General features: G+C 69.2%; 101 protein-coding genes and 2 pseudogenes. 61 read left to right on the top strand and 42 right to left on the bottom strand.

Translation table 11 applies throughout. The features are described from left to right. Positions 1–368: 368 nt before the first annotated feature. The 4 genes from Aau02nite_RS24335 to Aau02nite_RS47460 all read left to right on the top strand — a co-directional run bounded on the left by Aau02nite_RS24335 (position 369) and on the right by Aau02nite_RS47460 (position 1,870). A complete protein-coding gene (locus tag Aau02nite_RS24335) occupies positions 369–587 on the top strand; it encodes a hypothetical protein (RefSeq protein ID WP_212990865.1) in 219 nt (72 codons plus the stop codon). Between the two features lie 43 nt (positions 588–630). Continuing rightward, a complete protein-coding gene (locus Aau02nite_RS24330) occupies positions 631–1,089 on the top strand; it encodes an AI-2E family transporter (RefSeq protein ID WP_212990864.1) in 459 nt (152 codons plus the stop codon). After that, entirely contained in the window at positions 1,035–1,649 is a 615-nt protein-coding gene (locus Aau02nite_RS46665) for an STAS domain-containing protein (protein WP_307857951.1), read from the top strand. The genes Aau02nite_RS24330 and Aau02nite_RS46665 overlap by 55 nt, the downstream gene beginning before the upstream one ends. 98 nt (positions 1,650–1,747) lie before the next feature. Next, positions 1,748–1,870 carry a hypothetical protein gene (locus Aau02nite_RS47460; protein WP_281421021.1) on the top strand — a complete coding sequence of 41 codons (123 nt, stop codon included), beginning with the start codon at positions 1,748–1,750 and terminating at the stop codon, positions 1,868–1,870. A 79-nt stretch (positions 1,871–1,949) separates the two neighbouring features. Here Aau02nite_RS47460 and Aau02nite_RS24320 read toward each other — a convergent pair whose 3' ends face one another. Genes Aau02nite_RS24320 through Aau02nite_RS24310 form a run of 3 tightly spaced genes read right to left on the bottom strand, consistent with a single transcriptional unit; the run spans position 1,950 to position 4,548 of the window. Further along, positions 1,950–2,519: a GerMN domain-containing protein gene (locus Aau02nite_RS24320; RefSeq protein ID WP_246595400.1), complete on the bottom strand. Its 570-nt coding sequence runs from the start codon at positions 2,517–2,519 to the stop codon at positions 1,950–1,952. Next, positions 2,516–3,874, bottom strand: a complete 1,359-nt coding sequence (locus Aau02nite_RS24315; protein ID WP_212990861.1) for a sensor histidine kinase — start codon at positions 3,872–3,874, stop codon at positions 2,516–2,518. Before Aau02nite_RS24315 ends, Aau02nite_RS24320 begins: the two co-directional genes overlap by 4 nt. Continuing rightward, positions 3,871–4,548 carry a response regulator transcription factor gene (locus Aau02nite_RS24310; protein WP_212990860.1) on the bottom strand — a complete coding sequence of 226 codons (678 nt, stop codon included), beginning with the start codon at positions 4,546–4,548 and terminating at the stop codon, positions 3,871–3,873. The genes Aau02nite_RS24315 and Aau02nite_RS24310 overlap by 4 nt, the downstream gene beginning before the upstream one ends. A 294-nt stretch (positions 4,549–4,842) precedes the next feature. Here Aau02nite_RS24310 and nhaA point away from each other — a divergent pair, with 294 nt between their 5' ends. From nhaA to Aau02nite_RS24295, 3 genes are all read left to right on the top strand, one after another. After that, positions 4,843–6,168 carry a Na+/H+ antiporter NhaA gene (gene nhaA, locus Aau02nite_RS24305; RefSeq protein ID WP_246595399.1) on the top strand — a complete coding sequence of 442 codons (1,326 nt, stop codon included), beginning with the start codon at positions 4,843–4,845 and terminating at the stop codon, positions 6,166–6,168. A gap of 71 nt (positions 6,169–6,239) precedes the next feature. Beyond that, a complete protein-coding gene (locus Aau02nite_RS24300) occupies positions 6,240–6,764 on the top strand; it encodes a GbsR/MarR family transcriptional regulator (protein ID WP_212990858.1) in 525 nt (174 codons plus the stop codon). After that, on the top strand, positions 6,761–7,654 hold the full coding sequence (locus Aau02nite_RS24295; RefSeq protein WP_212990857.1) for a class I SAM-dependent methyltransferase: 894 nt from the start codon (positions 6,761–6,763) through the stop codon (positions 7,652–7,654). The genes Aau02nite_RS24300 and Aau02nite_RS24295 overlap by 4 nt, the downstream gene beginning before the upstream one ends. 63 nt (positions 7,655–7,717) lie before the next feature. Here the strand turns inward: Aau02nite_RS24295 and Aau02nite_RS24290 are convergent, their stop codons facing one another. The 3 genes from Aau02nite_RS24290 to Aau02nite_RS24280 all read right to left on the bottom strand — a co-directional run bounded on the left by Aau02nite_RS24290 (position 7,718) and on the right by Aau02nite_RS24280 (position 10,752). Beyond that, on the bottom strand, positions 7,718–8,668 hold the full coding sequence (locus tag Aau02nite_RS24290) for a universal stress protein (RefSeq protein ID WP_212990856.1): 951 nt from the start codon (positions 8,666–8,668) through the stop codon (positions 7,718–7,720). Positions 8,669–9,206: 538 nt separating this feature from the next. Beyond that, positions 9,207–9,479 carry a hypothetical protein gene (locus tag Aau02nite_RS24285; RefSeq protein ID WP_212990855.1) on the bottom strand — a complete coding sequence of 91 codons (273 nt, stop codon included), beginning with the start codon at positions 9,477–9,479 and terminating at the stop codon, positions 9,207–9,209. A 382-nt stretch (positions 9,480–9,861) separates the two neighbouring features. Beyond that, positions 9,862–10,752 (bottom strand): universal stress protein, encoded by an 891-nt coding sequence (locus Aau02nite_RS24280; protein ID WP_212990854.1) that lies wholly within the window; start codon positions 10,750–10,752, stop codon positions 9,862–9,864. 61 nt (positions 10,753–10,813) lie between these two features. Between Aau02nite_RS24280 and Aau02nite_RS24275 the strand changes: the two genes are divergently transcribed. Next, positions 10,814–11,011: a hypothetical protein gene (locus Aau02nite_RS24275; protein ID WP_212990853.1), complete on the top strand. Its 198-nt coding sequence runs from the start codon at positions 10,814–10,816 to the stop codon at positions 11,009–11,011. Between the two features lie 89 nt (positions 11,012–11,100). Here the strand turns inward: Aau02nite_RS24275 and Aau02nite_RS24270 are convergent, their stop codons facing one another. Next, on the bottom strand, positions 11,101–11,307 hold the full coding sequence (locus tag Aau02nite_RS24270; RefSeq protein ID WP_212990852.1) for a hypothetical protein: 207 nt from the start codon (positions 11,305–11,307) through the stop codon (positions 11,101–11,103). Positions 11,308–12,125: 818 nt separating this feature from the next. Between Aau02nite_RS24270 and Aau02nite_RS47885 the strand changes: the two genes are divergently transcribed. The 4 genes from Aau02nite_RS47885 (at position 12,126) to Aau02nite_RS24250 (ending at position 16,635) form a co-directional block, all read left to right on the top strand. Then, positions 12,126–12,776: an STAS domain-containing protein gene (locus tag Aau02nite_RS47885; protein ID WP_212990851.1), complete on the top strand. Its 651-nt coding sequence runs from the start codon at positions 12,126–12,128 to the stop codon at positions 12,774–12,776. A gap of 211 nt (positions 12,777–12,987) precedes the next feature. Next, a complete protein-coding gene (locus Aau02nite_RS24260) occupies positions 12,988–13,581 on the top strand; it encodes a hypothetical protein (RefSeq protein ID WP_212990850.1) in 594 nt (197 codons plus the stop codon). Positions 13,582–13,993: 412 nt separating this feature from the next. Continuing rightward, positions 13,994–14,410 (top strand): hypothetical protein, encoded by a 417-nt coding sequence (locus tag Aau02nite_RS24255; RefSeq protein WP_212990849.1) that lies wholly within the window; start codon positions 13,994–13,996, stop codon positions 14,408–14,410. 299 nt (positions 14,411–14,709) lie between these two features. Further along, the gene (locus Aau02nite_RS24250; RefSeq protein ID WP_212990848.1) at positions 14,710–16,635 is read left to right on the top strand and encodes an acyl-CoA dehydrogenase family protein; all 1,926 of its coding nucleotides are present in this window, start codon (positions 14,710–14,712) and stop codon (positions 16,633–16,635) included. A 75-nt stretch (positions 16,636–16,710) separates the two neighbouring features. Here the strand turns inward: Aau02nite_RS24250 and Aau02nite_RS47455 are convergent, their stop codons facing one another. The 6 genes from Aau02nite_RS47455 to Aau02nite_RS24225 form a co-directional block, all read right to left on the bottom strand. Beyond that, positions 16,711–16,836 (bottom strand): hypothetical protein, encoded by a 126-nt coding sequence (locus tag Aau02nite_RS47455; protein ID WP_281421020.1) that lies wholly within the window; start codon positions 16,834–16,836, stop codon positions 16,711–16,713. Between the two features lie 120 nt (positions 16,837–16,956). After that, the gene (locus Aau02nite_RS24245; RefSeq protein WP_212990847.1) at positions 16,957–17,922 is read right to left on the bottom strand and encodes an alpha/beta fold hydrolase; all 966 of its coding nucleotides are present in this window, start codon (positions 17,920–17,922) and stop codon (positions 16,957–16,959) included. 289 nt (positions 17,923–18,211) lie between these two features. After that, positions 18,212–19,078 (bottom strand): mechanosensitive ion channel family protein, encoded by an 867-nt coding sequence (locus Aau02nite_RS24240; protein WP_212990846.1) that lies wholly within the window; start codon positions 19,076–19,078, stop codon positions 18,212–18,214. A 96-nt stretch (positions 19,079–19,174) separates the two neighbouring features. Further along, positions 19,175–20,662, bottom strand: coding sequence for a phosphatase PAP2 family protein (locus Aau02nite_RS24235; protein WP_212990845.1), 1,488 nt, complete (start codon positions 20,660–20,662; stop codon positions 19,175–19,177). A gap of 99 nt (positions 20,663–20,761) precedes the next feature. Beyond that, entirely contained in the window at positions 20,762–21,130 is a 369-nt protein-coding gene (locus Aau02nite_RS24230) for a hypothetical protein (protein WP_212990844.1), read from the bottom strand. A 267-nt stretch (positions 21,131–21,397) separates the two neighbouring features. Beyond that, the gene (locus Aau02nite_RS24225; protein WP_212990843.1) at positions 21,398–22,453 is read right to left on the bottom strand and encodes an AI-2E family transporter; all 1,056 of its coding nucleotides are present in this window, start codon (positions 22,451–22,453) and stop codon (positions 21,398–21,400) included. Positions 22,454–22,838: 385 nt separating this feature from the next. Between Aau02nite_RS24225 and Aau02nite_RS24220 the strand changes: the two genes are divergently transcribed. The 3 genes from Aau02nite_RS24220 (at position 22,839) to Aau02nite_RS24210 (ending at position 24,504) form a co-directional block, all read left to right on the top strand. Continuing rightward, the gene (locus Aau02nite_RS24220) at positions 22,839–23,336 is read left to right on the top strand and encodes a hypothetical protein (protein WP_212990842.1); all 498 of its coding nucleotides are present in this window, start codon (positions 22,839–22,841) and stop codon (positions 23,334–23,336) included. 99 nt (positions 23,337–23,435) lie between these two features. Next, positions 23,436–23,756, top strand: coding sequence for a BON domain-containing protein (locus tag Aau02nite_RS24215; RefSeq protein WP_212990841.1), 321 nt, complete (start codon positions 23,436–23,438; stop codon positions 23,754–23,756). Positions 23,757–24,027: 271 nt separating this feature from the next. Next, positions 24,028–24,504 (top strand): single stranded DNA-binding domain-containing protein, encoded by a 477-nt coding sequence (locus Aau02nite_RS24210; RefSeq protein ID WP_212990840.1) that lies wholly within the window; start codon positions 24,028–24,030, stop codon positions 24,502–24,504. Between the two features lie 471 nt (positions 24,505–24,975). Here the strand turns inward: Aau02nite_RS24210 and Aau02nite_RS24205 are convergent, their stop codons facing one another. Then, positions 24,976–25,968, bottom strand: coding sequence for a YihY/virulence factor BrkB family protein (locus Aau02nite_RS24205; protein ID WP_212990839.1), 993 nt, complete (start codon positions 25,966–25,968; stop codon positions 24,976–24,978). A gap of 856 nt (positions 25,969–26,824) precedes the next feature. Here Aau02nite_RS24205 and Aau02nite_RS47450 point away from each other — a divergent pair. From Aau02nite_RS47450 to Aau02nite_RS24175, 6 genes are all read left to right on the top strand, one after another. Continuing rightward, entirely contained in the window at positions 26,825–27,352 is a 528-nt protein-coding gene (locus Aau02nite_RS47450; RefSeq protein WP_307857949.1) for an META domain-containing protein, read from the top strand. Between the two features lie 855 nt (positions 27,353–28,207). Beyond that, on the top strand, positions 28,208–28,711 hold the full coding sequence (locus Aau02nite_RS24195) for a lytic transglycosylase domain-containing protein (protein ID WP_212990837.1): 504 nt from the start codon (positions 28,208–28,210) through the stop codon (positions 28,709–28,711). 339 nt (positions 28,712–29,050) lie between these two features. Next, positions 29,051–30,835 carry a glycoside hydrolase family 15 protein gene (locus Aau02nite_RS24190; RefSeq protein ID WP_212990836.1) on the top strand — a complete coding sequence of 595 codons (1,785 nt, stop codon included), beginning with the start codon at positions 29,051–29,053 and terminating at the stop codon, positions 30,833–30,835. Between the two features lie 127 nt (positions 30,836–30,962). Beyond that, positions 30,963–32,315 carry a DUF2254 domain-containing protein gene (locus tag Aau02nite_RS24185; protein WP_212990835.1) on the top strand — a complete coding sequence of 451 codons (1,353 nt, stop codon included), beginning with the start codon at positions 30,963–30,965 and terminating at the stop codon, positions 32,313–32,315. Positions 32,316–32,510: 195 nt separating this feature from the next. Beyond that, a complete protein-coding gene (locus Aau02nite_RS24180; RefSeq protein ID WP_212990834.1) occupies positions 32,511–32,969 on the top strand; it encodes a DUF305 domain-containing protein in 459 nt (152 codons plus the stop codon). 425 nt (positions 32,970–33,394) lie between these two features. Further along, positions 33,395–35,566, top strand: coding sequence for a transglycosylase domain-containing protein (locus Aau02nite_RS24175; RefSeq protein WP_212990833.1), 2,172 nt, complete (start codon positions 33,395–33,397; stop codon positions 35,564–35,566). Positions 35,567–35,660: 94 nt separating this feature from the next. On the opposite strand, the gene Aau02nite_RS24170 is transcribed toward Aau02nite_RS24175, so the two are convergent. Further along, positions 35,661–35,882: a hypothetical protein gene (locus tag Aau02nite_RS24170; RefSeq protein ID WP_212990832.1), complete on the bottom strand. Its 222-nt coding sequence runs from the start codon at positions 35,880–35,882 to the stop codon at positions 35,661–35,663. A gap of 66 nt (positions 35,883–35,948) precedes the next feature. Here Aau02nite_RS24170 and Aau02nite_RS24165 point away from each other — a divergent pair, with 66 nt between their 5' ends. Then, the gene (locus tag Aau02nite_RS24165; protein ID WP_212990831.1) at positions 35,949–36,584 is read left to right on the top strand and encodes a VOC family protein; all 636 of its coding nucleotides are present in this window, start codon (positions 35,949–35,951) and stop codon (positions 36,582–36,584) included. A gap of 32 nt (positions 36,585–36,616) precedes the next feature. Here Aau02nite_RS24165 and Aau02nite_RS24160 read toward each other — a convergent pair whose 3' ends face one another. After that, entirely contained in the window at positions 36,617–38,074 is a 1,458-nt protein-coding gene (locus tag Aau02nite_RS24160) for a phosphatase PAP2 family protein (protein ID WP_212990830.1), read from the bottom strand. Between the two features lie 275 nt (positions 38,075–38,349). Here Aau02nite_RS24160 and Aau02nite_RS24155 point away from each other — a divergent pair, with 275 nt between their 5' ends. Then, positions 38,350–39,081, top strand: coding sequence for a hypothetical protein (locus Aau02nite_RS24155; RefSeq protein ID WP_212990829.1), 732 nt, complete (start codon positions 38,350–38,352; stop codon positions 39,079–39,081). Between the two features lie 92 nt (positions 39,082–39,173). Here Aau02nite_RS24155 and Aau02nite_RS24150 read toward each other — a convergent pair whose 3' ends face one another. The 4 genes from Aau02nite_RS24150 to Aau02nite_RS24135 all read right to left on the bottom strand — a co-directional run bounded on the left by Aau02nite_RS24150 (position 39,174) and on the right by Aau02nite_RS24135 (position 43,175). Next, positions 39,174–40,073: a carbohydrate ABC transporter permease gene (locus Aau02nite_RS24150; RefSeq protein ID WP_438841168.1), complete on the bottom strand. Its 900-nt coding sequence runs from the start codon at positions 40,071–40,073 to the stop codon at positions 39,174–39,176. Beyond that, positions 40,070–40,966 carry a carbohydrate ABC transporter permease gene (locus Aau02nite_RS24145; protein ID WP_212990828.1) on the bottom strand — a complete coding sequence of 299 codons (897 nt, stop codon included), beginning with the start codon at positions 40,964–40,966 and terminating at the stop codon, positions 40,070–40,072. The genes Aau02nite_RS24150 and Aau02nite_RS24145 overlap by 4 nt, the downstream gene beginning before the upstream one ends. A 52-nt stretch (positions 40,967–41,018) precedes the next feature. Next, the gene (locus Aau02nite_RS24140; protein ID WP_212990827.1) at positions 41,019–42,278 is read right to left on the bottom strand and encodes an ABC transporter substrate-binding protein; all 1,260 of its coding nucleotides are present in this window, start codon (positions 42,276–42,278) and stop codon (positions 41,019–41,021) included. A gap of 219 nt (positions 42,279–42,497) precedes the next feature. Further along, a complete protein-coding gene (locus Aau02nite_RS24135; RefSeq protein ID WP_212990873.1) occupies positions 42,498–43,175 on the bottom strand; it encodes a response regulator transcription factor in 678 nt (225 codons plus the stop codon). Positions 43,176–43,321: 146 nt separating this feature from the next. Between Aau02nite_RS24135 and Aau02nite_RS24130 the strand changes: the two genes are divergently transcribed. The 3 genes from Aau02nite_RS24130 (at position 43,322) to Aau02nite_RS24120 (ending at position 44,851) form a co-directional block, all read left to right on the top strand. Next, positions 43,322–43,657 carry an STAS domain-containing protein gene (locus Aau02nite_RS24130; RefSeq protein ID WP_212990826.1) on the top strand — a complete coding sequence of 112 codons (336 nt, stop codon included), beginning with the start codon at positions 43,322–43,324 and terminating at the stop codon, positions 43,655–43,657. A gap of 2 nt (positions 43,658–43,659) precedes the next feature. Beyond that, entirely contained in the window at positions 43,660–43,968 is a 309-nt protein-coding gene (locus Aau02nite_RS24125) for a BON domain-containing protein (protein WP_212990825.1), read from the top strand. A gap of 79 nt (positions 43,969–44,047) precedes the next feature. Then, positions 44,048–44,851, top strand: a complete 804-nt coding sequence (locus Aau02nite_RS24120) for a potassium channel family protein (protein ID WP_246595398.1) — start codon at positions 44,048–44,050, stop codon at positions 44,849–44,851. On the opposite strand, the gene Aau02nite_RS24115 is transcribed toward Aau02nite_RS24120, so the two are convergent. After that, positions 44,839–45,426, bottom strand: coding sequence for an STAS domain-containing protein (locus Aau02nite_RS24115; RefSeq protein WP_212990823.1), 588 nt, complete (start codon positions 45,424–45,426; stop codon positions 44,839–44,841). The genes Aau02nite_RS24120 and Aau02nite_RS24115 overlap by 13 nt on opposite strands. Then, on the bottom strand, positions 45,423–45,722 hold the full coding sequence (locus Aau02nite_RS24110) for a GlsB/YeaQ/YmgE family stress response membrane protein (RefSeq protein ID WP_212990822.1): 300 nt from the start codon (positions 45,720–45,722) through the stop codon (positions 45,423–45,425). Before Aau02nite_RS24110 ends, Aau02nite_RS24115 begins: the two co-directional genes overlap by 4 nt. A 350-nt stretch (positions 45,723–46,072) precedes the next feature. On the opposite strand from Aau02nite_RS24110, the gene Aau02nite_RS24105 reads away from it, so the two are divergent. Next, positions 46,073–47,431: a sensor histidine kinase gene (locus Aau02nite_RS24105; RefSeq protein WP_212990821.1), complete on the top strand. Its 1,359-nt coding sequence runs from the start codon at positions 46,073–46,075 to the stop codon at positions 47,429–47,431. A gap of 86 nt (positions 47,432–47,517) precedes the next feature. Further along, positions 47,518–47,997 (top strand): GerMN domain-containing protein, encoded by a 480-nt coding sequence (locus Aau02nite_RS24100; protein WP_246595396.1) that lies wholly within the window; start codon positions 47,518–47,520, stop codon positions 47,995–47,997. 83 nt (positions 47,998–48,080) lie between these two features. On the opposite strand, the gene Aau02nite_RS24095 is transcribed toward Aau02nite_RS24100, so the two are convergent. Continuing rightward, complete coding sequence (locus Aau02nite_RS24095; RefSeq protein WP_212990819.1) at positions 48,081–48,524, bottom strand: hypothetical protein; 444 nt, start codon at positions 48,522–48,524, stop codon at positions 48,081–48,083. 65 nt (positions 48,525–48,589) lie between these two features. Here Aau02nite_RS24095 and Aau02nite_RS24090 point away from each other — a divergent pair, with 65 nt between their 5' ends. The 3 genes from Aau02nite_RS24090 (at position 48,590) to Aau02nite_RS24080 (ending at position 50,361) form a co-directional block, all read left to right on the top strand. Further along, positions 48,590–49,171, top strand: coding sequence for an STAS domain-containing protein (locus tag Aau02nite_RS24090; protein WP_212990818.1), 582 nt, complete (start codon positions 48,590–48,592; stop codon positions 49,169–49,171). Positions 49,172–49,451: 280 nt separating this feature from the next. Further along, complete coding sequence (locus tag Aau02nite_RS24085; RefSeq protein WP_212990817.1) at positions 49,452–49,775, top strand: BON domain-containing protein; 324 nt, start codon at positions 49,452–49,454, stop codon at positions 49,773–49,775. Between the two features lie 199 nt (positions 49,776–49,974). Next, positions 49,975–50,361 (top strand): hypothetical protein, encoded by a 387-nt coding sequence (locus Aau02nite_RS24080; protein WP_212990816.1) that lies wholly within the window; start codon positions 49,975–49,977, stop codon positions 50,359–50,361. Positions 50,362–50,383: 22 nt separating this feature from the next. Here the strand turns inward: Aau02nite_RS24080 and Aau02nite_RS24075 are convergent, their stop codons facing one another. Next, complete coding sequence (locus tag Aau02nite_RS24075; protein WP_212990815.1) at positions 50,384–50,620, bottom strand: hypothetical protein; 237 nt, start codon at positions 50,618–50,620, stop codon at positions 50,384–50,386. Positions 50,621–50,972: 352 nt separating this feature from the next. Here Aau02nite_RS24075 and Aau02nite_RS24070 point away from each other — a divergent pair, with 352 nt between their 5' ends. Next, a complete protein-coding gene (locus Aau02nite_RS24070; RefSeq protein ID WP_212990814.1) occupies positions 50,973–51,503 on the top strand; it encodes a BON domain-containing protein in 531 nt (176 codons plus the stop codon). A gap of 57 nt (positions 51,504–51,560) precedes the next feature. Here the strand turns inward: Aau02nite_RS24070 and Aau02nite_RS24065 are convergent, their stop codons facing one another. Then, positions 51,561–51,974 (bottom strand): hypothetical protein, encoded by a 414-nt coding sequence (locus Aau02nite_RS24065; protein WP_212990813.1) that lies wholly within the window; start codon positions 51,972–51,974, stop codon positions 51,561–51,563. Positions 51,975–52,053: 79 nt separating this feature from the next. On the opposite strand from Aau02nite_RS24065, the gene Aau02nite_RS24060 reads away from it, so the two are divergent. Both Aau02nite_RS24060 and Aau02nite_RS24055 read left to right on the top strand, forming a co-directional pair. Continuing rightward, complete coding sequence (locus tag Aau02nite_RS24060) at positions 52,054–52,674, top strand: hypothetical protein (protein ID WP_212990812.1); 621 nt, start codon at positions 52,054–52,056, stop codon at positions 52,672–52,674. Then, on the top strand, positions 52,671–55,115 hold the full coding sequence (locus Aau02nite_RS24055; protein ID WP_212990811.1) for an MMPL family transporter: 2,445 nt from the start codon (positions 52,671–52,673) through the stop codon (positions 55,113–55,115). The genes Aau02nite_RS24060 and Aau02nite_RS24055 overlap by 4 nt, the downstream gene beginning before the upstream one ends. 24 nt (positions 55,116–55,139) lie before the next feature. Here the strand turns inward: Aau02nite_RS24055 and Aau02nite_RS24050 are convergent, their stop codons facing one another. After that, positions 55,140–55,748 (bottom strand): NADPH-dependent F420 reductase, encoded by a 609-nt coding sequence (locus Aau02nite_RS24050; RefSeq protein ID WP_212990810.1) that lies wholly within the window; start codon positions 55,746–55,748, stop codon positions 55,140–55,142. A 209-nt stretch (positions 55,749–55,957) separates the two neighbouring features. On the opposite strand from Aau02nite_RS24050, the gene Aau02nite_RS47880 reads away from it, so the two are divergent. From Aau02nite_RS47880 to Aau02nite_RS24025, 5 genes and pseudogenes are all read left to right on the top strand, one after another. Continuing rightward, on the top strand, positions 55,958–56,266 hold the full coding sequence (locus Aau02nite_RS47880; RefSeq protein ID WP_369076754.1) for a potassium channel family protein: 309 nt from the start codon (positions 55,958–55,960) through the stop codon (positions 56,264–56,266). Between the two features lie 149 nt (positions 56,267–56,415). Continuing rightward, a pseudogene (locus tag Aau02nite_RS47875) lies at positions 56,416–57,624 on the top strand (SigB/SigF/SigG family RNA polymerase sigma factor); the annotation flags it as partial. A 428-nt stretch (positions 57,625–58,052) separates the two neighbouring features. Then, positions 58,053–59,078, top strand: a complete 1,026-nt coding sequence (locus Aau02nite_RS24035) for a S1C family serine protease (RefSeq protein ID WP_212990809.1) — start codon at positions 58,053–58,055, stop codon at positions 59,076–59,078. Positions 59,079–59,116: 38 nt separating this feature from the next. Continuing rightward, on the top strand, positions 59,117–59,596 hold the full coding sequence (locus tag Aau02nite_RS24030; protein ID WP_212990808.1) for a hypothetical protein: 480 nt from the start codon (positions 59,117–59,119) through the stop codon (positions 59,594–59,596). Beyond that, positions 59,593–60,516, top strand: a complete 924-nt coding sequence (locus Aau02nite_RS24025) for a universal stress protein (RefSeq protein ID WP_212990807.1) — start codon at positions 59,593–59,595, stop codon at positions 60,514–60,516. The genes Aau02nite_RS24030 and Aau02nite_RS24025 overlap by 4 nt, the downstream gene beginning before the upstream one ends. 46 nt (positions 60,517–60,562) lie before the next feature. On the opposite strand, the gene Aau02nite_RS24020 is transcribed toward Aau02nite_RS24025, so the two are convergent. Continuing rightward, positions 60,563–61,105, bottom strand: coding sequence for a DUF421 domain-containing protein (locus Aau02nite_RS24020; RefSeq protein ID WP_212990806.1), 543 nt, complete (start codon positions 61,103–61,105; stop codon positions 60,563–60,565). A 139-nt stretch (positions 61,106–61,244) separates the two neighbouring features. Between Aau02nite_RS24020 and Aau02nite_RS24015 the strand changes: the two genes are divergently transcribed. The 3 genes from Aau02nite_RS24015 (at position 61,245) to Aau02nite_RS24005 (ending at position 62,353) form a co-directional block, all read left to right on the top strand. Beyond that, complete coding sequence (locus tag Aau02nite_RS24015) at positions 61,245–61,649, top strand: DUF1622 domain-containing protein (RefSeq protein WP_212990805.1); 405 nt, start codon at positions 61,245–61,247, stop codon at positions 61,647–61,649. Continuing rightward, positions 61,646–61,930: a hypothetical protein gene (locus tag Aau02nite_RS24010; RefSeq protein WP_212990804.1), complete on the top strand. Its 285-nt coding sequence runs from the start codon at positions 61,646–61,648 to the stop codon at positions 61,928–61,930. The genes Aau02nite_RS24015 and Aau02nite_RS24010 overlap by 4 nt, the downstream gene beginning before the upstream one ends. Before the next feature lie 84 nt (positions 61,931–62,014). Then, entirely contained in the window at positions 62,015–62,353 is a 339-nt protein-coding gene (locus tag Aau02nite_RS24005; protein ID WP_246595395.1) for a BON domain-containing protein, read from the top strand. 277 nt (positions 62,354–62,630) lie between these two features. On the opposite strand, the gene Aau02nite_RS24000 is transcribed toward Aau02nite_RS24005, so the two are convergent. After that, a complete protein-coding gene (locus Aau02nite_RS24000) occupies positions 62,631–64,229 on the bottom strand; it encodes an ANTAR domain-containing protein (protein ID WP_212990803.1) in 1,599 nt (532 codons plus the stop codon). A 397-nt stretch (positions 64,230–64,626) separates the two neighbouring features. On the opposite strand from Aau02nite_RS24000, the gene Aau02nite_RS23995 reads away from it, so the two are divergent. Continuing rightward, complete coding sequence (locus tag Aau02nite_RS23995; protein ID WP_212990802.1) at positions 64,627–66,054, top strand: SigB/SigF/SigG family RNA polymerase sigma factor; 1,428 nt, start codon at positions 64,627–64,629, stop codon at positions 66,052–66,054. Between the two features lie 14 nt (positions 66,055–66,068). Further along, a complete protein-coding gene (locus Aau02nite_RS23990; RefSeq protein WP_212990801.1) occupies positions 66,069–67,040 on the top strand; it encodes a YihY/virulence factor BrkB family protein in 972 nt (323 codons plus the stop codon). 30 nt (positions 67,041–67,070) lie between these two features. Here Aau02nite_RS23990 and Aau02nite_RS23985 read toward each other — a convergent pair whose 3' ends face one another. Continuing rightward, positions 67,071–67,484 (bottom strand): four-helix bundle copper-binding protein, encoded by a 414-nt coding sequence (locus Aau02nite_RS23985; RefSeq protein ID WP_246595393.1) that lies wholly within the window; start codon positions 67,482–67,484, stop codon positions 67,071–67,073. Between the two features lie 354 nt (positions 67,485–67,838). Here Aau02nite_RS23985 and Aau02nite_RS23980 point away from each other — a divergent pair, with 354 nt between their 5' ends. The 3 genes from Aau02nite_RS23980 to Aau02nite_RS23970 are packed head-to-tail and all read left to right on the top strand — an operon-like array spanning position 67,839 to position 70,448. After that, entirely contained in the window at positions 67,839–68,795 is a 957-nt protein-coding gene (locus tag Aau02nite_RS23980; RefSeq protein WP_212990799.1) for an ABC transporter substrate-binding protein, read from the top strand. Between the two features lie 32 nt (positions 68,796–68,827). Further along, positions 68,828–69,628: an ATP-binding cassette domain-containing protein gene (locus tag Aau02nite_RS23975; protein WP_212990798.1), complete on the top strand. Its 801-nt coding sequence runs from the start codon at positions 68,828–68,830 to the stop codon at positions 69,626–69,628. Next, positions 69,618–70,448 (top strand): ABC transporter permease, encoded by an 831-nt coding sequence (locus tag Aau02nite_RS23970; RefSeq protein WP_246595392.1) that lies wholly within the window; start codon positions 69,618–69,620, stop codon positions 70,446–70,448. The genes Aau02nite_RS23975 and Aau02nite_RS23970 overlap by 11 nt, the downstream gene beginning before the upstream one ends. 41 nt (positions 70,449–70,489) lie before the next feature. Here the strand turns inward: Aau02nite_RS23970 and Aau02nite_RS23965 are convergent, their stop codons facing one another. Then, a complete protein-coding gene (locus Aau02nite_RS23965) occupies positions 70,490–70,822 on the bottom strand; it encodes an STAS domain-containing protein (protein ID WP_281421017.1) in 333 nt (110 codons plus the stop codon). Between the two features lie 204 nt (positions 70,823–71,026). On the opposite strand from Aau02nite_RS23965, the gene Aau02nite_RS23960 reads away from it, so the two are divergent. Beyond that, a complete protein-coding gene (locus Aau02nite_RS23960) occupies positions 71,027–71,464 on the top strand; it encodes an STAS domain-containing protein (RefSeq protein ID WP_212990795.1) in 438 nt (145 codons plus the stop codon). Positions 71,465–71,476: 12 nt separating this feature from the next. Here the strand turns inward: Aau02nite_RS23960 and Aau02nite_RS23955 are convergent, their stop codons facing one another. Both Aau02nite_RS23955 and Aau02nite_RS23950 read right to left on the bottom strand, forming a co-directional pair. Then, on the bottom strand, positions 71,477–73,261 hold the full coding sequence (locus Aau02nite_RS23955) for a serine/threonine-protein kinase (RefSeq protein ID WP_212990794.1): 1,785 nt from the start codon (positions 73,259–73,261) through the stop codon (positions 71,477–71,479). A 50-nt stretch (positions 73,262–73,311) separates the two neighbouring features. Further along, on the bottom strand, positions 73,312–73,773 hold the full coding sequence (locus tag Aau02nite_RS23950; protein WP_212990793.1) for a hypothetical protein: 462 nt from the start codon (positions 73,771–73,773) through the stop codon (positions 73,312–73,314). 187 nt (positions 73,774–73,960) lie between these two features. Here Aau02nite_RS23950 and Aau02nite_RS23945 point away from each other — a divergent pair, with 187 nt between their 5' ends. After that, on the top strand, positions 73,961–74,401 hold the full coding sequence (locus Aau02nite_RS23945) for a response regulator (RefSeq protein WP_212990792.1): 441 nt from the start codon (positions 73,961–73,963) through the stop codon (positions 74,399–74,401). A 125-nt stretch (positions 74,402–74,526) separates the two neighbouring features. Here Aau02nite_RS23945 and Aau02nite_RS23940 read toward each other — a convergent pair whose 3' ends face one another. Further along, positions 74,527–74,805, bottom strand: coding sequence for a GlsB/YeaQ/YmgE family stress response membrane protein (locus Aau02nite_RS23940; RefSeq protein ID WP_246595391.1), 279 nt, complete (start codon positions 74,803–74,805; stop codon positions 74,527–74,529). A gap of 117 nt (positions 74,806–74,922) precedes the next feature. After that, a complete protein-coding gene (locus tag Aau02nite_RS23935; protein ID WP_212990790.1) occupies positions 74,923–75,534 on the bottom strand; it encodes a copper chaperone PCu(A)C domain-containing protein in 612 nt (203 codons plus the stop codon). Between the two features lie 260 nt (positions 75,535–75,794). Here Aau02nite_RS23935 and Aau02nite_RS23930 point away from each other — a divergent pair, with 260 nt between their 5' ends. The 4 genes from Aau02nite_RS23930 (at position 75,795) to Aau02nite_RS23915 (ending at position 77,610) form a co-directional block, all read left to right on the top strand. Next, positions 75,795–75,932: a hypothetical protein gene (locus Aau02nite_RS23930; RefSeq protein ID WP_212990789.1), complete on the top strand. Its 138-nt coding sequence runs from the start codon at positions 75,795–75,797 to the stop codon at positions 75,930–75,932. A gap of 62 nt (positions 75,933–75,994) precedes the next feature. Beyond that, positions 75,995–76,414 (top strand): PRC-barrel domain-containing protein, encoded by a 420-nt coding sequence (locus tag Aau02nite_RS23925; RefSeq protein ID WP_212990788.1) that lies wholly within the window; start codon positions 75,995–75,997, stop codon positions 76,412–76,414. A gap of 76 nt (positions 76,415–76,490) precedes the next feature. Continuing rightward, positions 76,491–76,883 carry a nuclear transport factor 2 family protein gene (locus Aau02nite_RS23920; RefSeq protein ID WP_212990787.1) on the top strand — a complete coding sequence of 131 codons (393 nt, stop codon included), beginning with the start codon at positions 76,491–76,493 and terminating at the stop codon, positions 76,881–76,883. Between the two features lie 172 nt (positions 76,884–77,055). Further along, a complete protein-coding gene (locus tag Aau02nite_RS23915; RefSeq protein ID WP_307857944.1) occupies positions 77,056–77,610 on the top strand; it encodes a general stress protein in 555 nt (184 codons plus the stop codon). Here Aau02nite_RS23915 and Aau02nite_RS46660 read toward each other — a convergent pair. The 4 genes and pseudogenes from Aau02nite_RS46660 to Aau02nite_RS23900 form a co-directional block, all read right to left on the bottom strand. Beyond that, positions 77,507–78,145, bottom strand: a complete 639-nt coding sequence (locus Aau02nite_RS46660) for a PRC-barrel domain-containing protein (RefSeq protein WP_246595390.1) — start codon at positions 78,143–78,145, stop codon at positions 77,507–77,509. The two genes, Aau02nite_RS23915 and Aau02nite_RS46660, sit on opposite strands and share 104 nt — an antisense overlap. 46 nt (positions 78,146–78,191) lie before the next feature. Beyond that, positions 78,192–78,434 (bottom strand): hypothetical protein, encoded by a 243-nt coding sequence (locus Aau02nite_RS46655; protein WP_246595403.1) that lies wholly within the window; start codon positions 78,432–78,434, stop codon positions 78,192–78,194. Beyond that, positions 78,406–78,685 (bottom strand): annotated as a pseudogene (locus Aau02nite_RS46650) (SPFH domain-containing protein); the annotation flags it as partial. The gene Aau02nite_RS46655 and the pseudogene Aau02nite_RS46650, both read right to left, overlap by 29 nt. A gap of 16 nt (positions 78,686–78,701) precedes the next feature. After that, a complete protein-coding gene (locus tag Aau02nite_RS23900; protein WP_212990785.1) occupies positions 78,702–79,157 on the bottom strand; it encodes an NfeD family protein in 456 nt (151 codons plus the stop codon). Between the two features lie 317 nt (positions 79,158–79,474). Between Aau02nite_RS23900 and Aau02nite_RS23895 the strand changes: the two genes are divergently transcribed. The 3 genes from Aau02nite_RS23895 to Aau02nite_RS23890 all read left to right on the top strand — a co-directional run bounded on the left by Aau02nite_RS23895 (position 79,475) and on the right by Aau02nite_RS23890 (position 82,716). Beyond that, the gene (locus Aau02nite_RS23895; protein WP_281421016.1) at positions 79,475–81,034 is read left to right on the top strand and encodes a sodium-dependent transporter; all 1,560 of its coding nucleotides are present in this window, start codon (positions 79,475–79,477) and stop codon (positions 81,032–81,034) included. A gap of 1 nt (position 81,035) precedes the next feature. Beyond that, entirely contained in the window at positions 81,036–81,164 is a 129-nt protein-coding gene (locus Aau02nite_RS47445) for a hypothetical protein (RefSeq protein ID WP_281421015.1), read from the top strand. Positions 81,165–81,528: 364 nt separating this feature from the next. Next, positions 81,529–82,716 (top strand): cation:proton antiporter, encoded by a 1,188-nt coding sequence (locus Aau02nite_RS23890; protein WP_212990871.1) that lies wholly within the window; start codon positions 81,529–81,531, stop codon positions 82,714–82,716. A gap of 731 nt (positions 82,717–83,447) precedes the next feature. On the opposite strand, the gene Aau02nite_RS23885 is transcribed toward Aau02nite_RS23890, so the two are convergent. Then, complete coding sequence (locus Aau02nite_RS23885) at positions 83,448–83,642, bottom strand: hypothetical protein (RefSeq protein ID WP_212990783.1); 195 nt, start codon at positions 83,640–83,642, stop codon at positions 83,448–83,450. 471 nt (positions 83,643–84,113) lie between these two features. On the opposite strand from Aau02nite_RS23885, the gene Aau02nite_RS23880 reads away from it, so the two are divergent. From Aau02nite_RS23880 to Aau02nite_RS23870, 3 genes are all read left to right on the top strand, one after another. Then, positions 84,114–86,750 (top strand): ricin-type beta-trefoil lectin domain protein, encoded by a 2,637-nt coding sequence (locus tag Aau02nite_RS23880; RefSeq protein ID WP_438841169.1) that lies wholly within the window; start codon positions 84,114–84,116, stop codon positions 86,748–86,750. 187 nt (positions 86,751–86,937) lie between these two features. Beyond that, positions 86,938–87,789 carry an SAM-dependent methyltransferase gene (locus tag Aau02nite_RS23875; RefSeq protein ID WP_212990781.1) on the top strand — a complete coding sequence of 284 codons (852 nt, stop codon included), beginning with the start codon at positions 86,938–86,940 and terminating at the stop codon, positions 87,787–87,789. Between the two features lie 197 nt (positions 87,790–87,986). Continuing rightward, positions 87,987–90,875, top strand: a complete 2,889-nt coding sequence (locus tag Aau02nite_RS23870; protein ID WP_212990780.1) for an AfsR/SARP family transcriptional regulator — start codon at positions 87,987–87,989, stop codon at positions 90,873–90,875. A 115-nt stretch (positions 90,876–90,990) separates the two neighbouring features. Here Aau02nite_RS23870 and Aau02nite_RS23865 read toward each other — a convergent pair whose 3' ends face one another. Next, positions 90,991–91,599 carry a LuxR C-terminal-related transcriptional regulator gene (locus Aau02nite_RS23865; RefSeq protein ID WP_246595402.1) on the bottom strand — a complete coding sequence of 203 codons (609 nt, stop codon included), beginning with the start codon at positions 91,597–91,599 and terminating at the stop codon, positions 90,991–90,993. Between the two features lie 41 nt (positions 91,600–91,640). After that, positions 91,641–92,747 (bottom strand): sensor histidine kinase, encoded by a 1,107-nt coding sequence (locus tag Aau02nite_RS23860; protein WP_246595388.1) that lies wholly within the window; start codon positions 92,745–92,747, stop codon positions 91,641–91,643. Positions 92,748–92,859: 112 nt separating this feature from the next. Here Aau02nite_RS23860 and Aau02nite_RS23855 point away from each other — a divergent pair, with 112 nt between their 5' ends. Next, positions 92,860–94,020, top strand: a complete 1,161-nt coding sequence (locus Aau02nite_RS23855) for a serine hydrolase domain-containing protein (protein WP_212990779.1) — start codon at positions 92,860–92,862, stop codon at positions 94,018–94,020. A 26-nt stretch (positions 94,021–94,046) separates the two neighbouring features. Here Aau02nite_RS23855 and Aau02nite_RS46645 read toward each other — a convergent pair whose 3' ends face one another. Then, a complete protein-coding gene (locus tag Aau02nite_RS46645; protein WP_246595387.1) occupies positions 94,047–94,817 on the bottom strand; it encodes a non-ribosomal peptide synthetase family protein in 771 nt (256 codons plus the stop codon). On the opposite strand from Aau02nite_RS46645, the gene Aau02nite_RS23845 reads away from it, so the two are divergent. Beyond that, positions 94,756–95,670, top strand: a complete 915-nt coding sequence (locus Aau02nite_RS23845; protein WP_246595386.1) for an RNA polymerase sigma factor — start codon at positions 94,756–94,758, stop codon at positions 95,668–95,670. The two genes, Aau02nite_RS46645 and Aau02nite_RS23845, sit on opposite strands and share 62 nt — an antisense overlap. The last annotated feature ends 34 nt before the right edge of the window (positions 95,671–95,704 follow it).

Here is a 95,704-nt window from a genome sequence, read left to right as displayed (position 1 = left end):
AGTCCGTGCCACCGTCCGCGGTGCTCGGCGGGGCCGGCTCCGACAGTGCAGCGGAACCGCTCGGGGACCGGTCCGCCCGGCACCCGGGAACAACCGCAGGGTGAGAACGTCGAGCCAAGGCCGGTTCCCCGCCGGCCGATGAGAAGAGCAGGGACGCGTTTCGCTCCTGACCTTCACCCCGTACAGACGTCGAGGGCCGCGCCGGTGCACCGGCGCGGCCCTCGACGTCTGTACGGGCACGGTCGGATCCGCCGTCGTTGTCGCGGAACCGCCATGAACCCGTGGACCGGTTGCCATGTCGCCGGACCAGCCTGGGGAGAGCGAGCGCCCACGAGGCTGGGTGCCGAGGCAGGAAGGAACCGATCGGGATGAAAGCCGAGGACATCCGCCGATGGCTGCCGCTGGCGGTGATGGCCGTTCTGGTGGGCACCGCCTTCGTGATGGCGGTCCACCGTGGCCCGGCCTGGGGTGCCCTGGTGGCGGCGGTGGTGGGCGCACTGCTCTTGTTCTCCCTCGTCCGGCACCAGCTGCGGGCCACGACGATGGACAACGGCGAGGACTCGCGTACGGACAACGGCCGCGGGTGAGCCGGGACCCGCAGCCCCGGCTTCCGGCGATCGGGCTCCCGCGGTGGACGGACCCCGCGGCGGCTGGCGCGCGACCCCGGCGCCGCGCCGGCTCAAGCTGCCGGGCTGGCTGGCCGCCCTCACCACGGTCGTCGCCCTGCTCATCGTCGTGGTGGGTCCGCCGGCGCTGATCACGAACCAGGCGGTGGCCCAGTTCGCCGACCTCGAGGACCAGGTGGTCCAGGGACTCGACCGGATCCGCCAGTACCTGCCGGCCGGGCCACTGACCCAGACCCAGCTCAGCAGCGCCCTGGACGGCCTGGTGGAGACGCTGCGCGGCGCCGCGCCCGATCCGGTGTCCGGCGCTGCCACCGCGGTGCAGACCCTGGCATCCGATGAGCCGGACACCGTTGCGCAAGTGCCGCCGGGGAACCGGGCCAGCGCATCGCCCGGCAAGTGGCGTCCCGGATGCCGCCGGCGATCCGAGCAGCTAGCTCGCTGGCCGGGGCCCGCTCCTTCATAGAACCGTCACGTATCTGCGGACCTGCGGCCAGATCCACCACGAACCCTGGAGGAAGGCATCGAAGCCACCGAGAGGAGAACACCATGGCAGAGGCAGATGCGCGTGCCACGGCTGCGAGGGACACGACATGGCGTGCCCCGGACGCCTGTCGGACAGTGGCGGGTCGTGGGTTCCGACTCGGGGGAGGGCGCGTGGGGCCGTCTGCCGCCGGACGCACGGCTGGGCCGGCGCTCACGGGGATCGAGTTCGCCTGTCAGGTCCGGCGGGGCGTCGCAGTGGTGCGGGTGAGCGGAGAGATCGACATGGCCACCCGGGACGGGTTGTCCGCCACGATCACCCGGTACGCCCATGATGATCGGGTGCACGGCGTCATTCTTGACCTGAACGATGTGACGTTCCTTGACTGCACCGGCGTGTCGGCACTACTGGCGGCACGGCGTGCGGCTGTGGCGAGTCGATGCCGTTTCGCCGTTGTCAACCTTCAACCGTCGGTCCGGCGGGTGCTGCAGCTGACGAGCACCCTGGAGGTGCTGGGGACGCCGGGCGGGCACCAGTCGTGAGCGACCGTCGTAGGGGTGCTCTGCGGCTGCGGCTCAACGGACCCGGCAGGCGCGAAGGGGCACCGCGACGACGCTGGATTCTGCTCGCGGGTGCGACGGTGGGGGTCATCGTCGTGACGACGTCCGGGGTGGTGACCGTGCTACTGGTCATCGTGGTCGTCACGGCCCTGCTCGAGAGCCGGCTGGCCGGACGGTCCCGGTTGCGTTCGCGGCGCCGTTGAGTCCCGTCCGGTACGAACCGGTCGCCTTCCCGGTCGCTCCGCTCGCCGGCTGCAGGAGGCCGGCCCTGGTCCGGGGCGGTCATGCGGGGGCGGTCAGAGCGGTGTAGTCGGCGGCGGTCAGGCCACTGGTCGACAACTGGCCGTCGGCGCGGGGCACGCCCAGGGTCTCACCGTCGCTCTGGAAGCTGACCGTGGCGACGTCGGGCCGCGCGGTCAAGGTACAGACGATCTGGCCGAAGGCCAGTACATCGTCGGTGCGCCCGGACAGGTCGCTGTCGTCGCCGACCGCGACGGTCGCCCGGCCGGCGGTCAGGCTCACCCCCTCGACGTCGATGTTGCCGTTGAGAGTGCTGGAGAGGCCTGCAAGGCGTTCCGCCTCGGTGGGCCCGGCCAGCAGGTGCTCCATTTGTTGTTGGACGGTCGGTGCGGCGCGTATCCGGCGGATCACCGCGACGAGTCTGTCGGTTCGGACGAAGTAGAGAGGCTCCGCATCGGTTCCTCCCGCCGGGGTGCTGGGGGTCGACGTGACGATGATCGGCTGCGGGCCCGGGGGAGGGTCGAAGTCGCGCGGCTCCGCTTCGGACCGCACCCCGCAGCCGGCGAGGCTCAGCAAGCTGATCACCAGCAGGTGGACCAGGCGTCGGTTCACGGCGTACATCCCTTCAACTCGGCCCGGAACCGTGCTCCGCCACCGGGACGGTCGAGGATGTCAGCGTGTCCGCCATGCGCGGCAGCGTGCTGCGCCACCAGGGCGAGCCCGAGCCCGGTGCCGTCACCGGCGCCCCGAGAGTTCGCCGTCCGTCCCCTGACGAAGCGGTCGAAGATGCTGTCACGGTCCTCAGCGCTCACGCCCGGCCCGTCGTCGTCGACCTCGAGGAAGCAGGAGTCGTCGCTCACATGGCCGATCCGCAGGGCGATCGGACCACCCCCGTACTTCTCGGCATTGTCCAGTAAGTTCGCCAGCAGCTGCTCGATGCGACGGCGGTCCACCAACCACATCGCCGGTGTGCCCTGCTCGATCTGGACGATGCTGTCGTCGACGTTGCGGGATCGACAGGTCAGCCGGGCCAGGTCGGCGATGTCCACCGGAGTGCGCTGCGCCGGCTGGTCGCTGCGGGCGAGCTCGAGCAGGTCATGGACGAGGGCCTGGAATCGGGTGATCTCGTCGGCGATCAGGCCGAGGGCGGTGGCGGTGCGCTCGTCGAGATGCTCCCGGCGACGGGTGACGACGCTGACCGCGGCGGACAATGTCTGCAGCGGTGAACGCAGCTCGTGACTCACATCGGCAGCGAACCGGCGATCCCGCTGCATGCGGGCCGAGAGCTGGTCCACCATATGGTTGAATGACGTGGTGAGCCGGGCGAGGTCGGGTTCGGCGGCCGGGTCGAGGCGGGCGTTGAGTTTCCCCGTGGCGATGTCGTGAGCGGCTTCGGCGACGACGGCCAGCGGGCGCAGCACGTAGCGGCCGGCGTACCAGCCCAGCGCCGCACCGGCGACGGCGGTCATGATGGCGACGGCGGTCAGCACGAGTGCCAGCAGGCGGAGGTTGTCGTCGAGCTCGCGCAACGAGTCGATCTCGTAGAACGCGGCGGAGGTCGACAGCGGCACCGCCACTACCACGGCCGGGACCCCGTCGGTGCGTATCCGTTGTACCGCGGGTCTGCCCTGCTCCACTCTGAGCTGCAACTTCTGCGGGATGGCGGCGGTGAGACCTTCGTCAGCGGCGCGCCCGAACCAGGCCCCGTCGTTGCGCAGCAGAACCTCCCGCTCGCTGCCGGTGTCCAGGGACCACAGGGACTCCACCCCGGCCCGCTGTCCACCGGCGAGCCCGGCACTGACCACGGCCGCGTTGACGTACGCCGCCCGGATCGCGTTCTTCTCGCGTTCGTCGATCAGCGACGTGCTGACCAGCTGATACGACACCGAAGCCATGACGGCCGACAGCAGCAGCGCACCGACGGCGAATCCTGTGGTGACCCGCGCCCGGAGCCCGACCGACCTCATCGCTGGAGCTTGTAGCCGAGTCCTCGGACGGTGACGAGGTGGCGGGGATCGCTGGAGTCATCCTCGATCTTGTTACGGAGCCGGCCGACGTGAACGTCGACGAGTCGTTCGTCACCGGTCTCGTATTCCCAGACGCGTTGCAGGAGTTGCTGGCGGGACAGCACCCGGCCGGGATGTTCGGCGAGCTCGCACAGCAGGCGGAACTCGGTGCGGGTGACCGGCACCTGCTGCCCGCGTACGGAGACCTCGCCGGCTTCCGGGCGGACGGTGAGGTCTCCGAAGACCAGCCCGGGAACCTCCGTCGTGACGGCGGCCTGAGCGCGGCGGCGTAGCGCCCGGAGACGGGCCGACAGTTCTTTGACCGCGACCGGCTTGACGACGTAGTCGTCGGCGCCGGCTTCCAGAGCAGCGACGATGTCATGGGTGTCGTCGCGGGCGCTGACCACGACGATGGGTACGTCGTCGTCGCGGCGTAACTGCCGGATGCACTCGAACCCGTCGATACCGGGCAGCATCAGGTCGACCAGCACCGTGTCGGCCGGCTCGCGGCGCTGTCGTACGAGACCCTCCTCGGCGGTGGCGGCCCCGGAGACGGTGTAGCCCTCGTCCTCCAGCGCGAGCACCAGGGCCAGGCGGATCCGGTCGTCGTCCTCGATCACCAGTACGGCTGTCATGTCTCCATCATCCCCGCCGCGCATACCGCACGCCCCGCTACGGAGACCGCCGCGGCTTTTGTCATCCGACTGTCACAGGCCCGTACGGCGTCCGCCAAGCTCCGGCTGCATGCTGGCAGCGGTGAGCATTCCGCCTGGCGTGTGTCGACCCCGCCCTGGCCAGCGGGTCACCGTCGACGTGCAGAATCGGCTCGTCCTGCTCGGCGACGTCCTCTCGGATGTCGCGACGACGGGAAATCAGCGAAGGTAGGACGGAAACGCCATGAACCATTCCCGTTGCAGAGGGGCATGCTGGTGACGGACCACCCTGACGAGGAGCGCTCGACACGGCCGCGCCTGTTCCGGTTGTCGTCGTGGCGGGAGGCGAAATTCCTCGCCGAGGCGTTGCGGATGGAGACAGTCGGCGGTGCGCTGTTGCTGCTCGGCGCGGTTTTGGCGCTGATCTGGGCGAACACGCCGTGGACCGAGACCTACGAGCAGCTCAGGCGTTTCGTGCCCTGGCCGGGCGGCGAGCCGTTGCACCTCGATCTCGACCTGGCGCACTGGGCCGGTGACGGCCTGCTGGCGATCTTCTTCTTCGTCGTAGGTTTGGAACTCAAACGCGAATTCGTCGATGGCAGTCTCCGCAACCCCCGCCAGGCAGCCCTGCCCATCGTCGCCGCGATCGGCGGGATGGCCGTACCGGCGCTGATCTTCGTATTGTTCAACCTGGGCGACAGCTCCGCGCTGCAGGGCTGGGCAACCCCCACTGCCACCGACATCGCTTTCGCCCTGGCCGTACTCGCGGTGATCGGTTCGCATCTGCCGTTGGGGTTGCGTGCGTTCCTGCTGACCTTGGCCGTGGTCGACGACCTGTTCGCGATCACGATCATCGCGGTGTTCTACACCGACGACTTCAACCTGCTGCTCCTGCTCGGCTCGCTGCTGCCCATCGTGGTGTTCGCCTTGCTGGTGCAGCGCGGGAAGACGTGGTGGTGGGCGCTGATCCCGCTGGCCGTCACCGCGTGGACGCTCATGCATGCCTCCGGAGTGCACGCCACCATCGCCGGGGTGCTGCTGGGCTTCACCGTCCCGGTGCTGGCCCGCAACGGTGCTGAACGCGGCATGGCGGAGCACTTGGAGCATCGGTGGCGGCCTGTCTCCGCCGGTATCGCCGTACCGGTCTTCGCGTTCTTCGCGGCCGGGGTCTCGCTGCGCGGCACCGACCTCGGCGCGATCGCCACCGACCCGATCGTTCTCGGGATCGTCGCCGGTCTGGTCCTGGGCAAGGTGATCGGCATCCTCGGCGCGTCGTATCTCATGGCACGCTTCACCCACGCGGAACTCGACGATGAACTGACCTGGACGGACCTGCTCGGCGTGTCACTGCTGGCGGGGATCGGTTTCACCGTCAGCCTGCTCATCGGGGAGCTGGCCTACGGCGCCGGTACCGAACGCGACGGTGCGGCCAAGGTGGCCGTGGTCGCCGGCTCGATCATTGCCGCCACCCTGGCCGCGGTTGTGCTCAGCCGCCGCAACAAGGTCTACCGCCGCCTGCACGAACGCGCCAGCCGCGACGCCGACGCCGACGGCGTGCCGGACATCTACCAGACCTCGCCGCGACCCGGCGGCACCGACTGAGCGGCGCGTCGGGCACATGCACCGGACGATCGGACTGGACAGCGGACAGGTTTCAGTGAAGACTGAACCTTGTGAAACCGTCATCCTCGCCTGAAACGTCGACCGGTGACGCCTCGGCCCGTCCTTCCCCGGAAGCCCTCGAATGGGTGGAACGGCTGGCCAAGTACTGCGCGGACCAGGACGGCGTGCCGCTGATCGCCGGGCGGGTGCTCGGCTGGCTGATGATCTGTGACCCGCCGGAGCAGTCCGCGCAGCAGATCGCGACCGCGATCGGTGCCAGCCGGGCGTCGCTGTCGACGAACCTGCGCCTGCTCAGTTCCGTCGGCTTCGTCCGTGTCCTGACCAAGCCGGCGAGCCGCACTGTGTACTACCGCGTCGACGACGACGCCTGGGAGAAGGTCGTCCAGCGGCAGATCGCCTCGCTGGCCTCCCTCGGCAGGATTCTGCAGGACGGCACGCCGCTGGCCGGGTCGTCGCCTGATCGCGGTGGGCGCATAGCCGTGGCCAACGACGTCTTCCGATGGATGCAACAGATCTTCGACAACGCGCCGCCGCTGCCCTCGACCACCCGCGCAGCCGAGGAGTCACGACGATGACAGCACGACCGCCCGCGGCGCAGACCGCCTTCGGCCCGATGGTGATCGCCGCGTGCGAGCAGCTCCTCCCGGCGCACCAACGGCTGTTCGACGACCCGGACGCCGTCCGCATGCTTCCACCCGGCCAGCGCCTGATCGTGGGCGCCTGCCGCTGGAAGCCGGTCCACCGGCTGCTCGTGCGGGCCACCGACAGCAAGGCACAGGGCCTCTGGGCCGGCATGCTGTGCCGCAAACGGTACGCGGACGACAAAGTCCGGGACGCCCTGCACGACGGCATCAAGCAGTTCGTCTTCCTCGGTGCCGGGCTGGACACCCGCCCCTACCGGCTCGTGGCGCCGACCGGCGCCCGTTCGATCGAAACTGATCTGCCGGCCAACATCGCCTACAAGCGCCGCCGCCTCACCGAGGCCTACGGCCGGCTACCGGCCGGCACCACGCTCACCGCAGTCGACCTCGAGACCGACGACCTCACCGACGCGCTCACCGCGGCCGGCTTCGACTGGAACGAACCAGCCATGGTCGTCTGGGAGGCCGTCACCCAGTACCTCACCGAGGACGCAGTCCACAGAACACTCGCCGGCATCACCAGGGCAGCGCCCGGCAGCCGGCTCATCGTCACCTACCTGCGCCGCGACTTCCTCGACGGCACCCGGGACTACGGCGCCGCACCCGCGCGGCAGGAGTTCGTCACCAAACGCCAGGTCTGGCACTTCGGGCTGCTCCCCGAAGAAACCGCCGCGCTGCTGGGCGGATACGGCTGGACCGAACACGAACAAGTCGGCCCTGCCGAATACGCCGAACGCTACCTTCGCCCCCTCGGGCGAGACCTGGCCGTGTCGCCGATCGAACGATTCGTGTACGCCGACCGCTCGACCGACGCCCCCACGTAGCCCGGACGATCAACGCACTGCACGGAGACGGCACCGGGCCACCTCAACAGGTCCGGCCCGGGGTCACCCGGGTGTCTCCGTGTCGCGGACCACGACCACCGGGCAATCGGCCCCGGCCAGCATCGCCTGGCTGGTCGAGCCGAGCAGCAGACCCGACAGCCGGCCCCGGCCACGGGACCCGACGACCGCCAGTACGGCGCCCGCAGTGCTTTGCGGCAACGCCTCCTCGGCACTGCCTTCCAGGACCAGCTCGACCGCGCCGACGTGGGGGAAGGCGGAGCGCCACGGTGCGGTCACGCCGGTCACCAGGCGGCCGGCAGCCCGGCGCAGCTCGGTGAGGTCCGGCCCGGTGGCCATCGTGTGGACGACTGCCTGCCCGGCCCCGACCGGTACGACCGGTGGAGTCCACGCGTGTACGGCGACGAGGCCGGCATGCCGGCGGGCGGCCTCGACGAAGGCGAATCGCAGCGCCGGCTCCGAGGTCTCCGACCCGTCGACCGCGACCACCACCGGACCGTTGGGCTCGCCCTCACCGCGCACCACCACGGTGGGACAGCGCGCGTGCGCCGAGACCTGCATGCCGACCGAGTCCGTCAGCGATCCGCGTAGCCGGCTCAGTCCCCGGGAACCGACGACGAGCAGGCTGGCTTCCGCCGACGCGCCGACCAGCACGTCGACGACACCGCCCGGCTCGACGCAGCCGGACACCTCGACGCTCGGAGCGAACATGCGAGCTTCCGCCGCGCCCACGGCCACTATGCGCTTGCCGGGGCGGGCCCGGCGGCGGCGCGGGGTGGCACCGACGACGCTCACCGGCACCGGAAGCACGACCGTCGCGCTGACCGACTCCTTGAAGGCGTGGACCAGGCGCAGCCGGGCGCCGGTCGCCCGAGCGTGCCTGGCAGCCCACCGTACGGCAGCGATCGCGCCGTCGGATCCGTCGACGCCGACGACGATCGTGGCGAGTCGGCGATCAGTGCCGGTATGGCTGGTACGAAGCCGGATGTCAGACATGGAGCCTCCCATCGCTCAGTGAGGGATCGCACACGAGCGCTCACGCCCGCGGACCGATCTCGTTCAAGTAGTCCTCCTGCGCATGGCGGAAGGCCTGCGGGGGCATCATCGTTTCGTGACGAATACGCTGCACGCCCATCGGTGACCGGGCGGTCGGGGGAATCGCGTATTCGGTCCGCAGGCCCTCGGCTTTCATCACCCGCCGCAAGCGCCGGCAGGCTCAGCGCGGTGACCAACAGGACCACCGCCGTTCCCAGCACCGCCACGGCGTCCACCTGCAGCGGCCGGCCACCATGGCCAGCAGCACCGTCGCCAATCCGATTCTGCCCGGTACGGCCACAAGCCGGCCGGCCACGACGGCACCGCGGTCTGACGCACCACACCACACCGCACACACCAGCAAAAAAGGCCATGCCGAAACGGATGACCACGATCAAGCACTCTGACGAATCGAGGCAGAATCGTCGTAGCAGATCCGAAAGGGACTACCGAACGGCTTCCGAATGCGCTGGCCCAACCAGCTTCACTGGGGCAGGATTTATTCGTGACTGGAGTCGGATAATCCCGCCGGAGACGGCTTTCTGGAAGGGGTCTTATCCAGGACGAGCTGCGCGGCGCGGGTAGCGTTCGCGGCGGCGTCGAGTGTGGCGTGTTCGAGCGCAGCGGCAGCTGGCCGGTCCAGGTAGACGTTTGTTCCGGGTACGGCGACCTCGCCACCTGCGTTGTCCGGCACGACCGAGAAGCCGAATTTCTCGTCGTCGATCTTTCTGATGCTCAATCCGGCGTGCGGATAGGTTTCGGTATTGGTCATTCGTCGTACGGCTCGAGCGGCATTCCCGGTAACGGCTATCATTGTGGATCCTCCTTTGCGGGCCAGTGGTTCTCTTTCCGCTTGCCCATCGTGCCCCGCGGACAACCCAGTCCGACTGATAAGTCACGAGACTTTCACGAAGCCGCGAAGATTGTCATGCGACCGTCAACACTTACTGCAGTCGACTGATCTGGTCGGAAGCGTAGCCATGGGCTGCGGGTGATAACGACTACCAACGCCGTCCCGTATCGCTTGGTCCTCGGGCTGATCGAGGTGGGTGGTCTGTCGGCCACGAGTCCCACCGCCGTCGCGGACACGCCACAGCCATGCCTGCACGGTGGAACGCACATTGGCACCGTACGGGGTGTCACGCTGTCTGCGGTCAGGCTTGTACGTTGCGTATGACGGCGACGGGGCAGGTGGCGTGGCGCAGCACGGATTGGCTGGTCGAGCCGAGCAGTAGTCCGGTGAAGCCGCCGTGTCCGCGGGAGCCGACGACGATCATCGCCGGTTCGGTGGCGGCTTCGAGCAGGGCGCCGGCGGGGCCGGCCTCGGTGAGTCGCTCGGTGACGGGTACGTCGGGGTACCTCTGCCGGTGGCCGTCCACCGAGTCGGTGAGGACCTGCTGTGCCGTGCGTTGGTAACGGGCTCGATCGTCGCCGGCGGCCATGGCGAGGGCGGCGGCTTCTGCCGGTCCGGTCGGCAGGGGCGTGCTCCACGCGTGGACGGCGACGACGGTTGTGCCGAGGCGGTGAGCCTCGGCGAACGCGAAGGTCAGTGCGGCGGCTGCGGGTTCGGAGCCGTCGACGCCGACCACGACAGGGCCGGTGGCGGGTGCCTGGCCTCGCACGACGACGGTCGGGCAGCGCGCGCGTCCGGAGACCTGCGAGCTGACCGAGCCGAGGAGCATGCCTTTGAACCCGCCGAGCCCGCGGGAGCCGACGACGATGACATCGGCATCGTCGGAGACGTCAATGAGTGCCGGTGCGGCGCCCTCGACGCGCAGGTCGGTGATCACGTCGATGCCGGGGGCCCGGGCGTGCGCTACGTCGGCCGCCTTGGTGAGGACGGCTTCGCCGGCCGTGGCGAAGTAGTCGTCCGGCGCGGCGGTCGCGGCTGTCAGGGGCATCGACGGGGCGGGTACCGGCCTGATGTACGCGTGCAGCAGCCGCAGGTGAGCGCCGGTGCGCTCGGCGCGGCTGGCTGCCCACCGTACGGCCAGGTCTGCGTCGGGTGATCCGTCTACGCCTACCACGATCTCGTAGTTTCCCATGGTCGTCTCCCCTTTGGTTCACGGAATGTGGCGCGCAACAGTCAGGCGTCGTGGTGGTGTCGTGAGTGAGCGGAGGCTCTTCGTGTGGTTGGACGACGAGGACCGGTGCGGTGACGTCCTGCGGGCTGCCACGGCCGTCCTGCTCCCGGTTCCCGACGACCGGTGGCTGGGAGGCGAGCAGACGCAGCCCGGCGCACACGTTGCGGCCGATGACATTGCCGCCGTGAATCAGCCGGCGCCGTACCACGTCTGGCGCTGAAGGGGCCGCGACGAGAACGTGGACGGCGGCGGCAGGATCGCAGCCCGGTGGACCAGGAGCGGTCCAGTCCACGTCGGGCCGGCTCAGCTTCAGTCGCCTTCTGCGGCGCGTCCCTCCGGCTCGCCGGACTCACCCGTGCGGCCCTGGTCCGGGCCGTACGGCGACTGTTGGTCGGGTGGTACGTTGCGGTGTTCCTGCCGGGCGCCTCCGGTGCCGCCCGGCTGCGGGCCGTCGCTGTCCTGCACGAGACGGGTCTCGCCACTGCGTCGCATCTCAGGTTGCTGCACGTTCGGCATGACAAGTTCCTTTCGTCGTTCACCGGTGGGCCGGGCGGCGCCACCTTCCGGGCGCTGAAAGTCTGTCGGGACGGATGCCCGCGCGAGCTGCGCAGAGCCGAGCTCGCGCGGGCAGACGCCACCGCGGCTGTCCGCCGTTCCGGACCGGGGCCACGTCTACCCGGCCACACCCTTGATGAGGTGACCAGTGGTCCATGAACCGCGGATCGACTGGTGTCGCGCCACCGAGCTGTGGCGATGCGGCTCGGTGGCCGCACCTGGCCCGCTACCCCGGGGACGGACGGGCCGGTCAGCAGGCAACAGACACCATCTGGTTCGAAGCGTTGCGCAGCGAGATCTCACCGACCTGGCGATGTCATGACGATTTCGTGAAATTGACGCCGTCGTCTCGACAGCGCTCGATACCGTGGTCGTCTCTGCGGTTGACGATTCCGCATACCGGCGAATGCCGCTCGTTGGATCGACCAGGTGACGTGCCGTCAGGCTGCATCATCCTTCTTGGCAGCCCGCTCTTGCTGTCATCGATGGCCGAGGGCGGATGCCGTGCGGTCCTCGCGGCGGGCGAGGTATGGAGCCGGTCAACACGCCGTTCCTGCACGCACCTGGTACCAGCGACGGGATCGCCGGTGCTCATCACACACTGGCGCTGCCGCCGTGCCTGCCCCGCATACGGCGGCTCGGCGTGGACAGCCCGGGACAGCGTCGCGTAACTGTCATCGGAGTGGGCAGTTTTTGATCGACTCTCGTCATAGAGAAGGTGAACAGTCGATCGGGTCAAGGCCGCACCGCGGTGCACCGCCAGCCCGGATGGAGATCCGATGACGCTCATGATCAGCACCCACCGACTGCCCGAACCGATGATGGCGATCGCGATCGAGCCACAAGGTGAGATAAGGCCCGAAGACGCCTACAAGCTCAGTGATCGAGTTATTGCGGTTCTGGCTGCCACCCGCCCTCATCGTATCGTCGTGGATCTCAGTGCCGTGCCGTCGATTTCGGATGCGGGGATCGCCGCCCTGCGGTCCGGCCACGATGAGGCCGCCGCTCAAGAGACGAACCTCGTGGTGGTCGACCCGGAACCGCGGGTCCGGGAGCAGCTGAGGCGTTGCGGCCTCGAGGATCTTCTGGACGGTTCCGGGCGGCGGTCGCCCGTAGTTCGACGGACGGACTGCACCAAGCACCGGGCAACCGGTTGCTGGGCTTCGCGCAGCTCGGGCAACCGCCGCGACGCGCCGCCGCCCACCGCATCTTGCGGGCCCGTACGGGGACTTTCCAGCAAGGCCACGTGCTGTGCCATGGCGAGATCGCCGCCGGCGTGCTGGGAATCGCCGAGCAACCCGAACCGGTGCGTTGCGGCAACCAGCTGCCGGGCACGCGGCCTGGCGACTCAGACGCCGGTCCGGCACGCCCGCCATCGCCCGGCCGTGTCCAGTGCGGACCAGATCCCGGCTGGGTGTGCTGGGTCGTGAGCAGAGGTTCGCGCTGTCGCCCTGCGGCTCCTTCTGCCCGCACCGCCTTGCGCAAGCCGAAGTACGCGGGCAGGCGAACGGGCGCCCTTGGATTGTCATGAACCCGCAGGCGGGCTGTCACATGCCGTGGGAACTCCACCAGACAAGAGCCAGGGCATACATGGTCGTCCGGGCGGATGCTCTGGACACGATCCGACAAGGAGGAAGGATCATGGTCAACAGAGATCAGTATGCGCGTCCCACATTGATCCGATGGGGATCGGTGTTGGCTGGCGCGGTCATCGGGCTTGCCTTGCTGGTGCTCACGTCCACCCTGTGGGTGGCCCTCGCCGAAGGTAGCGGCATTGACGCTATCGACCGTAATCTTCACTGGTACGGTTTCGGGACGGCGGTGGTCGCCCTCCTGCTCGCCGGACTGCTGGCCGGCTGGTTGTCCGGTGTCCGGGGCGCCGGTGCGGGCCTCTTCCATGGTCTTACCGTGTGGGGTCTGATCCTGCTGGGGACCATCGTGATCGCCATTCCGCAGGCTTTCCAGCCCTTCGCGGCGTTCACCTCGCCGTTGCCGGAGCTCGGAGCGGGGCCGTTGTGGGCAACGTTTCTGTCTCTGCTGATCGGTCTGGTCGCCGCGGCTGCGGGGGGAATGCTCGGTGGTGGGCTCTCACGGCCCGCGTGGTTGTACGCGCCGACGGCCGGCCACTCCGACGAGCCGGCGGGCACGCATCGCCGTGATGTCGAGTTCGGTTCCGGCATCGACGGCGCGGGAAGGATCGAGCATCGAGAGCGCGAGCGGCCCCTGAGGACCTGACGCCACCGTGCGAAGGCTCGGACCAGATCGAGGCGCCTCGTCGTTGCCGGCTGCCGTGGTCGGCAACGACGAGGCGCCGAATCGCCACGACGCCCGCTCCTTCCCGGCCCATCGGTGCCCTTCTGTGACTGGCTCTGCACCGGTACGTGCGCTCGGAAGACGTTCCCGTCACTGGTCGCGGGTAAGTGGTCGACCCGTGGATGTCGTTCGAGAAGGGACGTTCTATGCCCGGTCCTGATCCCGCCGGGCGGCCGGGGAAGGATCCGTGGCCACCCGTGCAGTGCCGGTTCCGCTCTGCTCTGCGAAGAAGGCCCCGTGCCGAGCTTCGCTTGGAACGCGGACCGTGCCGACCGCTGGGTGAGGTCTGCGACAGTAAGGAGGTGCCATGGCGTACCACCGCTCGCATCCCTTGATGGTGCTGGTGGCGACCGTCGTCTGTGCTCTGGGCACCAACGCGTGCGACGCCGCCCGGAACGATTCCGCGCCGGCCGTGCGGCCGGCCCCGTCGCACGGCGACTACTTCCAGGACGGCTCCTTCATCGGTACGACCGTCACGGTCACAGGGATCGTCGTCCGCGTGATCACTGAGACATCGTTTGTCCTCGACCTCACCGAGGTGGGCGACCAGGCCGTGCTGGTGCTGTCCGCGTCGGCTCTCGACGTGGCCGTCAACTACCGGGTAACCGTCACGGGTGAGGTCCAGAAGTTCGCCTATCGGCGTTACGCGGACGACTATGCCCTGGCGCCGGACAGGGGACACTATCAGCGCTTCGACGGGGACCGGTTTCTGGTGAGTGCCGGGGCGCTGACCGTGCGGCCGACCGGGTAGCGCCGGCGCATCAGACGGCCTTTGTCGGGCGTGTAGGGTCGCCGACGCGCCAGCCGACCAGACGACCGTTGACGTTCGGTCTCGGTTCCGCTCCTCGCCCCCGGCTCCGGCGTCCTACCCGGGGCGGTGTGCGGCCCGCAACTCGGCACCTGCGACCTGAGGGTGCTGCCCGGCTGGAGTGGCGACGGCATGTCTCGCCACTACGCCGCGGGCGTGACGGACGGATGCGCGCAGGACAGCCGGCAGCATTGTTCGGTCCATGTGTGTGAGTCGGCCGCTGCCGTTGTTACTGTTGAGTAATGAGACTTCAGGAAGCGCTCGACGGGCGGTGGGCCCATGTGCGTCAGGCGGCGCGGGACCGTCTCGCCGGCGGCCGCTTCGTCGCGGTGCCCGGCGAGACGATCGGGCAGGCCCGCGCGCGGGTCACGCGACTGCTCCGCGAGCTGCCTGCCGACCTCTGCGCTGCTGGTTTCCCGGCTGAGTACGGAGGAGCCGGCGACGCGGGTGCCGCGGTGGTTGCCGTCGAGATGCTCGGATTTCTCGACCTCTCGCTGATGATCAAGGCCGGCGTGCAGTGGGGGCTGTTCGGTGGTGCGGTGGCTGCCCTGGGCACACGACGTCATCACGACAGCTTCCTCAAGGACATCGTCTCGGGGGATCTGCTCGGCTGCTTCGCGATGACCGAGACCGGGCACGGCTCGGACGTGCACCGGCTGCAGACCGTCTGCGAGTACGATCCGGACACCGAGTCGTTCGACCTGCACACGCCGTACGAGGCCGCCCGCAAGGACTACATCGGCAACGCCGCCCAGGACGGCCGGCTCGCGGTGGTCTTCGCCCAGCTGGTCACCGGAGGGAGGGGGCACGGTGTCCACGCGTTCCTGGTGCCGATCCGTGGGGCGGACGGCGAGCCGCTGCCGGGTGTGACCATCGGCGACGACGGTCACAAGGCTGGTCTGCTCGGCGTCGACAATGGGCGGCTGTCGTTCGACCACGTGCGGGTGCACCGGGACATGTTGCTCGACCGGTACGGCGGCGTCGCCCTGGACGGTACGTACAGCAGCCCGATCGACGACGACGCGCGCCGCTTCTTCACGATGCTGGGCACGCTGGTGCGAGGCCGGGTGGCCGTCGGTGGTGCCGCGTCCTCGGCGACCAAGGAGGCGCTGACCATCGCGGTCCGTTACGGCGAGACACGCCGTCAGTTCACCGCCCCGGGCCGGGACCGGGAGGTGGTACTGAACGACTATCTGGCGCATCAGCGCAAACTGACGATCGCGCTCGCCACTACGTACGCGTTCACGTTCGCCCAGGACGAATTGGTCGCCACGCTGCATGAGGTGCAGTCCGCGGCGGAGCCGGTCGACGAGCACCGGCAGCGCGAGTTGGAGTCCCGGGCGGCTGCGCTCAAGGCGGCCCAGACCTGGCACGCCACCCGGACCATCCAGACGTGCCGGGAGGCCTGCGGCGGCGCGGGGTATCTGGCGGCGAACCGGCTGCCCGGCCTCAAGGCGGACACCGACGTCTTCACCACCTTCGAGGGCGACAACACGGTCCTGCTCCAACTCGTTGCCAAGGGTCTGCTCACCGGATACCGGGACAGCTTCGGTTCGCTCGACGGCTGGGGCCGTACCGCGTTCGTCGCCGAGCAGGTGCGCGAGATGGTGCTGGAGCGTACGGCAGCCCGGTCGCTGATCCACCGGCTGATCGACGCCGCGCCCGGAGGCGGTGACGAGCGAGCGTTCACCGACCGAGGCTGGCAGCTCGCGATGCTGGAGGACCGTGAGCGGCACGTCCTCGACGGCGTGATCCGGCGGCTGCGCAAGAACTCGGCGACCCGGGAACGGCCGTTCGACGTCTTCAACGACGTTCAGGACCACGCCCTCAAGGCTGCCACCGCGCACACCGACCGGGTAGTCCTCGAAGGGTTCGTCGCCGGGATCGAGCGCTCGGCCGACCCCGCGGCACACGCGCTGCTGTCGCGCGTCTGTGACCTCTACGCGCTGAGCAGGATCGAAGCCGACAAGGGCTGGTTCCTGGAGCACGAGCGACTCACCCCGGCCCGCGCGAAGGCCCTGACCGGCATCGTCAACGGCCTGCTCAAGGAACTCCGGCCGCAAATGACGACCTTGGTCGACGCGTTCGGGATACCCGACGAGTGGCTGGCGTCGGCGATCCTGCGCGAGGAACCGCGCCGCCAGGAAGAGATGGCGTCAGGTTCTTGACCCTGCCGACGTGGAGCTGATCAGCGAGGACAATCGGTACGCCGGTTGTTTCCGATGCCGTAGGCAGCGCCGCAGTCAGCGGTCGAGCCGCACCCGGCGGCGGCTGAATCCGCGGGCAGCCCAGGCGGTCACGGCCACGCCGGCGATGATCGACCCGAGGCCGTCCATGGCGGGGTCGGCGACGGTGTCGGTGGTGTCCATGCCGGGCGGCTTCGCCGAGCGGACCGGCCTCCGATCCTCGACGTCCGGTCGTTTGCCGGCCCTCATTCATGGACCGGGGTTGAGCGTCGCGTTCGTGGGTGCGACACCTGCCGGCGCTGGCTACGAACGCGGGCTCCAGCAGCGGTCCGGGTTCAGCTGACCCACGTCCGTTCGGGAGGGGCCGAGGTGTGCGACGAACCGGGCGATGTGCGCGGCGACCAGAGGACCGTCCGTCAGGGGCACCATGTGGCCCTTGCCCGGCAGGGTGACCAGGTCCGCCTCAGGCAACCGGTCCATCAGCGTCCGCACGCCGGCGGTGTCTGCCTCCTTGTCGTGGTCACCGCGGAGTACAAGGGCGGGCACAGTCAGGGTCCGGGCCGGCCGTGAGTGGTCCGCGCGGACACTGGCCAGGCCTGTCCGGGCCAGGACGTCCGGATCAGTGGCGAGGAAGGTCCGCCGGGCCTGGTCGACTGCCGTTTGCGGGTCGCCGGGAGCGAAGACCAGCTTCCGGGCGAAGGCGTCGGTGACGCGGCGAGCGTCGCGCAGGAGGCGGGCCACTCGTGCTCCAGTGCGCAGGGCGGTCAGCCACAGCCGGAGCAGGCCCCGGCGTGCGATACCAGGCAGTCCGCGGGCGGGCAGGCCGGGCGCGGTGACCACCGCGGCGGTCGACCCGGCGAACACAACGCCGGCGATCGCGTCCAGTGACTGCTGAGCGTGGGCGAGCACGACGGCGCCGCCCAAGCTGTGACCGACCGGTACCACGGGTCGGTCCCCGGTCGTTGTCGCCAGCACTGCCGCGAGGTCCGCCGCATGTGCCTCCAGGCTGTAGTCGCCGGCCGGGGAGTGGCCGCTGCGACCGTGCCCGCGCAGGTCGTAGGCGACGACGCGGTGCCGGTCGGCCAGCTCGTCGATCACCTGCCGCCACGAGTCCAGTGAGAGGCCCAGGCCGTGCACCAGCACCACCGTCGGTCCATCCGGCGGACCGTATGTGCTGGCGAACAGCGTCGTGCCGTCGACCGACGACACGTGGACCTGTTCGTCCGGACGAGTGAGCGGGCTTTCGGCGGTGCGGTGTCGAGGGATCATGCATGCTGCGCTACCCCTCCACCGGCCGTTGCACCCGCTCCCGGGGTCCCCTTGCCTCCGCGGCGCAGGACTGGACACACGCCCGAAGCCGGCGCTTCGAGACAGGCCTCGGCGCGCGCTCGTAACCGGGAGATGTGCCCGGCCATGTCGGCAGAGCGGTGGCGCAGCCCGATTCGTCACTGTGCGGAGTTCAAGACGGCTGCGAATTCATGACGCTTCGGTGAAGAAATCGGTCCGACGGGTTTCCGGCGGCGAGCCGGCTGAGGGGTGGGTCCGGACCGTACGACTGTCAGGCGTCCGCAGCGGTGTCCGGGGCACGTACTGTCACGTCCTGGGTCGCTGAGGCGATGGGTATCGACGCCTCCGTGAGACGATCCAGGACTGTGCGGGTCACGATGTCTTTCACCGCTCGGGCCTCGCGCACCGGTACGACGAACCGCGCGGACAACTCGATCCAGTTGTCGGTGGCTCGCACGAACACCCGTGGTTCCACCTCAGTGCGCCCGACCGGGTAGCGACGGCGCATCTGCGTGATCGCCTGCTGTGCCCCTTGCGAGGCCGAAGTGCGCTGGGCTTCCTCGCGCAGGATCGTCTCGGCGAGCCGCCAGTCGTCGCGGTAGGAGATGGTGATGGTGAGCTCTTCCCAGAGGTGGTCCAGGGCGGCGGTGCTGTTGTAGACCGGCTCGTTGAATACGGCCTTGTTGGAGATGGAAACGGTGCGGCCGGTGTACTGCCGTCCCCGGACCCAGGACGCGGTGTCACTGCTGGAGCCGATTTCCAGCACTGTGGTGCGAAGCGGCGTGATATCCAGGACGTCACCGCGGACTCCGCCCATCTGGATGCGGTCACCCACGCGGAACTGCCGCCCCGTCAGGATGCTCGCCCAGCCCGCGAGGGCGCCGATGACCTCCTGCATCGCGAAGGCGATCCCCGCCGCGGCCAGCCCGAGCACCACGCCGACGCGTCCGGCGAACGGGCGCCATACCACGGCAAGCGTCACCAGCAGCACCGCAAATGTCACGTAGTGCACTGCCTTGCGTGCGTAGTAACGGGTGTAGGGCTCACCGAGGCGCCAGCCGGCGAGGCGTCCCGCTGCCGTTCCCACGGCCACGGCGACGATCACCAGCACGACCGTGGTCACCAGACGGCCGGTCACCGTGGAGTTGTCACGCAGCAGATCGAAGAACGCATCCATCCAGGGACCCTTTCCGAATGCCGCCGTCGGCCGCCAGGCTCGCCGTGTTGGCCTCAATCACCGTCGCACCGCGGTCGACTGGCAACCGTGACTGCCTATCGAGTCGCGATTGGGGGTGAGTTCAGCGTGATCAGATGCCGGTACTGCCGCCGGTTTGATCGCCCACCAGCAGGCGGTGACCCAACAGGCGGCGAGCAGAAAGCTCCCCGCCAGATCAAGGGGGTGGTGCACGCCCCAGTAGAGCCGGGCGGCGGCGACGTAGCCCGGCGCGAGGACGGCAAGCGCCAGGAACGTCCAGCGTGGCCACCCGCGGGAGTACTGCCAGGCCAGCAGGGCCAGGGCTCCGTAGAGGCACAACGGGGCGGCCACGTGCCCGGACGGGAAGCTGGCAGTGGGTGGGATCTCCGGGCCCAGCTGCGGCACGTCGGGGCGGTCGCGGGACACGATGGTCGACGAAGCGAGGAACAGGGTGACCTCGCCGAGCATGACGACGGCGAGGAACACCACGGGCCGCCACCGTCGGCGCAGCGCGACGACGATCACCATCGCTGCGAGCAGAACGGCCAGGATCCAGTGGGCGTTGCCGAGCTTGCTGCCGACAGCCGCGACGGGATCGAGTACGGGGTCGCGGTGCTCGGCGATCCACCGCACGATTGCCTTGTCCATGGCCACGAGAGATGAGTCGTCCAGTGGGCCGGTGATGCGCCAGCCGGCGCCGAACAGCGCTCCGAGGATCAGCACCCAGGCGACCATGAGCTCGGCTGCGGTGCGCCATGGATGCGCCAGGACCTGTCCCTCGTCTGGAGCCGGGCGCAGGGCATCGGCGGCCTCGGGCGCCAACCCGTCACGTACCGGCGGCTGCGTCGTGCGCCGGTCGCCGTGCCAGCGGCGGAACGCCGCGGCGGTGACGGCCAGCCACGCGGCGCCGAGCAGCCAGCCCCCCAGGACGTCGCTGACGTAGTGCACGCCGAGCGCTACCCGGGTGAACCCGACCAGCCCCACCAGCACCGTGGTCACCACGATGGCGAGGATGCGCCAGCGGCGGGCGGCGGGAAGGAAGACCAGCAGCAGCACCCCGTAGGAGACGAACGAGCCTAGCGCGTGCCCGCTGGGGAAACTCATGCCCGGCGCGAACGCGACGGGCAGGTCCACCACCGGCCGCAATCGTCCGACCAGCAGTTTCAGGGACGGGTCAAGAATCAGGGCGCCGAGGGCGGTGACGACCACATAGGCGGCGAGCTGGAACTGGCGGCGGATCAGGAGGTACGCGGTCGCCAGCACCAGCACCCGCGTCAGGATGGTGCCACCGCCGAAGTCGGTCAGACCACGCAGGATCTCCACGACCAGGTCGTTATCGGCGACCGCGGCGTTGAGCGTGTCCGCGACCCGCTGGTCCGCCCGGAAGAGCGGCGTCCACGCCGCGCGCACCGCGGTCAGCAACAGCAGGAAACCAAGGGAGCCTGCTATTAACGCCAGCAGACCCGCCGAGCCGACCGGGGACCGGCCGGCTCGGCGAGGAGATTCTTCTTGTACGTCGTGCAGCACGCGCCGCTCCTTGGTGTGCAGACGCCCGGCTTTGCGTCGATGGCGTGTCGGTACCCCTGATCGAGGTGGCCGCGGACGGGTCCACGGCCACCTCGTGGCTCACGATTCCTGGATCAGCGAGTCGCTGTCGCTGCTCAGGTGCACGATGTCGTCGCGCACCGTGGCGACTTCATCGGCTGGGACGTAGGCGTCTCCTGCCAAGACCCCGGAGCAGTCGATCTTCAAATAGCCGGAGCGCAGGAGCTGGGCGGCGAACTGGGCCGGCACGTCCGGCTCGGTCCCGCCGATGACGCCGGCGAGCGTCTCCGCGAGGCCACCCCCGCCACCCTGCCCCTCAGTGGTGACCGCCTGCGGGTCACCCATCCGTACCAGCTTGACGGTGCCCACATCGTCACCGGACTGGTCCACCACCCGCATGCCCGCCCTGATCTGAGCCATCGGCCGGTCGCGATCATCGGTCGTGTGCATGAGCATCTCCTTCTCCCGAATATCGATGCTGTCGAGCGCCGCCTACCCGCAACCGGCCGCCGCGTACCAGCCGGGCGGATGTCCAGAACGGCGGGTACCCCGTAGTAGTCGTACAGCGGTCGTACCGGTCGGCTTCATCGATCAGATCGGGGTCGTAGCCCGGTCCGCTGTCACGGATGCACCAGAGCTCCTCTACCACGCCGACCGCGCCCCCAACCGGCGCGAGGCAACGCGATCGGAGGTTGATCGGGAAGTGCGATTGACCGCTCACCGGGCGGGCCCGACGCCCGGCTCCGCCTCAGGGTGAGCGTGGTCGCCGGACACGGCCGCGGCGGGCTGTCTGCTGGCGTCGAGGTCGGCTGTGCGGTAACCGAGGATGGCGTGGTAGACGACGGCGCAGGCCGGGACCGCGATCAAGGCCCCGGCGATGCCGGCCAGGAGGGTGCCGGCGGTGACCGCGAGCAGGGTCACCACAGGGTGTAGACGCACTGCTCTACGCATGATCACCGGATGCAGCAGGTTGCCCTCCGCCTGCTGCACGATGATGACGACGACCAGCACGATCACCGCGTCGCTGGTGCCGTTGGTGACCAGCGTGACCAGGGTCGCGGCAGCCCCGGCGACCGTCGCTCCGATGACCGGGACGAAGGCGGCCAGGAAGGTCAGGACGGCGAGGGACATCGCGAGTGGGACGTCGAGCAGGAACAACGCCGCACCGATCCCGACGGCGTCGACGGCGGCGACCGCCACGATGCCGTGGGTGTAGGAGGTGAGCGCCTGCCATGCGCTGTGTCCCGCCCGGTCGATGTCGGACCTTCGCGATGCGGGGAGCAGGCCGGTCAGCCACCTCCACATCCGGTCACCGTCGCGCAGGAAGAAAAACAGCAGAACAATCGCCAGGAGCACCGCCGCCAGGGTTTCGGTCGCAGTGGTGACGCCCGAGTAAGGGCTGGGCAGCGCGTGGCGCAGCCCCTGCACCATGCGGGCGGCGATGTCATCGACCTGGGCCCGGTCGAGGCCCGGTACCGTGTCCACCAAGGTCTGGCGTAGCCGGTCCGCCCCCTGGATGACCTGCGCCTGTAGATCATCCAGTTGGCCGGCGGCCCGGCGGCCGATCAGGTACGACGCCGTAGCGAGCACGGCCAGCAGCCCCGCCACCCCGCTGAACGCGGCAAGTGAGGCCGGAACCCGGATCCGCTTCAACCAGCTCGTTAGCGGGGCGATCAGGGCCGTCACCAGCAGAGCCACGATGATGGCCATGGTCATCATCGCGACCCGGTACAGCACCTGCGCGACCACGTAGACAGCCAGTGCCAGAACCAACAGAGACCCCGTGACAGCTGCCGCCCGGACGAGGCGCTGGTAGGGGGTCCGCCTATCTTGAGGGACCATGAAGCAGGCCATCCTTATCGGTCGTCAACGAAGGTCACCCGCGCTGCATCGATCGGCTCGCCGCACCCGGCGATCGCGTTTCACTGCTCACACAGGTCCTACCCGTCGAGCGCGGACCCATACGGTGACTTCCCGTGGCGCTTGGGTCGCCTACACGTTCCACCACGACACTGCGTCATCCGGCTGTCACGTTATCCCGACCTCGCCGGGGGAATAACCCAGGTACGTCCGACTGCCGCCACGCGTCCCGCAGTCCTTCGCCGTCGCGGCACGCAGCCACAGCCGGTCCGCGACCAACCGGCGAGGAGATGAGAGCATGATCGGTAACGACCCACCGGCCGGTGGGGCACAGCAGGTCGTCGCGATCTATCTGCGGTCTGACGAGGCTTCCGCAGCGGCTGACCGACTCGCGCAGAAGATTCCGACGAGCGGCATGGCGATCGTCTGCCGCCCGGAGCGGCCAGCGGCATCTGGACCGATCCTGCCGGTGCGCCGGCTCGTCGTACTGGGCGCTACCGTGGCCGGAGCGGTCATAGGCGCGGTATCGGGTGTACTGGTGCAGGTATGGGAGCTGGACGCTCCACTGGTGTTACCGCTTCCGGTCGCTGTCGGCGCTGTCTTCGGCGCTGTCGCCGCCCCGCTGGTGGCTGTACTTTGCTGTGCTGTGGCGGCTCCGCCCCGTGCGCCGATGCGCATCGGGGGAGCGGCCCGGTACTACGAAGTCCGGGTCGGCGCGGCGTTCGCCGACCGTGCTGTCCGCATTCTGCACGGCAGCGTCGCCACCGCCCCCGATGAACCGGCCGCGACGACCTGATCCGACAGCGGGGGATGGTTGGCCACGACCACCGGATGGTAGGGCCCTTGCACCGGCCGGCCATCGGTACGGCCCCGCCGGCCCCGCCCGGAGGTTCCCATGATTCCGTACTTTTCTTTCGATTCCCCCTTCGACAGTGTCCCGAACGGTGGTTTCTTCGTCCGTCCTGGCCCGGCGCTGCCCGCTGACGAGGAACTGATGCTGCGCATCGCCGACTGTCTGCGCGGAGACCTCGAGGGACCCGGCAACCGGGTTGTCTTGGAGGTGCAGAACGGCGTGGTCGTTCTGGAGGGCGTCGTGGTCACCCGCGCGCTGAACGCTCTGATGCACCGCCTGGTGTGGCGAGTTCCGGGCGTCGCCGACGTCTGTAACCGGCTGACCACGTGGGAGGACGAACGGCGCGGGCATGTCGACCCGTGATCTTTCCGCCGTTACGGCGCAGGCCGGCGTAGCACCTGTTGCTCCGGCTGCGGCTGGACGGCGTTGTTCGGCTGCACCGATGCTTCCACCGTGACGGACCGGCGAGGGCGAAGGTGAAGGTTACCGGGATGGTGGTGCCCGCGAGGATCTCCCGGTTCATTGCCGTGGGCTGAGCCGGCGCGGGCGACGGATGCCGGGCATGGGCCTGGGCAATCGAAAGCGCTGAAGGAGGAGCACGATGAGAACGTATCGGAAGCGCTACCGCATCCGGATGTCGGTCGCGGCGAGCTTGTTCGCGGTGCCGCTCATTCTCGGCGCCTGCGGCGAAGACGATGATGTCGTCCCCGCGACCCCACCGGCCGCTACCACGGAGGCCAGCCCGGAGATCGGCGATATCACCGACGCCTACTTCGGCGGACCGTCCTATGTGGGTCGGACAGTGACTGTGCTGGGTACCGTCACCAGAGTGGTCGGTCCGAGTTCCTTCGTGCTGGACGGGAGAGAGTACGGCGACGACACACTACTGGTGATCTCCGCACCGGCGAGGAGTGTCGAGGCCGGCCAGCAAGTCGAGGTGACTGGTGTCGTCCGCCAGTTCGACTACGAGATCTACCGCGACGGGTACGGGCTGGCGGACCCCGGCCTGTATGGCGACTTCGAGCGGGAGGAAGTCCTGGTCGCCGGAGGTTCGGCGGCCGCCTCGGGCGGTGCATCCACGCCGGTGCAGTCACCGTCGCCGGCAGGTTGAGCGGCGACGGTGCCCGCTGGTGCGATGGGGCCCGATAGCCGCGCCTGATCCGCTACCCGGGGGAGGGGCGGACCGTCAGCAGCCTCGGGCCCCATCTGGTGGAAAAGTGTTGCGCAACGAGATCGCACGTGTCCGGCGATGCCATGACAGTTTCGTGAATCGGCCGCTGTCGTCTCGACGGCGCACACGCTGCTGCGACCATCACGGTCACGAGCCGGTTCGGGTCAGATGATCTTCTCGTTCAAGGCGTCGGCCTGCTCGGTGGCGCACGCGGCCGGGTATTCCGGACACGGTGATGGCGGCGCCGCTCCTGGCGGTGATGGCGTGTATCGGCTGGCGGTCCTCGGGGTGCGGAAAGCTCCGGCGAGACGGCGGCCACCTTGCTGAACCTGCTGTCTGTGGTCGGGGGTTTCGGGGCGGGCGAGGATCCGAACGCCGGCGCGATCAATGCCTGGGAGCAGCCGGGTGGTCCTACCCGGTACCGGGTGCCGGGCCACCTCGGCGCGCGCCGGAGGCTCGGGCACGTCGGTTCCTGGCATCTCGGCGTCCCTCCCGGGTCGAGGCATCGGGCCATCTGTCGTCGATGGTGGCGTTGAGTTCTGCCCCGATCAGTACGGCCAGGGCGGTCAGGAAGAAGAACAGCAGGACAGCGATCGGCGCGGCCGCCGCTCCGGTGTCGCTGCGCAGGCCCGACGCGAGGTAAGTGCGCAAGGCGACGCTGCCGGCGATCCACACCACCATGGCCGCGATCGCTCCCGGCAGGTCCCTGCGCCAGCGGGTGCGCACCGGCACGGCGACGTGGTAGAGCGAGGTCAGAGCCGCCACGGACAACAGTGACACGAGAGGCCAGTAACCCACTGTGACCAGCCATGTCAGGTCCGGTCCGGGCAGTCGGGTGAGCAGGCGAGTGAGGACGCCGGGGCCGAGGACCAGCAGCGGCAGCAGGATCGTGCCGACGATCAAGGCGCCGACATACAGGCCCAGGCTCAGCAGCCGGGTACGCCAGAAGCTGCGCAGGCCCTCCATGTCGTAGGCGACCGTGATCGCAGAGACGTAGTTGCCCAGCGCCGCGGATCCGCTCCACAACGCCAGCAGCAGACTGAGCGACAGCAGCCCTGAATTGTCGTCGTGCAGAGTGCCGATCACGAGTGGCCGGACGACCTCGCGCATGGTCTGCCCGGTGAAGACCCCATCGGCCCAGCCGAGGATGGCGGCTGCCACCGGTTCGGAGTAGTCGGCGCCGAAGGCGGTGCCCAGCTGCCCGGTGAGCGTGAGCAGCGCGAGCAGCAGTGGCGGTAGGGACAGCATCGTCCAGTAGCTCGCCTCGGCCGCCAGCCCGAGCACCCGGTCGCGCATCGACTCGCGGGCCGCACTCACGGTCAGCTCGATACCGGCGCGGGTGCCGGTGCGCAGCCGTTCCCACATCCGTGCGATCCACTCAGGGTGTGCTCTCCGATCGTCCATATCAAAGATCGTCCTTGGTGTGGGAGGGCCAGACGTCGGTTCCCCGATCCGTGGCGGCACGATCGGGCCTCGGGGCGCCGCCGGCATCGTGTCTGTCACGGTCAGCAGCGTCCGCGCCGCGGGGATCGGCGCTCCTGGTCCAGGTGCCCGGCCGGGTACAAGGTCCTGGTAGCCGAAATGTCGCGGGGTAGGCGACCATGCGCCGGTGGCAGGGCGTCGTCCGGCATGGCAGGTGTCGGTCGCACAGCCGCTCTTCGGGTGCGGACTGCGACTGCTACCCGGTCGCCCAGAGCCCGAATCAGCGGTGCCGTACCTATCCGTGGTCCAGGGTCATCGGAAAGCCGCCGTCCGGGTGGGCACTGGCGGAGGAAGGGAGCGGGTCCGGTCCCTCTATGGGAAGGCCGCCGTCAGACGAGCACTCATGCCCTCAGGATGGCTGGTGAGGACGCGGAGAACGCCGCCGCTCGGGTGAGAGGCCCAAGATCAAGCCCAACCGGGCTCGCCGGTCTCGGCGCTGTTCGCCGCCGGGACACGCCTGCATGCGGCTGGTATTGCCGGGCATTCCGCGGGTAGGCACCGCACCACACAAACGCTCGTCTACTTCACGGCACGGGCCCTTTCGGCAGCAGAGGCGGTTGATGAAAGGCAAGCCCTGTGCCAGGCCAGGCGCGGGAAGAAATCACCCGGAAGGAGGCCCTCCTGACTTGGCTCGAGAGCAAAGAATAGAGACGCTCGAACCGGAAGAGGATGGACGGCCCAGGCAGTTGTCAAGATTCCACGATCCGCGTCGGAGAAATCGCTGCTGCGGACAGGAGATCGGTTGTCGCTTGGCTGCTTCCCGCGGGAGACCTGAGCAATGAGGAGGGCTGCAATGCGGTGTCGGAACGGTTTTCTGATTGGTCTGATCGTGGTGTGCGCGGCGCTGAACGGATGCGGGGAACCCACACCCGGCCGCACACCGGGGACGGGTGGGGCGTCTCCTGCCCGGCCCTCCGCGGGGGCGGACCTACTCGAACAGCAGGAGCTCTCAGGTCGTTGGGTTCCGGTGGTCTCCCGGAGCGACCGTTGGCACGAAACTCCGTACGTGCAGTTCGCGCAGGACGGCACCTGGCGCGGTACGGACGGTTGCAATGGTCTGTCCGGGCGTTGGAGCGTCGACTCGGACGGTGGATTCGAGGCGTCCAGCGGTCCGAGCACCCTGATCGGCTGTGACAATGTGAATCTGGGGCGTTGGCTGACTCAGACCCAAACCGTGCAGCTCGACGTTGACGTGCTGGTGTTGCGTGACGCCAAGGGCAGCGAGATCGGCCGGCTCCAGCGATCGACCGCCTCGCCGCGCCCTGATGCCCCGGAGAGCGGAGTCGTTACGCAGCCCTCACCGTAGGCGCCGCTGTAGGCAAACTGTCGGACTGGCCTGACGCCGATGCCGGGCGCCGCTCCGCGACTGCCGTCGGCACTCAGGGCACTGCTGCGCCGTTGGACCACCACGCAGGACGCGATGTGTTCGTTCCCGATGGCGGCGTGGCGCTGTCGTCACGGCGGGCGGCGAGGTGTTCGTGGTGGTGTCCTGGGTCCAGCCGACTGGACGACAGCCGTCCGGCCGACCGTGAGCCCCGCAGGGCCGAGGACGCCATTCGGCCACCCCGAGCAACCGGGCCGCCCAGAGCGGCCGCAGGAGCCGCAGGAACGGCACCACGGGCACCTGCTGGAGCTGTGGGGTCCCGAGCAAGGCTCTGGTCGAGGACCATCAGCAGGAAATGGCGCCGAGCACGCTCATCGGCGCTTCCAGCCGGCGCAGCCACTGTTCGTCTCACGGCGCTTGAGCGATTGCGGAAATGCCTGATCCCGCCGTCGATATCGGCGTCGGGCATGTGTGCCGGTCATTCGGATCAGAGCGAGATGCGGCGCGACGATCGTCGCGTCGCATCAACTGCGGGGTCCGTCCGTGGCGATGCTTTTGCCGGAAGGTTCGCGTGCCGGATTGACGGCGCCGTCACCGGTGAGGCTTACCGGGCCTGGGTTGTGCGCTACCCGATCTCGGCGAACACCTCGCGGGGACCGGGGCGCCATCGGAGTCATGAAGCAGCCTTTCTCTCGGTGCAGATACGGCCACGGAGCGCGAAATATGTCAGTACGGTGACATCGATGTATTTGCGTTAATGCCACGCCGGCACGGGTACCGGACAGCCACGCGAACCGAGGAGGAAAAATGCTCAGAATCATCGGCAGAGCGATGGGTGTGGCGTTGGCGGCGAGCGGCGGTGCGGCGCTCATAGCGGGGCCCGCGTGGGCCGGATCGCCGGATGTCAGGAACGTGCCGGGTGAATACGAAAGCTGGGTCAGGCAGGCCGCCGTCACCTGCGATGCGGTGAACGGCCCGCTCCTCGCAGCCCAGATCGAGCAGGAGTCGGAGTGGAACCCCGATGCTGTCTCGTCCATCGGCGCGGAAGGCATCGCACAATTCCTGCCCGGCACCTGGGCGGCGTACGGGACAGACGCCAACGGCAACGGCTGGACCAGCCCGTTCGATCCGCCGGACGCCATCATCGCCCAAGGCCGCTACATGTGCGACCTGGTCAGTCAGGTATCCACCGTGCCGGTGGACCTCACCACGGCTCTGCTGTGGGGCTACAACGCGGGCCCGGTCGCCACGACGGAGGCCAACGGCCGTCCGCCGACCGCCGAGGCGGAGCACTACGCACGCCGGATCACCACCGAGCTCATCCCCAAGTACACCCCCTGACGCGTTACGCATGACGGCCGGCGCGGTGCGGACAGCACCGCGCCGGCGGCGACCCCGAGCCGGCGGTGAGACGCGATCCACGCTCATAGTGGTGACCGACCGTCCCGGTGCTGTGGTCCGACCGGGTGTGGCGGGAGCCATGCGCGAGTGCTGGCTGTCTGGCATGGTGGGTTCGGCGTGGCGAGAAATGGCCCGGAGCGGTCGGCACCGCATGGTGAGCAGTCATGGCCGGCATTGGTGTCGGCGCATCCGCACCGTCGGCGGTGCCTTTCCGATTCGTTTCGGATGCTGATCGTGCGGAGTGGCTCTATGACGTAGTCGGTAGTGAGGAGTTGTCGGATGGCAGGGCGTATCGAGGACTACGCGATGATCGGAGACCTGCATACGGCTGCTCTGGTCGGCCGGGACGGGTCGATCGATTGGCTGTGTCTGCCGCGGTTCGACTCGCCGGCGTGCTTTGCGGCATTGCTCGACGCCGAGTCCGCTGGTCATTGGCGGTTGGCGCCGGCCGCGGGCGGCACGTGCACGACGCGGCGGTATCGGGGCGATTCGCTGGTGCTGGAGAGCGAATGGACCGGCCCGGACGGCACGGTGCGGGTGGTGGATTTCATGCCGCCGCGCGGGGACGCCGCCGATGTGGTGCGGATCGTGGAGGGTGTGAGTGGCCGGGTCCGGATGCGCAGTGAGCTGCGGCTGCGTTTTGACTACGGTTCGATTGTTCCGTGGGTGCGTCACGGTGACGGCATGTTGACCGCGATAGCAGGGCCGGACGCGGTCTGGTTGCGCTCGCCGGTGCCGCTGCGCGGCGAGGATGAGGCCAGCTGGGCTGACTTCGAGGTGGCCGCCGGTGACCGGGTGCCGTTCGTGATGATCTGGGCGCCGTCGCATGAGCCGGCTCCGGAGCCGGTGGACGCGGTCAAGGCACTGGACGAGACCGAGTCCTTCTGGTCCGGATGGATGGATCAGTGCACCTATCAGGGCGGCTGGCAGGATGCCGTGCGCCGGTCGTTGGTGACCCTGAAAGGGCTGACGTACGCACCCACCGGGGGGATCGTGGCGGCGGCAACGACTTCGCTGCCCGAGCAGTTGGGCGGCAGCCGCAACTGGGACTATCGGTACTGCTGGCTCCGCGATTCGACGTTCACTCTCCAGGCGTTGCTGGCCAGTGGCTTCGTCGAGGAGGCCCGGGCATGGCGGGACTGGCTGTTGCGGGCCGTGGCCGGGTCACCGGCACAGCTGCGCATCATGTACGGCCTGGACGGCACTCGTCGATTGCCGGAGTACGAGTTGCCATGGCTCGCCGGCTACGAGAACTCCTCTCCGGTGCGGATCGGTAACGGCGCGGCCGCGCAGTTTCAGCTCGATGTCTGGGGCGAGGTCCTAGAGGGCCTGCACCTGGGACGCGCCACGACCCTGGGCGCGTCGGAGGACCCGTGGGACCTGCAACGGGCGCTGATGGACTTCCTCGAGGGCAACTGGAAGGAGCCGGACAACGGGTTGTGGGAGGTCCGGGGGCCCCGGCGGCACTTCGTTCACTCCAAGGTGATGGCGTGGGCCGGAACGGACCGGATGATCCGCGGCGTCGAGCAGTTCGGTCTCGATGGACCGGTCGACCGCTGGCGCGCGCTGTGCGACGACATTCACCGTGACGTGTGTGAGAAGGGTTTCGACCCGCGGCGAAATACGTTCACCCAGTACTACGGGGGCAGCGAGTTGGACGCGTCGTTGCTGCTGTTGCCGAGGGTCGGTTTCCTGCCCTGGCGCGACGAGCGGATCGCGGGGACAGTGCACGCCATCGAGCGGGAATTGTGCGAGGACGGCTTCGTGCTGCGGTACCGCACCGAGGCCGGCGTCGACGGGCTGCCGGGTCGCGAGGGCGCTTTCCTGGCGTGCAGTTTCTGGCTGGTCGACGCTTTGCACGGCCTGGGCCGTCAGCACGACGCCGTGACCTTGTTCGAGCGCCTGCTCGGTTTGCGTAACGACGTCGGGCTGTTGGCCGAAGAGTGGGACCCGCTCGCCGGCCGCCAGGTCGGCAACTTCCCGCAGGCGTTCAGCCACGAGCCACTGATCAACTCAGCTCGGCAGCTGTCTCAGGACATCACCGCCACGACCACCGATTTGTGAGGCGCTCGGGCCGGATCTCCGGGTGTCCTGGCCGGGCCGGGGTTCGGTCCGACCTCGCCGGGTACCACCCTGACATGGGTGTTCCACGCGTTCGCGACCTCGCTGTGCTGACCGCGAGGAAGCCCGGATGAGCGACGATTCACGACGCTGGGCAGTGCTGCGCGAGGCTTGGCGTACACAGCTGTGGCCGATTCCTGCGCTCGGGGTACTCACCGCTGCGGGTCTCGGCATCGCGTTGCCGGCGCTGGACGCACGCGTGGTCGGAACCTTTCCGGACGCGGTCACGGGATATCTGTTCTCCGGTGGCCCGGACGCGGCCCGCACCGTGTTGTCGGTCATCGCCGGTTCCCTGGTCACGGTGACATCGCTGACCTTCTCACTGACCGTGGTGACGTTGCAGTTGGCCAGCAGCCAGTTCTCACCGCGGCTGCTGCGGACCTTCACTCGCGATCGGGTTGTGCACGCGACCTTGGCCCTGCTACTGGCGACCTTCACCTATGCGCTGACTGTCCTGCGTACCGTCCGGGCGTCGCTCGACTCGCCGTCCGCGTTTGTGCCTCAGTTGTCGGTGTCCCTGGCGTTCATCCTGGGCCTGGGCAGCGTTCTCGGGCTTGTGGTCTTCCTGGCGCACCTGGCCCGGCAGCTGCGCGTGGAGTCGCTGCTGAAGGAGGTCCACGCCGAGACGTCGGAGGTCATGGACAATCTGCTGACCGGGTCCCCCGCAGATGAGGGTGAGCCGGTCGCACCCACCACACCGGCGACTGCGGTGCCACTGCGTATGGGGCGCTCCGGTTTCCTCACGTCCACGGACGAGCGTGCGTTGCTCGCCGCGGCTGCGGGCGCCGACGCTGTGGTGTCGATCGATCGGCTGCCGGGAGAGTTTCTCGTCGCAGGAACACCCGTGGGAAATGTCTGGCGCAATGACGGCGGCGCTCTCGACGAGGAAACTGTCACGCAGGTGCAGCAGCGGGTGCGGAAAGCGATCAGGACCGGCTTCGAGCGGACAGCGACCGAGGACATCGCGTTCGGCCTGCGCCAACTCGTCGACGTCGCGGTCAAGGCGCTCTCCCCGGGCGTCAACGACCCGACGACCGCGGTCCACGCCCTCGGGTACATCTCGGCGCTGCTGTGCACAGCGGCGGGCCGTGATCTCGGGCCTTCGCTCGTGCGCGACGACCAGGGGCAGGTGCGGGTGGCGCTGCGCCGACCCGACCTGCGTACGCTGCTCGACCTTGCCCTGACCCAGCCCCGGCACTACGGAGTCGGCGACCCTGAGGTGACGACCCGGCTGTTCTCCCTGCTGCGTGAGTTGGCTTGGTCGACCAGCAGACCGGGACATCAACGGTTGATCGAGGAGCATCTCGGCATCCTGGTGGCGGCGACGGAACGACAGGAGCTCCTCGATGCGGATCGACTGCGGGTCACGGTGGAGGCGGGGCTCGTCCGGCAGGTCCTTCTCGAGGCGGGAGCGCACGGGTGAGCCCCTTCGGGAACAGTTCCGGCGATCCATAACCGGGGTGGGATCACCACGGCCACCATCGGGGTGCTCAGCTTGCGCTCACCCCGACGATCGAGCAGCCCAGGACTCCTGTCCGCACGTACGGGTCGGGACGAGTGCCGGTGGGTAGTCAGGGCCGTCTGTGGCACCGGGCCGCAGGGACAAGGAGAGAAGTCGATGAAGGGCAGGCCCTACGCGACCCTCGCCGCGGCGATCACCGTGCACTTCTTTGTCATGTGGGCGCTGACGTACAGCGGCGTCTGGGACTTCGACCACATCTGGCTCAACCTCAACCGCTTCTCCATGGCCGTCGCCATGGTGGCACCCATGATCATCGTCATGGTCCTCGCCATGTGGCGCATGTTCCCGAAGCCGCGCGTCAACGTGGCACTGCTCGCCGTCAGCGCTCTGGTCTTCGGTGGAGCCTTCGCCGCCATCCGCACCCAGACCTTCGTCGGTGACCAGCAGCTGTCGCGCTCGATGATTCCGCACCACTCGATCGCCATCAAGACCTGTGAGCGGGCACAGCTCACCGATCCCGAAACTGTCCGGCTCTGTCGGCAGATCGTCCGGACCCAACGGGAGGAGATCGCCCAGATGGAAGCGATCCTTGCCCGGCTCGACCGGGCGGGTTAGTGGTGATCGCCATGGACGTGGTGCCGGAAAGCTGCTTCTGAGCTCCTGACTGGCACTGCGGTCCTCAGGCCGCCGAGACCTGCCGCGAAGTGACCGACGCGGCGCGGCATGCAGAGCCCCGCCCGATGTGCTTCGTCGCGCGGACGGGAAAGTGGGCCAGTACGCCGATGTCCGGCGGCGGTTCGCCGGCCTTGGCGCCTTCAGCAGGTGTCACCAGAGCGCAGGCGTACTGATCGTGGATCGTCACAAAGATGGTGAAGTGTTGGTCGAATCCGAGCCGTGCCGCGATACGCCGTGTCTGTGGCGACCGGCGGCAGGGCCGTCCTGGTGGATCCGGGATCCCGTAAGCCCGGTTCGCGTGAGCGTCCGATGCCGGGGAAGGGTGGGCGGTGGTCGATGATGACCGAGTTCCGAAAGGTGGTGCGATGAGGTCCTGGAAGCGTCGACGCGAGCACACCGTCTACTTCAATACGTTCTCGCTGCTGCTCTGTGGTGCGCTCGCCGGAGTTGTCGTGGCCGCGGCGGCTTTTCCGGCGGTGGCCATGTCGGGTCTGATGGCCAAGGCCGGCGGCCAGACCTTTGCGAGCTTGCCCAGCGAACTCCAGGATGTCAGAGCGCCGCAGATCACCCGGATCTACGCGTCGGACAACAAGACCCAGATCGCGCAGTTCTACGACGAATTCCGCAGCGACGTGCCGTTGAAGGACATCTCGGAACACATGCGCGACGCGATCGTGGCGGCCGAGGACCGGGAGTTCTACCACCACAACGGCGTCGACCTCAAGGGTGTCGCCCGGGCCTTGGTGAACAACAACAACGGCAGGTCCAAGCAGGGAGCGTCGACGATCACGATGCAGTGGGTCCGGATGTCGCTGGCGTACTCGGCGACCACACCGCAGCAGGTGGTCGACGCGACCGAGGACACGGCCGAACGCAAAGTCTCCGAGATGAAGTATGCGCTGCAGGTGGAGAAGCGACTGTCCAAGGACCAGATCCTGGAGCGCTACCTGAACATCGTCCCTTTCGGCAACCGGGCGTATGGCGTGTCTGCCGCCAGCTACCTCTACTTCCGCAAGAAGCCCGAGGACCTCACGATCGGCGAGGCCGCCATGCTGGCCGGCATCGTGAAGGCGCCGACGAGTATGAACCCTGCCAGCCGGGACGGTCATGAGCTGATCCGACAGCGCCGAAACAGCTATGTCATTCCCGGCATGCTCGAGATGGGCGTGATCACCGCCGCCGAGGCGGCCGCCGCGAAGAAGGAGGTCATACCGCGCAAGCTCAAGCCGGTCGGAAACGGCTGCGTGTCGGTGGCCAAGAACAACTGGGGCTTCTTCTGTGACTACTTCTACCGCTGGTGGATGAGTCGCGCGGAGTTCGGAACGAACGCGTACGACCGGGAGCGTCGCCTGAAGAGTGGTGGTTATCGGATTACCACGACTCTGGACGTCGACGCCCAGCAGGACGCTCGGCGCCGCATCGCCCAGCTGATCTCCCAGAAGAACAAGAACGCCCTGCTGCTCGCCGCGGTCGAACCCGGCAATGGCAAGGTACGGCTGCTGGCCGCCAACCGGCGGTACAAGCTGGACGATCCGTCGGATCCGCAGAACGGGCTGAGTTCCGATCCGAAGAAGGCCGCCAAGGGCATCCGTGGCTCGTACCCGAACACGACCAACCCGCTACTCACCGGAGGCGGCGACATCACCGGCTACCAGGCCGGTTCGGTCATGAAGATCTTCACGATCGTCGCCGCGTTGGAAGCGGGCTACCCGCTGGACTACACCATCAAGACCGAGAAGCGGGCCAGGACCCGCTACATCGTCGACCGCGGCAACGACTCTGCCTGCCCCGGCACGCGCTTCTGGTGCCCCAGCAACGCCGGCGGCGGTGGCGTGGGTCGCTACAACATGTGGACCGGCTTCGGTAAATCCATCAACACCTACTTCGTTCCGCTGCAGGAGCGGATCGGCGCCGAGAACGCGGTGGCGGTCGCCAAGAGGTTCGGTGTGAAGTTCCGATCCTCGAACGACGCGAAGTTCGCCTCCCCGAAGCGAGCACACCAGTGGGGCGCCTTCACCCTCGGCGTATCAGCCACGACGCCTCTGGACATGGCGAACGCGTACGCCACGCTGGCCGCGGACGGCAGGTACTGCGAGCCGACACCGGTCGAGCGGATCGTCACCCGGGACGGCGAGAAGCTGAACGTCGGCAAGTCGCACTGCGTCCGGGCGACCAGCAAGGATGTGGCGCGCGCGGCGCTGGACGCGGCCCGCTGCCCGGTCGGCGATAAGGCTCGGCTCGGTCGATGCGACGGCAGCACCGCCGCTGACACACAGCGCGTCGTCGGACATCCCGTGTTCGGCAAGACGGGGACCACCGACGAGGACAGGACCGCCGCGCTGATCGCGGGCACCACGTCGCTGGTCGTGGCCGGCTACCTGGTCAACCCCGACTACCAGAACCACCGCGACCGGTTGCGCCACAGCCAGGTCAACCCTGCGGTCTACCGGACGCTCGCCGACCACATGAAGGGCAAGCGCAAGGTTCAGTTCGAGAAGCCGGTGAACGAGAAGCTCGCGCACGGTTCCTCTGATTAGCGGACACCGGCCAGGCCCCACCTGCGCGGCACCGTCGCCTGACACCGCGTTCTTCATGCGACTGTCACGGATAAGCCGGACAGCTGCCAGCCGTCTATTGCGCGGAGAAAGACCGGTCACGGAGGTCGGCGGCGTCGCCGACGTCGGCGCGGGCGATCAGGACGCGAATGTCGTCGATCATGACGGCGTCGCGGCCGATGGCCTTGACCCCGCTGATCGGTAGGGCGTGTTCGAACGGACCGGCGAAGATTCCCCCGTTGAGGGTGATACCGCTGACCGCACCGTCGGACGCCGCCGCGACGCTTTCGTGACACATGCGCTGTCGGCTCGTGGACGGCGACATCGGGCCCCGTACGACGACCCGCCGCCTACCATGGCCTGCATGATTCGTTGGCTTACCGGGATCCTCGATTCCCCGTTGCGTACTGCGGAGGAGTTCTGGGCAGACGTGACCGGCTCGACGTTGTCGCCGCGGTGCGGCACCGGTGAGGCGTTCGTGACGCTGCTTCCGGCGTACGGTGATGCCTTCCTGCGGATGCAGGTCGTCGCTGATCAGCCGGCGCGGACGCACCTGCGCCTCCATGTGTCCGACCTGACCGCGGAGGCCGACCGCATGGTCGGGCGAGGTGCGACGATCCTGCACCGGGGCGACGGGCTGGTGGATCTGCACTCGCCTGCCGGTCTGTCCTTCAGTCTGGTGCCGTGGCGCGGCGAGTCGGTGTGGCCGGAGACGGAGGGCCGACGACACCGGATGTGTCTGGACGTGCCGTCGGCCTTGTTCGACGTGGAGGGGCGTTTCTGGAGCGAGGCCCTCACCCGTGAGCGGCCCACGCCGCTGAACGTGCTGATGCAGCCGGTGGGCGACGGACCGCCGGGGATGCATCCGCATCTGGTGTGTGCGGATCGAGATACCGAGGCCCGGCGGCATACGGCGGCAGGGGCCTCGATCGTGCGGGTGACGGCGGATCGCACGACGTTACGTGATCCGGTGGGTCGTGAGTATTGCCTGACGCTATGAACCGTTGCTGAGGCGGCGCGAGCTTCCCCAGGTCACTGGGCGGATCTCCGGCCGCCGAGCCGGTCGGGACGCATGATGAACCAGACTGCCGTGAGCCAGGCGACAGCGAGCAGGACGCTGCCGGCGATGTCGCTCGGGTGGTGCACGCCGCGGTAGAGCCGAGCCACCGCCACCCCGGCGGGTATCACCACAGCGGCGGTCCAGGCGATCATCGGCCAGACCCGTCCGGGAGCAGCCTGCCGGACGAGCAGTGCGATCGCCGCGTACAGACAGATGGCACCGGCCACATGCCCGGAGGGGAAACTGGCGGTGGGCGGCAGGTCGGGCTGCAGGGTTTGTACGGCCGGCCGGGCCCTGGTCACCACGGTGGAGGAGACCAGGAAGATGACCACCTCACCGGCCATCACCGTCCACAGGAAGGCGATCGGCCGCCAACTGCGGAACACCGCCAGGGCCAGCCCGCCGACAGCGATGGTGACGGTGATGACCGCGCCGGTGTCGCCGAAGGTGTTGAGTGCATCGGTGGCGGCGGTCCAGGCCGAACTGCGGTGAGCAGCGAACCAGGCGACGGCGGCGCGGTCCGCCCGGCCGATGGCGCTGCCGGACAGTACGGCGGTCACCAGCACACCGGCGCCGACAACGGCGCCGATGACCAGGACGGCGGCAACGACCGATCCGGTGACAACTTGCAGCCTCGATCGTTGCCGCTGCGGTCGGTCCGTGGTGGCGGTGAGCTTCGATGCCGCCTCCGGCGCCAGACCTTCATCGACCGGTGCGATCAGCCGGCCGACGTCGGCACGCCAGTGGCGGAACGCCACCGCGGTGACGCCCAGCCAGGCGATCCCGAGCGTCCAGCCACCCAGCACGTCGGTCAGGTAGTGCACACCCAGGGCGATCCGGGTGACCCCGACCATGACGACGAGGCCGGCCACGAGGGTGACGACGACAGGCTTTCGCCGGCGAGGCACGGTGGGCAGGAAGATCAAGAGCAGCACGCCGTAGGAGACGATGGAGCCGAGGGCATGCCCGCTGGGGAAGCTCGGTCCCGGGGCGGTCGCGACCGGCATGTCCACCACCGGACGGAGGCGCTCGACCAGCAGTTTGACCACCGGGTCGAGAATGAGGGCGCCTATGCTCGTGATCGCGGCGTACCCGGCGAGACGGGGCAGCCGGCGGATGAGCAGGTAGCCGGCGCCGATCAGTAGCGTGAGCGTCAGGATGTTGCGGCCGCCGAACTCGGTCACCGCTCGCAGGATGTTGACGGTGATGTCGCTTTCGGCCACCAGCCCGTTCAGCGAGGCGGCTACTGCCTCGTCCAAACCTGCCAACCACGCCCACCGCTGCCGGACGAGCCCGAGCAGAAGGGCGAAGGCGGCGCCGGCGACGATGACTGCTGTGAGACCCGCTGACGCCTCGAGCCCGAAACGTTCCAGCGGCCGCGCTGCCCGGCGGTTCATCGTCCTGCGACGTTGCTCGAAATGGACCTTCATGGCGGCGCCCTACCCGGAGGAGCCGCCACGAACACGGTCGATGCCGCACGGCGTTGCCGGCTGCGCTCCTCGGCGTCACCTACAGCGCGGCTGGGCCGCGGCTTGGGTGTCACGACCGTGGTGTCCTCTGCTGTACCTCCCGAGCATCCACGCGGGGGACCGCACGCCGGCGAAACGGTCAACGAACTGTCACGGGACGGCCACACGACCGCGTGACTCCCGGGTAATGCCAGGGAGATGCATCGATTCCGCTCCCGGACAAGAAGGTGATCACCATGAGGATCGATCGGATGATTCTCGCCGCAGTGCTCCTGACCGGTGTCGCAGCCTGCGGGGACGACGACACGGACCCCTCCGCCGCAGGCTCGCCCACCTCACCGACGGCCACCATGCCGGCGACCTCCGCCCCGCCGGGAGCTCCCGTCCCGCCCGGTGCCTCGACCCCGCCGGGAGCCGAGCCGACCTCTGCCGTGACTCCGTCGGCGGATCCCGCGCCGTCCTGCGTCACCGGGCGGTGGCGGGCCACGGGCGTGGCGTCGGCCGGCAGTATCGGTGATGCGCGTGGTCGCATCGCCGGCGGGACGGGTACGGCGGTGACGGTCGACCCCGACGGTCGGACAGAGGTCGATTTCCGGGCAGCGAAGCCACTGACCTTCACGGCAGAGGCCGCCGGCGCGGACGTGCGCGGCACGGTCGCGTACAAGGGGTCCTTCCGGGGATCGGTCACTTTCGACGGCAGCGATGGCACGGGGCGCTGGATCCCCCAGGGACGCATCAGCTGGAGCGACCTGAACGCGACCGTACGGCTCAGCGAACCGTTCACCGTCACCCTGCTCGACGGGGTCAACCTCGCCGACATCACCCGGGACACGTTGCCCGGTGCCGCCGGCGCCGTCGACGTTCAGCCGATTCTGCGCGGCGGGACCTATGAGTGCGCGGGTCAGACGCTGCGGCTGCGTACCCGCGCCAACGGTCCGGACGTGACCTGGACGTTCACCCGGGCCTGATCCTCAGCCCGGCCACTCTTGAGCCGGCATCGACGAGGCGGGCGTCTCGCTCCAGCCGCGAGCGCCCGCCCCGCCGAAGCCTCGGCGGCTCGTCAGCTCTTGACGGATCCGGCCATCAGCCCGCCGATGAACCATCTGCCGAGCAGGATGTACACCACCAGTGTGGGCAGGCTGGTGATCAGAGCGCCGGCCATCGCCGCCGCATAGTCCGGGGACTGCGCGCCGGCCAGTGCGTTCAGGGCGATGGTGATGGGGCCGTTGCGGGTGTTGGACAGAAAGATCGCGAAGAGGAAGTCGTTCCAGGCGGAGGTGAACTGCCAGATGATCGTGACGACGAAGCCCGGGATCGACACCGGCAGGATGACCGACCGGAAGGTGCGCAGCAGCCCGGCGCCGTCGACCCGGCTCGCCTCGACGATGTCCTCGGGCACGGTCGTGGCGTAGTAGTTGCGGAAGATGAGCGTGCAGATCGGGATGCCGTACACGGAGTGCACGAAGATCAGGGTGGGGATACCCGGTGGCAGTCCGATCGTCGTGACGATGTCACGCAGCGGAATCATGACGGCCTGGTAGGGAATGAACATCCCGAACAGGATCAACGTGAAGACCACGTCGGCGCCGGGGAAACGCCAGCGCGACAGGACGAAGCCGTTCGCCGCGCCGAGCAGTGAGGAGATCAGGGCCACCGGCACAGCGAGTTCGATCGTGCGCAGGAACGACGGTCGCAGGGCGCTCCACGCCTTGGCCCATGACTCGGTGGTCCAGCGCTCAGGCAGGTCCCACTGTCCGGAGACGCCGATCTCGGAGCCCGATTTGAAGCTGGTGACGACCAGCACGTAGGCCGGCATGAGCACGATGATCAGGAAGAGCAGCACGAGCGTGTACTTCACGGCGGCCCCGGCCATGGAGGCCGGCGTGCGGCGCCGCGCCGCGGAACGGTGCTGCGGTACGGGCGTCGCCGGGGGAGCGGCGACGTTGCTGGTCGTGGTCATGCTCGCTTCTCCTGGCGGTCGGTGTAGACGAGGTACGGCACCACGACCACCGCCACGACCAGCAGCAGAATGACGCTGATGGCTGCCGCCTTGGCGTAGTCGCTGGTCAGCAGCGCTTGCCAGACGTAGACCGCGGGAACCTCGGTGAGCCACTGGGCCCCGGAAACGCTCATGATCAGGTCGAACATCTTCATCGACATGTGCCCGATGATGATCACCGCGGACAGGGCGACGGGGGTCAGCTGCGGGAAGAGGACGCGGCGGTAGAGCTGGAAGGTGGAGGCTCCGTCGACGGCGGCGGCCTCCCGCAGCTCGTTCGGGATGCCCCGGAAGCCGGCCAGGAACAACGCCATGACGTACCCGGAGAGCTGCCATATCGCCGGCATCGCCATGGCCGACATGCCCCATTGCGGATTGGTCCACCACTCGCTCTGCAGGAAGTCCAGATGCAGGCTCTGGAAGATGGCGTTGAGACCGCCGGCGCGCTCACCGGTGCTCGGATTCATCAGCCATCGCCAGACGACCCCGGAGGCCACGAAGCTCACGGCCATCGGGAACAGGTAGACCGTCCGGAAGACTCCCTCCCCGCGGACGCCCCGTTCCAGGAGGAACGCCCACAGCAGCCCGGTCAGCATGGTGCCGACCATGAACACCACCGTGAAGACGGCCAGGTTCCTCAGCGAGTGCAGGAACCGGCCGTTGATGTCCTCGGTGAACAGGTAGACGTAATTGTCCAGTCCGACGAAGCCCTTCGACCCCAGGGCGTCGTGCTGGTCCGACAGCGACACTTTGACGGTCCAGCCGATCAGCCCATACACGAAGACCGCCAGGAGAATCAGCGAGGGTGACAGGAGCAGCAAGCCTGGGCCCCAGCGCCGCAGATTCTTTGTCATTGCATTCCCTCCCTGCGAGGGGCGGGCGCGTCCGGCCCGCCCCTCGTGCCGGTCAGCTGGTCGTGAACTGCGACGTGGCCTGGGCTAGAGCGTTCTGCAGCGACGCGATGTCGAGGTCGGTGGAGAACTTGGCCATGGCGGAGTTCGCCGCGCCCTGCAACCCCTGGGAACAGGCGGCGCCGTGGGCGCAGGACGGCACCTGGGTGGCGGTCTTCCAGTCGGCCATCGCCGACTGCTGGTAGGGCGGGTAGTTCGCCGGGTCGGCGTCGATCCGCGCCGGGATCGAGCCCTTCTGGGTGTTGAAGGCCTGCTGACCGGCCGCGCTGCCGACGGTCTTCAGCCAGCAGCGGGCACCGTCGGGGTTCGGCGCGTTGCGGGGCAGGGTGAAGGAGTCGGCCAGCCATTGGAACGTCTCGCCGTTGCCGGGGAACGTGAAGTAGCCGTAGTCCTTGAAGCCCTTGGCGTCGAGATCCGCGGCCTCCCAGTCGCCCATGAGCTGGAACGCGGCGCGGCCGTTCATGAGCAGCCGTTCGGCGTCGGTCCAGTCCAGCGCGTCGCGGTCGTCATTGGCGTAGGTCAACAGCCGCTTGTAGTCGTTGGTGGCCTTGGTGACCTCGGCGCCCTTCCAGTCGGTGGCGCCGTTCCACAGTCCGGCGAACTTGTGCGGGCCCAGGTCGCTGATCAGCACCGCTTCCAGCAGCATCAGCTGCGTCCAGTCCTTGCCGACGGCCAGCGGGGCCTCGATACCCGACCGCTTGACCTTGTCCAGCGCGGCGAAGAACTCGTCCATCGACGTCGGGGCCGTGGTCACGCCGGCGTCGGCCAGCACCTTCTTGTTGGTCCACACCACGTTGGCGCGGTGGATGTTCGCCGGCACCGAGTAGATCCTGCCCTCGTATGTGAGGTTCTCGATCAAGCCCAGGGGGAACGCCTGGCGCAGCGCCCACTGGTCGTAGGCGTCACTCAGGTTCTCCACCTGCCCGGCTTTGACGTAGTCCACGAGCTCCGCGCCGGCGTGGGCCTGGAAGGTGTCCGGTGGCGCACCGGTCTGCAGCCGTGAGGCGAGAACCTGCTTGGCATTCGATCCGGCTCCGCCCGCCACGGCGCCGTTCTGGAACGTCTGGTCGGGACACTGCTGGGCGAACACGCCGACGAGCGCGTCGAGGCCGGCCTTCTCGCCGCCGTCGGCCCACCAGGTGAACACTTCGACGGCGTCGCCGTCCGCACTGTCTTCGTTGCCGCCGCACGCCGACATGGGCAGCAGCGTCGTTATGGCCAAGGCCGCAGCTGCGATTCGCCGCGAGAGACGCATGGCTCCTCCTACCGTTGACATCGTTGCCAGGTGGCTCGAGTCAGGCACGCCTACCCGCCGTCCGGTGATCGGAATCGGTGGGATGAGGATTTCGCGAGGCGCTGGGGGCCGGGGTCGCAGTGGTCACGGGGCGCTGCCGGGCCAAGATCAACCCGGGTCGTTCGGGCGTGGCGCGGCAGGAGCCGGCGGCACCATCGTCCGCCGGGCGCTGCCGATGTGTCAGCGATGCAGTTTGTAACCCAGCCCGCGGATGGTCACCAGGTGCTTGGGCGCCGACGGATCGTCTTCGATCTTCTGCCGGAGCCTGCCGACGTGGACGTCGACCAGGCGCTCGTCGCCGCCGTCGTACTGCCACACCCGCTGCAACAGCTGCTGGCGTGACAGGACCTTGCCGGCGTGCTCGGCGAGCTCGCAGAGCAGCTGGAACTCCGTACGGGTGACCTGCACCGGCGTGCCGTGCAGCCGGACCTCGCCGGCCTCCGGCTCCACCTCGAGGTCGCCGAAGCGCAGGACCTGCACCGTTTCGGGGCCGATGGCGCGGGCTCGGCGCCGCAGCGCTCGCAGGCGCGCGGTCAGTTCCTTGACCGCCACCGGTTTGACCAGGTAATCGTCGGCACCGGCCTCCAGCGCGGCCACGATGTCATGGGTGTCGTCGCGGGCACTGATCACCACGATCGGCGCGTCGTCGGTGCGGCGGATCTGCCGGATGCACTCGAAGCCGTCGATGCCGGGCAGCATCAGGTCCACCAGAATGGTGTCGGCGGGCCGGCTGCGCTGAGCGGCGAGACCCTCCTCGGCGTTGGCCGCGCCCGACACGGTATAGCCCTCGTCCTCCAGCGCCATCACGAGTGAGAGCCGGATCCGATCGTCATCTTCGATCACCAGTACAGCGGACATCGTCGCATCATCCCCCCGGTCGGGCCTCCCGGCGACCGCAAAGCCCGCACCGTGGCGCACTGTCACGCAACCGTCATAGGGATGCCGGGTCGCCGCCACATCGTTTCGCCAGCCTGGCTACGACGTGGTCACCTGAGGAGGTCCGGATGCCGGAGCACACCATTCCCGAGACCACCGTGGTGGTCACCGAGGCGCTGGAGGGCGCCGCGGTCCAGCGGTGGGGCGACACGATCGCCGCCGCCGTGGGCCTGGAACCCGCTCTGCTCGTGATCGACCTGCACGACAGCCCCGGCATCGACGCCTCCGCCGTCGTCATGCTGCTGCAGACGCACCGGTCGATGGTGTGCGCGGACGGGCGGTTGGTGGTAAGTGGCGCGTCGCCACGGGTCCGGCGGATGCTGAGCCTGGCCCGGGTGGACCGGGTTCTGGACATCCAGGATGACGATGCCGGTGCGCCGGCCGTCCCGACGGTGAGGCGCTGAGCATGGTGCCGCTGTGGCCGGACAACGACGGCTGGCGCTCCCGGGGACACGGGTCTGACGACTGGGTCGCCGACGAGGTGCTCGACGCCGAGGAATTCCTGAGCCGGCGGGTCGCCGACGAGGTGAACCAGGATCCGGAGGTCAGCGGTGGCCGGATGGTCGTGACGGTGCAGAACGGTGTCGTGATCCTCGAGGGTTACGCCGACACCCCGGCAACGCGCGACGCGGCCGGGCGTCGTGCCTGGGCCACGTCCGGCGTCTTTGACGTGTGCAACATGCTGACCGTCGACGTGTACCGCTCCCAGGACTGATCAGCCGTTACGGTCCGACGGTGGGCACAACGCCCTGGCGATCGGGCGACCCGGTGACGGAAGGCAGTGGCAAGACGTGGTGGGTGTACCAGATGAGGAACGGCTGAACGGGTGGGAGCACCGGACCGCGCTGCCGCTGACCATCCTGTCAGTGCTGTTCCTGGTGGTCTATGCGGCGCCGATCCTGGAGCCGGGCCTCGACGCGGACTGGCGGCGGGTCTGCGCGACGGCCAACATCGTCATCTGGGCACTGCTGGGCGTCGAGTACGTGGTGCGCCTGGCGCTCGCCCGGGACCGGCGCCGGTTCGCCCGCACGCACTGGTTCGATCTGGCGGTGTTGCTGCTGCCGATCCTGCGGCCGCTGCGGGCGCTCCGGCTCGTCGTCGCGATCAAGATCTTGAATCGCCGTACCGAGATGCTCACCCGGGGCCGGCTGGCTGTGTACGTCGCGGCGACGACTGTCCTGCTGGTCGTCGTGGCGGCCCTGGCAGTCCTCGACGCGGAACGGGGCGTACCGGACGGCACGATCGCCACCTATCCGGAGGCCCTGTGGTGGGCGGTCGTCACCGTCACCACGGTCGGTTACGGCGACTATTCCCCGGTGACCGTGGAAGGGCGTCTGGTCGCGCTTGCCATGATGATCGGCGGCATCGGCCTGATCGGCTTCGTGACGGGTTCGCTGGCCAGTTGGATCGTCGACCGGATCTCCGTGGAGGACCGGCAGCGCGACGAAGCTGGTACGGCGGACACCGCCGCGCTGCTGGGCGAGATCCGGGCCCTACGGGCTGAGGTGGCGGGACTCCGGTCAGAGGTCAGCACCATGACTCCGGGCGGGCTTAAGATCACCGAGAGTAACGATACCCGTCCGCCTCATGGGGCTTGAGCGCCTGCCGTTCTGATGTGACGCAGCGCGGTCTCCTGGTCGGGAAAGTGCGGGAAGGCCACATCCAGCCGCATGGTGTGCAGCACCGTCAACACGAAACGGGACGGCGCCGCCAACGAGACCGTACCGCCGTGGCTGCGAGCCTCCTGGCGCGCCCGTACCAGCAGGCCCAGGCCACTCGAGTCGATGAAGTGGACCGCCCGCAGGTCCACCACCACGTGGGCGTAGCGGCCCGCAGCCGCCATCAATCCGTCGCGTAACACCTCGGCCAGGCCGGCGTCGACATCGGTCAGCGGGGTGATGACCACGGCGTCGTCGTGCTCACGGATGTCGTACGACGCGCCGTGCGCCGGCGCCGGCGCATCGCGCACCGTGTCCGCCGGCCGGGCCACGGTGATGCTGCACCGGGGACAACGGTGGGCGCCGGTGGCGAACGGCGAGCCGGTCCAGCCGTGACTGGCGATCAGAGGCCAGACCACGTCGTTGTCCCGGGTCATCTCCGGGGTGGTCTCCTCCGAGCCGCACTGGTCACAGATCAGCACAGCGGTCCGGCTGGTCCGCGGCACGGCCGTCATCGTGTCCCGGCCACGCGGTCGTAGCGACCGGAACCCTGTCGCCGATCGGTGGTGGTGACGACGACCGCGACGGCGACTGCGGCCAGCCCGATCTGCAGCCCGATCTCGACCGGGCTGACGTGCAGCGAATCGATGCCGGCGAGCCGGGCTCCGATGGTGCCCAGCAGGGCAGCGCCCACCCCGACCGCCGGTGGCAGCCAGAGCGGCAGGTGACGGCTCGTCCGCCCGATCCGGTGTCCAACGACGCCGATGATCAGGCCGATGGCCAACGCGGTGAGAAGACTGGTGATGGTCATCGCGTGCTGCCCTCCGAGCGGCTTCGTGCAGGAACGTGGTGCGCCGATCGCATCCCGGTCACACCGGACCGGCAGGGGAGCGGCGGCGCGGGAGCGCACACCGTCCTTGCCGGCACGAGCAGGTCGACATCCACCCGATCAGCCTGGCCGAGGCAACCGGCGAAAGTCCGCCGGACCTGTGACAGTTGCATGACAATGCCGCCGGGACAAGCCACCGGCGTGCCGCCGGCCCGCCTCTCACGGCATCATGCGGTTATGGGGATCAGGCGACTCAGGGCGCATGTTCGGGCCTCGCCCGCGACCGGCGCCGGGCCCGTGGTGGTCGGCCACGGCGACCTGGTGATGCCCTGATGCGCCGGCTCGGCCTGCGGACCCGGGTCAGTGCGGCGTTCGCGATCGGCGCTCTGCTGCTGTCCGCATGCGTCACGCTCGTGTCGTACGAGCTGACCCGCCGGACGTTGTTCAGCGAGCGTGAGCGTACGTCGGTCAGGACGGCGTACTTCGACGCCGCCGTGGTCGACGCGGGCCTGCAGGCAAGCGACCCGGACGTGCTGGAGGTGCTGCGCTCGCTCGACACCGGCGCCGACCGTTACGTGCTGCTGCAGCGCGACGGCCGATGGTTCTCCCGCACCGCCGATCCCGATGCCACCGTCGCGGTGTCCCCGGCGTTGCAGGCCATGGCGCGCGGCGGTGAGGCAGGAGCCCAGCGGGTCAGCCGGGCCGGCGAGCCGGCTCTGGTCGTCGCGGTGCCCCTGTCGTCCTCGGCGGTGTTCTACGAAGTGGTGTCGTTGCGCGAGCTGGACCGGACGCTGCAGCTGCTTGCCCTGGTCCTCACCGCGGTGGCGATCATGGTCGCCGGCGGCGGGGCGGCGGTGGGGTGGTACGTCACCCGGCACGCGCTGCACCCGCTGACCGCGGTGGCCGACGCCGCCCGCACGATCGCCGACGGCGACCTGGACGCCCGGCTCGACCCGGAGACCGAGCCCGACCTGGCCCAGCTGTCGGAGTCCTTCAACCACATGGCCGACCAGCTCACCCGCAGGATGGAACGTGACCGGCGGTTCGCCGCCGATGTCAGCCACGAACTGCGGTCACCGCTGCAGACGCTGTCAGCGGCGATCAGCGTGGTGGACCGTCGCCGTGACGGTCTCGATCCGAAGGCGGCTACCGCCTTCGGGTTGATCACTGATGAGGTGGCCCGCTTCCAGGCTCTGGTGGAGGACCTGCTCGAACTGGCCCGCGCGGACCGGCCGGCCAACCGTGCACCGACCGACATCCCGGCGCTGGTCACGAGAGTGTGCCGGACGCGGGGCCTGACCGCGGATGTGTTGCGGGTCGAAGGAGACCTCCCGGTGGTCTGGCAGGTGGACAGCCGGCGCGTCGAGCAGGCGCTGGGCAACCTGATCGACAACGCGACGCGCTACGGCGGCGGTGTCGAGGCCGTACGCATCGGCCGGGTCGAGGGCCAGCGCGCCTTCCTCGAGGTGGACGACTCCGGGCCGGGAATCACCGAGGAGGACCGAGACGTGATCTTCGACAGATTCGTGCGTGGCCGGGCGGCGAACGCCCGGGGCGGGACCGACGGCACCGGCCTGGGGCTCTCGATCGTGGCCCAGCACGCCGCCGCGCACCAGGGTTCGGTCGACGTGCGGAACCGTCCCGGTGGCGGCGCCCGCTTCCGGATCGAGCTCGCGGGGTGCCTGCCGTGATCCGATCGCGGCGACTCGCCGTCGCGCTGCTCGCCACGGCACTGCTGAGCTCGTGCGGGGTCTCCACACAGTCCGAACCGCACGCGGTGGACCTGCCGCGCCGGCCGTTGACCGAGCCTCAAACCAACGCCGCGCCCGAGGGCCCGACCGGTGACGTCGCCGAGGTGCTGTGCATGGTCCGAGATGATCGCCTGGTGCAGACCGTGCGCCGTCTCGCCGCCCCACCGACTCCTCAGCAACAGATCGATCACCTGCTGGCGGGTCCGACCCAGGCCGAGCGTGAGCGGGACATGACGACTGCTCTGGCCGGTCTGTCGGTCGAAGTGCGCGTAGGCGATGACGCCAGGGCCGAGGCCGAGATCACCGAAGCCGACGAGGGCAGTGCGCGAACCGACGAGACCCTCGCCTACGCCCAGATCGTCTGCACGCTGACCTCCCGTGCGGACGTCGCCTCGGTGATGCTGTTGCGGGACGGGGATCGGCTCGAGGTTCCGCGTGCTGACGGATCTCTGTCCCGTGGGCCGTTCTACGGCAGTGACTACATCGGGTTGATCGCGCCGGCGTGAGCGGAATCGGAGGCCGCCGAGCAGACACGCGGAGTCGCGCGCCGGCTTGTGTCGGCGTCCGGCGAAGGCCCCGACACGTCGGATCAGGCCCAGGACCGCACGTCGTGGGCGATGAGGATCTTGCGATCCAGGAACTTCTCGTAGCGGCTGTCGGGCTCCAGCCCGTAGGTCCAGGCGAGGCGGTCGAAGTCGAACGTGGCGATGACGCCTCGCATCGTCAGCAGGTCGGTCGGGCTCGTGTTCTCCGGCAGAGGGCCCAGAGCGAGCAGGCCACGGTCCGGGAGATCGACATCCTGAACGACGAATGACCGCTCACTGATGATGGTGGCGAGCACCGCGGTCACCGTGAGCCGGTCACCGATTGCGCTGTCCGCGATCGTGCGTACGGTCGCCGGCGCCGAAGTACTCGGTGCCGGCGCGGTCGGTTCCGTACCGTGCCATCGGCCCGGGGACGTGCAGGCGGCCACCGCGAAGATCAGCAGGACGATCGCTGGCGCGGCGAGCCGCTTCAACCTTCCCTGGAGCATGAGACACCTCCTCGGTGTGGTTGCGCTCCTCAGATGTACCCCTCGGTGACCGAGTTTCTCCGGGAATGCAGGATTTGCCGAAAGAGCTTTCGGCAACGCGCCCGGAGCGGTGTGCCGATCGTCATGAATCTGTCATGGTCCCGGGTGACCTCCGCGATGTTGCCGGGCCAGACTGCTGTCGGAACCGGGCGACAGATGGGCCGATGATGACAGTTGTTGCCACCAACCATGACAAGCAACAGGGCGCGACTGGCGCCGCCGATGTCACCGTCTGCGGTATGGCCGGTGCGACCCTGATCCGCGTCGTCGGCAATCTCGGCGTGGACGTGGTCCCGGCTTTGCGGACGGCGCTGGAAACCTCTTTCCGGAGGCATTCCTGGGTCATCATGGATCTGGACCTGGTGACGGCTGTCGACCGGATCGCGTTGAACACTTTGGTCACCGGCGGCTTCGCGGCGCGCCGGCGAGGCGGGGCACTGCTGCTCGTGGCGAAGCACGCCGTGGTGGGCAGCGCTCTGGAGACGGCCCGGATGGGCCACGCGCTCCGCAGGTTCCCGACCGTGCCCCAGGCGATGTCGGCGGTACCGCCAGAGGAGTCCTCCCGTACGGGCACCATCCGGCAACGGGGTAGCGCGGGATGCCGGTGAGGCCGTCGGGCTCGGAACGCTCCCAGCAGTCGAGTTGCACGACGCACCGTCGAATCTGGCGTGCCTGGCGCTACCTCTCGAGCGGTCCCCAGCGCCCGGCGGTCCGGCGTGGCTGTCCTCGCCATCGGCATCCCGGACCCTGACCTCAGCCGTGCGTCGGCGGTGGACGGCGGGCTGCCTCGGACGGTCACGCAACTGTGATGTCCTCGCGGGCTTCCCGCCACATCCAGCAGGCAGGTTGGTCTGGACAGGCAACCGTCGATGAGCTGGGAGCCGTCCCATGTACTTCTGGATGTACCCGGAGTGGTACCCCGCAACGCCGCGGCGCGCCCCCGCGGCCGATCCCGCCGCCTGTGAGCGACCGGATCGCCGGCGCACCGTCGATCAACGACTCCTGCACGAGGTCGCCCGGGCGCTCCTCGACGACCCGGCAGTCACCGACGGCTGCATCGATCTGTCCGTGCAGAACGGGGTCGCCATCCTGGACGGCGACGTCGGGTCGCAGGAGGCCCGCAGGGCAGCGGTCGCCGCAGCGGCGTCGATCCTCGGGATAAGGGACGTGTGTGATGCTCTGCTCGTCACCGGCGCGTCACATCAGCAGTGAACCGCGGCTCGTCGTCCGCCCGGGCAAGCGCTGGACGGCTGTCGCGGTCCTGGCGCTGGGTGTCGCGATCTCGACGACCGCCTGCAGCACAGCGGTATCCCCGGTGCATGCCGACGACCTCGCCGGTCCGGCATGGAGGACCGACGAGCGCCGCGGCCCCGGAGCGGCGACACAGACCTCGCCCGCGACGCTGACGGGAGTGTCGATCCAACCGCACGACGCGTACGACCGGGTGGTGTTCGCCTTCGACGGTGACCGCCCCGGTTACCGGGTCGCCTACGACGACCGGGCCGACGATGAGGTCCTGACAGTGAGGTTCAATCACGTCGAGGGTCCGCGCGAACAGCGCCTGACGCCGCACACCGAGGCGGTGACCGAGATCGTTCAGCATCCGGACCGGGGCCTGGTGACCGAGATCGTGATCGAGCTGACCGACGGGGCGGCGGACGTCCGTCCTGTGTTCCGCGTCGGTCTTGATGTCGGGAGTTTCTACGTGGACATCGGTCATCCGGACCGGATCGCACCCCCGGGAGCCGAGACCGGCCATGAGGGGGCAAGAACCGGGCACAGCGCCGGCGCCGGGTGACGCGCCGGCGCTGGTGTCGCTGTCACTGTTGCCGGCGTGTCGCCGGAGCGGTGAGAGCACCCACGACGAGTGCGATCACGACGGCCGAGGCGCCGACAAGGATGATCCACCCCGTCGTGAGGAACACGCCCAGACCGGCTGTCAGTACGCCCAGCACGGCGATGCCCGCGATGAAAGTACGCATGCGCTGCCTCCTGGAATCGGTGATGAATCCAGCCTCACGCGCCACAGTGGTGGATTCGACACGACGACGTGACATGTCCATGACGATGCCGCGACTGCCCCGAGGGCTCGAGGGTCCGAAAGAGGCGTGTGCGGGCGCCCGCATCGGTGCGCCCGCACACTGACCGCTCGGTGGGTTCAGCACCACAGACCACTCTCCGGTGGTCCCACAACGGTAGTGCCGCGAGCACGTGACAATCCCATGACGGTCGATCCTGCCCGGAGCTTCCGTGGCGAACGGCGCAGGAGGGGACTGCTCCCGGTCACCGTCGCCAGGGCCCGGGTTGCGGCCGCGATTGTCATCCGACTGTCACGGGTCGGTGCGGCTTCCGCCAAGGCCAGCCCCCAGCCTGGACGTGCGGATTCTGTGCAGCCGAACGGAGAACACCATGATGATGTGGCCCTTGCCGGAAGACGGACCGTCCCCCGATGGCCGGCGCCGGTCTCCCGCCACGGACGATCCGGACCTCTGGCTCACCTACCAGGTCGCGGACGCCCTCCTCAGTGATGTCCGTACTCGCCATCGACGGGTCACCGTACGGGTGCACAACCGCGTCGTGCTGCTCAGCGGCACCGTCGACAGGCAGGTCCACAAGCAGGCGGTCGGTGACGCGGCGCGTGATGTCACCGGCGTGGTGGATGTCTGCAACGCGATACGTGTGACCGGCGACAAGGCCGGTTCCTGTGCCGGGAGCACCGACGAATTCCAGAGGATCGTCGACCGCCTGAGGGCCGAACAGCCCCCGACAACCGATCGGTCCGCCGCATCGGCAGGACATCCGGTCGTATGGGCTGCCTCGGCAGCCGGCGTCTGGGGACTGCTGACCATGTTGATGGTCAGCTCTCAGTGGACCGCGGTGGCACTCACCTGCCTCACCGTCGGACTGATACTCACGGTGGCGAGCCGTCGTCGGAGGTGACAACGCCCCGGTATCGCTGATCTCAACCTGCGAAGGAGCTGGCTCTGGCGGTCCTGCTCAGTTCTTGTCCGGCACCTCTGTCCGGCACTGCCGGGCGAGCCTCTCCACCTCCTGCTGAGCGTTCTGCAGGCGGTCGAGCAGCTCCTGCAACCGTCCGGAATTGAAACTGCGCGCGGCCTCGACCGTTTCTCCGACCGTGGACAGGGCGGTGCGGGCCCGCTCGAGGCCCTGCTCGCAGCTGGCCGGTACGGTGATCGTCCGGTCGCCCGAGGAGGGAGCCGGTGACGCGGTGGCCGTGGCGACGGGTCCGGGACCGGCGGCGATGTCGTCGTTCGAGTTGCCCGCTGTCGCCATGACGGTGCCGCCGAGCAGGAGCCCGACGACGAACGTCAAGGCGGGGACGATCCAGAACCATGGACGTGGCCGGGAGGCGTCGATCGACGCGTCCGATGGGTGAGCGGGTCGGGACATGACCGCCTCCTTCGAAGTCAGGTGAAAATCGCCTACCCGCTCCCGAGGTACGCGAAGCGATTTCGGGTAGCGGCTCGCCATGGCTGAACTGATCCGCCGGGCAGACGCCGCGACGTTGAACGTGATCGATGGCCTCGTACTCTTCTGGTTGCTGCTGTGGACGGCGGTCGGCGTCTGGGTCGGGCTTTCCCTCTGGGAGCTGGCGGCGATCGGCGACACCCTGGTGCAGTCCGGGCGCACGCTCGACAGTGCCGGGGAGGTGCTGCAGGACGCCGGCGGTCTGCCTCTGGTCGGCCGGTGGCCCGAACAGCTGGGCGATCAGGTGCGGGCCACCGCAGCCGAAATCGCCGGCAGCGGACGTGACACGTCGGCGTACGGCAGAAGACTCGCTGTGCTGCTCGCCGTCGCGGTCGGCACGGCGCCGATCGTGCCGGTGCTGGCGCCCTACCTGCCGGCCCGGATCGCCCGGCGCCGGGAGGTCACCGCCCTGCGGCGCTTGCTGAGTGATCCTGCCCGGCGATCGATGGCCGAGTTCTACCTGGCGCACCGGGCTGTGGACCTTGTGCCGCTGCACCGGTTGCAACAAGTGACCGACGACCCGTGGGGTGATCTGACCGAGGGACGCCCGAAGGCGCTGGCGGACGCAGAGCTGAGGCGTCTGGGGTTGCGCCGCGACATGATCGCGGAGGTCCGTCGATGACGGCGGCCGCACGGCCGCGGCGGTCGATCGTCGGCGCCTACGCCCGCCTGGTCGTCCGCCTGCGCTGGTTCGTCGTGGTGGCCTGGGCTGCGGTAGCGGTGGCCGGTCTGGCCGTTACCCCGGGCTCCGGTGGAGGCTCCGGGGGCGTGGAGGGATTCGTCTCCGTCGACAGCCCGGCCATCCGGACGGAACTCCGTTCCGTACAGACTTTCGGGTTCCCGCTGCTCAGCCGGGTCGCCGTGGTGCAGCGCGACCCGGGCGGGCTCTCCGCGCTCACCCAGACCGAGGCCATCGCCCGTGCCGCGGCCGTCACGCAGGGCCAGTACGACGATCTGGGGCCGATCCTGGGCGCCATCCCGGTGCCGAACACCTTCGGAGCCTTCCCCGGAGCGCGTGAGAGCGGCACCACGGTGATCACTTTGCTGTTCATGCCGCCGAGTGTGGGATTCAACGAGCAGACGGCCGCCGCGCGCACCTTCGTGGCGAACCACTACGGCCCGCAGGACAGCGTCGTCGGGGTCACCGGCACCATCCCGGCGCGGACGGAGCAGGGGGCTGTGTTGCAGGGGTGGCTCACCACCGTGGAGATCGTCACCCTCGCCGTCGTGGTGTTCATCGTCGCGGTGGCCTTCCGGTCGTTGCTGGCGCCGCTGGTGGCTCTGGTGACCGCCGGCACGGCCATCCTCATCACCATCAGCACCGCCGGATCGGTGGCGGCGACGCTGGGGGTGTCGGTGCCGGGCGAGCTGGAACCTCTGCTGGTCGCCCTGCTGCTCGGCGTGGTGACCGACTACGTCATCTTCTATCTGTTCGGGATGCGCCGGGAGCTGTCCGCGGGCGCCTCGCGGCTGGTCGCCGCGGAGCGGGCCACTGCCCGGTTCACGCCCATCGTCACCGTCGCCGGCATCACGGTCGCGTGCGGCACAGGTGCTCTGCTGGTGGCGCGTTCGGCGCTTTTCCAGGCCTTCGGTCCCGGCATGGCCCTGGCGGTGCTGATCGGTATGGCCGTCGCGGTGACCCTGGTGCCGGCGATGCTGGCCATCCTGGGTGGTGCCGTCTTCTGGCCGAGCCGGCCCCGGATCGCGCCGGTCGTGGCGTCCGGCGCCACCGAGGTCGCCTCCACCTGGTGGACACGGTTGCTGGTGCGCCGGTCCACCGCGGCCGGGGTCTTGCTCGGCTGCGTCGCGGGTCTGCTGCTCATGGCGGCGCCGGCTCGCAACCTGGATCTGGGCCTGTCCTTCGTGCCCAGCCTGCCGTCGGACAATTCGGTCCGTCAGGCGGCCGTCGAGGCCCGGACAGGCTTCTCCGAGGGCATCGTGTCGCCTACCGTGCTGCTGGTCGAGGGCGAGGGGATCACCGGGCAACGCGTCAACCTGGAGAAACTCGGGGCCCTGCTCGAGCAACGACCGGGAGTGGCCGGCGTGCTGGGGCCCGGTGACCAGGTCCTTCCGGTCGAGCTGGGGCTGGTGCTGTCCCGCGACGGCAATGCCGCCCGGTACCTGATCGTGCTCGACGATCAACCACTGGGCGCCTCGGCCGTCGACACCGTGGCCGGTCTGCGGGCCGACCTGCCGGTCCTGCTGCGGGCCGTCGGCCTGCCCGGAGCGGAGGCGAACGTCGCCGGCGACACCGCCATCGCCGAGGGTGTGGTGACGGCGACCATGGACGATCTCAAGCGCATCACCATCGCCACCCTGGTGGTGAATCTGGTCCTGCTGGTGGTCTTCCTGGGCGCACTGGTGGCCCCGTTGTACCTGCTGGCGGCCAACCTGCTGGCCCTGTGTGCGACCCTCGGACTCACCACGTGGGTGTTCCAGGACCTGCTCGGCCACGACGGGCTGACCTTCTACGTGCCGTTCGCGGCCGCTGTGCTGCTGGTGGCCCTCGGCTCGGACTACAACATCTTCAGTGTCGGCCAGGTGTGGCACGAGGCACGGCGGCGACCACTGCGATCGGCGATGCTGGTGGCCATACCTCAGTCCACCCGGGCCGTCACCGCCGCAGGCGTCACCCTCGCCGCCAGTTTCGGCCTGCTGGCGCTGGTGCCGCTGAGCCCGTTCCGGGAGCTGGCGTTCGCCATGGCGGTCGGGATCCTGCTCGATGCCATCCTGGTGCGCTCGTTGCTGGTACCGGCGCTGCTCACCCTCGTCGGACCGGTCAGCGGCTGGCCGGGTCGCCGACTGCGCCGTTCCCGCCGCGACGGCGCGCCCGAGGAACGGGCTCCGGCGGCGGGCAGGACGCCCGTGCCGCCACCATCGGTGCTGGGACCCGCACCGGTAGCGGTAGCGCCCCTCGTACAGGCCGCGCCGCTGCCGTCGAGACCGCAGACATCCCGGTGCACAGGCCGTGGGCGTGAGAGGGCCCTCGTACGCCTGGTCGTCCTGGCGGGCATGCTGACCGTCGTCAGCTGGCTCTGGTGGCGACGGCCGAACCGCCGCTGAGGCCGGTACGCCGGCGCCCGTTGGTCAGTCGGGGGCTGTTCGACTTCCATGGTGGCCGTGGTCCGTCGGAAAACCGATCCGGCTGCCCGCGGCCAGGTCCCCGGCGTCGACGGGCTCGAACCCCAGCTGCTCGGCCAGATCGATGACCTGTCGCTTCGCGTACGTGTGGTCGCCGGAGACAGCGATGCCGTACCGCTCGCCGGAACTTTCCGAGGGCCGATGTTCACGTAGGTGGTCTGCCGGCAGGGCGGTGAAGGCCTTGACGACGTGGGCGCCGGCGAGGTGATGCTGGACCAGTTCACTGGATGTGGCGTTGCGGTCGTCATCCAGCTCCGGAACGCTGCCGTCGCGCTGTCGGTCGTAGCTGGTCGTGTCGATGACCGTCTTCCCGCTCAGCGCCTCGGCCGGCAGGTCGCGGTAGCGGCCGAACGGGATGGCCAGGACGACGATGTCGCCGTGGCGCATTGCCTCGTCCACCCCGGTGGCGCGGCCGGGACAGTCGAGCGGCGACTCGGGATCGCGCTGCCCGGGTGTGCCGGGGGTCTCCGCTATGGCGACGTCGTGGCCGGCGTCGACGAATAGGCGGGCCAAGGTTGCACCGGCCTTGCCGGCTCCGATGATGCCGATCCGCATGCTGGATCTCCTCTGCTGTCTGTTCCGGTCGCCGGCGACCCGTCTCCACGGTGGCGTCCGAGCGCCGGTGGGCGCCGCCGGCGGGACTACCCCGGGGCCCGGTCGGCCTACGCGGCGGCTGCAACGTGGGTATGGGACCCCCATGACAGTGCTCTGGGTCCTCGCGGGAACCTCATCTGCCTGGCCGTGCCTGGTTGGTGCCGCTGATCATGGGCGTCGCTCTCGTGGTCCGGCCGGGTATCGAGGGCTGTCGCACACCTGACGGAGTATCCGCCGACGGGGTGTACTACGCCGGCACCACCCTCGGCGTGCTCGGCTACGGCGACATCACGCCGGTCGGCACCGGACCGCGGCTACTGTCGACCTCGCCGAGCAGGTGCAGCGCCGCTCAATCACCTTCTCCGGGGCCCTACGGGGCTCTCAGTGCCCCGCGGTCCGTGCCGTACCGGTTGCTACCTCGGTGGGCATCCGGACGATCACGCGCACGGCTTCCGCACGGTTGTATGTCAAGTCGATGACGTCTGCGGGACCGGCGTTTCCGCCGGGTGATCGCGGACATTACGCAGACGACCTCGATGACGCAGGTGTCAAGTAACGGCACCAAGGGCCCTCGGCCCACCGCTGCGACCCGAGGCAGTTGCGCCGCAACCTCGCGGCCGGCGATCACATGTGGCCGCCGCCGCTCGTACCAGCGCGCTTGAGGGGCCGCCTCGTACGGCAGGCCCGCCCGCGCCGTTCATCCTTCTGCATCTTTCCGGGAGTCACCATGTCCTCAGTGCTGCATGCCAGCCCCGTCTCTGCCCCGCCGGGCATGGACGCGGGCAGTGCCGACCCCGATCAGCGAGACCGGGAGAGCATCGAGATCATCCGCCTCATGCGCGACCCGGACTGCCCGGCCGCCGAGCGCGGCCGCCTGCGTGAACAGGTGGTGCGGTGGAACCTGCCCCTGGCGCGCGGCCTGGCGTCGCGCTATCAGCACCGCGGCGAGACGCTCGACGACCTGATCCAGGTCGCCGCGCTGGCCCTGGTCAAGGCCGCCGACGGCTACGACCCCGAGCGGGGGCACAGCTTCACCGGCTATGCCGCGCCGACCATCCTCGGTGAACTCAAACGGCACTTCCGGGACCGGGTGTGGGCCGTGCACGTGCCCCGGCGGCTGCAGGAGCGGTGCCTGGAGGCGACCCGGACCCGGACCGAGCTGGCGCAGCGACTGCACCGCGCCCCGTCCGCGGCGGAGATCGCGACGGCCATGGGTGTCACGGAGGCTGAGGTCCGTGCCACCGAGGCCAGTGCCTCGGCGTACCGGGCCGACTCACTGAACCGGCCGGTCGGCGGGCACGACGACGCCGCCGAACGGCAGGACCTGCTCGGATACGAGGACGGCTCCCTGGAGGCGATGTGCAACCGCCTGACCGTACGGGCGGTCGTCGACCGGCTGCCGGGCCGGGAACGCCAGATCATCGAGGGCTACTTCTTCGGCGACCGCACCCAGGCGCAGATCGCCGGCGAGCTGCGCACCTCCCAGATGAGCGTCTCGCGGCTGCTGAGCCGTACCGTCGCCAAACTGCGTGACCGCCTGACTGATCAGGCGGCGTCCGCGCCGCGGCAGCCCCTGCCGAACTCCGCAGGGGTGCGGGTCCGGACACACCGGGTCCGGCCGGGATACCTGGTCGCTGCGGTGCGGGGCCGCCTCGACGCCGAGGGCGTCGCCGACATGCGTGACGCGCTGGTCGATCTCGCGGTCACCCACCGTCCGCCGATGCTGATCGTGGATCTCCGCCATGTCCGGGACGCCGCGGCGACGGTGGCCGGTGCGTTGCTCGACGCCTACCGTGCCGGCGGGCACACCGGCACACGCCTGTGCGTGGTGAACGTACCGGCGCAGCTGCACGTGCTCCTCTGCCGTGCCGGGCTGCACCGCCTTTTCGCCTGCCGACCGGTCCGCCCGGCCGCACCGCTTGCCGCGGACGGCCCGGATGGCCCCGTCCCGACGGCCGATCCAGCGGCACAGACGCCGCAGGCTGCTCCGACGGAGGTGGTCCGCAGCATCCGTTGCGGCGAACGCGCCACCGTGAGGACAGTGCCCGCAGCGGCATCGCGGGGTCTCGCCGGCCTCCGGCATCGTTCGCTGGAATCGCCGTGCCGCCTCGCTGCCACCGCCGGCCGTCGCGGTACCGCCGGGCCGGCGGCCCTCTTGGCCGACCGTGGGCCCGCCGGCACCGCACCGTCGCATCGGCACCACCGCACCGGACGAAATTCCGGCCCGAGCGGGCTCACCGGACCGCCGGCGGGTAGCGACAGGGCATGTCCACTCCCCGCGAAGCCACATCACGCAACATTGTCATCGCCTCGTTCCTGGCCCTGTCCCTTGCTCTGTCGGGATGCACCGGCAAGGAGGAGCCCGCGGCCGCCCCGGCGAGCTCCGCGGACGCGTCCGCCGCCGCACTGCCCGAGGTGGTCGCCCGGGTGGAGCCGTCGGTGGTCACCGTCCTGGTCGGCAAGGGACTCGGATCCGGTGTCGTCTTCCGCGACGGCGGTCTGGTGCTGACCAACCAGCATGTGGTCGGCGACGCTCGGACCGTGCAACTCGCGCTGGCGGACGGCTCCCGGGTCGACGCCCGGGTCGTCGGCACCGATGTTGTCACCGACCTCGCAGTTTTGCGCGCCGAGCGCACCGACCTGCCCGTCGCGCAGTTCCGCACCGAACTGCCGCAACCGGGGGAGACCGTGCTGGCGATGGGCAGTCCGCTCGGGCTGATGAACACCGTCACGGCCGGCATCATCTCCGGGGTCGGACGCGAGATCCCCGGCTCGGCCACCCAGAGCCGCGCTCTGGTGGACCTGCTGCAGACCGACGCCCCCATCTCGCCCGGGAACTCCGGCGGCGCGCTGGTCGACGCGAGCGGGCGGGTCGTCGGTATCAACGACGCTTACCTCCCGCCGTCGACCGGGGCGGTGTCGATCGGCTTCGCCATCCCGTCAGCCACCGCGCTCGACGTCGCCGACGATCTGCTCGACGACGGCCGGGTCACGCATCCGTACCTGGGGGTGGCCGTCGACCGGCTCACACCGCAGATCGCCCAGGCGCTGAACACCGGCACCGACCGCGGTGTCCTGGTCCGTGACGTCGTCGCGGGGGACCCGGCGGCCAAGGCGGGACTTCGTCCCGGAGACGTCATCACCGCATTCGGGGGCGAGCGGGTGCCCACCGTGGAGTCGTTCCTGGGTGCTTTGCGGGGCGTCGAGCCCGGCGACAGCGTCGAGCTGACGCTGCTGCGCAACGGCAAGCAGCAGACGGCCAAGCTGACCGTCGGTGCGGCCGAACAGTGAGTCGTACGACACCTGTGACAGCTAGGGGGACGACCAACATGACAAGCGATGTTCCGCGCCGGATCACGCAGGCGGTGGCGGCGTGCCTGCTGGCCGTGGCAGCGGCCGGCTGCGTCGAGCAGGCGGCGCCGACTCCGGTTCCCGGCCCGGCCACCGGATCCACCGCCCCGGACTACTTCGGCACCACCGACTTCATCGGCCGGACGGTGACCGTGTCGGGCATCGTTACCAGAGCCATCACCGACACCTCCTTCGAGCTGGACACCCGCGAGTACGGCGACGACTCGCTGCTGGTGCTGTGCGAACCCGGCCGTGCGGTGTCCGTGGGGGACCGGGTGCAGATATCGGGCAACGTGCAGAAGTTTATCTACGACGAGTACGCCGCGGAGCATCATCTGGCCGATGACGCTGCCACCTACGCCGAGTTCACCGGTGAGCGTTTCCTCGTGACTGCCCGGGCCATGACGGCCGGATCAACCGACGCTCCGGATCAGCGTGCTGAGAGGAGCAGCAGATGACAAGCGCAGGAACAGGGCGGCCCGTGGTCGTGGGTGTCGACGGCTCCGCGGGGGCCTTGGCGGCGGTGCGGTGGGCAGGGCGTTACGTGGCCGATACCGGCGCCGCGCTGCGACTGCTGTCCGCGGCGTCGGCCTCCGGCACGGCGTCGGTGATCCTGCCGGTGCCGGTAGGGGTCAGCAACGCCGGGCCACCCCGGCGGAAGCGTTCCCGCGAAGAGGCGCTGGCAGCCGCGGCGGCCGAGGCGTCCCGGTACGCCCCGCAGCGGGACGTGTCGACCCGGGCGGCGTCCGAGACCGCTGTGCCGGCCCTGCTCGACGCCTCGTCCGAGGCCGGTCTGCTGGTACTGGGCACATCTGACCGAGGCCGGATGGCGGCGACGCTGCTCGGGTCGGTGACGGCACGGGTCGTCGCGGAGGCGCACTGCCCGGTCGTCCTGGTCCGCGGCGACGCCGGGCGCTCCGGGTCGGTCGTCGTGGCGGTCGACACCTCGGACAGCTGCGGACCGGCCCTGCGGTTCGCCTTTCAGGTGGCGGCGCACCGCCGCTGCGCCCTTTTCGCCGTCCACGCCTGGCAACCACCGCTGATGGCTGCAGGCGCCGGAAGTCTGGCAGCCGCCGCGGCCGCGACCCGGCTCGTCGGCGACGGACTGCCCGCGGCGGCACGGCGCTCACTGGCCGAGGCCGTCGCGCCATGGCGTGAGGCTTTCCCGGACGTCGCGGTCCACGAGCGACTGCTGGAGGGACACCCGGAGACGGCGGTGGCCGAACAGACGCACGGCGCGGCGCTGGTAGTGGTCGGATCCCGGGGTCGTGCTGCGCTGACCGGCTTGGTCCTGGGTTCAACGAGTCAGGCGTTGCTCGATCGCGCCGACTGTCCGGTCGCCGTGGTGCGCCAATCCGAGGACGTGCCGGCGGCGTGACCGGCACCCGTCGGACTGGCGTCGTCCCACAGTTCGCGATGCGTGGTCACGCGCTGTCCGGCATCGATGCATTTCCGGGGCGGGCGGCGTCGACGTCCCGCAGTGCGGTGCGGGCGCCGGCCTGCTGTGCGGGGATGACGCTGAACGTGCCGTCAGTCTCGAGTACCACCGCGGCCACCGCGGCCAGGTCGCCGATGCCCTGGGACCGCACCGCCTGGTAGATCTCGTTGTCGGTGACCCGCTGCCGGCGCATCGCCTCGGTGAGCAGCTCGCCGTCGCGCAGCAGCAGCGTCGGCGCCGATTTGAGGGCCTCGCGCAACGGCGCCCAGCGGACCGACAGCCAGGTGGCGGCGAACTGCAGGGCGATCAGCAGGATCAGCGCGGCGGCACCTTCGGTGAACGACACGTCGGTGGACAGCAGAATGGTCGCCAGCGTGGAACCGAGAGCCACCGTGACGACCAGGTCGAAGGCGTTCATCTTGGCCAGCGTGCGTTTGCCGGACACGCGCAGGACGGCGATGAGCAGCACGTAGGTCAGCACACCGATGAGACCGATGCGCCCGAGGTCGGCCAGCTTGTCAAAGAACATGGTCTGTCCGTACCCCGCCGGCGGAGTCACCGGTCGTTGCGGGACCGGAAATATGCGCCGGAGGTGCCGGTGAGTGCGGCGAACGGACACTCGCCCGTCGGCCATGCGTACTACCGGTCTGAACGGGCAGAGCGCGAGGATGACGGAGATCTTCGGTGAGGAATGGCTGTCGCAGGCGGTCGACCTGCTGGTGAGGTTGGTCGAGGCGGCGGGCGCTTTGATCATTTTCGCGGGGGCCATGGTGGCTTTCGTCCGTTTCGTCATCGTCGCCCTCCGTGATCGGCGTCCGGAGACCTTCGTGCCGGTCCGGCTGGGCCTCGGCCGGTTCCTCGCGCTGGGGCTTGAATTTCAGCTCGCCTCGGACATTCTGCGGACCGCGATCGCCCCCACGCTGCGGGAGATCGCCGAGCTGGCGGCTGTCGCGGCGATCCGTACCGCGCTCAACTACTTCCTGGGCCGGGAGATCAAGGAGGAACGCGCTGAGCTCGCCAAGCGCCACGCTGATGGCCGCGGCCCGGCCGAGCCCGCCGGAGCGCTGCGATGACGGCCGCCGTGCAGTACGTCGTCCTGATCTGCGTGCTGGCCGGCCTGGTCAGCGGCGTGGTGGCGATCGTCGTCTCCCGCGACGTCCGTGTCGGGCTGCGCATCGCCCTCGACTTGTGGCTGGCCGCGGGTCTGCTGCGGCTGGCGCTGCCGCAGCCGGGCGATCAACTGCCCGCCGCGGCGGCCATCATCGTCGTCCGGCAGCTGGCCGCCGCCGCGCTGCGCCGGCCGGCGGCGACGTCTGCGGAGCCGCCGAGAGCGCGCCGCGACGCCGCTACGTGAGGTACCGCGGTCACGTGATTGACAGACGGTGGCGGCGGTAAGGGACGTCTGTATGTCTCAGCATCGACTTTCCGGAGGCACCCGATGATGCCGTTCCCGCCCTTCGACGGTTTCCCCGAGGGCACGCCGTCCGTACCCCGTCCGTTGCCCGCTGGTGAGCCGGTGCACGCCGACCGGGACCTCGCCCTGCGCGTGGCCGACCGGCTGCGGGCCGGGCTGCCGCAACCCGGACAGCGCATCGTGATCGAGGTGCAGAACCGGGTCGTCGTCCTGGAAGGGCTCGTCACCGACGTGCACCTGCGCCGGCTCGCGCATGACCTGACCTGGCGGACTCCCGATGTCTTCGACGTCTGCAACCGTTTGGCCTGCTGGGACGGCGAACCGGACAACGGCGGATGGGCCGACGTCATCGCTGAGCCGTGACAGCCGCCGGCCCGGCGGACAGGGCAGTGCCGCGAGCGACCCTGTTTTGGCCGCAACCGGGGCCGGATCCGCCGGCCGCCCGTGTCCGTGCCGCCGCTCGCGCTGACCGCCGGGCTGGTGCTGCGTCCAGCGGTGACGGGGGTGCTGCCGGTGCCGTCCCTGATCGAGGACCACGCCCCCTATCACGAGGTGAGCCGGATTCTGCTGGCCGTGTCGGTGATGGCGTGGGACTGCGCTACCCGTTGCGGCAGGTGCGGCGGCACTCGGGCTCGGGGTCTTACTGCTGCCGGTCATGGCCGGAATGGTCCGGTAGCCGACGTACGGCAGCGTCCACGCAGGCCAGCCGGCCGAGGCCGTCGACAACGGGATCGGCGACGAGCCGGACCGGCGTCCGGACGCCGTTGCGGTGCAGGCGCATGACCAGGTCGATGGGCTCGTGGTCCGTCCTGAGTCGTTCGGCAGCGGCGGTCAGGATGTCCCGATCCTCGGGCGCCACGTAGCGGTGCAGGGCTGTGAACTGCACCGGGCCGTGGGCCGGGTCACGGTTCAGGATGGCGTAGGTCTCGGCCGACCACTCCACCTCGCCGGTGATGAGATTCCACTCCGCCCAGCCGGCGTCACCGAGGCGTTGCACCCGCTCCAGGCGGGCCAGCAGCCGGCGTTCCGCGTCGTGGTAGCGCCAATGCACCAGCAGACCCGCGCCGAACCGGGAGGCCCGCACGCTCATGATCACCGGAATCTGGTGTCGTTCCGTGGCCAGCACCAGGGGTGTGGGTTCCATGGTGAACGGCTTGCCGGTACGCAGGACCTGCAGGTAACCGTCGAAGAGGCCGGCGGACGACGCGTGCGGATACAGGTCGAGCAGGCGCCGCCCGCAGATGAGGTCGGCCGTGCGCCCGGACGCGTCCATCGCCTCCGGGCTGCACAGGTCGAACCGCCAGTCCTCGACCTGTCCCGCCGCGTCGCGCACGGGTGACAGCAGCGCGTGCGAGCCCGGCAGCGACTCCAGCACCGCCTCGACCCAGTGCGCGGCGGGTGAGGCGACGGCCTGCCCGCCGGGTCCGTCGAGCATCTGTGACACCCGGCGCCCGCACGCTTCGGCCAAGGCGCTGACGTAGGCACGGGTGGTGGTGTCGGGATGGAAATCCCTGGCCCATACGATCGAGGCGACTCCGAAGATGCGTCCCTGCTGGTTCAGCGGCAGGCAGGCCCGCAGATCGCCGTCGCCGAGCAATTCGTACCCGGCTGCCGCGGCCTGCTCCTGAGTGATCCACAGGGGCCGCCCGTTGCTGACCGCCTTGAGGAAGGCGACGTTGAGCGTGCTGGGCACCCGCTGCCAGGCGCTGGCCACCGACCGGGGCAGTCCGTGGGTGCTCACCAGCCGGACAGCACCGTCGGGTTCCAGCACGCCGATCAGCACGGCAGTCGCTCCCAGGTGGCGCAAGCCCTCCGACCAGATTGTCTCGGCCAGGTGGTGGACGTCGTCGACCGTGCCCATGGCCGCACATGTCAGGTGGTAGCGGGCGGTGGTCTCCTCCGGCAGCAGGGTGACCGAGGGCAGGGCCGCTGTGGCAGGGTCCGGTGCGGCGGGCGCACGCCGGGCGAATCGGCGCGAGATGTCGGCCGCCGGTGTCATCTGCGGTGCCGGGTCCTGCACGGCGAGCGGCACGGCCATCCCCAACAGCCCGGCGGCGACCTCGGTGACCTTGATGTTGCTCTGTTGGGAAAGCCAGGACAGCTGGGTGAAGGCCTCCTCGGGGGAGCAGCCCAGCCGTCCGGCCAGCAAGCCCTTGGCCTGCTCGATCACCGCTCGGCTGTGCTGGGCGCGGCGCAGACCGTCCACCTCGGCCTGCAGCCGGCGCACAGCGGCCGTCAACCGGGCCTCGGCCGTGCCGGGCCGTGCCGCACGCGAGCCTGGCGCCACAACCTCCCCCTCAGCCGAACGAGCCGTCAGCTGGCAGATGCCCGCACCGGCCCGGCTCAATCATGCATCGGTGCACCGCTGGGCGACCGGGTCGGCCGGCCTCCGTCACCGAACCTTCATGTTTCTGCGCCTGGCTACCGGGGACATCGGTGACACGTCGCGGCTGCGGTGTCGACACCACGGCATCGAGGATCTGACCGGTCCACCGGGCAGCCACGCGATGAGGATGGCGCGCTGCCGCGCGTGGCGACGCGGATGAACGAAGCGACCACCGATACAGGTCCGATCCTCTGCCACGAGTCCGGTCCTGCCATGACTAATCAGTCCTCGGCCCCTTGGGGGTGCCCTGATGTCGCTTGTTCCCCATGCTGCCGCACCGGCGGATCCGCGCTGCCCGGCCGGCGCCGACGGCGCCGAAGCCGGTCCGGACGACAAAGCTCTGGCCCTGCTGTGCCGGGCCCGCGACGAACGTCTGCCGGCCGGCGAGCGCCGACGCGCGCGTGAGCGTGCGATCGAGCACCACCTCGGCCTGGCCCAGCGCCTGGCCCGCCGCTTCACCCACCGCGGCCAGGCGATCGACGACCTGGTCCAGGTCGCGGCGTTGGCCCTGGTGAAGGCCGTCGACGGCTTCGATCCCGCCCTGGGCCGGCCGTTCCTGGCTTATGCGGTCCCCACCATCACCGGGGAACTCAAACGCCACTTCCGGGACAAGAGCTGGGACGTGCGTGTTCCCCGGCGCCTGCAGGAACGGCATCTGGAAGTGAGCAGGACACGAGTCGAGCTCACCCAGCGGCTGCACCGCTCTCCCAGCGTCACCGAACTCAGCAGTGCCCTTGGCCTGAATCCCGCGGAGGTGCGCGAAGCACTCGCGGCCGCAGCGGCGTACGACACCGACTCGCTCAACCGGCCCGTCAGCGCCGACGACGATGCCTGCGAGCTGCAGGACCTGATCGGTGACGAGGACCGGGCGCTGGAGTGCGCCGCTGATCGGGTCACGGTGCGGGCCTGCGTCCGCCGGCTGCCCGCCGGGCAACGCCACCTCGTGAACCGGTACTTCTTCGACGGCTGGACCCAGGACGTCATCGCCGCTGAGCTGGGAATGTCTCAGATGAACGTGTCCAGGCTGCTGGACGGCGCTCTGCGGCAGCTGCGCGGTTGGCTGGACGGTACGGCGGGGGTAGCGCCCGACGGCTCGCGGCTCAGGGTTGCCACCTATCCGGCGGCCTCGGGGACCTCGGTTGTGGCCGTTCGCGGTGTGATCGACGGTGAGGGCGCCCAGCGGCTGCGCGATGCGCTGGTGGAGGCCGCAGTGCGTGACCGGCCCCGCCGGCTGATCGTGGACCTGCGCCACGCCCGGGACGGCGAGATCGCCACGGCGCGTGCCCTGGTCGACGGTCTTCGTGCCTGCGGACACGTGCGCGCCTCGCTGACCGCAGTGAATGTTCCCGAGCGGTTGTACGGCCTTCTGCGCCGAGCGGGGGTGACCGGCCTGCTGCCCTGCACGCCCGTGGCGCACCCGGAGCCGGTGTCGCCGCAGCCGGTCGCCCGGAACGCGGCGGACGCGCTCGATGACCGGACAGTGGCGGTTGGCCGGCGCGCGCGGTTCCTCGCCGAGGCCCGCAGGCGCACGTCCGGTCCCCGACATGTATCGCTGCGGCCACCGCGCCGGCCGTGGCTTGCCGGGCTCCGCCGGCCGCGGCGGCGGGTCGTACTCCGGATCCGGGCCCCGGACGGTACGCGCGTGCGCCGGTCCGGACGCGCCGGAGGTGGCCGTTGAGCAGCAGCCGATCCGTGCCGGAGACATCGCGGGCCGCCACTGCCGGCTCGCCCCTCAGCGTCGTGCGCGGGTACGGGTGGCGCGCCTTCGCGCGGGACACGTTCGCACGACTGCGCTACAGCGACGGCTTCAGCCACGCCCGGGCCCTGGCCCTGCTGCTCTGTCTGGCCGTGGTGCCGCTGCTGATCGCCCTGACCGGACTGGCGGACGAGGCGGGCTTGGCAGAGGGCGGCAGAGTCATCGCCCTCACGACGTTGTCCCTGACCCCCGGCCGCAGCGACGCGCTGGTCCGGCGTCTGTTGTTCGATGAGGGCTCCGGCGACACCGGCGAGGCCGCCCTGGTGATCGGTCTGCTCACGGCCGGGGTCGCGGTGATCGTTGCGATGGCGCAGATCGAACGGGGAGCGAACCGCCTCTACGGCATCGGCCGTGACCGCCCGGCCGGCCACAAGTACGGTCGTGCGGCCATGCTGGCGGTGGCGTCCGGGGGTCCGGCGTTCTGCGGTTTCCTGATGGTTGTGGGCGGGCGTGGGTTCGGAACCGCACTGCAGCAGGTGTACGGATGGGGGACACCCTTCGAGCGGATCTGGACCGTTCTGCACGTACCGGTAGCCCTGACCCTGACCGTGACTGCCGTGGCAGCACTGTTCCGCTGGGCGCCACGGCGTCGCCAGCCGTCATGGCGGTGGCTGCTGCCCGGTGTTCTGCTGTCGACGTCGCTGTGGATCCTGGTCACCGCGTTGCTGGCCGGCTACGTCAGCAGCGGATTGTCCTTCAGTCAGGTCTACGGACCGCTGACCGGGGTGGTGGCCCTGTTGCTGTGGGCCAATGCCGGCGGCGTGGCGCTGTTCGCGGGCCTCGCTTGCTGCGCCCAGCTGGAAGCCTGTCGCGCCGGCAGCAGCGGAGGGCGGGAACCGGCTTCCGGAGGCGCACTTCCGGTTGCCGGACCGGAAGACGACGAGCACACCGGTGGGCGCGCCGGCTGAGCCGGCGCACCACCGCTGGAGCAGCCCGGCTCAGCTCATTCCGGCCAGCAGATCACGGCATGCCTGCTCACAGGTACGGCATGCATCGGCGCACACCCGGCAGTGCTCGTGCATGTCGGCGTGACTCGCGCATTCGTCACCGCAGGCCTGGCACGCCGTGGCGCAGGCCTCCAGCAGCGTGCGACTGATGTTGGCGTCGTAACCGGTGTGCCGGGACAGCACCCGGGCGGTGGTGGCGCAGATGTCGGCGCAGTCCAGGTTGGTACGTATGCACTTGGTCAGTTCGGCCACCATGTCCTCGCTCAGGCAGGCGTCCGCGCAGGCAGTGCAGGCCTCGCTGCACGCGAGCAGCGCGTCGACGGCGGCAGCGAGTTTCTCCCGATCGAAGTTGATCTCTGCCGGGTACGTCTTCAGCATCGGCATGGTCGTGGTCGTCACGGTCATCTCCGTTCTGTTGTTTGGTGCCGGCTACCCCAGGGCGCGGCACCTCACGCGAGAACGAGCACGGTCCTTCGACGGCTCGCGACGCTTCATCACAGCGAGTTTCATGACAGCCGCATGACTGTTATTGCACTTTTGGACAAAGAAGATGCGAGATGAGCACCCTTCTTGTGCTTCCATAACGGATTTGTCGTGGCGGAAGGGTCATGATCACCGCGGTGAGGATGGCAGCAGCGTGTTGAGATGGTCCGGATGCGAGCGGCGTACGGCCGTGACGCACCGTGATGAGGCGCCACTATTCACCGTGTGGCACCGGACCACCAGCAAGGGTCCGGACCCGAGGGAAGAGAGCAAAGCATGCTGAGGAAGTTCTCCGCCGTGCTCGCGGCCGGGCTGCTGGCGAGTGCGGCGATCGCCGGATGCAGCGGCGAGTCCGGTGACGACTTCGCCGGATCCACCGATGCGGACACACACGTCGCCCGCTTCGTGCAGCAGCCGTGGGCGGACCTCGTCGTCGAGACCACGATCGCCATGCAGATCCTGGACAAGCTCGGCTACCGCACCAGCACGCAGGAGGTCTCCGTGCCCCTGGCCGCTCAGGCGATCTCGACCGGACAGGCCGACGCCTACCTCGGCAACTGGTGGCCCAGCCAGCAGGACACGTTCCAGCCGCTGCTGGACAAGAAGCAGGCCGACGTGGCCGGTGTGATCCTCACCGGCACCGAGTACGCCCCCGCGGTGCCCGGCTATGTGAGCGAGCAGCTGGGGGTCAAGTCACTGGCCGACCTCGACGCCCATGCCGACAAGTTCGGCAGGGAGATCCTCGGCATCGAGGCGGGATCGCCCGGCAACACCACGATCCAGAAGGCGATCGACGCCGACGCGTACGGTCTGGGCGACTGGAAGCTCACCGCGAGCAGCACCGAGGCCATGCTCGCCGAGGTGGACCGGCGCGCCGCGAGGAAGCAGCCGGTGGCCTTCCTGGCCTGGAGCCCGCACTGGATGACCCTGGAGTGGAAGCTCACCTTCCTGGCCGATCCGGAAAAGGTGTGGCCGGGAGCGGGGCAGATCCGGGTCCTGACCCGCGCCGGTCTCGGTGAGGACGACGCCAACCTGAAGAAGTTCCTGTCGCAGGTCTCCGTCGACACCGTCACCGCGTCGAAGTGGATCGACCAGGTCGACAAGGACAAGCAGAAGCCCGAGGACATCGCCTCGGCCTGGATCGCGGCGAACCGCAGCGTCGTCGAGAAGTGGCTGGCGGGCGTCACGACCGTCGACGGCAAACCGGCCGTTGATGCGGTATTCCCGTCGTGATCGAGGTCGACGGACTCACCAAGGTGTACGGGATGCGCGATGTCGCATCCGCCGCCCTGCTCGCCGGGCTTCCGCACGAGGGAGACTCACGCCGGGCGGCGGTGACCGCACAGGGCGGCTTCCTCGGTGCCGACGACGTCAGCTTCACCGTCGAGCGCGGGGAGGTCTTCGTCGTGATGGGACTGTCCGGCTCCGGCAAGTCGACCGTGCTGAGAATGCTCAACCGCTTGATCGAACCGACCGCGGGCTCGGTGCGTGTCGACGGTCACGAGGTGCGCGAGATGGACGACAACGCGCTGCGCACGCTGCGCAACCGCACCATCGGCATGGTCTTCCAGCACTTCGCCCTGTTCAACCATCGCACCGTACGGGAGAACGCCGCCTACGGCCTGCGCGTACGGGGCCTGCCGAAGGAGGAGCAGATGGCCCTCGCCGACCAGGCCCTGGCTCAGGTCGGGCTCGCCGATCGCGGTAACGCCCGGCCGGCGCAGCTGTCCGGCGGGCAGCGCCAGCGCGTCGGGCTCGCCCGCGCGCTGGCCACCGAGCCGGACGTCCTGCTGATGGACGAGCCTTTCTCCGCGCTGGATCCGCTGATCCGGCGGGAGATGCAGCAGCTGCTGCTGGCCCTGCAGGCCGAACGACGCCGGACCATCGTGTTCGTGACCCACGACCTGGTCGAGGCGCTGCGCCTGGGCACCCGGATCATGATCATGCGCGATGGCCGGGTCGTGCAGAGCGGCACCGGAGCGGAGATCCTCGCGCATCCCGCGGACGACTACGTGGCCGCCTTCGTGGCCGACCTGCGGACGAACGGAGCCGACGGTGGTTCCTGATGTTCCGGTCGACGCCTGGGTGACCTCGGCCATCAACTGGCTCCGGACCACCTTCGCCGGCTTCTTCGACGCCGTCGCCGAGCTGCTGCGCCAGCTGCTCAACGGCATGTACCAGGTGCTGGTACTGCCGCACCCGCTGCTCCTGACCGCCATCCTGGTCGCCATCGCGTGGCTGTCGGTACGCCGATGGGTGGCGCTGCCGGTGGCGACCGCGGGCCTGCTGCTCGTCCAGGCGATGGACCTGTGGACCGACATGCTGCAGAGCCTGGCGGTGGTGCTGGTCGCTTCCGCGGTAGCGGTGGTGGTGGGCGTACCGCTGGGGATCCTCGCCGCCCGCAACGACCGGGTCCGCGCGGTGGTCCGCCCGGTGATGGACTTCATGCAGACCATGCCGGTCTTCGTCTACCTGCTGCCCGCGGTGTTCTTCTTCGGCATCGGCGTGGTGCCCGGCGTGGTGGCCACCACCATCTTCGCCGTGCCCCCGGCGGTGCGGCTCACCGATCTCGGCATCCGGCAGGTCGACGCGGAGGTGGTGGAGGCTGCGGCCGCCTTCGGCGCGCGACCCCGGCAGATCCTGCGCGACGTCCAGCTGCCCCTCGCCCTTCCGTCGATCATGACCGGCGTCAACCAGGTCATCATGCTGGCGCTGTCCATGGTGGTGGTGGCGGGTCTGGTCGGCGGCGGCGGACTGGGCGCGGTGGTGGTCCGGGCCATCACCCAGCTCGACATCGGCAGAGGCTTCGAGGGCGGCCTCGCGGTGGTGGTCCTCGCGATCTACCTGGACCGGGTGACCGCCTCGCTGGGACGCCGGCTCGCCTGACCCGTCGGCGCCCGCCGCCGGCGTGCAAAGCGGCGGGGCGGTCAGGCCCGGTGACCGGTGCCGTGCATCTCCACGAGGTGTTCGGCCCGGCACACCCGCAGCACCCGATGCACCAGCGGCGTGGGGTCCAGCAGAACGAGACGACCCGCGTCACGGCGCAGGCGTGTCTGCGCCCTGAGCAGGCAGCTGACCCCGGCCGCGTCGAGGAACGTGCAGCGGTTCAGCTCGACCAGGACGAAGTCCGGGCGGGTCGCCGCCACGGCGTCGAGAGTCGCGGACACCGCCGGAGCTGTCGCCATGTCCAGATCGCCTGTCACGGCGAGCCGGACAGTGGAAACGGCGCAGGAGCGGACGGGAGTTGCCAAGACGCTCATCGTTCACCTCAACTTGGCTCGGATGGACGCCTTCAGGATGCGCGGGCAGTCCGGCGAACGTTACGCAGCGGGATGTCGGTTGCGTGACAAGGAGGGCCCGACGCCGCAGGACACGCTGCGCCGGCTGTCATGCAACCGTCACGTCGGCGCCGGACCGCTGCCAAACCCGGGCGCGACAGTGGTCGGACGAGGAGAGGGGTTCCGATGTCCGAGGATCAGAGTGGTCGAACGGTCGTGACCGGGGCTGCGGAGTTCACTGAGGGCGCCGGCCGGCCCGCGATCGAACTGTCGGAGCATGAGGACACCGCCGTGGTCCGCATCCGCGGTCCGGTCGACGCCGCGTTGACGCCGAACCTGCGCGATGCTCTGACCTGGGCTGTCCGCCACCACACGGCGGTGTTCGTCGATCTGTCCGCGGTGTCGGCGGTCGACGACGCCGGACTCGGCGCGCTGATCCGGGCCCATCGGCGCGCGAGCAGCTTGGGTGCGGCTCTGTGCCTGGTCGCACCGTCGCAGCCGGTCATGCGCGCTCTGGACGCGCCGCGTCTCAGCGACGTGTTCACGGTCGTGGGCGTTGCTCCCGCGGCCCGCCGCGGCTCTCGCTCCGGGATAGGCCGGTCACTACTGCACGCCCGGATCTGAGAACGGAGCACCTCAGCGTTGACCGGACCGCTCCGCCCGCGGCCCCGGCTCTGCGCGCGGCGGCGTCGCGTCCGGGTCAGGCTGCTCGGCTTCGTCGCCGGGGCTGGTCGGGCTCGACGAGGCGGGGGCATCATCGCTGCTGGACGGCGCCGGCGCCGGCGGCGACCCGGATGCCCCGCCATCCGGCGGCGAGCTCGGGGCACCCGACGGGTCGACCGGTGCCGACGACTCCACCGGTCCTGAGGATTGCCCGGATGAAGGGTGCGGCGCCGGGACCGGCGCGTTCGTCACCGTGCGGGACGCCTGCACGGATGCGGCCGTCGACGACGGTGAACTCCGGCCGGGATCGTCCGTCTCCACCGTCTCATCGGCAGCACCACGACCACCGGAGTGGTCCTCGGCGGTGGCCGTATCCGCCGGCCCGGGCGTCGAGGACGTCCGCACCCGGGTGACGGCCTGGGTGCACGGGACACCCCCGACCGAGAACGCGCCGGGCACACCATCTTGCTGCTCGTCGAAGGTACCGCGTACCGTCATCGCCACCTTCGCGCCGCTGGGCAGCAGGTCGGCCGCCGTCAGGGTCACGGTGCGGCTCTGCTGTGACCATCGCGCCCCGGCCACCTCGGTGACACGCTGACGCTGCGGCAGCTGGAACCGTACGGACCAGGCCCGCAGGTCGCCACCGCCGATGTTGGTGACCGCCAGACGTGCGGTGAATGAGCCGTCCGGCAGACGCACGCTTGCGTACTCGGCTTTGCAGGCCGCCGCGGCGGCGGAATCGTCCTCCGGCGGCTGCGCCCGGGCAACCGGCTGCTGGTTGCCCGTTCCGGTCAGCTGCACGGCCAGGACCCCGACGAGCGCAGCCAGTGGAGCCGCGGCCAGGGCGGCGAGCCGCCGAGGCCGGGTCGTCCGGGCGTGCGCCCGGGTGGCCGGCACGGGCCGCGTCGACGGAGGTGCGGGAAGGTGCCGCGGCCGGAGAGCCGGAGCCGGCGATACGAGCTCCCGCAATATGCTCGCGACCTCGCCAGCGCCGGGGCGGTCGGCCGGCGAGGACGCCAGGCAACGCCGATACAGCCGGACGAGCTCGTCCGGCAGCTCGTCCTGGCCGGGCAGCTCCGGTAACGGATCGCGGGCACGCTCGGTCAGGACGTCGTCGGATTTCGCCGGCTGCCACGGCGGATGGCCGGCCAGGCACTCGAACAGCAGCACGCCCAGGGCGAACACGTCACCGGCAGGAAGAACCGGACCATGCTCCAGCTGCTCCGGGGCCAGATAGCCCGGTGTTCCCCAGACCCGGCCGGACGCGTCAGCCACACCGTCGCCGGCCCCTGCCGCCACGCCGAAGTCGACGACCTTCACCCCGGCCCGGGACAGCATGACGTTGCTGGGTTTGATATCGCGGTGCACCAGTGCGTTGTCATGGGCGGCCGCCAGCGCATCGGCCACCTGCGCGCCCACGGTGGCCACTTCACGCCACGGCAGCGGGCCCGCGTCGGTGATGCGTGCCGCCAAGGTCGGGCCGTCGACGAACTCCATCACCAGGAACGGCTGCCGGCGGCCGTCGCTCAGCGTCTCGCCGTAGTCGTGAACCGCAGCGATGTGCGGGTGACACAGCCGGGCGGCGATCATCGCCTCCTTGCGGACGGCGTCCTCCGGTGGATCCTCACCGAGCTCTGCCGACAGCACCTTGACCGCGACCGTACGTCGCAGCACCTGATCGTGCGCGCGCCAGACAACCGCCATGCCGCCCCTGCCCACCGGCCGGTCCAGCCGGTAGCGCCCTGCGAGCAATGGCATCGTCAACTCCTGATGTATGACGTCGGTGGAACGGTCAGCACTCAGGGGCACTACCCCGTGCCGCTCACCGGACGCGCGGAGGCGGCCCAGGAACGCACCTCGTCCGCGACCAGAGCTTTGCGGCTTTCGAAGCGGCGGTACACCCGCCGATCACCGAGGTCATACCGGTCCTGGAAGCGGGTGAACGTGAACACGACCACCGATCCGGTGACCGTGACCAGGTCCTGTGCCCGGACAGCTGTCGTCGCGAGGACCAGCAGTCCCGGTTCGGGCAGGTCCGCGTCGTACACGGTGAAGGACCGGGGCGACGACACGCCGGTCACCACGGCCGTGACCGTCAGCTGGTCGCCCGCATCACTGGCCTGCATCGTGTCCAGTGGTGGCCTGCGCGAGGGTTCCGGGGCCGCCTGCTCCGTTTTGTCGAACGCACCGCAGCCGGACGCCGCCACGCATGCCAGCAGAGTCAGCACCGCCCAGAGTCGTGTCGCCGTGCCGCGGAACCGTCCAGTCATGAGACCCACCTGTCGCCGTCCGGGATGATGCACAAGCCGTACGGTATGGGCCCAGCTGCGCGAAGGGCACACGAGAACGTGTCAGCTTCGTGACGACGTCGGGCCCGGCGTCATCTGATCGTCATGATCCTGTGCGGTAGCTGTGTGAAAGAGGATCTACAGTCGGTCGGATGCTCGCCGACCACTCATGGCAATACCGTTGACGGGGGCCAGCACGGTCGAGTTCCTCCTGGTGCAGGATGATCCGGCAGAGGAGCTCTTCACCCGCGAGACGTTCGAGACCTACAAGGTCCTGAACCGGGTCCACACGGTTCACACCGTGGCGCAGGCGCAGGCGTTCCTGCGCCGGGACGCCCCGTACGCGCATGTCCCGGAGCCAGACGTCATTCTGCTCGACCTGAACCTTCCCGGCCGCGACGGCCGCCATCTCCTGCGTCACCTCAGGGAACACTCGGCGGCCACGGTGCCGGTGATCCTGCTGGTCGATTCGCCTGTCGCTGAGGGCATCCTGCGCCGAGAAGACCTGCCGGTGCAGGGATACGCCACCAAGCCGGTCGACCTCGCGTGCCTCAGCAGCGTCGTGCGGTCGTTGGATTCCATCGCCTTCGTGGTCCTGCGGGTGGAGTGACAAAACGGCAGCGGGCGAAGATGTGCTTCATTCCGAAGCCGTATCCAGCGGTTCTGTCTCAACGCCTCGACGAGGGCGGGTATCGCCAACCGGCACGGCGGCGCGGATTCGGCCGGGCAGAGGGCTCATCGCCGTCTGCCCGGCCCGGCGCCGGCAGCGTCGTCACGACTCTTGTGTCGTGACGATCGCCGATCGGCCACAGCCGCGACCAGAACCACGGCGCAGAGGCCGAAGACGATCTGAACGATCAGCTCGCCCGGGCTGAACCGCCCGATGCCGAGGCCGGCCATCCTTGCGACCATCGTGCCGAGCAGGACCGCAGCGATCGCCGCGGCCGGCGTGCAGATCCGAATGCGTCCGTGTGGAACGACGAGTACGCCGGCGACACCGAGGGTGAGGCCCACGGCCAAGGCGGTGACGAAACTGGTCGACGTCATCGTACTGAGCCCTTCTGATGGCTGGGAACGGTTTCTCCATGGGCCCGCAGCACAGCTGCGGCCCATGATGCGCGGCGCCGTGGGTCAGGACCCGGACGGCTCGACGGCGGCCGGGGCCGCCGACGTGCCGGCGTAGCACCGGTTGCTCGGCTCCGGCCGGACAGCGTTGCTGGGCTGCACCAGCGCTTCCACGGTGACGGAACCGGCACGGTCGAAGGCGAACGTCACCGGGATGGTGGTGCCCGCGAGGATCTCCCGGTCCAGCGCCAGCAGCTGGACGTGATAGGCGTCGAACGGGGGGACGCCAGGAGGCGCCGTGGCCGGGTTGGGCTGTACCGGCCGCAGCGTCAAGGCGGCAACGTCGGCGGCGGTACCGTCACAGTCGGCATCCCAACGGATCTTCGTCGTGCCGGCGGCCGGGCTGCTGACCGAGCGCAGCACATCGGCGGTTGGTGCTTCGTTGAAGACGGTGAACCAGAGCCGGGCCTCGTCCCCTGGCCGGTATCGCACGTTGGGTGGGGCGTCCACATGCACGCCGATCAGCTGTATCGGACCGACGCGCGCGTTGGTGCCCATGAGGCTCTCCTGGAACGGCGCCTGGGGATCGTTGGGGACCGCCTGTGGATCTTCGGTCTGGCACCCGCTCGCCATGGCTGTCACGACGATCGTGACGACGGCCACGATCACTGCTCTCATCCTCATCATGGCGGGGGGCCTACCCGGTTGCACGTGGCGCCATAGCGCGAGACGCCGCGGTTACGGCGTCTGATCGACGTGACAGATCGTCGGTGAATCGTCATGGATCCGCGACCGCTTCGCCATGTCGCGGATTGAAGCTGGGAAGCCATGCCAGACAGCGACACGACACATGATGATCACGTCCATGTCTCACCCGGCGTGCCTTCCGATGGGGACAGCTGATGCGTAGCAGTGGACGGGCGCGGTTTGCCGTCATCGTGATGCTGCTGCTCACACTGCTGTGCTTGCCGATCGTGATCATGCAGCGGAACTGGGCCGGGCTTGCGGTGGTCATCGTGGCGCTGACGGTCTCCACCCGCGAGGTCATGGCCGCGATCCGGCGCGGCAGGGACTGATCAAGGGCGTCCGGCACGAATATCAAGAGAGGATCGAGACAGTGACGAACCACGCAGCTCAGATGCTGAAGCTCAGTGACACCGATCTGATCATCGCAAATCCCGCGGAGGACATTCGCGGGCGCACGGCCAGGGACGTCAACGGCGAGAAGATCGGCAAGATCGAAGATCTGCTCATCGACAACGAGACCAACGAGGTCCGGATGCTGCGCGTCGAGCACGGCGGGGTGCTCGGTTTCGGAGCGACGCCGTCGTTCGTACCGGTGGAGGCCATCAGCCGGATCACCGACGAGGACGTCCATCTGCGGCGGGCCGGCGCCGAGGTCGCCCAGGCGCCACGCTACGACCCGGAGCTGACCGACGAGCGCGAGTTCTACGGTCAGGTGTACGGCTACTACGGGTACCCGCCCTACACCACGTCGGGCATGGCCTCCACCGTGCCGTACCCCATGGTCGCCACCCGGGGCATGGGCATGTACTGACGGCTCGAGGTGCCGGGCCGCGGACGCCGCGGCGTCCGCGGCCCGGCACCTCACGTATCGACCGATCGGAGGAACCATGAATGCCGACGACAAGCGCGGGACGCCGCGAGGCACCCGTGAGGTTCTGGAGGCTCACCTGAAGTGTCGACAGTCCGGTGACCTCGACGGCGATATTCGCGACAACTATCACTCGGACGTGGCGCTGCTGTCCGCCGAAGGAGTACACCACGGCACCGAGGCGGTGCGGGCACTCGCCGGTGTGCTGCGCCGGTACCTGCCCGACGGCGACTACCGATACCGCCAGGTGCTGACCAGGGGAGAGGTTGGGATGCTCATCTGGTCCGGCCGCTGCGCGGACACTGACACCGAGGTGCATGACGGGGTCGATTCGTACGTCGTCCACGACGGACGCATCGTGGCCCAGACAATTCACTACGCCACCGCTCCCCTCACCGAGCATCCGGTGTGACGGCGGCGGGCCGCTGGGTGGTGCACGCCGCACACGGCACCGCAGCACAGTCGCCGCTGCGACACCGTGACGGCTGATGCTCAGCAGTTTCTCGAGTTCGTGACGTTTCGACGCGACCGGTTTTCGGTCCACCTCCGCAGGAGACGTGAAGGTTGACGAAGGGGAGGACGACATGACCGACGATCGATTCTCACAACAGAGCTCGTCGATTCCGGCACAACCGCAGGCGACTTCGGTGGCCCCCGCCCACGTCGGCGTCGCCCAGCGGGTGATCGCGGTCCACTCGGATCACCACAGTGCCGTGCGGACTTTGCAGAACCTGACCGATGCCGGCTTCCCGGCCGACCGCACGACAATCGTCGGACGGGAGCTGACCTTCGTCGAGCGGGGCACCGGCCTGTTGTCCACGGCCGAGGTGACCAGGCGCGGCGCGACAACCGGCCTCGCCATCGGCGGCCTCACCGGATGGCTGCTCGGATTGTTCAACCTTGTCACCCCATCCGTGGCGACGTGGTGGCTGGTCGTCAACGCCGCTCTTCTCGGTGCTGTTCTCGGCGCGGTCGCGGCCTTGCTGGGCTACGTGGCCACCCGCGGACGACGATCGTTCTTGACCGAGCCGATCCTCACTGCCGCACACTTCGATCTGCAGGTGGACGCCGACCTGGCCGACCGTGCCGTTCGTATGCTCGCGAGTCATGAGTCTCCGGCCACGCCCAAGTCACGTTGATCACTCGCCAGCGCAGGCACAGCAGGAAATCATGCGCATGAATCGCTCCAAGGTCAGAACCGGGCATCACCGGCGACTCCAGGACCGCCGCGAGCCGTATCGCCAATGACCGGCGTCGGCCCGCGGCCGTCCTCCAGCGCTGGAATGACCGCGACGGCCTACCGTGGTAGGTACCCGTAGTAGCCGTACAACTCGTCGAACGCCTCTTGACCGTCCACAAGGGTGGGTTCGTATCGTGGAGCACCGGCCACCTGATCGCGTGATGCGCCCACGTACACGTGTCATCGGTCATCCGCGTCACCGCGGCCGTCGGAATCAGCGACGCTGTCGCGCCGAAGCCGAGAATGCCGCCATGCGTGATCTGCAGGAAGCGGACCTCCCGCTCTGCCTCGTCGATCAACAGATCGTCGACCTCGCCGAGTGCCTCGCCGGCCGCATCACACACGGTACGGCCACGAAGATCCTGAGCCGGATCACTCAGGATCTTCCTGCTGTCACTGAGCTTCACCAGCGGTGTGGTGCTTCGCGATGCCATCGGTCGATCCTTTCCGTCGTGGTGAGCACACCTGTTTGCCGCCCAGTCAGGCGTCGTCCTGGGGACGACCGCTCAACTCGCCCGCCGGCAGAGGGCGGCTCGGCTGACCGTTGACCGACCCGGAGACCTGAGCCTCGGCCGCACGGACCTGAGCGTTCACCGCAGCGGCCTCCTGAGCCGCCGCCTCAGCCGCCTCAGCCGCCTCCCGCTCGACCGCGGCGGCGTCGACCTTGCCCGTCGGCAGGTCGCCGACCATGTCGGCCAATCCGGTGCCGGTTGATTTCCTCACGACTGGTCAACGCCCGCTCCAGATCCAGCGAACCGATCACATTACGCAGCGTCGTAACCGTCAACTGCTCGATCGCCTGCAAGAAGTTCGCGATCTCGTACGTCGCACGTACCCAGCCGCTCCACCACATCGTGCCGCTGCTGCGGAACGATCCGGACAGCCTTCACAAGGGCAATGACGGCAAACAAGACAACAACAGCAATGATGACACCGGCGACGGCATCCCTGTACGCGAACCACCCTTTATGAATAGATGAGCGGGGCGTTCTAGGGTAGAAGACCAGTCGTGCCGGACAGATCGTCTCGCCAGACCACCGCTGTGCCCGCGTTGATTTCGACAATCCTGACCCGCTCGCCGGGAGGGTAAGTGACGGAACCTTCGAGGGAACGCGCCTGCCACAACTCGCCGTCGATCTTCACCATGCCGCTATCGACATCCACCTGCTCCACGACGACGGCGGCGGCGCCCTGCATCGCCTCCACGCCCATGCCCACCGGCCCCGGTTTGGCCAGGTGACGGCGCAGCGACGGTCGGACCGTTGCGAGGGTCAGCGCTGAGACTGCGACGAACACACCAGCCTGCAGCGGTACCGGCGCACCGAGGCCGGCGGCGGCCGCGGCCGCCAATGCGCCCGCCGAGAACATCAATAGAAAGAGGGTGGCCGTGAAGATTTCCGCTACGGCGAGCGCCACAGCGACAACAACCCACAACACCACATCCATCATCCGATCGTGTCACGTCCGTGCCGCTTCGACCACCGAAGTTCTACCGCCACGTATTAAAGGAAGTGGTTTGCCGAGAGCTGTCACGGAACCGTCATGTTTCCGTGCCGGGTTCGGCATGAGGAGAACGTATCTTGCATTCTCACGCGTGCCGCCCGGCCGGCCGGGCGGCGGAGGCAAGGGCGCCCCAGTGGCGCTCGGTGCGGCTCGGCGGCCCCAGCGTGGACGGCGGGCGATGTGCCCGGCCGGATCGGCGTGACCACCGGTGAGCCGTGCACTCCGGCCGGCGGCGCCCCATACTGGATCCCTATCGATCCATGCGACACCCATTCGGTCCAACTATCTCGAAGGGGGAGCACGTGGCCGGCGGAGACCCTGTCGCGGAACCGCGAGAACAGTGGGGCACCCGACTCGGGTTCATCATGGCGGCGGTGGGCTCAGCGATCGGGCTGGGCAACATCTGGCGCTACCCGTACGTGGTGTACGACAACGGCGGGGGTGCCTTCCTCATCCCCTACTTCATCGCCATCGCCACCGCCGCGGTGCCGGTGCTGATCCTGGAATACTCCCTCGGCCACAAGTACCGTCATGCGGCCCCGTTCGCGTTCCGGCGGGTTCGCCGAAAGGCCGAATGGCTGGGCTGGTTCCAGATCGGTATCTCGCTGATCATCATGACGTACTACGTCGTGATCCTCGGCTGGGTGCTCAGCTACTTCTACTACTCGTTCGGCTCCCGATGGGGCGACGATCCGAACGCCTTCTTCTTCGGTTCCTATCTGGGCACCACGGACAGCTTCTGGTCGGTCGGCGGCATCCAGTGGAAGGTGCTGCTCAGTGTCGCTGTGGCATGGGCGCTGACCTATCTGATCCTGCGCCGCGGGGTACGCCGGGGCATTGAGCTGGCAGCCAAGATCCTGATCCCCACGCTGGTCGTGATGATTCTGGCTATCGTCATCCGCGGGCTCACGTTGCCGGGAGCCGCTTCCGGGCTCAATGTCCTGCTCACCCCGGACTTCGGGGCGCTGCTCGATGCGCAGGTGTGGGTCGCTGCCTACGGTCAGGTGTTCTTCTCCTTCAGCATCGGCTTCGCCGTCATGATCGTCTATGCCAGCTACCTGCCGCGTCGCAGCGATCTGTCCAACAGTGCCGTCATCGTGGGCATGAGCAACTCGGGATTCGAGTTTCTCGCCGCCCTCGGCGTCTTCTCGGTGCTGGGTTTTCTCGCCACCCAGCAGGGCACCGGCGTCACTGAGGTGGTGGAGAGCGGCGTCGGGCTCGCTTTCGTGGCCTTCCCGCAGATCATCAACGAGATGCCGGGGCTCAACTCGCTGTTCGGCGCGTTGTTCTTCGGCGCCCTGCTGTTCGCCGGGCTGACCTCTGCGGTGTCCATCATGGAATGCGCGGTCGCCGGTGTCCGGGAGAAGTTCCGCCTGTCCCGCACGACCGCCATCAACATCACCTGTGGGATCACCGCGCTGCTCAGCATGATCTACGTGACCCGAGGCGGGCTGTACTACCTCGACGTGGTCGACCGGTTCGTGAACAACTTCGGCCTGATCCTCGCCGGACTGGCCGAGGTCATCCTGATCGCCTGGATCGCGCGTCAGCTCGGCCCGCTCCAGGCCCACATCAACCGGGACTCCTACCTCCGGGTGGGCTGGTGGTGGACCATCTCCCTGATGGTGATCACGCCGGCACTGCTGTCGGTGATGGCGGCAATCAACATCTACCAGGAGATCACCAACCGCTACGAGGACTATCCGCTCAGCGGCCTGCTGGTGATGGGCTGGGGCGTCGTGGGGCTGACTCTCGTCCTGGCGTTCGTACTGCAGAGGCTGCGCCGGCACGAGGAACTTCCGGAAACGATCGGAGGGTGACATGGGTACCAGTGCTGTCATCATGCTGCTGATAGGGGCAGTCGGACTGTGGGGCACGCTTACCTTCGCTGTGTGGAACTTCCTGCGCCGCTCGGCGGCGGAGTCCAAGGACGGCACCGGCCAACCCTGAGTGGGTGCACCGTTCCCGGCAGGGTTTCAAGGGCGTGCAGCCTGTGCGAGCCGTATCTCGCCGCCCTGTCGGGGCCACATCCATGTGAGCGTTGCTCCGGCGACGGGTGGGGAAGCCCGCGCCGGTGACTGTGGTCCGCCTGGCAGCCGAGGGCGTGACAGCACATGGCGGTGTCAGCTGGGGGTCATGCCCGCGCGGGAGACCCTCCGTCCGCGCCGGTGAGTCCGAGGCCGATACAGTGCTGACCGGCATCGCACCCCGCGCGGATGACCTGAGCACGCGATCGGGACGCCGATGAACCGACCGTCCCGCCGTCCGGCTCGTGGAGGACTCTGTGCTGTTGTTGACCTTTGCTGCCGTCCTGATGGCGGCGGTTCTGGTGTCCGCGCTGGCGAACCGGACGATTCTGTCCACCGCGGTTCTGTTCCTTGTCGCCGGCTTCGTGCTGGGCCCGGACACCACCGGCGTGCTGGACGTGCATCCTGATACGCCGATCGTGGGCACCCTGGCCGAACTGGCACTGTTCGCGGTGCTGTTCACCGACGGCATGCGGGTCGGCTGGGCCGATCTGCGGTCGGCGTGGCGGTTGCCCGGCCGGGCGCTGGGCTGGGGACTACCGCTGACCCTGCTGATCACCGCAGTCGCCGCGCACTACGTCGCCGGACTCGGCTGGGCGGAGTCGTTGCTGGTCGGGGCGATCCTCGCTCCCACCGACCCGGTGTTCGCCTCGGCGCTGGTCGGCAACGACAAGGTCCCGGCCCGGCTGCGTCACCTGCTCAACGTCGAGTCCGGCGTCAACGACGGCCTGGCGCTGCCGTTCGTCATCGTGTTCCTGGCCGTCGCCGCCGGTTCAGACGATCTGCATCTCGGTGAGCTGGCTCTGGAGGTGACACTGGGTGTGGTGGTGGGCGTGGCGATCCCCGTCGCAGCGATTCTGCTGGAACGCTCCCGGTTCTTCTCCGCCTCCACCGCCTACGAACCCCTCAACGGTCTGGCGATCGGTCTGCTGGTCCTGGGCGTGGCACAGGCGACCCACGCCAACCTGTTCCTGGCCGCATTCTCCGCCGGCATCACCGTGGCCACCTTCGGGCCTCGGCAGCGCGCCGCTTTCGAGCACTTCGGGGAGAACATCGCCGAGCTGTTCAAACTGGCCGCACTTCTGGTGTTCGGCGCGCTGATCTCGCTGGAGTTCCTCGCCGACATCTCCTGGACCGGTTGGCTGTTCGCCGTGCTGGCGATCTTCGTGGCCCGTCCCGCCGCGCTGTGGCTGTCGTTCTTGCGTTCCGGCCTCGGCCTACGCGAACAGGCTGCGGCGATGTGGTTCGGCCCGAAGGGCTTCGCCTCGGTGGTCTACGGCCTGCTGGTCCTGGAGTCCGGCATCACCGCCGGTAACGAGATCTTCCACCTTGTCGCGTTGACGATCGTCATGTCGATTCTGCTGCACTCGTCGACGGATGTCGTCGTTGCGCGGGCTTTCGACCAGGAAGCGGAAGCGCCGGCCTGGCACGGTGTGCTGCATCGCCGGGTCCGCGCGCTCCAGCGGCGTGACTGATGGGCCTCACCCATCGTCCTTGAAACACCCGTCCGACATGGTGCTGTGGAACGGCCTCGAATCGCACCGTCATGCTCGGCTGCCGACGTCCGCAGTTCCGCCGAAAAGGACGGCACGAACGCGAGGTCCGTGCACAGATGCTGTGGTGGGACCACCGCATCTGTGCACGGACACCCGAACCGGTGCGTCCGTGCACAGATGTCCGGCGGCGGAGTGTCGTCGTCCGGTGCCCCGGCCGTTCTCGGGGGGCCGGGATGGGGCTGAGGCTCCGGGCCGGCGCCGCTCAACCAGCATCGTCGCCGTCCATGGCGCCGCCGGTGCGGTCGTATGACGGTCGGATGACAGTACGCGGCCGACGTCAGTTGACCTCGTCCTGCTCACCTGTGACGAGGCGGGCGACTTCGCCTCGTCAGATCTCTCTTATGTCCGGCTTCGGGTTTCCTGCTGAGCTTGGTCCTCGGGTGCCGGACTCCGACGGCTCCGAATCTGATGACGTCTCCCGCGGTCCATGGCGACAACGATGACCGCCACGGCGACGGCGACCACGACCGGCCAGTGCCCACGGCTGCCGGCCAGCAACAGACCGGTTACCGCAACGGGCGACAAGAAGACGGCGAGCGCCAGGATCTGCCAATCGGTAAGGTTCATATCACGGCTCCATGGCGGACGGATCGCCCCTCGACATCCGGACTGGCCCGAGGAACGGTCCGCCTCTTCGCGCAGGGGCTGAGTCAGTCACGGCGGCGGTAGACGTAGACCGGTCGAGCCTCATGGCGAACGGCATACGACAGGACCAGCGTGCCGATCATGACCGCCAGCACGATGCCCGGCACCGATCCGAGGACGGCCGCGGTGGTTATGCCGGCAATCATGAGAACGAGAACAGCAGCCATCAAGACGAGTGCTCGTAGGTCGCGAAGCCTCATCACAGCTCCCTTCGTATCGCGCCATCGGCGGCGGTACGCAGCCGACGGCCTACACCCACGGTGACCGGCCAGTACGTACGCGGCGACTCGGACGCATGACACCTTGATGACGCGGGCGGCAGTCGGCCCTGCAGGTCCACGGGCAACTGTGCGCGCCGACGCCCAGCGCCGCCCCCGCGACAGACGGTGCCCGGCGGTGACGCGGCCCAGCAGAGCGGGGACATGATGCAGTCGGCTTCGACGGGCCCGGTCGCCGGCGAATACCGAGCGTTTTGACGCTTCATGAAAAGCCGTTGAAAAAGTGTTACGCAGAGGAACTACGGGTGGGCGTACCTCCATTAACGTTGCTGTCTTGTAAAGCGTGAAATCATCTGTCTATATTGTCGACGCTCAATGGTTGCCAGATCGGTCCTGGATGAAGCGAGGGAGCGCCACGTGAAGAGTCTGGGGAAGTCGTTGCTGGCAGCCGCGATGGTCATCGCCGCCACGTCGGTGGGTGTGGCCGGCCACGGCGCTCCCGCCGCCGCCGCGGTTCAGGCGACCTATTACGTCGCCGCCGACGGGGACGACGCCAACCCCGGATCGCTCTCGGCACCCTTCCGGACCTTGCAACGCGCTCGCGACGTGGTCCGGACCGTCAACGTGAACATGACCGGCGACATCCAGGTGTATCTGCGCGGCGGCAGCTACCCCGTGGGCAGCACCATCGAATTCGGGCCGGGCGATTCCGGGACCAACAACTACCGGATCATCTACGCCGCTTATCCCGGTGAGAACCCGATTCTCGAGGGCGGCACCCGGGTGACCGGCTGGAGCCAGCACACCGGCAACATCTGGAAGGCCCCGCTCGACCGGGCCAACAAGCTGCGCGCGCTCTACGTCAACGACAAGCGGGCGTCCATGGCCTCGAAGACGATCGCCTCGTCGGGCTGCCACGGGTCGTACACGATCACCGCCGGGCAGGCCGCGTGGGCGTGGGAATCGGGGTCGCAGTGCGCCGGCTCCCGATACAGCACCTCCGACTTCCCGGCCATCGCGGCCAACCAGGATGACATCGAGATCGAGACGTCGACGACCTGGACCTCGGCCATCGTCGGGGTGCGTCAGGTGACCACCGAGGGCGGCAGCCGGGTGGCGCTGTTCCAGCAGCCGGGCGCGGCCATCGCCCAGGGCGCCTTCAACGGCAACGCGCAGGTCGGGGGCTCCCACAAGGTCATGAACGCCTACGAGTTCCTGGACGCGCCGGGCGAGTTCTTCTTCGACAAGACCAGCCGGACGCTGTACTACTACAAGGCCGATTCCGAGAACATGCCGGCCGCGTCGGTCTTCGCACCCAACAACGTGACCACCCTGCTGCGGGTCTCGGGCACCTCGACGAGCAGCCACGCCCGCAACATCACTTTCTCCGGCCTCACCGTCCAGCACTCCGACTGGAACCTGTTCACCGTGGCCGGATCGTCGTTCAAGCAGGCGCAGCAGGGCAATCTCGGCGCGCTCGCGTACGCCAAGCAGAACTTCCACGTCTACTACTACCGCAACGTCGACGTCACCCCCGGCATGATCCAGGTCCAGAACGCCGACGGGATCCTCTTGCAGCGCAACCGCGTCCAGCACACCGGCGCCGACGGGATCAGCCTGGTCAACGACGTGCAGGGCAGTCAACTGATCGGGAACCACACCAACGATGTGGCCGGATCCGCGGTGGTGGTCGGTCACCCGCAGCACGTCTACATCGGCGACCACACGTCCACCAACCGGGAGAAGTACCCGGTCCAGGTCGAAGGGCTGCCGAAGAACATCGAGATCAAGAACAATCACCTGTACGACAGCGCGGTGCTCTTCAACGGTCACAGCCCCCTGTCGGCGTACTTCGTCGACACCCTGACCGTGCAGCACAACCGGATCGAGAAGGCGCCCTGGTCCGGCATCACCCTCGGCTGGGGATGGTGGAACTTCGACGGGTCATCCGGCTCGATCGCGCCGAACCGTCCCACCACGACGGCGCGGAACAACACGATCAGCCACAACCACATCATCGACACGGTGCAGCGCCTCAGCGACACGGCTCCGATCTACACGCTCGGCAGCCAGCCCGGGACCACCATCACCGACAACTATCTGCAGGGCGTTCCGGCCGGCCACAAGTACGGCCTGCACCCGGACGAGGGTTCGGCGTACATCACCTTCCGGAACAACGTCCTCAGCGTCGACAAGAACGTCACCTGGCTGATCAACTCCGACGACTTCGGCCGCAAGCACGATCTGAGCATCACGCAGACGTACGGGCCGATCAACAAGGTCTCGAACAAGAATCTGCCCAACAGCACCGTGCAGGACATCCTGGTGTCGTCGGACTATGTCTGGCCGGCGGCGGCGTACGCCATCGCGGTGAACTCCGGTTTGCAGGAGCCCTTCCGGGACCTCGCCCCGCGCGTGCTGCCCGATCACGTCCTGCCCGCCAGCACCTTCGTCGTCAGCGGAAGCTCCATGATCCCCGTCCGTAGCACCGGCGACGCGACCCGGACGATCTGGCTGGCGCCGTCCGGCACGACGACCTTCACGGCCGGGCCGACGATGACATCGGCCGCCGGCAACGCCACCTCGATCGCAGTTCCCTCGTCGCCGGGCGACTACCGCCTCTTCGTCCTCGACGCCCAGGGCAACCGGTCGGCCGAGTCCCGGTCGCTCGTCCGGCAGCAGGGCGGCGGCGGCTCCCCGCAGGCCGGCCAGCTCGTCGGGAGCCAGTCCGGCCGGTGCGTCGACGTGCCCAACGCCACGACCGCCAACGGCACCCAGGTGCAGCTGTGGGACTGCGACGGCAGCACCAAGCAGCGGTGGGCCTACGGCCCCGGCAAACAATTGACGGTGTACGGCAACAAGTGCCTGGACGCGTACGGCAACGGCTCGACGAACGGCACCGCGGTCATCATCTGGGACTGCCACGGCGGGACCAACCAGCAATGGAACGTCAACTCCGACGGCAGCATCTCCAGTGTCCAGTCCGGCCTGTGCGTGGACGCCAACAACGCCGCCACCGCCAACGGCACGAAGCTGATCCTCTGGTCATGCAACGGCGGCACGAATCAGCGCTGGACCCTCCGCCCCTGACGTGCCTACCCGATGGAGCCGGCGGATGGACGGTCAAGCCCATACCGCGCAGCTTGTACAATGCCTAGATTCCGGACATTCCCGCGCCGACGACACGGCCAGGGAGGAACAGCTTCCGGCGGTGACCTTCACGCCGGCTGTACATGGCTGTAGGCGGTGTGCAGGTTCGGCTGCGAGGGTGAGAGCTATGAATACCCCACCTCTCCCGGACGGTGTCGCGTGGACGGCCGTCCTGGTTGCCGCCCAGCGGGCCGCCGAGTCGCTGTCCGCGGCGCCCGCCTTCCGGGACCCGCTGGCCGAGGCGGTCCTGGTCCACCTCGGACTCGCCCATCCCGGGCAGGCGCCCCGCTTCTCCGAGATGCCGAGCGAGATGGCGGGCCTGACTCGCCTGATGGGCGACCTGGTCACCGTGCGGACCCTGCATCACGACCGGCTGTTGACCGACGTGCCCGTCGAACAGATCGTGCTGCTGGGCGCTGGGCTGGACGGCCGTGCGTACCGGCTGCCCTGGGCGGGGCGGCGCGTCTTCGAGCTGGACCGGCCCGCCATCCTGGCGCTGAAGGAGGACGTGGCCCGCGCCGCGGGCCTGGAACGGACGGCCGAGCGTACGCCGGTTGCGATCGACCTGGCCGACGACTGGCCGGCCGCCTTGACCGCCGCGGGTTTCGACCCGTCCCGGCCGACCGGTTGGCTGGCCGAAGGGCTCACGATTTACTTGAGCCGCGCCGAACTTGACCTGATGCTGAGCCGGATCGGTGAACTTTCCGCGCCGGGCAGCCACCTCGGCATCGAGGTGGCCACGTCGCTGCGGGCGGGTCTGCTGGCTGAGGAGTTCGCCGAGGACGGCGTCGGCCGCGTGCTCAGCCTGTTCGGCAGCGGGCCGCCGACCCCTCCGCACGACTGGCTGGCCGGTCACGGGTGGCGCCTCGCGGAGCGTAGCCTCGCCGAGCTTGCCGATCAGCACGGGCGGCAGGTCCCCCGGTGGTTCGACCCGTCCCGCGGTGGGTCGACCGTCTGGTATTTCGACTGCGCCCGCTGAGTGGGGCCAGGCGGTCCGTGCGTGCAACCGGACGCCGTAGGTCCCCGCGCGAATCCGCTCGATCATCGTGGCCTCCGGACCGCCCGAGCTGATCGGCAATTGACTTACTCGTCCAGCGCTCCTTGTTCTGGACGAGCAAGTCAATAATGGGTAGGCTGCCTCGCGGAGTTCCTCAGCGTTGCTGCTCCAGTGTGAGGATGGCCTTGGCGATCGACGTCATGGGGTTCGGCTACGGCGTTCTGGGTCCACTGGAGGTCCGGTACGCGGACGCGCCGGTCCCGGTCGGCAGACCTCGGCACCGTGCGCTGCTGGCCGCGCTGTTGATCCGACCCAACACGGTGGTCTCCACCGGCCTCCTCGCGCAGATGCTGTGGGAGGAAACGCCGGCGCGGGCCACGGAGCTGCTGTACGGCCGGATCGCCGAGCTGCGCAGGGCGATGCGGGAGGTCGCCGGCCGGCCGGTGCCGGACCTGGAGACGCACGAGGGCGGCTATCTGCTGCGGGTGGCGGACGGTGCGCTGGACGGGCAACGCTTCGAGCGGCTGGTCGAGGCCGGGTCCCGCGCGGCGCAGGCCGGCGATCACCGCCGGGCGGCCCGGCTGCAGCGCGAGGCCCTCGCCCTGTGGCGCGGTCCGGCGCTGGCCGAGGTGGCCGACCTGCCCGGCGCCGAGGCGGAGATCGCGCGGTTGCAGGAGCTGCGGATGCGTGCGGTGGAGGCGCGTGTCGACGCCGACCTTGCCGAGGGCCGGCACCATGAGCTGATCGGCGAACTGGTCGCGCTGGTCGCTGAGCATCCGCTCAACGAGCGGCTGTGGGGTCAGCTGATGCTCGCCCGGCACCGGTCCGGCCGGCTCGGCGAGGCCCTCGCCACTTTCGACACCGCCCGTCGGGAGCTGGTGGAGCGGCTCGGGACCGAGCCCGGGGAGCATCTGCAACGGTTGCACCTGCAGTTGCTGCGCCCGGACCTGGAGTCGACCCCGGACGTGCCGGTTCCGGTCGGGGTCCTGCCCCGGCCGCTGACCACCTTCGTCGGCCGCGACAGCGAGGTCGCGACGGTCCGGCGCCTGCTCCGGACGCATCGGCTGGTGACCGTGACCGGCGTGGGCGGGGCCGGCAAGAGCCGGCTCGCCGTGGAAGCCGGCGCCGGCCGTGCCGCATGGTTGGTCGAACTCGCCGCGGTGACCCAGCCGGACCTGCTGGCGGACGTCGTGGCTGACGCGCTGGGCGTGCCGCCGCACGGCACCCGTCCCCGGCTGGACGCCGTTGCCGAGCACCTCCGTGACGTCGACGGCCTGCTGATCCTGGACAATTGCGAGCACCTGCTGGATTCCACCGCCGGGCTGGCCGAGCGGATGCTGGCTGGGTGCCCCAGGTTACGGATCCTGGCCACCAGCCGGGAACGGCTCGGCGTCACCGGCGAGGCGTTGCTCCCGTTGCCCGGCCTGGCCATGCCGGAAGCCGGCGCCGCCACCGCGGAGTCGGCCGGCCGATCATCGGCCGTCCGGTTGTTCGTGGAGCGGGCCACCGCCACCAGCCCCGGCTTCGCGCTGACCGACAGGACCGCCACGGCGGTCGCCGCGATCTGCCGGGACCTCGACGGTCTGCCCCTGGCCATCGAACTGGCCGCAGCCCGCGCCAACGCCTTCACCAGCGACGAACTCGCGGCCCGGCTCGGCGACCGCTTCCATCTGCTCCGGGGCAGCCGCACAGCCGAGCCGCGGCACCGCACCCTGCACGCCGTCATGGACTGGAGCTACCAGCTCCTCAACGACGACGAACGCCGCCTGTTCGCCCGGCTGAGCGTCTTCTCCGGCCGGTTCGAGCTCAGCTGGGCGGAGAAACTGGCCGCCGATCTCCACCCGCCCGCCACGACCGCGGCCATCGTCGCCGCGCTGGTCGACAAATCCCTGCTGAACCAGGAGTCCGGCCGCTACCGGATGCTGGAAACACTGCGGGCGTACGGGACCGAGCAACTGGCCGAGCACGGCGACCTCGATCACGCCCGGGACCGGCACGCCGCGCTCGTGGTGGCGATCGCCGACGATCCGCGCCAGCAGCTCGAAGGCGACGGCACGGCCGCGCAGCTGGTGGGCGCCACGATCGAGCAGTTCCGCACGGCAATGGACTGGTCCGCCGACCGAGGCGACGCGCAGACCGCGCAGCGGATCGCCGAGGCCCTGACCCTGCACCGGCACGAACCCGGCGAGCACGCGGTGCGCCGCCGATCGTTGCAGTCGACGCTGCACGGCGGCGGGGACATCTCCCCGGCCGTGCGCGCCCGGACGCTGAGCGGGTTGACCCTGCTGGCGACCCATCAGGGCGATCTCGAGGCGGCCACCGCCGCAGGTGAAGAGGCCGCCGCCCTGTTCCAGGAAGCCGGCGATATGGACCGCTACGCGATAGTGCTGCGCCGGCTCGCCTTCGCGGAGATCTTCTGCGGCAGCCTGAACCGGGCCGACGCCCTGCTGATCCGCGCCCAGCCGGCCACCGCAAACTTGAAGCCCGCAGTACGGGCAGCGGTACTGGCCGAACGCGCCCTGATGGCTCTCCTGCTCACCGACTTCGACCAGGCCGCCCGACTGAGCGACGAGGTACACGAGATCCTGCGGGATCCCGACGATGCCGACCTGCTCACCTACACGACGCTGATCCGTGCCGAGGCGACCCGCAACCTCTCGGGACCGGCTGTGGGCGCCGAATGCCTGCGTGTCGCGCTTCGCCGTATCGACGGGGCGGGATGGCTGTGGAACACCGCCCTGGGACTACAGGTCGCGTCACGGTTCTTCGACGACCTCGGACTGCCACGGCAGGAGATCGTCATGCTGTCCGCCGTTCACGAACTACTGCAACGGCCCGGTGGCGCGTTACTGCGCTGGGCCGAGGGACACAACCGCAAACGGTTCGCGTGGCTGCGGGAAACCCTGGGTGCCGCGCAGTTCGAGGCACTCGTGTGGGAGGGACGGACCCGTCCCGTCATCGACCTGCTCGACGAGGTGTACCGCCAGCTGTCGCCGCCGGACCTGCACACCACCTACAGCCACGGACAGCCGGCCCGAAGGTCACCGCCGGAAGCTGTTTCTCCCTGACAAACGAGGCAGCACCTGAAGCAGGTCCGCGTCGCCCTGCACACCGAGGGCCCGATCATCCGCGCTGGACTGATCCGTCTTCTGTAGTTCCAGCCCGGTCCGGTCGCTGCGCTCCTCAGTCCAGGCGACTGCGGCCCGGGCCTGCGAGGTATGTCAGGACGGCGAGCACGCGACGGTGCCCGCCGTCGGTCGGGGCCAGGCCCAGCTTGCCGAAGATGGCGTTGATGTGCTTGTGCACGGCGTTCGCGGTGATGAACAGTCGGCCGGCGATCTCGGTGTTGTCGCGGCCCTCGGCCATCAGCGCGAGCACCTCCCGCTCCCGTGGCGTCAGGGTGGACACGGGGTCGTCGCTGGCCCGGGTCAGCAGCTGGGCGATGACCTCGGGGTCGAAGGCGGTGCCGCCGGCGGCCACCCGGCGTAGCGCTTCGATGAACTCGTCGATGCGGCTGACGCGGTCCTTGAGCAGGTAGCCGATGCCGCGCGGCGCGCCGGCGAGCAGTTGGGTGGCGTACTCCCGCTCGACGTATTGGGAGAACACCATCACCGGGAGGCCCGGATGGCGGCGCCGCGCTTCGATGGCGGCTCGGATGCCCTCGTCGCGGAACGTCGGTGGTAGCCGGACGTCGACGACGGCCACGTCGGGGCGGTGCTCGTCGACCGCGTTGAGGAACGAGTCGGCGTCGGCGACGGTCGTGACCACCGTGAAGCCGTTGACGCTGAGCATCAGCTCCAAGCCGCCGGACAGGAACTCGTTGTCCTCGGCGATCACCGCTCGGAGCACGGCACCTCCAGGGTGATCTCGGTCGGCCCGCCCATCGGGCTGCACACGGTAAGAGTTCCGTCGAGCGCGCCGGCCCGCCGACGGATGCCGGCGAGGCCGGTTCCGCGCGCTTCGTCCGTCCCGCCGGCGCCGTCGTCGGTCACCGTCACGGTCAGCAGATCGCCGTGACGGGACGCGCGGACGCCCGCACGAGTTGCGCGGCTGTGCCGGGTAACGTTGCTCAGCGCTTCGGTGACCGCGAAGTATGCCACCGTCTGCACCGCTGCGGGTACCCGGCCGAGGTCACTGACGTCGACGGTGGTCGGTAGGCCGCTGCGGGCCGCCACGGCGACGAGCGCGCCGGCCAGGCCCCGGTCGGCCAGGATCGGTGGGTAGATGGTGCGGATCACCGTACGCAGCTCGACCATCGCCTCCTCGGTGCCCTGGTGTGCCTCGGCGACCAGCCGGTTCACCAGGTCGGGGTCGCCGGCCGCCTGCCGGGCCACCGCGAGGCGCATCGCCACCGCGACGAGCCGGGCCTGCGCGCCGTCGTGCAGGTCACGTTCGATGCGACGCAGTTCGGCGCCGTGCGCGTCGAGCACGTCGGCCCGGGTGCGGGTGAGATCGGCGACCCGGCCGGCCAGCCGTTCCGCCTCCGACGGCGTCAACGCCCAGCGGGTGACCCGGGCGTGGACGCCGGCCAGCGCCGGGAACGTCCCGTAGGTCACCGCCGCGAGCACGGCGAACTGCACGGTGCCGAGCCCGATCGCGGTCGCCCACCCGGCGACCGGCACCTCGACGAACAGCGTGACCGGCTCCTCGGCCGGGAACGCCCACCAGAGCGTCATGGCGATCACGGCGGTCACGAGGTTGCCGGCGACCAGTAGGGCGAACAGTCCCAGAGGCAGTCCGGTCGTGAGGTGGACGGTCAGCCACAACAGGTGCCGGCGGAACCGCACCGGGTGCCACCGCCGGTCGCCGGCCAGCCGCAGGTGCCACCGGGCCCACCGCTCGCGCACGCCGGGCAGGCACAGCACCGGCAGGCCGGGCAGCGACACCACCGCCGTGCCGAGTATTGCCAGGAGGTAGGCCGTGGCCCGCCGACGCGTCATGACCACATCTGTACCTGAACCCATCATCGGCCCGCACTACAGCCAGCTGTAGCCCTCGGTGCGGTAGCCAGCGGTATGGGGTGCGGCGCCGCGGATTCCTAGATTTCCGGGCATGAAACTTTTGCGAATCGCAGTGACAGCGGTCGCGCTGGTCGCGGGAGTCGGCGTCACCGTTGACGCGCACGCCGGCTCCGGGCGGCTGACCGACCTTGACCGGCTCCGTCGTGACACCGCAGCCGTGCACGCCCTGGGCCTGCCGGGAGTGCAGGCGCGTCTGGTGACCCCGAACGCGCGCGCGGTCGTCGCGACCGCGGGCGTCGCCGATCTGCGGACCGGTCGCCGGGTGCCGCCGAACGGCCGGGCCCGCATCGCCAGCACCGGCAAGGCCTTCATCGCGACGGTGGTGTTGCAGCTGGTGGGGGAAGGACGGGTCGGCCTCGACGACCCGGTGGAGAAGTGGCTGCCGGGCGCGATCCGCGGCAACGGCAACGACGGCCGCGGCATCACTGTCCGGCACCTGCTCCAGCACACCAGCGGCCTGCACGACGACGTGCCGGACTTCGCCACCGCCGCCGACTACTACGAGCACCGGTACGACGTGTACACACCAGCCGAACTGCTCGCGCGGACCTTGCGATACACGCCCGACTTCGCGCCGGGCACGGCGTGGCGGTACTCGAACGTCGGCTACATCGTGGCCGAGATGGTGATCGACAAGGTCACCGGACGCCCGTGGCACGAGGAAGTGCGACGGCGTGTCGTCGACCGGGCCGGTATGCGCGACACGACGTGGCCGGGCAACCTGCCGACACTGCCCGGCCCGCATGCACGCGGCTACCACGAGTTCGATGCCGGCGAGCTGACCGACGTCACCGAGCAGGTCATCGTCGACGGTGGTGCCGCGTTCATCTCGACCACCGCAGACGTCAACCGCTTCTTCCGAGCGCTGCTCGGTGGCCGGCTGCTGCGGCCGGCGCAGCTCGCCGAGATGACCCGGACGATGCCACTCGGGCAGGAGTTCGAGCAGCTGCTGCCGGGGGCCAGATACGGGCTGGGCCTGTTCGAGCGGCCACTGCCGTGTGGCGGCACGTACTGGAGCCATCCGGGCGGTGGCAGCGGCTACACAAGCGACAACGGTGTCACCCGCGACGGCCGTCGCAGCGTGTCGGTATCGGTGTCAGGTACCCGGCCGGACCTCGCCCTGCGGCACCAGCGAGCCACCGATGCGGTCGTCGAGAACGCGCTGTGCGGGCCACGCGTCGGAGCTTGGTGATTACGATCAACGGGCCCTGGGTGTGGTCAGAACGCCACGGCGTTCGCGAAGGCCGGGACTGGCTGGCGGCCGACGACGGCGGAGTCCTCGCCTTCGAGAACGCCAGGTTCCGCGGGTCCCAGCCCACCAACCAGTGCGGCGGCAGTTGAGCGGACAGAGGGCGGCACCGCGGCGCGGAGCGCGCCGCGTCCGTCGGCGATCTGGTGAGAGAACGTCAGGAGGACGGCGGTTCCCTGATCACCGGAAGCGTCGCTCACCAGCGTTGCGCGCGCCAGGGGACTCCCGTCGGCATCGAGGGGGCGCGTCTGCTCCTCCGCTGCCGCTTCGCGCCAGTCGGCCCGGTGAACCTCCCGGACCGGGATCGGCTCGGTCGCCGCACGGAATGCCGGGCGGTCGCCGGTGCGATCGATACTGGCGGCGAGCAGCGGATGCGTCTTCTGGAGATACGCGAGCGCGCGCTCCAACTGCTGTGCCGAGACTGGTGAGGCGAGTTCGACCACGAGCGAGAACTGCACCGGGTTGCGACTGATGTAGAGGTCGATGATGTGCTCGAACGCCCCGCAACTGGGGGTGCTGGCAACTGGCAGTCTCAACGGGTATTCGCCGCAGCTGCCGCGAGGCTGTCCGGACTTGCGGTTGAACTTGTCCTTGTTGGGTGAGTTGAACGGTGCCGCAATGCGGCGCTGTCGATGTGTTCGGTGTTCACCGTCACGTGGCCGGGGTACCGTCGGCGCGGTGACGATCGACCTTGCTGAGGCTGCACGGCGTGGCGACGACGACGCGTTCGCGTTGCTCATCGGGGAGCACCTGGCCGGTATGCGGGCTGTCGCGATCGCGATGCTCGGTCCCGTCGGCGAGGCGGACGACGTGGTGCAGGACGCCGTGCTCACCGCGTTGGGCAAGATGGCCACGTTGCGCGATCCGGCGGCGGCGGGCCCCTGGTTGCGGGCGATCGTGCGTAACAACTGCCGGATGCTGCGGCGCTCGCCGCGGGCCGTTCCGGTCGCCGACCCGGAGCCGCTGCTGGCCGCTGAGAGCGGCGCCGACGAGATTCTTCACCGGGCCGTGACGCGGGACTGGGTACGGCACGCGCTGGCCGCTCTTCCCGGGCCGACGCGGGAGGTCACCGTGCTGCGCTACTTCACCGAGCACTCCTCGTACACCGCCATCGCCGAGGTCTGCGCGGTGCCGGTCTCCACCGTCCGCAGCCGGCTGCGGGACGGCAGATCCGCGCTCCGGCACGCGCTGCGGGAGGCGGCTTCCGCCGCGTACGCGGATGCGCGTGCCGCGGATGTGAGCGCTCGTCGAGATGCCGAAGCCACGGTCGCTGCGGGGGAGCGGGGCGACTTCGCCCGGCACGTCACGGATGTCTTTCAGCCCGATGCGGAGATCCTCATGTCCGGCCGTCCCGTCGGTGACGTGCGGTCCATTCTCGGGATGATGGAGTACACGCATCACGCGGGCGTGGGGAAACGCGTCCGCGATGTCGTCGTCAGTGGGGATGTCATGGTCTGGGAAACCGACTTCCTCAATCCAAGACACGACCCGGCTCATTGTCCTCCGGGACTCGTCTGGCTGCATGACATCGTGGAGGGGCGTACCCGTCGTCTTCGCCTTGCCTACCGGCGGCTACAACCGGCTGAGATGTAGGTCACTGAGCCGGTTCCGCACTTTCCGCGGCGCC

The organism is Actinoplanes auranticolor, from assembly GCF_018332655.1.
In the GTDB taxonomy this organism is placed as follows: domain Bacteria; phylum Actinomycetota; class Actinomycetes; order Mycobacteriales; family Micromonosporaceae; genus Actinoplanes; species Actinoplanes auranticolor.
Note: the sequence above shows the minus strand (reverse complement) of the source record. Positions and strands in the feature narration are given on the sequence as shown.

Bases quoted from the DNA above. Each gene is read 5' to 3' on its own strand.
- Aau02nite_RS23975 (WP_212990798.1), top strand. From the start codon at position 68,828: ATGCGCGATGTCGCATCCGCCGCCCTGCTCGCCGGGCTTCCGCACGAG.
- Aau02nite_RS23895 (WP_281421016.1), top strand. From the start codon at position 79,475: ATGCGACACCCATTCGGTCCAACTATCTCGAAGGGGGAGCACGTGGCC.
- Aau02nite_RS24125 (WP_212990825.1), top strand. From the start codon at position 43,660: ATGGTGCCGCTGTGGCCGGACAACGACGGCTGGCGCTCCCGGGGACAC.
- Aau02nite_RS24050 (WP_212990810.1), bottom strand. From the start codon at position 55,748: ATGCGGATCGGCATCATCGGAGCCGGCAAGGCCGGTGCAACCTTGGCC.
- Aau02nite_RS24160 (WP_212990830.1), bottom strand. From the start codon at position 38,074: ATGAAGGTCCATTTCGAGCAACGTCGCAGGACGATGAACCGCCGGGCA.
- Aau02nite_RS24245 (WP_212990847.1), bottom strand. From the start codon at position 17,922: ATGATCCCTCGACACCGCACCGCCGAAAGCCCGCTCACTCGTCCGGAC.
- Aau02nite_RS46665 (WP_307857951.1), top strand. From the start codon at position 1,035: ATGCCGCCGGCGATCCGAGCAGCTAGCTCGCTGGCCGGGGCCCGCTCC.
- Aau02nite_RS24205 (WP_212990839.1), bottom strand. From the start codon at position 25,968: ATGGACGATCGGAGAGCACACCCTGAGTGGATCGCACGGATGTGGGAA.
- Aau02nite_RS46645 (WP_246595387.1), bottom strand. From the start codon at position 94,817: ATGAGCAACGCGAACGCGTCGTCGTCGCCACGCCGTGCAGCCTCAGCA.
- Aau02nite_RS24165 (WP_212990831.1), top strand. From the start codon at position 35,949: ATGATTCGTTGGCTTACCGGGATCCTCGATTCCCCGTTGCGTACTGCG.
- Aau02nite_RS23945 (WP_212990792.1), top strand. From the start codon at position 73,961: ATGGCAATACCGTTGACGGGGGCCAGCACGGTCGAGTTCCTCCTGGTG.
- Aau02nite_RS24150 (WP_438841168.1), bottom strand. From the start codon at position 40,073: ATGACCACGACCAGCAACGTCGCCGCTCCCCCGGCGACGCCCGTACCG.
- Aau02nite_RS24180 (WP_212990834.1), top strand. From the start codon at position 32,511: ATGAAGGGCAGGCCCTACGCGACCCTCGCCGCGGCGATCACCGTGCAC.
- Aau02nite_RS24095 (WP_212990819.1), bottom strand. From the start codon at position 48,524: ATGCTCCAGGGAAGGTTGAAGCGGCTCGCCGCGCCAGCGATCGTCCTG.
- Aau02nite_RS24085 (WP_212990817.1), top strand. From the start codon at position 49,452: ATGTACTTCTGGATGTACCCGGAGTGGTACCCCGCAACGCCGCGGCGC.
- Aau02nite_RS23915 (WP_307857944.1), top strand. From the start codon at position 77,056: ATGACCGACGATCGATTCTCACAACAGAGCTCGTCGATTCCGGCACAA.
- Aau02nite_RS24280 (WP_212990854.1), bottom strand. From the start codon at position 10,752: ATGGGAAACTACGAGATCGTGGTAGGCGTAGACGGATCACCCGACGCA.
- Aau02nite_RS24090 (WP_212990818.1), top strand. From the start codon at position 48,590: ATGCAGGATTTGCCGAAAGAGCTTTCGGCAACGCGCCCGGAGCGGTGT.
- Aau02nite_RS24230 (WP_212990844.1), bottom strand. From the start codon at position 21,130: ATGCACACGACCGATGATCGCGACCGGCCGATGGCTCAGATCAGGGCG.
- Aau02nite_RS23950 (WP_212990793.1), bottom strand. From the start codon at position 73,773: ATGACTGGACGGTTCCGCGGCACGGCGACACGACTCTGGGCGGTGCTG.
- Aau02nite_RS24175 (WP_212990833.1), top strand. From the start codon at position 33,395: ATGAGGTCCTGGAAGCGTCGACGCGAGCACACCGTCTACTTCAATACG.
- Aau02nite_RS23925 (WP_212990788.1), top strand. From the start codon at position 75,995: ATGCTGAAGCTCAGTGACACCGATCTGATCATCGCAAATCCCGCGGAG.
- Aau02nite_RS23890 (WP_212990871.1), top strand. From the start codon at position 81,529: ATGGCGGCGGTTCTGGTGTCCGCGCTGGCGAACCGGACGATTCTGTCC.
- Aau02nite_RS46660 (WP_246595390.1), bottom strand. From the start codon at position 78,145: ATGGCATCGCGAAGCACCACACCGCTGGTGAAGCTCAGTGACAGCAGG.
- Aau02nite_RS23900 (WP_212990785.1), bottom strand. From the start codon at position 79,157: ATGGATGTGGTGTTGTGGGTTGTTGTCGCTGTGGCGCTCGCCGTAGCG.
- Aau02nite_RS23955 (WP_212990794.1), bottom strand. From the start codon at position 73,261: ATGCCATTGCTCGCAGGGCGCTACCGGCTGGACCGGCCGGTGGGCAGG.
- Aau02nite_RS24170 (WP_212990832.1), bottom strand. From the start codon at position 35,882: ATGTGTCACGAAAGCGTCGCGGCGGCGTCCGACGGTGCGGTCAGCGGT.
- Aau02nite_RS23980 (WP_212990799.1), top strand. From the start codon at position 67,839: ATGCTGAGGAAGTTCTCCGCCGTGCTCGCGGCCGGGCTGCTGGCGAGT.
- Aau02nite_RS24030 (WP_212990808.1), top strand. From the start codon at position 59,117: ATGACAAGCGATGTTCCGCGCCGGATCACGCAGGCGGTGGCGGCGTGC.
- Aau02nite_RS47880 (WP_369076754.1), top strand. From the start codon at position 55,958: ATGGGCGTCGCTCTCGTGGTCCGGCCGGGTATCGAGGGCTGTCGCACA.
- Aau02nite_RS24025 (WP_212990807.1), top strand. From the start codon at position 59,593: ATGACAAGCGCAGGAACAGGGCGGCCCGTGGTCGTGGGTGTCGACGGC.
- Aau02nite_RS24020 (WP_212990806.1), bottom strand. From the start codon at position 61,105: ATGTTCTTTGACAAGCTGGCCGACCTCGGGCGCATCGGTCTCATCGGT.
- Aau02nite_RS24110 (WP_212990822.1), bottom strand. From the start codon at position 45,722: ATGACCATCACCAGTCTTCTCACCGCGTTGGCCATCGGCCTGATCATC.
- Aau02nite_RS24285 (WP_212990855.1), bottom strand. From the start codon at position 9,479: ATGACCAATACCGAAACCTATCCGCACGCCGGATTGAGCATCAGAAAG.
- Aau02nite_RS23880 (WP_438841169.1), top strand. From the start codon at position 84,114: ATGGTCATCGCCGCCACGTCGGTGGGTGTGGCCGGCCACGGCGCTCCC.
- Aau02nite_RS24315 (WP_212990861.1), bottom strand. From the start codon at position 3,874: ATGAGGTCGGTCGGGCTCCGGGCGCGGGTCACCACAGGATTCGCCGTC.
- Aau02nite_RS24155 (WP_212990829.1), top strand. From the start codon at position 38,350: ATGAGGATCGATCGGATGATTCTCGCCGCAGTGCTCCTGACCGGTGTC.
- Aau02nite_RS24335 (WP_212990865.1), top strand. From the start codon at position 369: ATGAAAGCCGAGGACATCCGCCGATGGCTGCCGCTGGCGGTGATGGCC.
- Aau02nite_RS23965 (WP_281421017.1), bottom strand. From the start codon at position 70,822: ATGAGCGTCTTGGCAACTCCCGTCCGCTCCTGCGCCGTTTCCACTGTC.
- Aau02nite_RS24295 (WP_212990857.1), top strand. From the start codon at position 6,761: ATGACAGCACGACCGCCCGCGGCGCAGACCGCCTTCGGCCCGATGGTG.
- Aau02nite_RS24185 (WP_212990835.1), top strand. From the start codon at position 30,963: ATGAGCGACGATTCACGACGCTGGGCAGTGCTGCGCGAGGCTTGGCGT.
- Aau02nite_RS24075 (WP_212990815.1), bottom strand. From the start codon at position 50,620: ATGTCACGTCGTCGTGTCGAATCCACCACTGTGGCGCGTGAGGCTGGA.
- Aau02nite_RS47450 (WP_307857949.1), top strand. From the start codon at position 26,825: ATGAGGAGGGCTGCAATGCGGTGTCGGAACGGTTTTCTGATTGGTCTG.
- Aau02nite_RS24255 (WP_212990849.1), top strand. From the start codon at position 13,994: ATGGTGCTGGTGGCGACCGTCGTCTGTGCTCTGGGCACCAACGCGTGC.
- Aau02nite_RS24135 (WP_212990873.1), bottom strand. From the start codon at position 43,175: ATGTCCGCTGTACTGGTGATCGAAGATGACGATCGGATCCGGCTCTCA.
- Aau02nite_RS47445 (WP_281421015.1), top strand. From the start codon at position 81,036: ATGGGTACCAGTGCTGTCATCATGCTGCTGATAGGGGCAGTCGGACTG.
- Aau02nite_RS24210 (WP_212990840.1), top strand. From the start codon at position 24,028: ATGTCGGTCGCGGCGAGCTTGTTCGCGGTGCCGCTCATTCTCGGCGCC.
- Aau02nite_RS24250 (WP_212990848.1), top strand. From the start codon at position 14,710: ATGAGACTTCAGGAAGCGCTCGACGGGCGGTGGGCCCATGTGCGTCAG.
- Aau02nite_RS47455 (WP_281421020.1), bottom strand. From the start codon at position 16,836: ATGGACACCACCGACACCGTCGCCGACCCCGCCATGGACGGCCTCGGG.
- Aau02nite_RS24215 (WP_212990841.1), top strand. From the start codon at position 23,436: ATGATTCCGTACTTTTCTTTCGATTCCCCCTTCGACAGTGTCCCGAAC.
- Aau02nite_RS23865 (WP_246595402.1), bottom strand. From the start codon at position 91,599: ATGCTCAGCGTCAACGGCTTCACGGTGGTCACGACCGTCGCCGACGCC.
- Aau02nite_RS24010 (WP_212990804.1), top strand. From the start codon at position 61,646: ATGACGGCCGCCGTGCAGTACGTCGTCCTGATCTGCGTGCTGGCCGGC.
- Aau02nite_RS24065 (WP_212990813.1), bottom strand. From the start codon at position 51,974: ATGTCCCGACCCGCTCACCCATCGGACGCGTCGATCGACGCCTCCCGG.
- Aau02nite_RS23860 (WP_246595388.1), bottom strand. From the start codon at position 92,747: ATGACGCGTCGGCGGGCCACGGCCTACCTCCTGGCAATACTCGGCACG.
- Aau02nite_RS24270 (WP_212990852.1), bottom strand. From the start codon at position 11,307: ATGCCGAACGTGCAGCAACCTGAGATGCGACGCAGTGGCGAGACCCGT.
- Aau02nite_RS23885 (WP_212990783.1), bottom strand. From the start codon at position 83,642: ATGAGGCTTCGCGACCTACGAGCACTCGTCTTGATGGCTGCTGTTCTC.
- Aau02nite_RS24035 (WP_212990809.1), top strand. From the start codon at position 58,053: ATGTCCACTCCCCGCGAAGCCACATCACGCAACATTGTCATCGCCTCG.
- Aau02nite_RS24140 (WP_212990827.1), bottom strand. From the start codon at position 42,278: ATGCGTCTCTCGCGGCGAATCGCAGCTGCGGCCTTGGCCATAACGACG.
- Aau02nite_RS24055 (WP_212990811.1), top strand. From the start codon at position 52,671: ATGACGGCGGCCGCACGGCCGCGGCGGTCGATCGTCGGCGCCTACGCC.
- Aau02nite_RS47885 (WP_212990851.1), top strand. From the start codon at position 12,126: ATGACGCTCATGATCAGCACCCACCGACTGCCCGAACCGATGATGGCG.
- Aau02nite_RS24220 (WP_212990842.1), top strand. From the start codon at position 22,839: ATGATCGGTAACGACCCACCGGCCGGTGGGGCACAGCAGGTCGTCGCG.
- Aau02nite_RS24290 (WP_212990856.1), bottom strand. From the start codon at position 8,668: ATGTCTGACATCCGGCTTCGTACCAGCCATACCGGCACTGATCGCCGA.
- Aau02nite_RS23960 (WP_212990795.1), top strand. From the start codon at position 71,027: ATGTCCGAGGATCAGAGTGGTCGAACGGTCGTGACCGGGGCTGCGGAG.
- Aau02nite_RS23920 (WP_212990787.1), top strand. From the start codon at position 76,491: ATGAATGCCGACGACAAGCGCGGGACGCCGCGAGGCACCCGTGAGGTT.
- Aau02nite_RS23985 (WP_246595393.1), bottom strand. From the start codon at position 67,484: ATGACCGTGACGACCACGACCATGCCGATGCTGAAGACGTACCCGGCA.
- Aau02nite_RS23870 (WP_212990780.1), top strand. From the start codon at position 87,987: ATGGCCTTGGCGATCGACGTCATGGGGTTCGGCTACGGCGTTCTGGGT.
- Aau02nite_RS23935 (WP_212990790.1), bottom strand. From the start codon at position 75,534: ATGAGAGCAGTGATCGTGGCCGTCGTCACGATCGTCGTGACAGCCATG.
- Aau02nite_RS24115 (WP_212990823.1), bottom strand. From the start codon at position 45,426: ATGACGGCCGTGCCGCGGACCAGCCGGACCGCTGTGCTGATCTGTGAC.
- Aau02nite_RS23855 (WP_212990779.1), top strand. From the start codon at position 92,860: ATGAAACTTTTGCGAATCGCAGTGACAGCGGTCGCGCTGGTCGCGGGA.
- Aau02nite_RS24130 (WP_212990826.1), top strand. From the start codon at position 43,322: ATGCCGGAGCACACCATTCCCGAGACCACCGTGGTGGTCACCGAGGCG.
- Aau02nite_RS24310 (WP_212990860.1), bottom strand. From the start codon at position 4,548: ATGACAGCCGTACTGGTGATCGAGGACGACGACCGGATCCGCCTGGCC.
- Aau02nite_RS24070 (WP_212990814.1), top strand. From the start codon at position 50,973: ATGATGATGTGGCCCTTGCCGGAAGACGGACCGTCCCCCGATGGCCGG.
- Aau02nite_RS24190 (WP_212990836.1), top strand. From the start codon at position 29,051: ATGGCAGGGCGTATCGAGGACTACGCGATGATCGGAGACCTGCATACG.
- Aau02nite_RS23995 (WP_212990802.1), top strand. From the start codon at position 64,627: ATGTCGCTTGTTCCCCATGCTGCCGCACCGGCGGATCCGCGCTGCCCG.
- Aau02nite_RS24005 (WP_246595395.1), top strand. From the start codon at position 62,015: ATGATGCCGTTCCCGCCCTTCGACGGTTTCCCCGAGGGCACGCCGTCC.
- Aau02nite_RS24105 (WP_212990821.1), top strand. From the start codon at position 46,073: ATGCGCCGGCTCGGCCTGCGGACCCGGGTCAGTGCGGCGTTCGCGATC.
- Aau02nite_RS24145 (WP_212990828.1), bottom strand. From the start codon at position 40,966: ATGACAAAGAATCTGCGGCGCTGGGGCCCAGGCTTGCTGCTCCTGTCA.
- Aau02nite_RS23875 (WP_212990781.1), top strand. From the start codon at position 86,938: ATGAATACCCCACCTCTCCCGGACGGTGTCGCGTGGACGGCCGTCCTG.
- Aau02nite_RS24060 (WP_212990812.1), top strand. From the start codon at position 52,054: ATGGCTGAACTGATCCGCCGGGCAGACGCCGCGACGTTGAACGTGATC.
- Aau02nite_RS24015 (WP_212990805.1), top strand. From the start codon at position 61,245: ATGACGGAGATCTTCGGTGAGGAATGGCTGTCGCAGGCGGTCGACCTG.
- Aau02nite_RS24260 (WP_212990850.1), top strand. From the start codon at position 12,988: ATGGTCAACAGAGATCAGTATGCGCGTCCCACATTGATCCGATGGGGA.